The 115,343-nt window shown below is 42.5% G+C and carries 116 protein-coding genes and 1 pseudogene (1 of these 117 cut by a window edge); 24 read left to right on the top strand and 93 right to left on the bottom strand.

Annotation, left to right across the window (positions count from 1 at the left end; translation table 11 throughout):
- Nucleotides 1-14: 14 nt before the first annotated feature.
- From EV579_RS11385 to prfA, 7 genes are all read right to left on the bottom strand, one after another.
- Nucleotides 15-569: a manganese efflux pump MntP gene (locus tag EV579_RS11385; protein ID WP_024423735.1), complete on the bottom strand. Its 555-nt coding sequence runs from the start codon at nt 567-569 to the stop codon at nt 15-17.
- A 60-nt stretch (nt 570-629) separates the two neighbouring features.
- Nucleotides 630-1,682 carry an L-threonylcarbamoyladenylate synthase gene (locus EV579_RS11380; protein ID WP_133744471.1) on the bottom strand — a complete coding sequence of 351 codons (1,053 nt, stop codon included), beginning with the start codon at nt 1,680-1,682 and terminating at the stop codon, nt 630-632.
- 161 nt (nt 1,683-1,843) lie between these two features.
- Nucleotides 1,844-2,287, bottom strand: coding sequence for a GNAT family N-acetyltransferase (locus tag EV579_RS11375; protein ID WP_044330897.1), 444 nt, complete (start codon nt 2,285-2,287; stop codon nt 1,844-1,846).
- Between the two features lie 63 nt (nt 2,288-2,350).
- On the bottom strand, nt 2,351-3,007 hold the full coding sequence (gene spoIIR / locus EV579_RS11370; protein WP_133744470.1) for a stage II sporulation protein R: 657 nt from the start codon (nt 3,005-3,007) through the stop codon (nt 2,351-2,353).
- Between the two features lie 119 nt (nt 3,008-3,126).
- Nucleotides 3,127-3,606, bottom strand: a complete 480-nt coding sequence (locus EV579_RS11365) for a hypothetical protein (RefSeq protein WP_122631700.1) — start codon at nt 3,604-3,606, stop codon at nt 3,127-3,129.
- A 141-nt stretch (nt 3,607-3,747) separates the two neighbouring features.
- Nucleotides 3,748-4,632 carry a peptide chain release factor N(5)-glutamine methyltransferase gene (prmC, locus tag EV579_RS11360; protein WP_133744469.1) on the bottom strand — a complete coding sequence of 295 codons (885 nt, stop codon included), beginning with the start codon at nt 4,630-4,632 and terminating at the stop codon, nt 3,748-3,750.
- Entirely contained in the window at nt 4,622-5,689 is a 1,068-nt protein-coding gene (gene prfA, locus EV579_RS11355) for a peptide chain release factor 1 (RefSeq protein WP_122631635.1), read from the bottom strand. Before prfA ends, prmC begins: the two co-directional genes overlap by 11 nt.
- A 210-nt stretch (nt 5,690-5,899) precedes the next feature.
- On the opposite strand from prfA, the gene racA reads away from it, so the two are divergent.
- Nucleotides 5,900-6,448 (top strand): chromosome-anchoring protein RacA, encoded by a 549-nt coding sequence (gene racA / locus EV579_RS11350; RefSeq protein WP_133744468.1) that lies wholly within the window; start codon nt 5,900-5,902, stop codon nt 6,446-6,448.
- Nucleotides 6,449-6,483: 35 nt separating this feature from the next.
- On the opposite strand, the gene EV579_RS11345 is transcribed toward racA, so the two are convergent.
- From EV579_RS11345 to EV579_RS11300, 10 genes are all read right to left on the bottom strand, one after another.
- The gene (locus tag EV579_RS11345) at nt 6,484-7,440 is read right to left on the bottom strand and encodes an AEC family transporter (protein WP_024423743.1); all 957 of its coding nucleotides are present in this window, start codon (nt 7,438-7,440) and stop codon (nt 6,484-6,486) included.
- A 90-nt stretch (nt 7,441-7,530) separates the two neighbouring features.
- On the bottom strand, nt 7,531-9,231 hold the full coding sequence (gene malS, locus EV579_RS11340; protein ID WP_133744467.1) for an oxaloacetate-decarboxylating malate dehydrogenase: 1,701 nt from the start codon (nt 9,229-9,231) through the stop codon (nt 7,531-7,533).
- Between the two features lie 279 nt (nt 9,232-9,510).
- Nucleotides 9,511-10,113, bottom strand: a complete 603-nt coding sequence (locus tag EV579_RS11335; RefSeq protein WP_024423745.1) for a thymidine kinase — start codon at nt 10,111-10,113, stop codon at nt 9,511-9,513.
- 87 nt (nt 10,114-10,200) lie between these two features.
- The gene (gene rpmE, locus EV579_RS11330) at nt 10,201-10,401 is read right to left on the bottom strand and encodes a 50S ribosomal protein L31 (protein WP_003215407.1); all 201 of its coding nucleotides are present in this window, start codon (nt 10,399-10,401) and stop codon (nt 10,201-10,203) included.
- Nucleotides 10,402-10,533: 132 nt separating this feature from the next.
- Complete coding sequence (gene rho, locus EV579_RS11325) at nt 10,534-11,817, bottom strand: transcription termination factor Rho (RefSeq protein ID WP_008354975.1); 1,284 nt, start codon at nt 11,815-11,817, stop codon at nt 10,534-10,536.
- Nucleotides 11,818-12,182: 365 nt separating this feature from the next.
- Nucleotides 12,183-13,148: a class II fructose-bisphosphatase gene (glpX, locus tag EV579_RS11320; protein ID WP_012011567.1), complete on the bottom strand. Its 966-nt coding sequence runs from the start codon at nt 13,146-13,148 to the stop codon at nt 12,183-12,185.
- A 32-nt stretch (nt 13,149-13,180) separates the two neighbouring features.
- A complete protein-coding gene (locus EV579_RS11315) occupies nt 13,181-14,470 on the bottom strand; it encodes a UDP-N-acetylglucosamine 1-carboxyvinyltransferase (protein WP_024423746.1) in 1,290 nt (429 codons plus the stop codon).
- Nucleotides 14,471-14,717: 247 nt separating this feature from the next.
- Nucleotides 14,718-15,356, bottom strand: coding sequence for a fructose-6-phosphate aldolase (fsa, locus tag EV579_RS11310; RefSeq protein WP_024426351.1), 639 nt, complete (start codon nt 15,354-15,356; stop codon nt 14,718-14,720).
- Nucleotides 15,357-15,467: 111 nt separating this feature from the next.
- Entirely contained in the window at nt 15,468-16,325 is an 858-nt protein-coding gene (locus EV579_RS11305) for a class II fructose-bisphosphate aldolase (protein ID WP_024423748.1), read from the bottom strand.
- A gap of 178 nt (nt 16,326-16,503) precedes the next feature.
- Nucleotides 16,504-16,878: a response regulator gene (locus EV579_RS11300; protein ID WP_003214681.1), complete on the bottom strand. Its 375-nt coding sequence runs from the start codon at nt 16,876-16,878 to the stop codon at nt 16,504-16,506.
- A gap of 180 nt (nt 16,879-17,058) precedes the next feature.
- Between EV579_RS11300 and EV579_RS11295 the strand changes: the two genes are divergently transcribed.
- Complete coding sequence (locus EV579_RS11295; RefSeq protein WP_024423749.1) at nt 17,059-17,589, top strand: DUF2529 domain-containing protein; 531 nt, start codon at nt 17,059-17,061, stop codon at nt 17,587-17,589.
- Between the two features lie 40 nt (nt 17,590-17,629).
- Here EV579_RS11295 and pyrG read toward each other — a convergent pair whose 3' ends face one another.
- From pyrG to EV579_RS11255, 8 genes are all read right to left on the bottom strand, one after another.
- Complete coding sequence (gene pyrG, locus EV579_RS11290) at nt 17,630-19,237, bottom strand: glutamine hydrolyzing CTP synthase (protein ID WP_133744466.1); 1,608 nt, start codon at nt 19,235-19,237, stop codon at nt 17,630-17,632.
- Nucleotides 19,238-19,476: 239 nt separating this feature from the next.
- Nucleotides 19,477-20,016 carry a DNA-directed RNA polymerase subunit delta gene (rpoE, locus tag EV579_RS11285; protein ID WP_024423751.1) on the bottom strand — a complete coding sequence of 180 codons (540 nt, stop codon included), beginning with the start codon at nt 20,014-20,016 and terminating at the stop codon, nt 19,477-19,479.
- A 216-nt stretch (nt 20,017-20,232) separates the two neighbouring features.
- Nucleotides 20,233-20,430, bottom strand: coding sequence for a hypothetical protein (locus EV579_RS11280; RefSeq protein WP_133744465.1), 198 nt, complete (start codon nt 20,428-20,430; stop codon nt 20,233-20,235).
- Between the two features lie 145 nt (nt 20,431-20,575).
- Complete coding sequence (locus EV579_RS11275; RefSeq protein ID WP_133744464.1) at nt 20,576-21,718, bottom strand: acyl-CoA dehydrogenase; 1,143 nt, start codon at nt 21,716-21,718, stop codon at nt 20,576-20,578.
- 16 nt (nt 21,719-21,734) lie between these two features.
- Nucleotides 21,735-22,847, bottom strand: coding sequence for an acyl-CoA dehydrogenase family protein (locus EV579_RS11270; RefSeq protein WP_133744463.1), 1,113 nt, complete (start codon nt 22,845-22,847; stop codon nt 21,735-21,737).
- A gap of 11 nt (nt 22,848-22,858) precedes the next feature.
- On the bottom strand, nt 22,859-23,722 hold the full coding sequence (locus EV579_RS11265; protein WP_044330938.1) for a 3-hydroxybutyryl-CoA dehydrogenase: 864 nt from the start codon (nt 23,720-23,722) through the stop codon (nt 22,859-22,861).
- A complete protein-coding gene (locus EV579_RS11260; protein WP_133744462.1) occupies nt 23,722-24,915 on the bottom strand; it encodes an acetyl-CoA C-acetyltransferase in 1,194 nt (397 codons plus the stop codon). The genes EV579_RS11265 and EV579_RS11260 overlap by 1 nt, the downstream gene beginning before the upstream one ends.
- A 103-nt stretch (nt 24,916-25,018) precedes the next feature.
- Entirely contained in the window at nt 25,019-27,130 is a 2,112-nt protein-coding gene (locus EV579_RS11255; RefSeq protein ID WP_034622513.1) for a heterodisulfide reductase-related iron-sulfur binding cluster, read from the bottom strand.
- A 143-nt stretch (nt 27,131-27,273) separates the two neighbouring features.
- On the opposite strand from EV579_RS11255, the gene cls (EV579_RS11250) reads away from it, so the two are divergent.
- From cls (EV579_RS11250) to EV579_RS11240, 3 genes are all read left to right on the top strand, one after another.
- A complete protein-coding gene (gene cls, locus EV579_RS11250; protein WP_133744461.1) occupies nt 27,274-28,470 on the top strand; it encodes a cardiolipin synthase in 1,197 nt (398 codons plus the stop codon).
- Between the two features lie 12 nt (nt 28,471-28,482).
- Nucleotides 28,483-29,445, top strand: a complete 963-nt coding sequence (gene uvsE, locus EV579_RS11245; RefSeq protein WP_133744460.1) for a UV DNA damage repair endonuclease UvsE — start codon at nt 28,483-28,485, stop codon at nt 29,443-29,445.
- A gap of 73 nt (nt 29,446-29,518) precedes the next feature.
- Nucleotides 29,519-29,773 carry a hypothetical protein gene (locus tag EV579_RS11240; RefSeq protein ID WP_024423759.1) on the top strand — a complete coding sequence of 85 codons (255 nt, stop codon included), beginning with the start codon at nt 29,519-29,521 and terminating at the stop codon, nt 29,771-29,773.
- 229 nt (nt 29,774-30,002) lie between these two features.
- On the opposite strand, the gene EV579_RS11235 is transcribed toward EV579_RS11240, so the two are convergent.
- From EV579_RS11235 to cls (EV579_RS11225), 3 genes are all read right to left on the bottom strand, one after another.
- Nucleotides 30,003-31,001 carry a S66 family peptidase gene (locus tag EV579_RS11235; protein ID WP_024423760.1) on the bottom strand — a complete coding sequence of 333 codons (999 nt, stop codon included), beginning with the start codon at nt 30,999-31,001 and terminating at the stop codon, nt 30,003-30,005.
- A gap of 203 nt (nt 31,002-31,204) precedes the next feature.
- Nucleotides 31,205-32,920: an ABC transporter ATP-binding protein gene (locus tag EV579_RS11230; RefSeq protein ID WP_133744459.1), complete on the bottom strand. Its 1,716-nt coding sequence runs from the start codon at nt 32,918-32,920 to the stop codon at nt 31,205-31,207.
- Nucleotides 32,921-33,025: 105 nt separating this feature from the next.
- Nucleotides 33,026-34,543, bottom strand: a complete 1,518-nt coding sequence (gene cls / locus EV579_RS11225; protein WP_263479664.1) for a cardiolipin synthase — start codon at nt 34,541-34,543, stop codon at nt 33,026-33,028.
- Nucleotides 34,544-34,680: 137 nt separating this feature from the next.
- Between cls (EV579_RS11225) and EV579_RS11220 the strand changes: the two genes are divergently transcribed.
- Nucleotides 34,681-35,652, top strand: coding sequence for a S66 family peptidase (locus tag EV579_RS11220; RefSeq protein ID WP_133744458.1), 972 nt, complete (start codon nt 34,681-34,683; stop codon nt 35,650-35,652).
- A gap of 295 nt (nt 35,653-35,947) precedes the next feature.
- Here the strand turns inward: EV579_RS11220 and argS are convergent, their stop codons facing one another.
- From argS to speE, 5 genes are all read right to left on the bottom strand, one after another.
- A complete protein-coding gene (gene argS / locus EV579_RS11210) occupies nt 35,948-37,621 on the bottom strand; it encodes an arginine--tRNA ligase (protein ID WP_024426363.1) in 1,674 nt (557 codons plus the stop codon).
- Nucleotides 37,618-38,040 carry a YwiB family protein gene (locus EV579_RS11205; protein ID WP_003215400.1) on the bottom strand — a complete coding sequence of 141 codons (423 nt, stop codon included), beginning with the start codon at nt 38,038-38,040 and terminating at the stop codon, nt 37,618-37,620. The genes argS and EV579_RS11205 overlap by 4 nt, the downstream gene beginning before the upstream one ends.
- 124 nt (nt 38,041-38,164) lie before the next feature.
- Nucleotides 38,165-38,512, bottom strand: a complete 348-nt coding sequence (locus EV579_RS11200; RefSeq protein WP_034621833.1) for a hypothetical protein — start codon at nt 38,510-38,512, stop codon at nt 38,165-38,167.
- A 78-nt stretch (nt 38,513-38,590) separates the two neighbouring features.
- Nucleotides 38,591-39,463, bottom strand: coding sequence for an agmatinase (gene speB, locus EV579_RS11195; protein ID WP_039182190.1), 873 nt, complete (start codon nt 39,461-39,463; stop codon nt 38,591-38,593).
- Between the two features lie 69 nt (nt 39,464-39,532).
- Complete coding sequence (gene speE / locus EV579_RS11190; protein ID WP_025093862.1) at nt 39,533-40,363, bottom strand: spermidine synthase; 831 nt, start codon at nt 40,361-40,363, stop codon at nt 39,533-39,535.
- A 224-nt stretch (nt 40,364-40,587) separates the two neighbouring features.
- On the opposite strand from speE, the gene EV579_RS11185 reads away from it, so the two are divergent.
- Nucleotides 40,588-42,657, top strand: a complete 2,070-nt coding sequence (locus EV579_RS11185; protein ID WP_133744457.1) for a transglycosylase domain-containing protein — start codon at nt 40,588-40,590, stop codon at nt 42,655-42,657.
- Between the two features lie 124 nt (nt 42,658-42,781).
- On the opposite strand, the gene EV579_RS11180 is transcribed toward EV579_RS11185, so the two are convergent.
- Both EV579_RS11180 and EV579_RS11175 read right to left on the bottom strand, forming a co-directional pair.
- Nucleotides 42,782-43,300 carry a YwhD family protein gene (locus EV579_RS11180; RefSeq protein WP_024423769.1) on the bottom strand — a complete coding sequence of 173 codons (519 nt, stop codon included), beginning with the start codon at nt 43,298-43,300 and terminating at the stop codon, nt 42,782-42,784.
- Nucleotides 43,301-43,312: 12 nt separating this feature from the next.
- Nucleotides 43,313-43,969 carry a site-2 protease family protein gene (locus EV579_RS11175; RefSeq protein WP_243837420.1) on the bottom strand — a complete coding sequence of 219 codons (657 nt, stop codon included), beginning with the start codon at nt 43,967-43,969 and terminating at the stop codon, nt 43,313-43,315.
- 113 nt (nt 43,970-44,082) lie between these two features.
- On the opposite strand from EV579_RS11175, the gene EV579_RS11170 reads away from it, so the two are divergent.
- A complete protein-coding gene (locus tag EV579_RS11170) occupies nt 44,083-44,268 on the top strand; it encodes a 2-hydroxymuconate tautomerase (protein ID WP_003214939.1) in 186 nt (61 codons plus the stop codon).
- Nucleotides 44,269-44,318: 50 nt separating this feature from the next.
- Here EV579_RS11170 and EV579_RS11165 read toward each other — a convergent pair whose 3' ends face one another.
- The 4 genes from EV579_RS11165 to EV579_RS11150 form a co-directional block, all read right to left on the bottom strand.
- A complete protein-coding gene (locus EV579_RS11165; protein ID WP_133744455.1) occupies nt 44,319-45,131 on the bottom strand; it encodes a zinc-dependent metalloprotease in 813 nt (270 codons plus the stop codon).
- 224 nt (nt 45,132-45,355) lie between these two features.
- The gene (locus tag EV579_RS11160; RefSeq protein WP_024426378.1) at nt 45,356-45,856 is read right to left on the bottom strand and encodes a YwgA family protein; all 501 of its coding nucleotides are present in this window, start codon (nt 45,854-45,856) and stop codon (nt 45,356-45,358) included.
- A gap of 30 nt (nt 45,857-45,886) precedes the next feature.
- Complete coding sequence (locus EV579_RS11155) at nt 45,887-47,188, bottom strand: HD domain-containing protein (protein WP_007497716.1); 1,302 nt, start codon at nt 47,186-47,188, stop codon at nt 45,887-45,889.
- Between the two features lie 170 nt (nt 47,189-47,358).
- Nucleotides 47,359-47,580 (bottom strand): YuzB family protein, encoded by a 222-nt coding sequence (locus tag EV579_RS11150; RefSeq protein WP_003215259.1) that lies wholly within the window; start codon nt 47,578-47,580, stop codon nt 47,359-47,361.
- A 245-nt stretch (nt 47,581-47,825) separates the two neighbouring features.
- Between EV579_RS11150 and EV579_RS11145 the strand changes: the two genes are divergently transcribed.
- A complete protein-coding gene (locus EV579_RS11145) occupies nt 47,826-48,635 on the top strand; it encodes an RsfA family transcriptional regulator (protein ID WP_025093853.1) in 810 nt (269 codons plus the stop codon).
- 33 nt (nt 48,636-48,668) lie between these two features.
- Here EV579_RS11145 and EV579_RS11140 read toward each other — a convergent pair whose 3' ends face one another.
- The 18 genes and pseudogenes from EV579_RS11140 to pta form a co-directional block, all read right to left on the bottom strand.
- The gene (locus EV579_RS11140) at nt 48,669-48,902 is read right to left on the bottom strand and encodes a DUF5970 family protein (RefSeq protein WP_024426379.1); all 234 of its coding nucleotides are present in this window, start codon (nt 48,900-48,902) and stop codon (nt 48,669-48,671) included.
- Nucleotides 48,899-51,175 (bottom strand): glycosyltransferase, encoded by a 2,277-nt coding sequence (locus EV579_RS11135; RefSeq protein ID WP_133744454.1) that lies wholly within the window; start codon nt 51,173-51,175, stop codon nt 48,899-48,901. Before EV579_RS11135 ends, EV579_RS11140 begins: the two co-directional genes overlap by 4 nt.
- 118 nt (nt 51,176-51,293) lie before the next feature.
- Nucleotides 51,294-51,778 (bottom strand): annotated as a pseudogene (locus EV579_RS11130) (tetratricopeptide repeat protein).
- A gap of 40 nt (nt 51,779-51,818) precedes the next feature.
- Nucleotides 51,819-52,664 carry an octanoyl-[GcvH]:protein N-octanoyltransferase gene (gene lipL, locus EV579_RS11125; protein WP_133744453.1) on the bottom strand — a complete coding sequence of 282 codons (846 nt, stop codon included), beginning with the start codon at nt 52,662-52,664 and terminating at the stop codon, nt 51,819-51,821.
- A 224-nt stretch (nt 52,665-52,888) separates the two neighbouring features.
- Nucleotides 52,889-53,284 carry an SMI1/KNR4 family protein gene (locus EV579_RS11120; RefSeq protein WP_133744452.1) on the bottom strand — a complete coding sequence of 132 codons (396 nt, stop codon included), beginning with the start codon at nt 53,282-53,284 and terminating at the stop codon, nt 52,889-52,891.
- 20 nt (nt 53,285-53,304) lie between these two features.
- Nucleotides 53,305-53,574, bottom strand: coding sequence for a hypothetical protein (locus EV579_RS11115; RefSeq protein WP_133744451.1), 270 nt, complete (start codon nt 53,572-53,574; stop codon nt 53,305-53,307).
- Nucleotides 53,575-53,643: 69 nt separating this feature from the next.
- Complete coding sequence (locus EV579_RS11110; protein WP_024423781.1) at nt 53,644-53,916, bottom strand: hypothetical protein; 273 nt, start codon at nt 53,914-53,916, stop codon at nt 53,644-53,646.
- 29 nt (nt 53,917-53,945) lie between these two features.
- Nucleotides 53,946-54,308: a hypothetical protein gene (locus EV579_RS11105; protein ID WP_122631697.1), complete on the bottom strand. Its 363-nt coding sequence runs from the start codon at nt 54,306-54,308 to the stop codon at nt 53,946-53,948.
- Between the two features lie 333 nt (nt 54,309-54,641).
- Complete coding sequence (locus EV579_RS11100) at nt 54,642-55,037, bottom strand: CDI toxin immunity protein (protein ID WP_133744450.1); 396 nt, start codon at nt 55,035-55,037, stop codon at nt 54,642-54,644.
- A gap of 11 nt (nt 55,038-55,048) precedes the next feature.
- Complete coding sequence (locus tag EV579_RS11095; RefSeq protein ID WP_133744449.1) at nt 55,049-56,584, bottom strand: T7SS effector LXG polymorphic toxin; 1,536 nt, start codon at nt 56,582-56,584, stop codon at nt 55,049-55,051.
- 11 nt (nt 56,585-56,595) lie between these two features.
- Entirely contained in the window at nt 56,596-56,874 is a 279-nt protein-coding gene (locus tag EV579_RS11090) for a YwqI/YxiC family protein (RefSeq protein WP_133744448.1), read from the bottom strand.
- A 4-nt stretch (nt 56,875-56,878) separates the two neighbouring features.
- Complete coding sequence (locus EV579_RS11085) at nt 56,879-57,277, bottom strand: YwqH-like family protein (RefSeq protein WP_133744665.1); 399 nt, start codon at nt 57,275-57,277, stop codon at nt 56,879-56,881.
- Between the two features lie 175 nt (nt 57,278-57,452).
- Nucleotides 57,453-57,719 carry a hypothetical protein gene (locus EV579_RS11080; protein WP_133744447.1) on the bottom strand — a complete coding sequence of 89 codons (267 nt, stop codon included), beginning with the start codon at nt 57,717-57,719 and terminating at the stop codon, nt 57,453-57,455.
- A 13-nt stretch (nt 57,720-57,732) separates the two neighbouring features.
- On the bottom strand, nt 57,733-59,067 hold the full coding sequence (locus tag EV579_RS11075; RefSeq protein WP_133744446.1) for a TRAP transporter large permease subunit: 1,335 nt from the start codon (nt 59,065-59,067) through the stop codon (nt 57,733-57,735).
- A 43-nt stretch (nt 59,068-59,110) separates the two neighbouring features.
- Nucleotides 59,111-59,989 (bottom strand): NAD(P)-dependent oxidoreductase, encoded by an 879-nt coding sequence (locus EV579_RS11070; RefSeq protein ID WP_133744445.1) that lies wholly within the window; start codon nt 59,987-59,989, stop codon nt 59,111-59,113.
- Nucleotides 59,990-60,000: 11 nt separating this feature from the next.
- Complete coding sequence (locus EV579_RS11065) at nt 60,001-60,672, bottom strand: RraA family protein (protein WP_133744444.1); 672 nt, start codon at nt 60,670-60,672, stop codon at nt 60,001-60,003.
- A 150-nt stretch (nt 60,673-60,822) separates the two neighbouring features.
- The gene (locus EV579_RS11060; protein WP_103131745.1) at nt 60,823-61,674 is read right to left on the bottom strand and encodes a MurR/RpiR family transcriptional regulator; all 852 of its coding nucleotides are present in this window, start codon (nt 61,672-61,674) and stop codon (nt 60,823-60,825) included.
- 132 nt (nt 61,675-61,806) lie between these two features.
- Entirely contained in the window at nt 61,807-62,778 is a 972-nt protein-coding gene (gene pta / locus EV579_RS11055; protein WP_024423792.1) for a phosphate acetyltransferase, read from the bottom strand.
- A gap of 240 nt (nt 62,779-63,018) precedes the next feature.
- Here pta and hemQ point away from each other — a divergent pair, with 240 nt between their 5' ends.
- The gene (gene hemQ, locus EV579_RS11050; protein ID WP_024423793.1) at nt 63,019-63,789 is read left to right on the top strand and encodes a hydrogen peroxide-dependent heme synthase; all 771 of its coding nucleotides are present in this window, start codon (nt 63,019-63,021) and stop codon (nt 63,787-63,789) included.
- Nucleotides 63,790-63,924: 135 nt separating this feature from the next.
- Here hemQ and EV579_RS11045 read toward each other — a convergent pair whose 3' ends face one another.
- Both EV579_RS11045 and EV579_RS11040 read right to left on the bottom strand, forming a co-directional pair.
- Nucleotides 63,925-64,893: an alpha/beta hydrolase family protein gene (locus tag EV579_RS11045; RefSeq protein WP_133744443.1), complete on the bottom strand. Its 969-nt coding sequence runs from the start codon at nt 64,891-64,893 to the stop codon at nt 63,925-63,927.
- A 122-nt stretch (nt 64,894-65,015) separates the two neighbouring features.
- The gene (locus EV579_RS11040) at nt 65,016-65,495 is read right to left on the bottom strand and encodes an Lrp/AsnC family transcriptional regulator (RefSeq protein WP_133744442.1); all 480 of its coding nucleotides are present in this window, start codon (nt 65,493-65,495) and stop codon (nt 65,016-65,018) included.
- A gap of 145 nt (nt 65,496-65,640) precedes the next feature.
- Between EV579_RS11040 and EV579_RS11035 the strand changes: the two genes are divergently transcribed.
- The 6 genes from EV579_RS11035 (at nt 65,641) to EV579_RS11010 (ending at nt 71,740) form a co-directional block, all read left to right on the top strand.
- Nucleotides 65,641-66,873, top strand: a complete 1,233-nt coding sequence (locus EV579_RS11035; RefSeq protein WP_133744441.1) for an MFS transporter — start codon at nt 65,641-65,643, stop codon at nt 66,871-66,873.
- A 149-nt stretch (nt 66,874-67,022) separates the two neighbouring features.
- Complete coding sequence (locus EV579_RS11030; protein WP_024423797.1) at nt 67,023-67,625, top strand: type 2 periplasmic-binding domain-containing protein; 603 nt, start codon at nt 67,023-67,025, stop codon at nt 67,623-67,625.
- A gap of 1 nt (nt 67,626) precedes the next feature.
- Nucleotides 67,627-68,334 (top strand): 3-((4R)-4-hydroxycyclohexa-1,5-dien-1-yl)-2-oxopropanoate isomerase, encoded by a 708-nt coding sequence (bacB, locus tag EV579_RS11025; RefSeq protein WP_034281271.1) that lies wholly within the window; start codon nt 67,627-67,629, stop codon nt 68,332-68,334.
- Nucleotides 68,331-69,092 carry a glucose 1-dehydrogenase gene (locus tag EV579_RS11020; protein ID WP_024423798.1) on the top strand — a complete coding sequence of 254 codons (762 nt, stop codon included), beginning with the start codon at nt 68,331-68,333 and terminating at the stop codon, nt 69,090-69,092. Before bacB ends, EV579_RS11020 begins: the two co-directional genes overlap by 4 nt.
- Before the next feature lie 15 nt (nt 69,093-69,107).
- Complete coding sequence (gene bacD / locus EV579_RS11015; protein ID WP_133744440.1) at nt 69,108-70,529, top strand: alanine--anticapsin ligase; 1,422 nt, start codon at nt 69,108-69,110, stop codon at nt 70,527-70,529.
- 17 nt (nt 70,530-70,546) lie between these two features.
- A complete protein-coding gene (locus tag EV579_RS11010; RefSeq protein ID WP_166644695.1) occupies nt 70,547-71,740 on the top strand; it encodes a pyridoxal phosphate-dependent aminotransferase in 1,194 nt (397 codons plus the stop codon).
- A gap of 14 nt (nt 71,741-71,754) precedes the next feature.
- Here the strand turns inward: EV579_RS11010 and EV579_RS11005 are convergent, their stop codons facing one another.
- The 12 genes from EV579_RS11005 to EV579_RS10950 form a co-directional block, all read right to left on the bottom strand.
- Nucleotides 71,755-72,546: an SDR family oxidoreductase gene (locus EV579_RS11005; protein ID WP_279586124.1), complete on the bottom strand. Its 792-nt coding sequence runs from the start codon at nt 72,544-72,546 to the stop codon at nt 71,755-71,757.
- 104 nt (nt 72,547-72,650) lie between these two features.
- Nucleotides 72,651-73,106, bottom strand: coding sequence for a dTDP-4-dehydrorhamnose 3,5-epimerase family protein (locus tag EV579_RS11000; RefSeq protein WP_034281274.1), 456 nt, complete (start codon nt 73,104-73,106; stop codon nt 72,651-72,653).
- On the bottom strand, nt 73,099-73,953 hold the full coding sequence (gene rfbD, locus EV579_RS10995) for a dTDP-4-dehydrorhamnose reductase (RefSeq protein ID WP_133744437.1): 855 nt from the start codon (nt 73,951-73,953) through the stop codon (nt 73,099-73,101). Before rfbD ends, EV579_RS11000 begins: the two co-directional genes overlap by 8 nt.
- A gap of 3 nt (nt 73,954-73,956) precedes the next feature.
- Nucleotides 73,957-74,922 carry a dTDP-glucose 4,6-dehydratase gene (gene rfbB, locus EV579_RS10990; protein WP_133744436.1) on the bottom strand — a complete coding sequence of 322 codons (966 nt, stop codon included), beginning with the start codon at nt 74,920-74,922 and terminating at the stop codon, nt 73,957-73,959.
- Nucleotides 74,919-75,659: a sugar phosphate nucleotidyltransferase gene (locus EV579_RS10985; protein WP_133744435.1), complete on the bottom strand. Its 741-nt coding sequence runs from the start codon at nt 75,657-75,659 to the stop codon at nt 74,919-74,921. Before EV579_RS10985 ends, rfbB begins: the two co-directional genes overlap by 4 nt.
- 2 nt (nt 75,660-75,661) lie before the next feature.
- Nucleotides 75,662-76,690 (bottom strand): PseG/SpsG family protein, encoded by a 1,029-nt coding sequence (locus EV579_RS10980; RefSeq protein WP_133744434.1) that lies wholly within the window; start codon nt 76,688-76,690, stop codon nt 75,662-75,664.
- The gene (locus EV579_RS10975) at nt 76,687-77,427 is read right to left on the bottom strand and encodes a cytidylyltransferase domain-containing protein (protein ID WP_133744433.1); all 741 of its coding nucleotides are present in this window, start codon (nt 77,425-77,427) and stop codon (nt 76,687-76,689) included. Before EV579_RS10975 ends, EV579_RS10980 begins: the two co-directional genes overlap by 4 nt.
- Nucleotides 77,417-78,541 (bottom strand): N-acetylneuraminate synthase family protein, encoded by a 1,125-nt coding sequence (locus EV579_RS10970; RefSeq protein WP_133744432.1) that lies wholly within the window; start codon nt 78,539-78,541, stop codon nt 77,417-77,419. Before EV579_RS10970 ends, EV579_RS10975 begins: the two co-directional genes overlap by 11 nt.
- 1 nt (nt 78,542) lies before the next feature.
- Nucleotides 78,543-79,418 carry a GNAT family N-acetyltransferase gene (locus EV579_RS10965; RefSeq protein WP_133744431.1) on the bottom strand — a complete coding sequence of 292 codons (876 nt, stop codon included), beginning with the start codon at nt 79,416-79,418 and terminating at the stop codon, nt 78,543-78,545.
- A complete protein-coding gene (locus EV579_RS10960) occupies nt 79,415-80,593 on the bottom strand; it encodes a DegT/DnrJ/EryC1/StrS family aminotransferase (RefSeq protein WP_073207815.1) in 1,179 nt (392 codons plus the stop codon). Before EV579_RS10960 ends, EV579_RS10965 begins: the two co-directional genes overlap by 4 nt.
- Nucleotides 80,594-80,614: 21 nt before the next feature.
- Complete coding sequence (locus EV579_RS10955) at nt 80,615-82,027, bottom strand: capsular polysaccharide export protein, LipB/KpsS family (RefSeq protein ID WP_133744430.1); 1,413 nt, start codon at nt 82,025-82,027, stop codon at nt 80,615-80,617.
- 6 nt (nt 82,028-82,033) lie between these two features.
- Complete coding sequence (locus EV579_RS10950) at nt 82,034-82,804, bottom strand: glycosyltransferase family 2 protein (RefSeq protein ID WP_024423812.1); 771 nt, start codon at nt 82,802-82,804, stop codon at nt 82,034-82,036.
- Between the two features lie 184 nt (nt 82,805-82,988).
- Here EV579_RS10950 and EV579_RS10945 point away from each other — a divergent pair, with 184 nt between their 5' ends.
- The 3 genes from EV579_RS10945 to EV579_RS10935 all read left to right on the top strand — a co-directional run bounded on the left by EV579_RS10945 (nt 82,989) and on the right by EV579_RS10935 (nt 85,125).
- Nucleotides 82,989-83,654 (top strand): YIP1 family protein, encoded by a 666-nt coding sequence (locus tag EV579_RS10945; RefSeq protein ID WP_225315512.1) that lies wholly within the window; start codon nt 82,989-82,991, stop codon nt 83,652-83,654.
- 193 nt (nt 83,655-83,847) lie between these two features.
- Nucleotides 83,848-84,378, top strand: coding sequence for a spore coat protein GerQ (gerQ, locus tag EV579_RS10940; protein WP_024426405.1), 531 nt, complete (start codon nt 83,848-83,850; stop codon nt 84,376-84,378).
- A 129-nt stretch (nt 84,379-84,507) separates the two neighbouring features.
- On the top strand, nt 84,508-85,125 hold the full coding sequence (locus tag EV579_RS10935) for a cupin domain-containing protein (RefSeq protein ID WP_024423814.1): 618 nt from the start codon (nt 84,508-84,510) through the stop codon (nt 85,123-85,125).
- A gap of 41 nt (nt 85,126-85,166) precedes the next feature.
- On the opposite strand, the gene EV579_RS10930 is transcribed toward EV579_RS10935, so the two are convergent.
- The 3 genes from EV579_RS10930 to EV579_RS10920 all read right to left on the bottom strand — a co-directional run bounded on the left by EV579_RS10930 (nt 85,167) and on the right by EV579_RS10920 (nt 87,282).
- Entirely contained in the window at nt 85,167-85,538 is a 372-nt protein-coding gene (locus tag EV579_RS10930; RefSeq protein ID WP_003215282.1) for a DUF423 domain-containing protein, read from the bottom strand.
- 70 nt (nt 85,539-85,608) lie between these two features.
- Complete coding sequence (locus tag EV579_RS10925) at nt 85,609-86,916, bottom strand: purine/pyrimidine permease (RefSeq protein WP_024426406.1); 1,308 nt, start codon at nt 86,914-86,916, stop codon at nt 85,609-85,611.
- A 33-nt stretch (nt 86,917-86,949) separates the two neighbouring features.
- A complete protein-coding gene (locus EV579_RS10920; protein ID WP_133744429.1) occupies nt 86,950-87,282 on the bottom strand; it encodes a YwdI family protein in 333 nt (110 codons plus the stop codon).
- Between the two features lie 170 nt (nt 87,283-87,452).
- Here EV579_RS10920 and EV579_RS10915 point away from each other — a divergent pair, with 170 nt between their 5' ends.
- Complete coding sequence (locus EV579_RS10915; protein ID WP_133744428.1) at nt 87,453-88,811, top strand: aldehyde dehydrogenase; 1,359 nt, start codon at nt 87,453-87,455, stop codon at nt 88,809-88,811.
- A 33-nt stretch (nt 88,812-88,844) separates the two neighbouring features.
- On the opposite strand, the gene EV579_RS10910 is transcribed toward EV579_RS10915, so the two are convergent.
- Together EV579_RS10910 and EV579_RS10905 are read right to left on the bottom strand one after the other, a co-directional pair.
- Nucleotides 88,845-89,525 carry a uracil-DNA glycosylase gene (locus EV579_RS10910; protein WP_024426408.1) on the bottom strand — a complete coding sequence of 227 codons (681 nt, stop codon included), beginning with the start codon at nt 89,523-89,525 and terminating at the stop codon, nt 88,845-88,847.
- Nucleotides 89,522-90,349 carry a glycosyltransferase family 2 protein gene (locus EV579_RS10905; RefSeq protein ID WP_075621533.1) on the bottom strand — a complete coding sequence of 276 codons (828 nt, stop codon included), beginning with the start codon at nt 90,347-90,349 and terminating at the stop codon, nt 89,522-89,524. Before EV579_RS10905 ends, EV579_RS10910 begins: the two co-directional genes overlap by 4 nt.
- A 127-nt stretch (nt 90,350-90,476) precedes the next feature.
- On the opposite strand from EV579_RS10905, the gene EV579_RS10900 reads away from it, so the two are divergent.
- Nucleotides 90,477-90,791 carry a YflT domain-containing protein gene (locus EV579_RS10900; RefSeq protein WP_024423820.1) on the top strand — a complete coding sequence of 105 codons (315 nt, stop codon included), beginning with the start codon at nt 90,477-90,479 and terminating at the stop codon, nt 90,789-90,791.
- A 125-nt stretch (nt 90,792-90,916) separates the two neighbouring features.
- Complete coding sequence (locus tag EV579_RS10895) at nt 90,917-91,726, top strand: bifunctional hydroxymethylpyrimidine kinase/phosphomethylpyrimidine kinase (RefSeq protein ID WP_024426411.1); 810 nt, start codon at nt 90,917-90,919, stop codon at nt 91,724-91,726.
- A 47-nt stretch (nt 91,727-91,773) separates the two neighbouring features.
- On the opposite strand, the gene EV579_RS10890 is transcribed toward EV579_RS10895, so the two are convergent.
- From EV579_RS10890 to EV579_RS10850, 8 genes are all read right to left on the bottom strand, one after another.
- Nucleotides 91,774-92,847 carry a chitobiase/beta-hexosaminidase C-terminal domain-containing protein gene (locus tag EV579_RS10890; protein WP_133744427.1) on the bottom strand — a complete coding sequence of 358 codons (1,074 nt, stop codon included), beginning with the start codon at nt 92,845-92,847 and terminating at the stop codon, nt 91,774-91,776.
- Between the two features lie 159 nt (nt 92,848-93,006).
- Nucleotides 93,007-93,261 carry a hypothetical protein gene (locus EV579_RS10885; protein ID WP_024423823.1) on the bottom strand — a complete coding sequence of 85 codons (255 nt, stop codon included), beginning with the start codon at nt 93,259-93,261 and terminating at the stop codon, nt 93,007-93,009.
- A gap of 218 nt (nt 93,262-93,479) precedes the next feature.
- A complete protein-coding gene (locus EV579_RS10880; protein ID WP_133744426.1) occupies nt 93,480-94,820 on the bottom strand; it encodes an MFS transporter in 1,341 nt (446 codons plus the stop codon).
- Between the two features lie 184 nt (nt 94,821-95,004).
- Entirely contained in the window at nt 95,005-96,087 is a 1,083-nt protein-coding gene (locus EV579_RS10875; RefSeq protein ID WP_133744425.1) for an amidohydrolase family protein, read from the bottom strand.
- Nucleotides 96,088-97,049: 962 nt separating this feature from the next.
- Nucleotides 97,050-98,507, bottom strand: a complete 1,458-nt coding sequence (locus EV579_RS10865) for a glycoside hydrolase family 32 protein (protein ID WP_133744424.1) — start codon at nt 98,505-98,507, stop codon at nt 97,050-97,052.
- A 19-nt stretch (nt 98,508-98,526) separates the two neighbouring features.
- A complete protein-coding gene (locus EV579_RS10860; RefSeq protein ID WP_133744423.1) occupies nt 98,527-99,915 on the bottom strand; it encodes a sucrose-specific PTS transporter subunit IIBC in 1,389 nt (462 codons plus the stop codon).
- 256 nt (nt 99,916-100,171) lie between these two features.
- Nucleotides 100,172-101,005, bottom strand: a complete 834-nt coding sequence (locus EV579_RS10855; protein WP_024423828.1) for a PRD domain-containing protein — start codon at nt 101,003-101,005, stop codon at nt 100,172-100,174.
- Between the two features lie 52 nt (nt 101,006-101,057).
- Nucleotides 101,058-101,336, bottom strand: coding sequence for a hypothetical protein (locus EV579_RS10850; protein WP_024423829.1), 279 nt, complete (start codon nt 101,334-101,336; stop codon nt 101,058-101,060).
- 500 nt (nt 101,337-101,836) lie between these two features.
- On the opposite strand from EV579_RS10850, the gene EV579_RS10845 reads away from it, so the two are divergent.
- Nucleotides 101,837-104,263, top strand: coding sequence for a S8 family peptidase (locus EV579_RS10845; RefSeq protein ID WP_133744422.1), 2,427 nt, complete (start codon nt 101,837-101,839; stop codon nt 104,261-104,263).
- A 318-nt stretch (nt 104,264-104,581) separates the two neighbouring features.
- On the opposite strand, the gene EV579_RS10835 is transcribed toward EV579_RS10845, so the two are convergent.
- The 3 genes from EV579_RS10835 to EV579_RS10825 all read right to left on the bottom strand — a co-directional run bounded on the left by EV579_RS10835 (nt 104,582) and on the right by EV579_RS10825 (nt 107,711).
- A complete protein-coding gene (locus EV579_RS10835; protein ID WP_133744421.1) occupies nt 104,582-105,583 on the bottom strand; it encodes an LLM class flavin-dependent oxidoreductase in 1,002 nt (333 codons plus the stop codon).
- Nucleotides 105,584-105,639: 56 nt separating this feature from the next.
- Entirely contained in the window at nt 105,640-106,389 is a 750-nt protein-coding gene (nfsA, locus tag EV579_RS10830) for an oxygen-insensitive NADPH nitroreductase (RefSeq protein ID WP_107162879.1), read from the bottom strand.
- Between the two features lie 110 nt (nt 106,390-106,499).
- Nucleotides 106,500-107,711, bottom strand: a complete 1,212-nt coding sequence (locus EV579_RS10825) for an FtsW/RodA/SpoVE family cell cycle protein (protein WP_133744420.1) — start codon at nt 107,709-107,711, stop codon at nt 106,500-106,502.
- 476 nt (nt 107,712-108,187) lie between these two features.
- Between EV579_RS10825 and EV579_RS10820 the strand changes: the two genes are divergently transcribed.
- Nucleotides 108,188-108,451 (top strand): spore morphogenesis/germination protein YwcE, encoded by a 264-nt coding sequence (locus tag EV579_RS10820; RefSeq protein ID WP_008345491.1) that lies wholly within the window; start codon nt 108,188-108,190, stop codon nt 108,449-108,451.
- A gap of 77 nt (nt 108,452-108,528) precedes the next feature.
- On the opposite strand, the gene qoxD is transcribed toward EV579_RS10820, so the two are convergent.
- The 6 genes from qoxD to galT all read right to left on the bottom strand — a co-directional run.
- On the bottom strand, nt 108,529-108,909 hold the full coding sequence (gene qoxD / locus EV579_RS10815; RefSeq protein WP_012011667.1) for a cytochrome aa3 quinol oxidase subunit IV: 381 nt from the start codon (nt 108,907-108,909) through the stop codon (nt 108,529-108,531).
- Nucleotide 108,910: 1 nt separating this feature from the next.
- Nucleotides 108,911-109,528, bottom strand: a complete 618-nt coding sequence (qoxC, locus tag EV579_RS10810; RefSeq protein ID WP_024423834.1) for a cytochrome aa3 quinol oxidase subunit III — start codon at nt 109,526-109,528, stop codon at nt 108,911-108,913.
- Complete coding sequence (gene qoxB / locus EV579_RS10805; RefSeq protein WP_024423835.1) at nt 109,528-111,486, bottom strand: cytochrome aa3 quinol oxidase subunit I; 1,959 nt, start codon at nt 111,484-111,486, stop codon at nt 109,528-109,530. Before qoxB ends, qoxC begins: the two co-directional genes overlap by 1 nt.
- A 27-nt stretch (nt 111,487-111,513) precedes the next feature.
- Nucleotides 111,514-112,470, bottom strand: a complete 957-nt coding sequence (qoxA, locus tag EV579_RS10800) for a cytochrome aa3 quinol oxidase subunit II (protein WP_133744664.1) — start codon at nt 112,468-112,470, stop codon at nt 111,514-111,516.
- A 517-nt stretch (nt 112,471-112,987) separates the two neighbouring features.
- Nucleotides 112,988-114,070, bottom strand: coding sequence for a M24 family metallopeptidase (locus EV579_RS10795; protein ID WP_133744419.1), 1,083 nt, complete (start codon nt 114,068-114,070; stop codon nt 112,988-112,990).
- 12 nt (nt 114,071-114,082) lie between these two features.
- Nucleotides 114,083-115,343, bottom strand: partial view of a UDP-glucose--hexose-1-phosphate uridylyltransferase gene (galT, locus tag EV579_RS10790; protein WP_133744418.1) — the 3' portion only. The gene runs 251 nt beyond the window's last position; the window shows 1,261 of its 1,512 coding nt (coding positions 252-1,512); its start codon lies off the right edge, out of view — the gene reads right to left on this strand; its stop codon occupies nt 114,083-114,085.

Genomic DNA, 115,343 nt, shown 5'->3' with positions numbered 1-115,343 from the left:
TGTAAGGAGACTGGCTAGAGCGGAAATAATAATTTGATACCAAAGGCTAGTAAAATGATTCCGCCAAGCGCACCGCTATATGAACCAACCCATGACCGAACCTGTTTACCGAGTAATAATCCGAGCCATGTGAGGAGCATACTAAAAAAACCAAACAATAATATAGTCATCCACACCTGGGAACCGTAAATTCCGAGGCTTAAACCAACGGAGAAGCTGTCTAGGCTTACACTTGTCGCAAAAAGAACGAGACCAGCCCCAACTGGTGCGATAAAGGGCTTATCCTCTTTGCGGATAGAAGCAACAATCATTTGCAGTCCCAGCACCAAAAGCAGCGCCCCGCCAATATAGGTGGCAAGAAGACCAAGCCATCCAGATAAGAGCTGACCTGTCAGCATGCCAAAAAGCGGCATAAACATATGAAATATCCCAATAACAAGTCCAATATAAATGATCTGGCGGAACCTCAGCTGAATCATTCCCATACCAAGTCCAACCGAAAAAGCATCCATCCCAAGTGCAAAAGCCATGATGCTGAGTGTCAGCAATTCGCCAGCTAGTTCGTTCATGTAAATCCCCCTTGGACACACATTCTTCTTTAACCTATGTTTGTCCAAGAAAGGTTAGAACTATTGGAACGAAGGGAGTGTACGCCCTCCTGCGGCTTTTTGCAGACGGTTCATAATGGCAGAACCGACTCCCTGCTCTGAAAAGGCTTCTGAAATGATCAAGTCTACATCTGTTTCATCAAATTGTCTCAGTACACGATAAAGGTTTGCAGCAACCGTTTCAGGTTTTTCTCTCCATCCACAGCTGTACACAACATCTGCCGCAAACAGCGATTTCTTTTCTTCTGTTGTCAGCACTCCGACTTTTAAACCTTCAGCTCTGTATTTCTGAATGTGACACTGCATGTCTTCATCACTTCCATGAAAGATATACATCTTGGCTTCAGGTGCATAATGTGTGTATTTCATTCCCGGCGATACAGGCGCTTCGTCCTTTTTTGTCAGCCCTGGGTCCACACTCACCGTCCCCACGACCTCTTCTAATGCTTCTTTTGTAATTCCGCCTGGTCTTAAAATCACTGGGGTCTCACCGATACAGGATACAACCGTTGACTCAACGCCAATACCTGTTGAACCGCCATCCACAATCCCAGCGATTCTTCCTTCGAGATCACTGGCTACATGGTCAGCTTGAGTTGGTGAAGGCTTTCCCGAACAATTGGCACTTGGTGCAGCAATTGGCAGACCCGCTGCTCGGATCAGCTCAAGCGCAATGGGATGGTCAGGCATTCTCACACCTACTGTGGATAAACCTGCTGTAACCTGCTTTGATAAAGTGCCCGGTTTACACGGAAGAACAATGGTTAAGGCGCCCGGCCAAAAGGCATCCATCAGCGCCTTCGCTTTTTCGCTTTCTATTTGTGCAAATTCGTGAAGCTGCTGAACCTCCGCAATGTGAACAATCAACGGATTATCACTCGGACGCCCTTTCGCTTCATAAATTTTCATCACGGCTTCTGTCTCTTTCGCATTTGCCCCGAGTCCGTAAACGGTCTCTGTCGGGAAAGCAACCACTTCATTTTGCTTCAGCAGATCGGCCGCCTGTTTAATTTGTGGATAGTATGTGGATAAATCCTTTTCTAAATCCACAGACCACCTTTTTGTATTTAACATCATACAAACTCCTTTTAAAAAAGATAAAACTGTTGATATATCTCAATTATCCTTTTGAAAGTATAAAAGATGATGATCAATAAAACAAGCGTTGTCCACAATTTGTGGATAACGCTTGTTTTATAGTGGATAAGTATGTGTATAAGTCCATCATTTTGTGATTAACTGCCTTTTTTTTGCAGGACCACAGCCTGTTCTTTCCCCAATGTCTCTTTCGCATGTGCAGAGCTCCATATGCTTTCTGGAATTTCCTTTAAAGGCGTAAAGCCCATTAATGCCAAAAAATCATGGGAAGAGGAATGGTTTGCGACAACATAAAAAGTATCCACACCCATTTTTTCACCGAGCGTTTGAACACTTTGGAACAAAGAGACAATGTGTCCCTGACCGAGCTTATCTGATATGACAAGAGACCGCAGCAATCCCTCTTGTTCATTGAGCTGTTCAAGACCTAAGCAGCCTGCCAGCTGACCATCCGCATCTTCCATCACTACAAATGCCGTTCGCTCTGCAAGCGTTACTCCGCCTTTTGCTTGTCCCTTTTCAAGAAAAGCATTGATCGCCGGGACATCTTCTTCTGTAGCTATTCTTAATTGATAATACATGCTTTCACCTCTTTTTGATCTCTTACTTCAACTCTATGAGGCAAAAACCGATTTATACCTTTTTTAAGAGAAAAGACTAGAGACCCATTCGAACAGAAAGAACTTCACTTCACCTGTCTCTTCTTCCTCTTCTTTCACCACTTCATTAACAGACTCTTTCGTTTGCTGCGCTGTCACTTGTTTATCATCATCCCCTTCTGGTGAGGCGATGGCTTCTCCGTTTGAAAAATCGATAAAGCAGAGCGGTGGAAATAACACACACCACCAGTTGGCACCGTCTCCTTCTCCAAGCGTAATTAAAATGGCTTCATATTTCCCAGCAGGGTAGACGAAATTTCCATAGAGTTTTGTTGGAAATGAAGCTTTTTGGAAACTGACCGATACAGATTGATCAATATGCTGTTCCTTCAATTTCGCTTTGGCGATACGATTGATTTCTGGCAGCTTTGATCGAATGACACGTCTTGCTTCTTCAATGGATGTGAGGTCTTTGACCCACTCCGTCATATTCGCATTGACCTCGTCACGAATACTTCTTTTCACATCCTGATCAGCTGAACGATCACTATTTGCTAAAATGCGTAATCGAATCGCTTCATCTGGTATAACAACAGGCTGATTTGCAGAAGCAGCCGCCGTCTCCTCTCTGCCAAGGTTTGCAAAAGCACCGCATAATAATAGAAACATATAAAGATAAATCATCGTTTTACTTTTCAACATTGTGTGTTCCCCCCACTTTTTCTCTTCGCTACAAACATTGTGTCCAGGAAACTCATTTCATAAACAGTCAATATGAATTTTTTAATAGATTATGAGTCAAAACAAAAAAGCCGTTCTCATTAAGAACGACTTTTGAGTGAGGATTGGTAGTCAGAAGGGTATAGTCTCCCATCCCAATCTCGGCTGATTTTTAAACCAGATTCTGTTTTGATGACAGTCATGGCTCCTTTTTTCTCGATTTCTTTTTTGACTTTTCCTTTTTGATCGATAAATTGGATCACCATTTCATAGTTAAATTCAATTCTGTCATCGCTTTCATCTGAAGGCGAAAACATAATTTTTTTCAGCTTAATTTGACAATCTTGATCCTTCGCCGCTTCTAATATGCTCGGGAACATGCTGTCTTGTGTATATTCTTGATATTCATGTTCGGTTAAATAAACCTTCAGCTTCTCTTTCATGTCAGATAGGTCATCCGTTCGATTCACTGTGTATTGTGCTTTTTTATAGCTTTCTCCAAATGCTGCTGCCTCTTTTTTAAAGCTCGGTTTACCACAAGCACTCACAATCAATAGTACACTGACGATGACCAACACCATCGCATACCTTTTGTTCACACCATTCGCTCCTTCAAAACAAATTTATGTAAAAAATCATGATCAGAATGTTCATTCTTCTATATATACGTTTCTCTTTTACCATAAGTTTCATCTTTACATAATAAAATAGTCCGGCTTTCTTCAGCCGGACTTTCCGTTTTGAATGTGTGCGCAAACAGCTCGATCTTTTCCGTTAATATCTTTGACGATGCAGACATCCGCTTTAGGAAATGCCTGCTCAAGTAGCGCTGTGACATCTTGGCCTTGCGTATGTCCAATTTCAAAGACAACAACTGCTTGATCACTCAGCACGCTGGGAAGATCATGAACGAGACGCTGATAAAACCACAAGCCATCGCGTCCGTCCGTCAGCGCATTCACCGGCTCATGCTTCGTCACAACCTCAGACAGACTGTCCATTTCTTCCGCCGCAATATAAGGTGGATTGGAAATAAATACATCTACTTTAATGCCTTGAGCTATAACCGGTTCAAGCAAATCTCCATGTAAAAAATGAACGTCTGCACCGAGCGCTTGTTGATTGCGTTTTGCTACCGCAAGCGCTTCTTGTGAGATATCAGTCGCTGTGACAGATAGTGATTTTTTTTCAAGAGCCAGCGTAATCGCAATGGCTCCGCTTCCTGTGCCAACGTCAACTGCTTTTAGTGGCTGATCAGGCGGGAAAACGTCACCTACCAAATTGAGCGCCGCCAGAACAACTTCTTCCGTTTCAGGACGAGGAATAAGAACATGCTTGTTCACCTCGAAAGGACGTCCGTAAAAGAATTCAATACCCGTTAAATGCTGAACAGGAACACCCGCCTTATGCTGCGTCACAAATTTGCTGAACAGTTGATCTTGCTCCTCAGGCAGCGCATCATGAAATCGTGCAAGAAGCTCACTTCTGCTCCAGCCGAGCACATGTATCAACAGGAGTTCTGCTGCATTTTGGTCTCTGCCAGCTTCCGTTAACAAAGAAGAAGCCCATTTAAGGGCTTCGAAGATTGTTCGCTCTTTATTTTGCATCTTGAAGCTTTCTTGCTTGGTCTTCCATAATTAGTGCATCAATGACCTCGTCAAGTTTTCCTTCTAAAATTTGATCAAGCTTTTGAATCGTCAATCCGATGCGGTGGTCTGTTACACGGTTTTGCGGGAAGTTGTACGTACGGATACGCTCTGAACGATCCCCTGTTCCAACCGCAGATTTACGTGTTTGATCATATTCAGCCTGTGCTTCTCGCTGGAATTTATCATAAATTCTCGCACGAAGTACTTTCATGGCTTTTTCTTTGTTTTTAATTTGTGATTTCTCATCCTGACAGGACACAACAACACCTGTTGGAAGGTGAGTTAATCGAACAGCAGACATGGTCGTATTGACACTTTGTCCGCCAGGTCCGCTTGATGCAAATGTATCCACACGGATATCTTTTTCATGGATATCAATTTCAACTTCCTCAGCCTCAGGTAATACAGCGACTGTCGCAGTAGATGTATGGATCCGTCCGCCTGATTCTGTTTCTGGAACACGCTGCACGCGGTGTGCACCATTTTCAAACTTTAGTTTGGAGTATGCGCCTTTCCCGCTGATCATAAAGATGATTTCTTTATAACCGCCTGTGCCAGTGACACTCGCTTCCATCACTTCCGTTTTCCAGCCTTGCATTTCAGCATAACGGCTGTACATACGGTAAAGGTTTCCTGCAAAAAGAGCAGCTTCTTCTCCACCCGCTGCACCACGAACCTCCACAATAACGTTCTTATCGTCATTCGGATCTTTCGGGATCAGCAAGATTTTCAGCTCGTCTTCTAAACGTTCCGTTTCTACTGTGAGCTCTGAAATTTCTTCTTTGACCATGTCGCGCATCTCGGCATCCAGCTTCTCTTCGAGCATTGCTTTTGCATCATTCAGCTGGTCGTATGCCGCACGATATTGTCTATATACCTCAACAGTTTCTTGAATATCAGATTGTTCTTTCGAATATTCACGAAGCTTCTTAGGGTCGTTCACCACTTCAGGGTCACTTAAATATTCATTTAGCTTTTCATAGCGTTCTTCAATTGATTTTAAACGGTCTAACATGGTCTTCACCTCTGTTTTGTGCGTAACAGTCTAATTATAGTATAGCGGGGTATGACAGTCAAAAAAATTTCCAAAACAATTGAATTCCTGCAATTTTTCGCTAGAAAACACGATCTTTGGCGATTGGTTACTTGTTTTGTCTAACGTGAAGGAACAGGAACTCTTAAAAGAGAATGGTACTTGTAATTGAAAAAAGGGAGGGCATTTGGTTTGAATACAAATGAGGTTGCAAAGGAAATTGGTGTTTCTTCAAAAACGATTCAGCGTTGGGTCAAACAGCTAAACATCCCTGTCGCCCGGAATGAACTTGGACATTATGAATTTCATGAAGATATCGTACAGCTGCTCAAAGAGGTCAAACACCAAATGAGTGAAGGTGTGATCCTCCAAGACATTCAACTGCCAATCCATAAGGAAACCGTTCGTCAATCAGCACCTGCTGCCGAAACTGATGTCTCCATACAACGGATTGAAGCATTAGAAAAGCAAGTGAAAGAGCTTATTCAGCAGCAATTACACGTCACTGATGTAGAAGACCGCCTGCAAGAGCTTGAACGGAAATTGGCTAAAAAAGCAGATGAAGGTGTATCGTATCAGCTGCTTCAGCACCGCAGAGAAATTGAAGACTTATCCACAAAATTTGACCGCCTCGCCGCAGCCTTGAAACAACCGTCACAAGTAGAAGAAAAAAAGGAAATCGCACACCCCGACATCAAAAAAAAGCGTGTACTCTTCCCTCTGTTTCATTCATTTCGCTAAGAAAGGCTGCCTCGTTTGGCAGCCTTTCTACTATATTATACGGTAAGTGCAATAATGATCGGTAATGTGATGAGTGACATGATGGCACTGATCACAAATGCGGATGCAGTTTCCGCCTCTTGTTTTTCAAATCGTGTTGCGATCATTGCTGCAACAGCTGAACCTGGGAAGGCTACAAGTAATACAGCTTTTGTAATTTCATCAGCCGAAAGACCCATAAGAACAGCAATAAAATACATAAGTAATGGTTGTACAGCTACTTTTAGCAATGCAATACTGAAGGCTGGCAAGCTTAATTTAATTTTGCGAATACCAACAGTGACACCGACTGCGAATAACGCAACCCCTGATGTGACGCTGCCAATTTCCTCTAACATTTCATGTCCGATTGCAGGAAGTTTAAATCCTAAAAGAACAAGAATGATACTGGCTAACGGTGCAAGTGCAAGCGGCTCTGATAAACCGTGCAAAATGGCTTTTGTCGTCATTTTTAGGAAGCTTTCGCCTTCTTTGGCTTTTCCTTTTGTTTTTTCACCGACAGTTGACACAATAATAGCAATTGGATCAAGCAATGCATTTACAACTATTCCGGTAATCGCAATCGGAATTGCAACCTCTTGAGCTCCAAATAAACTGCCCAAGACCGGAATCCCCATAAATGCAAAGGTCGGTTGTGCTGAGTTTAACGAGAAAACAGAAGAATCTGTTAAATCATATTTAAAAGCAAATTTCGTAACTAAAAGGATAATGATATAAAAACCAACGATTCCGAAAATCAATGCAACGAAAAATGGAATTTGACTATAGAATTTATCTTTTGGTGTTGACAGAATACTGGCGATAAAGTGCGCTGGTAAAGCATACTTTGTAACAAGTGTACTTACACCTTTTGCAGATTTAGCGTCATAGCTGCCGAAGTTCCCTGCGAACCAACCCAGCGCGATAACGAAAAAAATCGGTGCTAGGAGGATCAAAATATTTAAAAAGTCCATCTTACTCTTCCTCCTTAAATCCTTTACATGTTTCTTATTTATTGCGGCATTGCTTAGATTACCCGAAGCAATGCCGCGTTACACATTTTATTATGCTCTTACAATTTTTTTATATTCAGGAATCCACATTGCGTCTTTCACAGCTTGTTCGATGTTGTCAGGCGTTTTTCTTGCGACACCATCTTCAATTGCTGCTTTCGCTACTTCAACAGCTACATGAATTGACACTTCTTGCAATTTATCAATACTTGGAAGAAGACCAGCACCTGGTTTCTCATGATCAACCATTTCAGCAATTGCATTCGCAGAAGCAACGAACATGCCTTTTGTGATGATTTTTGATTCTGTTACGATTGAACCAAGACCAAGTCCAGGGAAAACGAACGCATTGTTTGATTGTCCGATTTCATGTTCAATTCCGTTATACTCAACGTTTTCGAACGGGCTTCCTGTTGCAACAAGCGCACGGCCGTCAGTCCATTTGAATAGATCCTCTGGCACAGCTTCAGCAAGCGGTGTTGGGTTAGACATTGGCATGATCACTGGACGCTCTGTATGAGCTGCTATTTCTTTAATGATTTCTTCAGTGAATGCGCCGCCTTGACCTGATGTACCGATAAGGATGGTCGGCTTCACCCTGCGAACAGTTTCAGCAAATGAGATTTGCCCTTTTTCATCGCGTGCCCAACCTTCTACTTCATCAGAAGTACGCAGGTATGGTTTTTGGAAATCAAGCACTTCATCTTCAAATTGATCTGTTAGCAATCCTCTGTAGTCTAATGTCCAGAATGCATTGTTTGCTTCTTCTTCTGTTAGACCTTCAAGAACCATTGTGTCACGCATTTGATCTGCGATTCCAATACCAGCTGATCCAGCTCCGAAGATGACAACACGGTGATCTTTCAATTGAGTACCAGTTTTCTTGACAGCTGCAAGAACACCCGCTAAAGTAATGGCACCAGTACCTTGAATATCATCGTTGAACGTTAAGATGTTATCGTTGTATTTTTTCATGATGTTACGCGCATTTTTGTTTCCAAGGTCTTCCCAGTGAAGCAATGCTTTCGGGAAGAATTTAAGTGCTGCTTTCACATAAGCATCAATGAATTCTTCGTATTTTTCACCTTGTACACGTTTGTGATGGTTCCCGATGTATAATGGATCATTCAATAATTTTTCATTGTTTGTTCCAACATCTAATACAACTGGAATCACGCGGCTAGGATCAATACCTGCTGCAGCCGTGTAAACAGCTAATTTACCGATTGCGATGTTGATACCACCAACACCCCAGTCACCAATTCCAAGAATACTCTCAGAGTCAGTTGCAACGATGAGGTCAATATCTCCAGCAGTTGCGTGCAAGTTTTCAAATGCTTTCTCGATTCCGTCAATGTCGTCGATTGAAAGATAGACACCATGAGGTCTTCTGTATTCATGGCTGTATTCTTGAATCGCTTCACCAACAGTTGGTGTGTACACAACTGGAAGCATTTCACGAAGCTTTTCTGTTAGAAGCTTGTAGAACAATACTTCGTTACGGTTTTGCAAATCACTTAAGTATACGTTTTGACGAAGACGATCCGGCTGAGCTAGAAACTGCTTGTACGCTCTTTCCGCTTGCTGTTCTAAAGTTAGAACCGTTGGAGGAAGTAAACCTTCTAGTCCAAGCTCTTGTCTTTCTTCTTCAGAGAAAGCAACGCCTTTGTTCAACGTTGGAATCGATAATACATCTTTACCTGTCAAAGTGGTTTCGAGGTACCCTTCTTTTGTTTTCTTCACGTTGTTCATCAAAAACTACCCTCTTTCTAAAATATAAATAAAGTGAACTATTAATTCAAAGAACGATTAAGGAGAAAAATCCTTAATCAAAAAAATTATGACAAGAAATCGAACTTTTCGTTTAAATGCTTTACACTACAGTTAGTCATTTTATGCCTGCTTATGACAAAACGCAAGCGTTGAAAATTAGATAATTTAATCGTAGTGTTATTTAATTTATTTAAGTACAAATGATGGGTGTTCAGCCAAAATCTCGAAAAACGAAACACAGCGGCATTTGCTATTTTTTTATTTGTCAAGTGTTGTACCAACATCAAGTCTTGGTACTTCATGGTGATGTCTGCATCGTGCTTCGTATGATTCCTGCGCACCTACTAAAATAATAGGATCATCATAGGATGCGGGTTTACCGTCGATCAAGCGTTGTGTTCTACTCGCTGGGGAGCCGCATACCGAACAAACTGCTTGAAGTTTTGTTACAAGCTCTGCACATGCCATTAAATGCGGAACAACACCAAATGGCTCTCCTCTGAAGTCTTGATCCAGGCCTGCAACAATGACTCGATAGCCTTGGTCAGCCAATTGAGTGACAATGTCAATGATTGTCTCATCAAAAAATTGCACCTCATCAATGCCAATGACATCGGTTCTTTCTGATATGTGCGTTATTATGTCTTTTGGTGAGGCTACTGCAATCCCATCTAATGATGAACCGTTATGTGACACAACTGAGCTTGTACTATATCGGTTATCAATCGCTGGTTTGAATATTTTTACTTCTTGTTTGGCAAAGGTGGCCCTTTTGGCTCTCCGAATCAATTCTTCCGACTTTCCAGAAAACATACTGCCGCAGATGACTTCAAGCCAACCGCTTTGTTTCATCACATACATAAGGTCTTCTCCCCCGTTTTAAAGTTCCATCAATCCACGTAAAAAAACAGGCAAGAACGGATTCCTGCCTGTTTATTGTATCTATTATTACTTAAGACCGTATTTTTTGTTAAAGCGGTCAACACGTCCATCAGCAGAAGCGAATTTTTGACGGCCTGTATAGAAAGGATGGCACTCAGAGCAAATCTCGATGCGTACCTCTTCTTTTACTGATCCAGTTTCAAACTCATTTCCACAAGCGCATTTGACTGTAGCTTTTTTGTAGTTAGGATGAATTCCTGTTTTCATCTACTGTCATCTCCTTCCGCCCTGAATCCAATTCGGAAACAGAGTTAATATCTCAGAAATAAATTCTGAAACGCACATGATAAAATTATAACAGTGTGAGTCTATGATTGCAAATGTATTTTTTCAGAGAAGCTATCTTCTTGATGCAGACATATTGGCTTGTTTCCATTCTTGCGTTAAAATATCGAAAAATTCTTGGTTTGTCTTTGTTTTTCTCATTTTGCGCATGAACTTCTCAGCGAAGTCAGGTGTATCTGACATCGATTTTCTCATCGCCCATAAACGATCAAGATGCTCTTTTGGCACAAGCAGTTCTTCTTTTCTCGTACCAGAACGGCGAATGTCGATCGCAGGGAAAATTCTTCTTTCGGCCAAAGAACGGTCCAAATGAAGCTCCATGTTCCCAGTTCCTTTAAACTCTTCATAAATTACGTCATCCATACGTGATCCTGTATCAACAAGTGCAGTGGCTAAAATCGTCAAGCTTCCGCCTTCTTCAATGTTACGCGCAGCACCAAAGAAGCGTTTTGGGCGATGGAAAGCCGCAGGATCAATACCGCCTGAAAGCGTTCGGCCGCTTGGCGGAATCACAAGGTTGTATGCACGAGCAAGCCTTGTGATGCTGTCCATTAAGATGATGACATCCTTTTTATGTTCAACAAGACGCATAGCACGCTCTAAGACAAGCTCTGCTACTTTAATGTGGTTTTCCGGTACTTCGTCAAAGGTTGAACTAACAACATCCCCTGCAACAGAACGTTCGATATCTGTTACTTCTTCTGGGCGTTCGTCAATCAAAAGGACAATCAGCTCTGCCTCTGGGTGATTTTCAGAAATGCTGTTGGCAATTTCTTTAAGCAAAATGGTTTTCCCAGCCTTAGGCGGTGCAACGATTAAACCACGCTGTCCAAATCCAACTGGCGCCATCATGTCCATAATTCTAGTAGACAGGTGATTAGGCTGTGTTTCAAGAATCATTTGACGGTCAGGAAATAGCGGTGTGAGTGCAGGAAAGTGAACACGTTCCTTTGCTGATTCTGGGTCGTCCCCATTTACCGCTTCTACATGAAGGAGGCCATAGTAGCGTTCATTCTCTTTTGGAGGTCGTACCTTTCCAGACACTTTATCTCCATTTCGTAAATCAAAGCGTCTGATTTGTGAAGCTGAAATATAAATGTCTTCAGAACTTGGGGAGTAGTTAATCGGTCTTAAGAAACCAAATCCCTCAGACTGAATAATTTCAAGAACCCCTTCCATAAATAAGAGATCCTCTTGCTCAGCGTTCGCCTTTAAGATGGCAAAAATTAATTCTTTTTTTGTTAGTTTGCTGTAATAAGAGATTTTGTATCGTTTTGCTAACTCATACAGCTCTTTTAATTTCATATTTTCCAAAGATGAAATCGATACATCTTTCAATATGGACACCACACTTTTCTAGTCAATGTATTTCTTTACAAATGCATGACCATTGTATTTGATTAGCTTTTAATTCCGTTGTTGTTGGAATGACCTCGCTCTGATGGTAACGCTCCCACTCGTTTTATCGTGAAAGATAGGAACAATGTGAAATAGAGCTTTGTCAACATAGAGAAGGATAATGAGTATATCGTCATGATGCGGCAGTATTTAAACTTGTTGAAGCTTAAAAGAAGTAAATTCGCAGAAAATTTCGCAGCACTCTTTAGTTTTACCTCATTTGCAGAGAATATTCAACTTTTAAAAGAAAATGATATACATTTGACACCTATATGAAAAGCGGGTAATGAATACCCGCTTTCAGATTACGGACGAATGACAAGATTCGGTTTTTTCTTCAAGCTGTGTCTGCCATCTACGAAACGAACCGTACCTGATTTCGCACGCATGACAACACTATGTGTTGTTCCAACAGAGCCTTTGAATTGAACACCTTTAAGTAATTCTCCGTCCGTTACACCTGTCGCTGCAAAAATGGCGTCATCTCCTTTTACGAGATCTTCCATTCTGAGGACTTTCCCAACATCCAGCCCCATTTTCTCACAGCGTCTTAGTTCTTCTTCACTTTGAGGAAGAAGCTTACCATGAATTTCACCACCAAGTGCCTTTAACGCTACAGCAGAAAGGACACCCTCAGGCGCTCCGCCTGAACCAAATAGAATATCAACACCTGTGTGATCAAATGCTGTATTAATGGCTCCTGCAACGTCACCATCGTCGATCAGTTTAATTCTTGCTCCTGCTTCTCTCAGTTCAGCAATAATTTTCTCATGTCGATCTCTGTTTAAAATCGTTGCAACCACATCTTCAATATCTTTGTTTTTTGCTTTTGCAACAGCGCGAAGATTATCAATGACAGGCGCTTCAATGTCGATGCAGCCTACCGCTTCTGGACCTACTGCGATCTTATCCATGTACATATCAGGTGCATTCAGCAGGTTGCCATGATCTGCAACTGCAATGACAGCTAAGGCATTCCAGCCGCCGCTTGCCACAATGTTTGTTCCTTCTAATGGATCAACAGCGACATCCACGCGAGGTCCATATCCGTTCCCAAGCTTTTCCCCAATATAAAGCATTGGTGCTTCGTCCATTTCTCCTTCGCCAATGACCACTGTTCCCTTCATCGGAATGGTGTCAAATACATCACGCATTGCACTTGTTGCAGCATCATCCGCTTCGTCTTTTAATCCTCTTCCCATCCAACGGGCAGATTTTAATGCAGCTGCTTCTGTCACCCGTACTAGTTCCATCGATAAACTTCTTTCCATTTTTGTCCAAATCTCCTCTCACAGTCAAAGCCTTATGAATTTTGAAGTTCTTCTATTTCTTGGTCATTCAGCTTTTCACGCCAGATGGTTGCACCCAAGCCTTCAAGCTTCTTCTCAAGCAAACTATATCCTCTGTCTATATGTTCAAGCCCTGTGATTTCGGTCACACCGTCTGCCATTAACCCTGCGACAACAAGACAAGCGCCTGCACGCAGATCACTTGCTTTGACCTTTGCTCCTTGGAGCTGTGTTTGTCCGGTAATAATAGCAGATCTTCCTTCAACCTTCATGTTTGCACCCATTCGACGCAATTCGTCAATGTGCTTAAAGCGGGCTGAGTAAATCGTATCTGTGACCACACTCGTGCCTTTTGCTTTTGTTAACAGCGCCGTCATCGGCTGCTGAAGGTCAGTCGGAAAGCCCGGATACACAAGGGTTTTGATATCGACAGGCTTGAGTCCTTCGTTTCTGCCAACGATCAGCATCTGATCGTTGCTCGTTTCAATGGTGAACCCCATTTCTCTTAGTTTCGCCGTAATTGATTCTAAATGAGTTGGGATCACATTATCAAGTACAACTTCATCTCCCATCGCTGCACCAGCTATTAAAAATGTTCCTGCTTCGATGCGGTCAGGGATGATTGAATGCTTACAGCCATGAAGAGATTCTACACCTTCGATTCGAATGACATCGGTACCCGCACCTTTGATTTTAGCTCCCATGCTTGCAAGCAGTGTCGCTACATCAATAATTTCGGGTTCCTTTGCAGCATTTTCAATCACGGTTTTTCCTTCAGCCAGTACGGCTGCCAGCATGATGTTGATCGTCGCACCTACACTGACAACATCAAGATAAATCCGGGCTCCGACTAATTTTTCTGCGCGCAAATAAATCGCACCCTGCTCGTTTGTCACCTCGGCTCCAAGTGCTTCAAAGCCTTTGATATGCTGGTCGATCGGCCTAGGTCCTAAGTGGCATCCTCCTGGCAGTCCGATGACAGCCTGCTTAAATCTGCCCAGCATGGCGCCCATTAAATAATAGGATGCACGCAGTTTCTTCACTTTTCCATTAGGAAGCGGCATACTGATCATGGAAACAGGATTCACAACCATTTCACCTTTTTCAAAAGTGACCTTTCCGCCAATTTCTTCTAACAGATCCCGTAATGTGTCGATATCTGATATATGCGGAAGGCCTTCAATGGTTACTGGAGAATCAGCAAGAATTGTGGCAGGAATCAGTGCCACAGCACTATTTTTCGCACCACTAATATGTACGGTCCCGCGCAAGGGATCACCGCCGGCAATGTTTAACTTTTCCATATTTGTCTCCCTTCTTAAAGAAGATCACTGTTGGAGTTATACTGTTTGTGGATGTCGCGCTTTAAAAGGTCTTGTCCAAAATTTAGCCAATATCAAGAGAAAGAATACAGGTTAAACGAAATTTGTCGGAAGAAAAATAATCGAAGCTTTGCGAGGCTGTGATGTTCTCTTCTTTGCACAAAACATTTCTTAGCGTTTATAAGGAAAACTGCGGCAAACGAGAGACGATCCCGCCTGCCACAATCATTTATTTATTCCAGTCTGCTAAAAATTGCTCAATGCCTGCATCCGTTAATGGGTGTTTCGTCAGCTGCTTGATGACTTTCAGCGGCATTGTGCCGATATGAGCACCTCTAAGCGCAGCTTCTGTCACATGCTGCGGATGACGAATAGATGCAGCAATGATTTGTGTATCTAATCCATGAACATCAAAAATAGTTTTCACTTCGCTGATGAGATCAAGACCATTTTGGCCAATGTCATCTAAGCGGCCAAGGAATGGAGAAACATACGTCGCACCAGCTCTAGCTGCAAGAAGTGCCTGGTTTGCACTAAAAATCAATGTGACGTTTGTTTTAATTCCAAGGTCTGTTAATGCTTTGACAGCTTTAAGGCCATCTGTAGTCATTGGAATTTTGACCGTGATATTCGGTGCGATGGCAGCTAGCTCTTTTCCTTCTTCAATCATTTCCTCTGCTTTTAAGGAAATCACTTCTGCACTGACAGAACCTGATACCACGTCAGTGATTTCGCGAAGGCGGTCGTGGAATGAGACGTCCTTTTCTTTCGCTACTAAACTAGGGTTTGTTGTGACGCCTGCTAAAATGCCAAGCTCGTGCGCCTCTTTGATGTCTTCAATATTCGCTGTATCTACGAAAAATAACATAACTGTGCCACTCTCCTATCAATAAATTGTCTGAAATGTAAATTTGATTGCGCTTTCTCAAGATATGGAGAAAACCGCCTGTGACTCAGGCGGCTTTCGGTTCTCATCAAATTATGCTTGGTTAGAAGAACCAAATTCGCGCATTTTGCCGATAACAGTCGCTTTAATTGCGTCACGAGCTGGTCCAAGATATTTACGTGGATCATACTCTTCTGTTTTTGCAGCAAGTGTTTCGCGTACTGCTTTCGCAGAAGCAATTTGGTTTTCAGTGTTTACATTGATTTTTGCTGTACCAAGTGAAATTGCACGCTTGATGTCAGCAGTTGGGATACCTGTTCCACCGTGAAGAACAAGTGGAAGACCAGTTGTTTTACCGATTTCTTCCATTTCAGCGAAACCAAGGTTTGGTTCACCTTTGTATGGACCATGTACTGAACCTAATGCAGGTGCAAGGCAGTCAATACCAGTGCGTTCTACAAGCTCTTGGCACTCTTTTGGATCAGCATAAATAACGCCCTCAGCGATGACGTCATCTTCTTGCCCACCAACAGTTCCAAGTTCAGCTTCTACAGACACACCATGGAAATGTGCAAGTTCAACGACTTTCGCAGTTGTTTCCACATTCTCATCGAATGGATGGTGAGAAGCATCGATCATGACAGAAGTAAATCCTGCATGAATCGCTTTTGCACAAGATTCAAAGCTTGAACCGTGATCTAAATGAATCGCAACAGGAACTGTTACATTATATTCTTCGATTAACGCTTTAACCATTGCGACAACTGTTTTGAAGCCGCCCATGTAGCGTCCTGCTCCTTCAGATACTCCTAAGATAACAGGAGATTTCTCTTCTTCAGCAGCTTGTAAAATCGCTTGCGTGAATTCTAAGTTATTTAAGTTAAACTGTCCAACAGCGTAACCTTTTTCCTTTGCGTCTTTCAACATTTCTGTCATTGAAACTAAAGGCATGATGAAAAATCCTCCCTATGTAGCTAATTTGCTTGCTAAAAAAAGCTCTCCACCCTAGCATGACCAGAATTTCTCGCCATATGTAAACTTTCAAAGTCAGATCGCTTTCTTCTTCTTTTCTAGAATACCAATTATTCGACAAATCGGCAACAGAATGACTCGATTCAATCATTTCCATCTAGCCATTTGTTTCAAGCGGCAGGTATTCTTTAACAGCATCTCGGATTTCATCAATATCAAAAGGCTTAGCGAAGTGCGTCAATGCACCGAGTTCTTTGGATTCTTGGATCATATCTAATTCTCCATAGGCTGTCATAATGATGACTCGAATGTCTTCATCAATTAATTTCATTCGTTTTAAAATTTCGATACCATCCATTCCGGGAATTTTCATATCAAGCAGGACAAGGTTCGGTCTATGGTTTTTCACAATATCTAATGCCTGAAGTCCATTGGCAGCTTGAAAGGTTTGATAGCCTTCTTTATGAAACACTTCATTCAATAATATTCTAATACCGTACTGATCATCGACAATTAAAATTTTCTCATTCATCTGTTACACCCCATTGCTTTCATTTTTCGCCATAAAAAGAGCTGTTGTTAAATAATTCTGTTTGATTTTCACATTTCCTTTAATTATAATAGTTTACTTTACGACATTTTCTGAGCATTTTTCCTAATATTCTCTTTATATTCTATTATAAAATGATCTGACCGAAGGAGGAAATGAGTCTTGTTAAAAATTTTTACGACCCAGTTATCAGGTATTTTTTCACGTATTGGAGAAAAGCAGGCTGAAGCGATTGAGGACGGTGCACGCCTTCTTGCACAGGCTGTTGTCAGTGGACATGCCGTTTATTTTCACGGAAAGAATGAACTGGCTGCTGTCGCCCTAGAGGCATCTGAAAGCAAGGAGCCATTTCCCGGTGCGAAGGTACTGCCGCTCGATCAAAAGGAGCGCAGCTTACTTCATCCAAGTGACAGGGTGCTGCTATTTTATTCAGACCCAGAAGATCCAGAAATTCAATCTCTTGTCAAAGAACTGCACGAACAAGGTACGCCCGTTGTTGGTGTAGGACCGGCCCAAAAGGAGCCGTCCACGATTGAAGAGCATTGTGATGTCCACATTGATTTCCAGCTCAAGAAACCGCTTGTGCCCGCTGAAGATGGGACAAGGTTTGGTTATCCTGCTTTAATGACCTGCTTATACGTCTACCACGCTCTATCGTTTACTGTGAAGGAAATCGTCGAGGAATATGAATAAAAAAACTGCCGAGAAGTGATATTCTCGGCAGTTTTTTGTTTTATTTTGATTCAGATGCTTGAAGTGAAGCACCAACGAAATCTCTAAATAACGGCTGTGGTCTTGTCGGTCTTGAAACAAATTCTGGGTGGAACTGAGAAGCAAGGAACCAAGGGTGATCCTTCAGCTCAATAATTTCAACAAGACGTCCGTCTGGACTTGTACCTGAGAAGACAAAGCCTGCTGCTTCCATTTGCTGTCTGTATTCGTTATTAAACTCGTAGCGATGACGGTGGCGTTCGTAGACCACTTCGTCATTGTATGCAGCAAATGCTTTTGAGTCTTCATTTAATTTACAAGGGTATAGACCGAGACGAAGTGTTCCGCCTAGATCATCTACATCCTTCTGTTCTGGAAGAAGGTCAATGATTGGGAATGCTGTTTCAGGATCAATTTCCGCTGAATGAGCTCCTTCAAGGCCTAATACGTTTCTTGCGTATTCGATAGATGCCACTTGCATTCCTAAGCAGATTCCGAAGAATGGCACTTTGTTTTCACGGGCAAATTGTGTAGCAATGATTTTCCCTTCTACTCCGCGGTCTCCGAAGCCTCCAGGAACAATAATGCCGTCAACATCTTGTACGAAATCAGCGATATTCTCTGCTGTCACTTCTTCTGCATTAATCCATTTAATTTGAACATCTGCATCAAACGCATAGCCAGCATGACGAAGTGATTCAACGACAGAAATATAAGCATCTTGCAGCTCAACATATTTCCCTACAAGTCCAATTGTGACTTGTTTTGAAAGGTTTTGCACTTTATCAACAAGTGCTGTCCACTCCGTCATGTCCGCATCTTGGCAGTCAAGTTTCATATGTTCACATACTAGCTTGTCCAGCCCTTGTTTTTGTAAATCAAGCGGAATGGAGTATAGCGTGTCCGCATCCTGACATTCGATAACAGCTTTTGTATCAATATCACAAAATAGCGCAATTTTGTCCTTCATATCTTGCGTCATTGGCATTTCCGTTCGGACCACGATGACGTTTGGCTGAATACCAAGACTGCGAAGTTCTTTTACACTATGCTGTGTTGGTTTTGTTTTCAATTCACCCGCTGCACGGATGTAAGGAACAAGGGTACAATGAATGTACATCACGTTTTCACGGCCGATGTCACTCTTCATTTGACGAATGGCTTCAAGGAATGGAAGGGATTCGATATCTCCTACTGTTCCGCCGATTTCTGTAATGACCACATCTGCACCCGTTTCTTTTCCGGCACGGTACACGCGGTCTTTGATTTCATTTGTAATGTGGGGAATGACTTGTACTGTTCCACCTAAGTAATCACCGCGGCGCTCTTTCTTCAGAACAGTAGAATAGATTTTACCAGTTGTGACGTTGCTGTACTTGTTTAAGTTAATATCAATGAAACGCTCGTAGTGACCTAAGTCAAGGTCTGTTTCCGCACCATCATCTGTGACAAAAACCTCACCGTGCTGGTATGGACTCATTGTCCCTGGGTCTACGTTGATGTATGGATCGAATTTTTGAATGGTAACATCCATCCCTCTATTTTTCAGAAGGCGGCCTAACGATGCAGCCGTGATTCCTTTTCCAAGTGAGGAAACAACTCCTCCTGTTACAAAAATATACTTTGTCATTTCGTATGCTCCTCTCTTTTTTACCCTTGCATGTCTACACATGCACAGCTTCATCCTTTTTAGAGTGTATCCCTAAATCTCTTGAAAAATAAGAAAGCTCCCTTTCAAATAAATGAAAGGGAGCGTAAATGAACGTATCTTTACGTACTCTTTTTTAGAGAGCCCAAAATACATACTACATAGTTCGCTCTCGAAAGTCAAGACGGTTTTGTCCTGTTTTGAAGACCGGTTTGAGAGGGTTATTTGTCTTCCTCATCATCGTCTAAATCGTCTTCATCAATCTCCGTTAAGCCGTCATCATCTTCATCATCATCTTCGTCGAAGTCTTCAAGATCTTCTTCAATTTCTTCATCATCGTCTAGGTCGAGATCATCGTCGTCTTCAACAAGATCAAGGTCTTCTTCAAGCTCGTCGATTTCTTCTTCCTCTTCGATCTCATCGAAGTCGTCTTCAACGACAGCTGCTTTTGATTTTTTCTTTTTCGCTTTTGTTTTCACAGCTGGCTGAACTTCTTCTTCGATTTGATCAACTGGATACCAGCTGCGAAGTCCCCATCTCTGATCACCTAACGAAATAAAGCGGCCATCTATATTTAAGTCTGTATAAAATTGAGCAAGTCGATCATCAAGATCGGATTTTTGTATTCCTTGCAAACGGACAATTTCATCTATTAACTCGGAAAACGTAATTGGTGTTTTGCTGTCTCTGAAAATTTCATAAGCAAGTTCAACTAAAGACATTTGTTTGAGCTGTTCCTGTGAGTATTCTTTCAAACTCAAGGTCAGACACTCCCTTTCTATTACATGTATGTATCCATTTATCAGTGAAATAATAAGTATTTATACCTTATTCTTACGACAAACCATACCTCTCATTATAAACAAATTAGGGGAGTTTATGCCACCTTTATTGATGTTAATTTTTGATTTTTCTCACGGGGAGCACCTAGAGTGTGTACGGCATGCTTTTTGTCGTTCAGTTTTTTCTCGTCTGTTTTAAAATGGAATGTTCTGAATGAATGAGACAACGATAGGAATCGTGAATAACATTCCAGCAGACATGAGTACGATTAATTTTCTGTGGCTGTTTTCTTTTTCTTCCTGCTTTTTTGGAGATTTCGAAAGCTCCGCGGACACCATGATCCAGATCACCATCGTGACGATTGCCAAAATGCCCATAATTGTTGAGTTCATCATCATAACCTCCATATTGATATTTTCCCTAATTTTAACATAACACGATGATGATATGGATGAACATTGACAATGCGCTTACTTTTGAAAACTGATGACGAACGAAAACAGACCACCTCACGTTCAGGCGGTCTTTGCTTGTTTTCTACATATCTAGCAGTTTCCTTGAGATGACCAGACGCTGGATTTCCTGTGTTCCTTCATAAATTTGAGTGATTTTCGCATCACGCATGTATCGTTCGACTGGATAATCCTTTGTGTAGCCGTACCCGCCGAAGATTTGAACCGCTTCTGTCGTCACCTTCATCGCTGTATCACCGGCAAAGAGCTTGGACATGGCTGATTCCTTTCCATACGGGAGGCCTTTCGTTTCAAGCCATGCCGCCTGATAAGTAAGCAGCCTTGATGCTTCAATCGCTGTTGCCATATCAGCCAGCTTAAAGGCGATCCCTTGCTGCTGAATGATTGGTTTGCCAAATTGTTTACGCTCCTTGGCATAATCAATCGCCGCATCAAGAGCGCCTTGAGCAATCCCAACCGCCTGTGCAGCGATGCCGTTTCTGCCGCCATCGAGTGTCATCATGGCTATTTTGAACCCTTCTCCTTCTTGACCGAGCCGGTTCCTTTCATGAATTCGGCAATCTTCAAATCGAATTTCAGTTGTTGGCGAAGAACGTATGCCCAGTTTACTTTCCTTTTTGCCAACGGAAAAACCAGGTGTCTCTTTTTCTACAATAAAAGCAGTTGTATTTCGAGACGAAGCTTCTTGGTCTGTTACGGCAAACACAATATAATAATCTGCAATGCCTCCATTTGTAATAAAAATTTTCGCCCCGTTCAGGACATATTCACTGCCTGCCTTGACGGCCGTTGTCTTCATCCCGCCGGCATCTGAGCCTGAACCGCTCTCAGTAAGCGCGTATGCTCCTATCTTCTGTCCTTCTGCAAGTGGCTTTAAGTAGTTCTCTTTTTGTTCCTTTGTTCCAAATGTATAGATTGGCCATGAAGCAAGAGATGTATGAGCGGACAGGGTGACGCCTGTAGAGGCGCACACTCTTGAAAGCTCCTCAACTGCTATGACGTAGGCTAAATAGTCACTGCCAATTCCGCCCACGTCTTCCGGCCAAGGGATACCCGTCAAACCAAGCTCCGCCATTTTGCGAAAAATAGATGGATCATATGTCTCTGTTTCGTCTCGCTTTGCTGCTGTTGGCTCCACTTCATTTTTCGCAAAGTCTCTCACCATTTTTTGAATCATTTCATGTTCATCACTTAATTGGAACTGCATCGTGAGCCACCTCGTTTCATATTAGCTGTTTACAGATGACCAGCCTTTGAATTTCACTTGTTCCTTCATAGATTTCACAAATTTTCGCATCACGAAAGTAACGTTCTGCTTGATAGCGATTCGTATAACCATCCATGCCTAGCAAATGGATCGCTTCTGTACTGATCTCTACCGCCGTTTTTGACGCAAATAGCTTTGCCATTGATGCTTCCTTTGTGACCGATCGATTTGCCTCTTTGAAAGAAGCCGCTTGATAGACGAGCAGTTTGGCCGCCTCAAGCTTCGCCGCCAAATCGCCCAGCCGAATGGTCGTTTCAAGACCTGCTGGATGCTTCTTTAAATAGACCACTGCCTCGGTTAAAGCGGCTTCTGCAATGCCAAGGCTTTGAGCCGCAATTCCGATTCTCCCTGCATTTAGGCTGGACATGGCAATTTGAAAGCCCTCTCCTTCTGCACCGAGCAGCTGATCTTTTGGAATCCGCACGCCATCAAAATGAAGCGTGACTGTTTTTGAACCGTGCAGTCCCATCTTTTTCTCATCTTTTCCAATCGTAAATCCCGGCGTATCTTTCTCGACAATGAACGCCGATATATTTTTTCTCGCAGAAGCCGGATCAGTCACCGCAAAGACAAGATATATCTCTGCTTCTCCGCCGCTTGTGATAAAGATTTTCGTCCCATTTAATACATAATCGTCGCCCACACGCTCTGCTCTTAACTGAATACTGGAGGCATCTGATCCAGCCTTTGGTTCAGTCAAACAAAAGGCGCCCAGCTTCTTCCCGGATGCAAGCGGCGGCACATAAGTTTCTTTTTGTTCCTTCGTTCCAAAAGTCAAAATAGGCATCGTCACAACAGATGTATGAACGGACACAATGACACCGATGGTCGCACTCACTTTCGATAATTCATGGATTGCGATGATATACGTTGTAAAATCTGCTCCTAAGCCTTGATACGAAGCTGGTATTGGAATCCCAAGATAGCCTTGCCGTCCCATTTCACTTAAAAGGTTTTTTGGAAACCGGCCTTGTTCCATGGCTTCTACTTCAGGGAATATACGCTGGCGTGCAAATTCTGCTGTCTGTTCTCTCCAGAGACGCTGTTTATCCGTAAGCAAAACATCCATCTTGACTCCCCCTATGAGTGGTCGTGGTATGTGTAAAAACCTCTCTTTGTCTTTTTGCCCAGCCAGCCTGCATTCACGTATTTTTTCAAAAGAGGACAAGGCCGATATTTGCTGTCTCCAAGTCCCTCGTGAAGGGTATTCATAATAAATAAACATGTATCAAGTCCGATGAAATCAGCTAGACGAAGCGGCCCCATTGGATGATTCATCCCAAGTGTCATCACGTCATCAATGCTTTCTGCATCTGCTACGCCTTCATACAAGGTGTAAATGGCTTCATTGATCATTGGCATCAATATGCGATTTGATACAAACCCCGGGAAGTCTTCCACTTCAATTGGGGTTTTGTTTAATGTCTTCGCTGTTTCATAAACAACTTGATATGTGTCATCACTTGTTTGCAGTGCTCGAATGACTTCAACCAGTTTCATGACAGGAACCGGATTCATAAAATGCATGCCAATCACTTTCTCCGGTCTGCTCGTCACAGCTGCTAATTCTGTGATCGACAAGGAAGACGTGTTTGTCGCAAATATGGCCTCAGCCTCTGCAAATTGATCAAGTGTTTCAAAGATTTGTTTTTTCACACTCATTTGTTCTGATGCGGCTTCTATGACTAAATGAGCCTGCTGCATGTCTTTTAAATTTGTGGAAACGGCAAGCCGCTGCGTAATATCTCGGACTGCCTGATGTGCCAGCTTTCCTTTTTCTGCCCGCTTCGTCAGTTGTTTGGTCATGGAGGAAATCGCTCGATGAATCTGCTTTTCTGATACATCATGGAGCAGGACTGTATAGCCTGACTGAGCAAACACTTGGGCAATGCCTGATCCCATTTGACCAGCCCCAACGACCATAACGGTCTCTTCTATACTCATCAATAAACGCCTCCCTTTTCATCTACCTTTATCATGATGGCGTCTCCTTGACCGCCTCCGCTGCAAATCGCCGCAATGCCAAGGCCTCCGCCTCTTTGTCTTAATGCATGAATCAATGTCAATATGACGCGTGTTCCGCTTGCCCCAATCGGATGACCGAGTGCGACAGCCCCCCCGTTGATATTCATTTTCCGCCGGTCGATCCCGGTTATTTTTTCACATGCCAAAGCCACAGCTGAAAAGGCCTCATTGATTTCAAACAAATCAATATCCTCTAGGCGCTTTCCTGTTTTCTTTAAAAGCTTCTCGATAGCAAAGGCTGGTGTTTTCGGAAAATCCTTCGCCTCTACAGCAACCTGAGCATGACCGAGAACGACTGCTATTGGCTTTACGTCATGCCGTGCAGCATACGTGTCTTTCATTAAAAGGAGCGCACTTGCACCATCATTGACACCTGGTGCATTTCCAGCGGTGATGGTCCCCTTCTGATCAAAAACAGGCATGAGCTTTGACAGCCGTTCATATGACGTATCACGCCGCGGAGACTCATCTTCTGTGATCAGCCGTTCTCCCGTTTTTATTTTGACGGTGACGGGGGTGATTTCATGTTGAAAAAAGCCGTTTTTTTGCGCTTCGATGGCCCGTTCATGACTTCTGAGTGCCCACAGATCCTGCTCTTCGCGCGTGATGCCGAGCTCCTTTGCAGCCATACTTCCATACTCACCCATATGAACACCCGTAAACGAACAGGTTAACCCATCTAAAATCATCGCATCTTGTACTGCACCATCTCCCATTTTGTAGCCCCATCGCGCTTTTTTTAGCAGATAAGGAGCGTGAGACATAGATTCCATACCGCCCGCTGCGATGACCTCAGCATCTCCGGCTCGAATGATTTGATCTGCTGCAGTCACACTGCGCATTCCGGATGCACAGACTTTATTGATGGTTTGTGTTGGAACAGACCAAGGAAGATCAGCATACCTTGCTGCTTGCCTTGAAGGAATCTGCCCTTGCCCTCCTTGTAACACACATCCCATGATGACCTCATCTATTTCATGAGAACCCGAAACTCTTTCCAGTGCAGCCTTGATCGCTATACCGCCTAGTTCTGCGGCAGTCAAACCACTGAGAGCACCGCCTAGTTTTCCAAATGGTGTTCTTGCTCCAGATACAATGACCGTCGTACTCATATATGCCCCTCCCCGTTTGTTACCGCTTACATATCATTTAGGCAGCTGATGAAACAGCGCCATGGATAAGCCGATGAACATCCTATTCATCGGCCTGTCATGTTTACGACACCTGCTTTCCAGGCTCACCAAACACTGATTTTTCAAGAAGTTCGGCGACATCAAATGTGCCTACCTGCTCCTCTACTTCCTTCGCCTTCGTCCCATCTCCCAGCATCGTTAAGCAATAAGGACACCCTGAGCTGATGATGGACGGCTGTACCTGTAACGCCTGCTCCGTTCGTGCAGTGTTAATCCGGGTACCCGTCTCTTCTTCCATCCACATTAAGCCCCCGCCTGCTCCGCAGCACATACCAGTTTCACGATTGCGCTCCATTTCTTTCAGCGTCACACCAGGAATGGCTTTTAAAATGTCTCTTGGCGGGTCGTACACTTCGTTATATCTGCCTAGGTAGCAAGAGTCGTGGAAGGTAATCACTTCGTTTACTTCATGTACAGGTGTTATTTTCCCTTCTTTCACTAACTCTGCCAGTAATTCTGTATGATGGTACACTTCTGCCTCAAGTCCGAAGTCTGGATATTCATTTTTAAATAAGTTGTAGGCGTGTGGATCAATCGTGACGATCTTTGTAACGCCGTTTTTCTGGAATTCTTCAATGTTTTTTGCAGCAAGCTCTTGGAATAAAAATTCGTTTCCGAGTCTTCTTGGTGTATCACCTGAGTTCTTCTCTTTATTGCCTAGGATCGCAAAGGAGACCCCCGCTTCATTGAGGAGCTTCGCAAAGGCAAGCGCAATCTTTTGGCTTCGATTGTCATAAGCCCCCATTGAACCTACCCAGAATAAATAATCAAAAGTTTGCTCTGCTTTTTTCAGCTCTTTCACTGTCGGCACATGCACATCTTCTCTCAGTTCACGCCAATTTTCTCTTTCTTTCCGGTTCAGCCCCCACGGGTTCCCTTGGCGCTCAATGCTTGTCATGGCACGCTGTGCATCTGCGTCCATTTTTCCTTCAGTCAAGACAAGATATCTGCGCATATCAATAATCTTATCAACGTGTTCATTCATGACAGGGCATTGGTCTTCACAGTTTCGGCACGTCGTACATGCCCAGATTTCTTCTTCTGTAATGACCTCTCCAATAAGAGAAGGATGATATATCGAGCTGGCAGCCGACTCTTCCGCACCTGCTCCTCTCGCCTGCAGTGCCAACTGGTTTCCTGTTGTCTGCTTGAAGGCAAGCTGCGGGACCCAAGGTGTCTTTGATGTAATAGCGGCTCCTTTATTGGTTAAATGATCTCTTAACCTTAAAATCAAATCCATCGGAGACAGCATCTTCCCTGTTCCTGTTGCCGGACACATATTCGTGCAGCGCCCGCATTCCACACAGGCGTAAAGGTCGATGAGCTGAGACTGACGGAAGTCTTCAATTTTTCCCACACCGAAGGTCTCTTGTGTCTCATCTTCAAAATCGATCTTTTGCAGCTTGCCTGGCGGGTCTAATCTGCTGACAAAGACGTTCACAGGCCCTGCAATTAGATGAGCGTGCTTTGACTGAGGAACGTATACTAAGAAGGTCAGCAAAATAAGAAGATGCACCCACCATGCGGCATAAAAAACAATCGCAGCCGCCAGAGGTGAAATTCCGCCCAGCAAGAAAGCAATACCAGAAGCGATTGGCTCAGTTGGTGATAGAGAGTGTCCATGCCAGATGATGTTCATGCCGTTTCCAAGTAAGACTGTCAGCATTAAGCCGCCAATAAATAAGAGCACTAGACCCGATTTGAAGCCTCGTTTTAAACGGACAAGCTTCTCCACGTATCTTCTATGGAACGCCCATACAACGGCAACTAAAATGAGAAGTGTGACAATCTCTTGGAAAAACGTAAAGACGCCGTACACCGGACCTAAAGGAAGCCCGCTGTCTGGAATAAGCCCCTTCAGAATAAAATCAAGGGCTCCGAACTGTACGAGGATAAATCCGTAGAAAAACAGCACATGAATGATGCCGCTCTTCTTGTCCTTTAACAGCTTCTTTTGCCCAAATACATTGACCCAAACACGCTCTAAGCGTTTCTTCATGTCTTGTTGAAACTCTTCTTTTTTACCAAGACGAATATACGCCGCTCGTGTTCGAATGAGATAAACAAACAAATACACTGCGTAAGCGGTCACCGCCGCAAATGCGATCAAGTTGATGATTAAAAGGCTATTCATCTTGCTCCCCCTTTCATTCCCCAAAACCCACTTTGTTCCGTTTCCATGTTGTACCTCTATCATAAATAATGAATGAGTATTCAGTCAATATTTTTTACGCGTTTGGGTACACTATTGAAATATGCAAAAAAGGAGGAAGTTTCATGATCGCATTGATCATCCTACTCGTACTCATTGTCATCGTTTTGCTCGTGATGTTAGACCTTTATATGGGGAGAAAATATTTTTCTACTCACGCATTTGAACGGTCTTTTGACCAAACAAGCGGCGATGCTGCCTTTTATCATGATGGCGAACCATTTTTCGATCAGCTGCTTACCGATATACAGCAGGCCTCTTCTTCTATTCATATGATGTTCTTTATTGTAAAGAACGACAAGATTGGTCAAAGGGTCTTACAAGCATTGAAAGCCAAAGCGGAGCAAGGAGTTTCCGTCTTTTTGCTGACTGACCGATTAGGCTCCTATCCGTTTGATCAAAAGGCGATTGACATGCTAGAAAGAAGCGGCATTCAATTTTACTTTTTAAATAAGCCTCGTTTCCCTTTTTTGATTTACCGTCTAAACATGAGAAATCACCGTAAAATAACGGTGATTGATGGGAAAATTGGCTATATTGGCGGATTTAATATAGGTGATGAATATGTCGGGAAGAAAGGCCGATTTGGTATTTGGAAGGATTATCATTTGCGGATGACTGGACAGGTTGTCGCAGATCTCCAGCATGTGTTTCTGAATGATTTGTACCGTTCGTCTGGCATTCATCAGCTGCAATATGAGGTTTTCCCTGCATTGGAACCGGGAACATTACAATGCACAACACGCGCGACTGCTGGCTTTTCTTTAGAGGCTTTATTTCTCCAAGATATTCAGCAGGCGAGGAAACAGATCATCATCTGTACGCCTTATTTTATTCCATCAGCCCCTCTTCTGAAGGCACTGCTTGATGCACGAAAGCGGGGCGTCACAGTTGAAATCATCATTCCAATGAAAGCGGATCATCCACTTGTCAAAGAGGCTGGCTTTCATTATTTGAAGGACCTCATTGCCTCTGGATGTCTTGTTTATCGTTTTTATAAAGGGTTTTATCATTCGAAAGCCATTTTGATTGATCACAGCCGCTGTATGATCAGTACCGCGAATTTTGATAAACGCAGCTTGTTTTTAAACGAAGAAGTAGATGTAGCCATTGATGATCCCGCTTTTACTGCACACGTAGAAGAAAAGATTCGGGAGCATATGGAGGTTTCTGAGATCCTGACAGAAGAAACATTGTCAAAGCGTCCGCTTTTCACTCGGCCGCTTGAGTGGGTTGCTGCCATGTTCTCGTATTTTTTATAAAGGAGATGACCTATGCGTTATCGATTTGGTTATGTATCCAATGCCGTCACCTTGTGGGAAGCTTCTCCTGCCAAGTCGCTGACCTTTGCTAGATACAGCAAGCTCGCTAAGGGAGAAAGAAAAGAGGCTTTATTGCGAACAACGAAGGCCAATCTCGTGAATACATTAAGAACGCTTTATTTCGCCATTGCTCATGATATCCCGCTTTACCGTTTTTCAAGCTCGATCGTCCCGCTCGCGACCCATCCAGAGGTGCGCTGGGACTTTGTGACACCTTTTCACAAAGAATTTCTTGAGATCGGCAAGCTGGTGAAACGGCACGGCTTACGGGTCAGTTTTCACCCCAATCAATTCACCTTGTTTACTAGCCCCAAACCTTCCATTACAGAAAATGCCGTCATCGATATGACGTATCATTATCAGATGCTTGAGGCGATGAAGCTCGATAAGGAAGGCTACATGAACATTCATGTAGGCGGGGCGTACGGCGATAAAGAATCGGCTCTCCAACGCTTTGATGAAAATATCAAACAGCTTCCGGCTCATATCAAGGCGAGAATGACACTTGAGAACGATGACAAAACATATACGTCGCTCGAAACGCTTGGTGTATGTGAAAAGCATGACATTCCGTTTGTTTTTGATTACCATCATCACGTGGCAAATAAAGATGACGATGCCGCACTCGATGACATCCTGCCAAGAATGTTCGACACGTGGACAAACACTGGCATTCCGCCCAAAATCCATTTGTCTTCACCAAAATCAGAAAAAGCTATACGCAGTCATGCAGATGGAGTAGATATGAATTTTGTCTTACCGCTTTTTCAAGCATTAAAATCGTATGGCCGGGATGTAGATTTCATGATTGAAGCAAAATTAAAGGATCAGGCTCTGCTCCGTCTAGTCGAAGAGCTGTCTGCGATAAGGGGCAATCGGCGGACGGGCGGAGGAACCATTGAGTGGAAATCATAAAGAAAGGTTTACCTTTGTGCAAATGGGGGTAACAAAGCTATTGTGAGAAAGTAATTAACAGGAGGATATGAAGATGTCTCAAATCTATTCAATCCGAATCGCTGCGAAAGCGTTGAATTTACATAAGCTTATTTCTCTTTATGAAAAGTGCCAGCAGGCTCAGCATCGTATATATGTGTATTCTAAAAAAACAATGTGCAGCATTAAGAACATCGTAGAGCTTGAAACCTTCAGGCTCACTCATTTAGAATCTGACTACTTAATTGTCGTAGAGGGGAAAAAAGCGCAAGATCTCCTTCAGCCGTTTGAAAAAGAGACGGTTTCATAAAGAAGAGCAGCCGCGGGCTGCTCTTTCAGATTGGTTGACAAAGGGCTAAAATGATGTTGATTTTAGCCCTTTGTCTTCTTTTCAGCGTGATAGAAAACCTTTGCAGCCTAGGAAGGACGAGTACCGGAGCGGAGCGAATTTGACATTCGTGAGCACCGGCACGCAGGCCTGACACCGAATGCGAGGGTTTGTCTACATGCTGGGAGAGCAGCCGCGGGCTGCTCTTTTGCTATATCCACTCTTTTGTTAACCAAACTTGTTTGGAGGATGCATCCATTTTCACTTGTGCCCCGATTGGCATCGTAAGCATTGGGTGCGTATGGGCACAGTCAAAATCAGCGATGAGTGGTCTTTTTGTCTCTCCGAGCACCTCAAGTAAAATCTCGTAAGGTTCTTTGCCCGTTCCTTCATCATTAAACAGCTCATGTTTTCCTAAAAGAATCCCTGATACCCGTTCAAACACTCCATTTACTTTCAATAAAGAGAAGTTCTTTTCTACAACTGACGCGGTTTTCATACAATCTTCAATGAGAAGGATGTCTCCGTTTTTCACCGCTGGCATGAATTCACTTCCCCATATGCCGTACATCGCATTCAAGTTTCCGCCGATCAATCTGCCTTCTGCCTGTCCCTCTATGGCGCACAGCCAATCATTCGGACGCTGTTTTTTGTCACGCGTCTTTTCTTCCCAATTGATTCGTTCATCTGTCCAAAAAGGCGGTTTTTCAATCTGATAAGGAAGGGTTTGTTGGGACATCAGGATGTCCTCAAATGACTGATATGTATTATTAACAAACGGTTCAAACTCGCCAAAAGAAGGAACAAGCGCAGGCCCGTAGAAAACAGGCAGGCCCGTTTTTTCGTACGACGCTAGTAGAATCGCTGTCGCATCTGAATAACCGATCATGATTTTCGGATGTTGTTTCAGCAGGTCAAAATCAAGATAAGGCAGCAAACTATTTGAATTCGTCCCGCCAATCATTGACATGATGCACGCCAAGTCCCTTTTAGCCATCAGCTCATTCAGCTCATCTGCTCGTTCTTGAATTGTACCTGAACGGTAGTGATCCTCTTTCCCTGTTAATGATCCTGGAACCACAATGAATCCTTTTTGCTCAAGCCACTTCTTCGCCCGCTCATACCTAAGAGGCGAGGTCGCTGATGCAGGACTAGAAGGTGAAAATATACCGATCTTATCGCCCTTTTGTAATCGCCGAAGCCCCTTCATTCCATCAGATCCTTCCTACAAACGTTTTTTCTATCCTAACAAAAAAAGCCCTTTATCAAAAGGGCTCAGATTGTTTTTCATTCAGCGTGATAGAAAACCTTTGCAGCCCTAGGAAGGACGAGTACCGGAGCGGAGCGAATTGACATTCGTGAGCACCGGCACGCAGAACTGCGGGCGAATGCGAGGGTTTGTCTATGCGCTGATCAATGACCAAACTGCGCTTCATGCAGTCTGCTGTATACGCCGCCCGTTTGAATGAGGTCTTGGTGGCGGCCTTGTTCTTGGATGCCTTCCTCTGTCACGACGATGATACGGTCGGCGTGTTTAATTGTTGCCAGGCGGTGGGCAATGACGAGTGTTGTCCTGCCGACAGCCAGTTCGCTCAGTGCATCCTGTATAGCTTTTTCTGTTTCTGTATCAAGTGCTGATGTGGCTTCATCTAAAATAAGAATCGAAGGATTTTTTAGGAACATCCGCGCAATTGACAAGCGCTGCTTTTGACCGCCTGACAGTTTGACGCCGCGCTCGCCTATCACCGTATTTAATCCTTCTGGGAAACGCTGAACGAGTTCCTCTAAATGCGCACGACGTACAGCCTCCCAAATCTCTGCATCGCTGGCTTCTAGGTTGCCGTACGCGATGTTTTCTCGAATGGTGCCTGAGAATAAAAAGACATCCTGCTGCACAATGCCGATCTGCTGTCTTAAAGAAGACAGGGTCATCGCTTTTGTACTTACACCATCAATCGTAATCTCCCCTTTATCCACATCATAAAAACGTGGCAGCAAACTGCAAATCGTCGATTTCCCGGCTCCTGAGGGACCGACAAACGCAACGGTTTCTCCTTGTTTGATCTTCAAATCGATATCCTTTAACACATGGCTGTGCTCATCGTAGCCGAATGTCACGTTTCGATATTCAATTTCACCTTTCAGCCCGAATACATCACGAGCTCCCTCTGTATCCTTCACATCTGGCTCTGTTTCAAGTAAGTCGACATAGCTTTTAAAGCCCGCAATTCCTTTTGGATACATTTCAATCACTGTGTTGATTTTATCAATCGGTCTGAATAAGACGTTTGTAATGAGAACAAACGCGATAAATCCACCTGCCGTTAATTGACCCTGCAGAACAAACCATGTCCCTGCCAGAAGGACAAACAGTGTCACAAGACGGGTGAGAATGTAACTGATTGAGCCGTTGACCGACATGATTTTATATGAAAGAAGCTTCGCTTTCCGAAAGCGGTTGTTGTTTTCAGCAAAACGCTTTTTCTCGAAATGTTCGTTGGCAAAGGCTTGCACAAGACGAATGCCGCCAATATTGTTTTCAACCCTTGCATGAAAGTCTCCAATGTCATTGTTCAGCTGTGTAATCGCCTGCGTCATCTTCTTATTAAAATGAAGGGCAAGCCAGATGATGACTGGCATGATCAAGAAGGTTAAAATAGCAAGCTGCCAGTTAATCATCAGCATGACAGCAAAGGCGCCAAGAATCGTCATAATTGCAATAAACAAATCCTCAGGTCCGTGATGAGCCACCTCCCCAATGTACATGAGGTCATTTGTCATCCGAGACATAAGCTTACCCGTTTTGTTGTTATCAAAGAACTTAAATGAGAGACGCTGAAAATGATCAAACAGCTTCTTTCTCATATCTGTTTCAATATTGATACCAAGCATGTGCCCCCAGTACGACACAATAAATTGCATAACCGAGCTGAGGGCATAAATGATAAACAGAGCAAGCGCGGTCCAGGCAATGACCGTCCAATTCCCTGTTGGTAATAATGTATCAATGAAGTAGTTCACAATCAGCGGGAAACCAAGTTCCATCAATCCAACTGCGACAGCGCAAAAGAAATCTAAAAAGAACAGACCGCGATAGGGCCTGTAATAGGCGAAAAAGCGTTTTAGCATATGTAAAAGAACCTCATTTCCTCTATAATTGATAATCATTTTCAATTATAGAGGAATCCTCTTCAAAATACTAGATCAGGAAATAATTTCTTTGACTGGAAATCCTCATAATACGCCAGAAAACAACCGGGCAAATGATTCCTTCAACCGCTCTTTTAAGCCTCTTTTATAAAAATGTACAGGACCCATTTGCTCACATTCCTTCATATCTTCCTCATAGTGGGCCATCAATTGCTCAATTGGCTTTTTCGCAGCTGTAAAGACATTGACCTCAAAATTGAGCTGAAAGCTTCTCATATCGACATTCGCGGTGCCGACGGAGGCTAGTTCTCCATCAGCAATCATCACCTTTTGATGCATAAACCCTTTTTGATAGTGATACACCTTGATGCCCTCTTTTAGAAGCTCAGAAAAATAGGATCTTGTGGCATATTGCGTGAGAAAACCGTCATTGATCTCCGGTACCATCACCCGTACATCCACTCCTCTTGTGGCAGCGATTTTGAGCGCAGTGCGAATCGATTCGTTTGGTACAAAGTAAGGTGTGGCAATCCAGACAAATTGTTTCGCATTAGAAATAAGAGCATCATATAAATCACTCATACTTTCTTTCATATCAGGTCCAGTTGGTACAACCTGAATGACATCATCGCCTGTCACAGAATGCGGCGTATGATACTTTGGATCATCAATTAATACTTCATCTGATACATACTCCCAATCCAGCATAAAAACGGAGTGAAGGGTCTGAACAGCCTCACCCTTTAACATGGCATGCGTATCACGCCAAAAGCCGATCTTTTCATCTCGTCCTACGTATTCCTTGCCGACATTTAACCCCCCGACAAACCCTGTCTCTCCATCAATAATGACGATTTTTCGGTGATTTCTGAAATTGAATTTTTGATTAAAGAATCCATATTTTAAAGGTAGAAAAGGAGCAACCTTGACCCCTGCCTGCTTCAAGCGTTTAATATCTTTTCGGGAGAAGCGGATGCTGCCTGCCGCATCATATATGAAACGGACCTCTACCCCTTCTTTCACTTTTTCAATCAAAATCTCCATCATCCGGTGGCCGAGGAAATCGGATTTGAACATGTAATATTCAATATGAATGAACGATTTTGCCTTTTTTAACTCTTCAAAAATTCTGGGGAACGTCTCCTCCCCATTCTTTAAAATCTCCATATCACTATTTGTGTTCACATGCATACCTGTTGCTTTTTCTGTGTAATGAAAAAAAGCACGCTGATTATCGGTTAAACGTGACTCATTCGGCTTACTCTCAAGCTCAGAGATTCTGCGTAATTTCTCGCGGTTATACATTCTCTTTGATTTGAATAAATGACCCTTTACATAGAGCTGCCCTGAGAACAGATAGAACATATAGCCAATGATCGGGAAAAAAATGAGCACATATATCCATAACAACGTGTGCTGTGATGTACGGTTCTCCAGCATGAGTGAGATGATACTAAATAAAATAATGGCGATATAAATCGCTGCGTACAGCTGAACGCTCCACGCCGGCACAGTCCACCAATACACCACATATGCCCCGAATATCATAAAATATAAAAATAAAAATTCCAGTCTTCTCTTTTTCACATTCTCCGCCCTCATTCTGTCTTTTTCTCTTCCATACCCTTTGCACAGCTTGTATGAAACGCACGACCCATTCCTTTCTCCTAGCCTTTACAGACTTTCGCTATTTGATCCGATATAATAAAGAAATATGTGATGGAAAGGAAGATCTGTTTATGCATACCCCCTCACCTCTTAAAAAAGGGAGCCATATACGTGTCATTGCCCCAAGCCGAAGTGCCAGCATTTTATCAAAAGAAGGAATTTCTCAAGCGAAAAAACGTTTAGAGACTTTAGGCTTCACTGTCTCTTTTGGACAGCATGTGTTTGAATGTGACCTTCATTCCTCATCTTCTATTGAACACCGCTTGTCTGATCTGCATGAGGCGTTCAAAGATGATGAGGTTGATGGTATTTTGACAGCCATCGGAGGCTTTAACTGCAATGAACTTTTGCCTTATATTGATTACAATTTGATCCGTCAGCATCCTAAAGTCCTTTGCGGCTATAGTGATATCACCGCACTTGCAAACGCCATTACAGCGAAATGTGATATGGTGACATATTCTGGCCCCCATTTCTCAAGCTTTCAAATGGAGCAGGGACAGGAGGAGCAGACCGCTATGTTTCAAGCTTGCTTGATGAACGGCGGCGAACCGTTTGACGTGATTCCTTCGACAAAATGGAGTGATGACGCGTGGTATTTAGATCAAGCGAACAGGCAGTTTCATCCGACGAAATGGAACATATATCAGGAAGGAACAGCTGAAGGCACCTTGTTTGGCGGAAACCTTTGTACACTGAACTTACTACAAGGGACATCGTTTATGCCGAATGTAAAAGATGCGATCTTATTTGTGGAGGATGATGAGTTGGTGTTCCCTGAAATGTTCGCCAGAGACCTTACTTCGCTCTTGCAGCATGCAGAAACAATCAAAGGGTTGATCATCGGGCGCTTTCAGAAGAAGTCCAACATGACAGAGGAACAATTAAGATTCATCCTAGATAAGCACCCAATGCTCAAACACATCCCAGTGATTTACGACGTCGATTTCGGACATACACAGCCAGTCTTCACCTTCCCGATTGGTGGAAACGTTCAGATAGCGTGTACAAATGGAGACGTGAAGCTGCGCATTCATTCATAACTTAAGGCCAAAAAGCACCCGAATAGGTGGTGCTTTTTTCTATGCCACTATCTTTTTTAAAATTTTTTTAGAAAAAGTGATCCAACCCTTCATTCCCTTCGTTAAGTAGATGTAAAAAGAAAAGAGAGGAGGCAAAAATATGTTCTCTGATGTACTTAGCCAATTATTTGATTCTATTTCTAACATTATTAATACTCTTGGATAATGTAAAAAACCCGCTGTCTCTTGAGGATAGCGGGTTTTTTATACGAAAAAGCCCCACTCATTCAATAGAGTGGGGCTTTCTTTCATTTCATTACATCTTTTCCGGAGCCGATACACCAATTAGTTTTAATGCATTCGCAAGCGTAATTTGTGTTGCTTTCATGAGTGAAAGACGTGCTGTTGTTTTTGTTTCGTTTTCTGCGTCAATGACCTTCTCGGCATTGTAGAAGCTGTGAAGGGCTGATGCAAGGTCATAAATATAGTTCGTCACGCGGTGCGGAATACGCTTTTCAGCTGCTTCTGCTACAACTTCTGGGAAGCTGCCAATGATTTTCAGAAGATCGTATTCTTTTTCCGATTGAATATGAGAGAAATCGGCTTTTTCAAGGTTCGGTTCGTAGCCTTTTTCTTCCCCTTGACGCAGCATGCTGCAAATTCTCGCATGCGCATATTGTGCATAGTACACAGGGTTTTCGTTAGACGTAGAAATCGCTAAGTCTAGGTCAAAGTCCATATGTGTCGCCGCACTCCTCATCGCAAAGAAATAACGAGTCGCATCTAAGCCGACTTCTTCAATCAGATCACGCATTGTGACGGCTTTTCCTGTACGCTTACTCATCTTCATCTTTTCGCCGTTTTTGTAAAGATGCACAAGCTGAATGATTTCTACTTCAAGCTTGTCAGCTGGATATCCAAGTGCTTGGATCGCCGCTTTCATCCGAGGAATATAGCCGTGATGGTCCGCTCCCCAAATGTTAATAAGCTGGTCAAAGCCTCTGTCCAATTTGTCTTTATGATATGCGATATCTGGAAGCAGGTAAGTGAAGCTGCCGTCTTTTTTAATCAGCACACGGTCCTTGTCATCACCAAAATCAGTTGAACGCAGCCATGTTGCGCCGTCTTCTTCAAAGACATAGCCTTTTTCACGAAGTGTTTCCAGCGCTGGTTCGATTTTTCCGTTTTCATATAAAGAGGTTTCTGAATACCATACATCAAATGGCACACGGAAATTCTCAAGGTCTACACGTAATTTTTCTAATTCGTATTTCAAGCCGTATTCACGGAAGAACTTCATCCGCTCTTCTTCCGGCTCATGCACGAAACGGTCACCAAATTCATCCGCAAGCTTTTGTCCGATGCCTTTGATGTCTTCTCCTCTGTAGCCGTCTTCAGGCATTTCTTTTTCAAGACCGAGTGCCTCAAAATAACGTACTTCTACAGATAAAGCGAGGTTATTGATTTGATTTCCTGCATCGTTGATATAGTATTCACGGCTCACATCGAACCCTGCTTTATCAAGGATGTTGCAAAGGGAATCTCCTACAGCTGCACCGCGGGCATGTCCAAGGTGAAGGTCACCTGTTGGGTTGGCTGAGACGAATTCGACTTGCACCTTTTGACCGCCGCCTGTATTCGTTTCGCCATAAGCTTCTTTTGCCTCAAGAACAGCTGGAATGAGCTTTGTTAAATACTGATTGTTCATATAAAAGTTAATGAATCCTGGACCTGCGATATCCAGTTTTTCAATGGAAGCTTTCCCTTTATCAAACGCATTGACGATGTCTTCTGCGATTTGACGAGGTGCTTTTTTTGCAATGCGGGCAAGCTGCATCGCCATGTTGGTAGAGTAATCACCGTGAGTTTTGTCTTTCGGCACTTCTAAAAGAACATCTGGCACCTGGCTTTCATCGGCAAGTCCTGCTTTGACGACTGCCGCTATGATTTCTTCTTTTAACGCATCTTTGACCTGTTCTGCGATATTCATGAACGTAAATCCTCCTTATACGAAATCGATAATGTATGTAAATGCTTTTGATCTTCTCCTGTCAGCATATCGTACGTAATGTGTAGCAGCCCCTTGTCCACATCGAGATCAATACCATGTGTGTGCACATCTAGCTGTAGTGTACCGAATGGCATCGTGTAATGTGTGACAGTCGTTTCTCCAATGAGAAAGCGCTGCTTCATTTGAATAGCCCCTGATCTCATCACAAAAATTTCTTTTTCACTCATTTTCACAACGGTTTTTACTTGACCCATTTCATGTTCTTCATGGTAAGTGAGATACGTTTTGTCATTCTTCTCTTGGTACGTTCCAGTCGTGCGGAATTCGATCGTTTCAGCCGGCTCCGTCTCTGGTTTCATCACTGACTTTACATGAATTGAAATTTGGTTTTGTGTCATTTTGCACTTCCTTTGCTAAGACCCGTTTAACTAAAATAGTATACCATAATCACGATCGCCTATCATACCATCATTTCTCTTCTTCACGGCGATTAAACTTCGTTTTTCATCTTCAGACATCCCTTTAGAAAAAAAGAAAAATACAACTGACCACTACGACAAGTCCAGCCTTTACACCTAAGTCTTTTCTTTTCATTAAGTAAAAAAGAGCCTGTATGCCTGAACTTGCCAAAAATGCCTGAAAAAAATCAAATGGTGCGATTTGATCCTTTTTAAAAACCACCTGCATGAATAACGCAATGGCCGTCAGATAGAAAAAGCCTCGATCGTGAAACAGCCCCAGCATCTCTTCCTTTGCTTCCTTCTTTGAAGCAAAAACAGGCGGATCAGCTGCGAGCTCTCGTTTCAATGTGAGAAAGCCTGCCCCTAACACACATAAAGCGAGGAACACCATCAATATTGACGAAAACATGAGCTCCCTCCTTTATTTTTTGACCAATGTAAAAAAAGAGCTTGTCCACATGAGATGACAAGCTCCTCTATCAACTGATTATTTCACAAATCCAAGCAGCATTTCGCGTAAAAGCTTACTCGCTGTATTCGCTGTTTGGTCAGAGTGGTCATATACAGGTGCTACCTCGACTAGGTCTGCCCCAACGACTTGGACGTCAGATCCTGCAATCGCATGAATGGATGCAAGCAGCTCTTTTGATGTAATACCGCCAGCATCTACCGTTCCTGTACCAGGTGCATGAGCTGGGTCAAGTACATCAATATCGATCGTCACATATACTGGACGCCCTTTTAGCTTTGGCAATACTTGCTTCAATGGCTCCAGCACTTCAAATTTAGAAATGTGCATACCCGCTTCTTTTGCCCATTCAAATTCTTCTTTCATTCCAGAACGGATGCCGAAAGAGAATACATTTTCAGCTCCAATAAGTCCTGCAACTTTACGGATCGGTGTTGAATGTGAAAGCGGTTCACCCTCATATTCCTCACGAAGATCCGTATGTGCGTCCATATGGATGATGGCCAAGTCAGGGTATTTCTTATACATTGCACGGAAAACCGGCCAAGACACAAGATGCTCGCCGCCCATTCCTAATGGAAACTTCCCTTTTTCTAAAATGCTGTCGACATACTCTTCAATTAAATCTAAGCTCTTTTGTGCATTCCCAAAAGGAAGTGGGATGTCACCCGCATCAAAGAATGGCACCTCATGCAGCTCACGATCTAAATAAGGGCTGTATTCCTCTAGACCGATCGATACTTCACGAATGCGGTTCGGACCGAAACGTGAACCTGGGCGGTAGCTGACTGTCCAGTCCATCGGCATGCCGTATAAAATGACCTTTGCATCTTCCCATGTCGGATGACTTCCAATAAACACTTTTCCTGAATAAGCCTCGTCGAATCTCATGCAAGATTCCTCCTTTTACGCTTCAAAAAATGCGCAAACCGTCATTTGCGCATGTCCATTTCGCTTGATTTATTTGATTAAGTCGCTCACAAATTTCGGCAGAACGAATGCCGCTTTGTGCAATTCTTTTGTGTAATATTTCGTCTCAATATCAAAGAAACGGCTGTCTTCTACAGCAAGTGGATCATATTTTTTTGAACCGATGGTGAATGTCCAAAGACCGCTTGGATACGTTGGAATATTCGCTGTGTAAAGCTTTGTAATTGGGAAAATTTCTTTTACATCACGCTGTACATTTGTAATCAGCTCAGGTGTGAACCAAGGGTTGTCCGTTTGTGCAACGAAAATACCGTCTTCTTTGAGTGCTTTTGCGATTCCTGCGTAAAATCCTTTAGAGAACAGGTTCACAGCTGGTCCAACTGGCTCAGTCGAGTCAACCATGATCACATCATACTCGTTGTCAGCTTCAGCAATGTGCATAAAACCGTCTCCGACTTTGACATCTACACGAGGATCGTCTAGTTTCCCAGCAATAGAAGGAAGGAATTTCTTCGAGTATTCGATGACCTTTCCGTCAATATCAACAAGTGTCGCTTTTTTCACACTTGGGTGTTTGAGGATCTCACGAATGACACCGCCGTCTCCTCCGCCTACAACAAGAACATTTTCCGGGTTTGGATGAGTGAAAAGAGGAACATGTGCCACCATTTCGTGGTATACAAACTCATCTTTCTCAGACGTCATCACCATGCCGTCTAAAAACAGCATATTGCCAAACTCTTCTGTTTCCACCATTTCTAAATGCTGAAAGTCTGTTTGTTCTGTGTGAAGGGTTTTGTTCACCTTCAATGTAATACCAAAATTCTTCGTTTGCTTCTCTGTATACCAAAGTTCGCTCATTGTTCATCTTCCTCTCATCCAATAATAAACAAACATCTATTGTTAGCGCCTTTTATCGGCTTTGACTATATCGATTGTCCAAGAAAAAAGTATAGTGGATTCATATCAAATTGTAAAGAACCGCATGAGTTCTCTTCATTTTTTAAAGCGCTCCTGCAATCGCTTGTTTAAAACGGTTTTCTTTGTTCCATACTGATAAAAAACCGTCAAAATGGGGGCTTTGCATGGACACAATCATGAGTAATAAAAAAATCCGCATGACCGTGAAAACGATTCGAGCCTGTTTTTTTATCGGCTTGCTCGCTTTTCTATTTGCAGGTACCGTCTTTTTGACGATTCTATTAATAGCTAAATGGCAAGGTGCCCCTTCTGTTCAAGTTCCCCAATCCACGACCATTTATGCAGCCGATGGCTCAAAGCTTGGAGAATCCAGCTTTGGAGAAAAGAGATATTGGGTGCCATTAAAAGAGATGTCTCCTCATATCAGACAGGCAGTTGTCGCTGTTGAGGATAAAACCTTTTATGAGCATCATGGCTTTGATGTGAAACGGATGGCAGGTGCTGCGGTGGCCGATATTCGTGCCATGGCTAAGGTGCAAGGTGCCAGCACGATCACCCAGCAATATGCACGAAATCTGTATTTAGATCATGATAAAACGTGGAAGCGGAAGTGGAATGAAGCCTTTTACACGATTCGTTTAGAGCAAAACTATACAAAAGATGAGATTTTAGAAGGATACTTGAACACCATTTATTATGGTCACGGAGCGTACGGCGTGGAAGCAGCGTCACGTCTGTATTTCGGGAAAAAGGCGAAAAATTTAACCCTCGCTGAATCTGCCCTTCTTGCCGGTATCCCAAAAGGGCCTTCTCTCTATTCCCCTTATGTGAATGAGGAGAAAGCCAGCGCAAGAAAGAATATGATTCTGAGGCAAATGCAAGAGGATGGCATGATTACGAAAAAAGCAGCCGATGACGCTGCGAAAGAAAAACTGTCCTATCGCCCTTTGCAAGAGAAGCAGCTGCAAGCAAAGCAAGCCCCGTATTTTTATGACGATGTGATTCGAGAGTTGAAACAAAGCTTGGGATTAACAGAGGAACAGATTGAAACCTATGGGCTTCATATCCAAACGACCCTCAATCCAGAATTACAGAAAATCGCAGAAAAGACGTTAAAAAACACGATGAATTCCAAATCAGATATCCAAATCGGCTTTGCTGCCATCCATCCCCAAACAGGGCATGTACTCGCCCTCATAGGCGGGAGAGATTATGAGAAAAGTCCATTCAATCGGGTGACACAAGCAAAAAGGCAGCCCGGTTCAACCATGAAACCCCTTCTCTATTACATTGCCTTACAAAACGGGTTTACACCCGCAACTGTCATGCGCAGTGAGGAAACGGTGTTTGAACTGGATGATCAAGGCAGCGATGCCGCTTATTCACCAAGCAATTATCACGGCTATTACGCCAATGACGGCATTACAATGCTTCAAGCTTTAGCGCTGTCTGATAATATTTACGCTGTAAAGACCCATCTATTTTTAGGAATGGAGCAGCTTGTACGTGCTGGCAAGACATTTGGAATCAAGGAGAAACTAGATCAAGTACCCTCTCTTGCCCTAGGCACGTCTCCTGTGAAACCCATTGAAATGACCAATGCTTACGCCATGCTGGTCAATGGCGGAAAACGCGTCAAACCAACCTTTATTACGAAAGTAACCGACGCAAAAGGCAATGTGCTTTTTGAAGAGAAACAAAAACGAGAACAAATCCTAGATGAAAAAGCAGCATTTGTCACCACCGATATGATGTCAGGAATGTTCAACGATCAATTAAATGGCTATACAAGTGTCACTGGCCGCACCATTATAAAGGATCTTACAAGAACATACGGAGGAAAGTCTGGGACAACAGGCGCCGACAGCTGGATGATCGGCTTCTCTCCCCAGCTCGTCACAGGTGTATGGACAGGCTATGATAAAGGCCGCACCATTGATTCAGTCGAAGAAACGGCCTATGCGAAAAAAATATGGGCTTCCTTTATGGAATCAGCTCTCTCGAAGCAGCCAGCCTCTTCCTTCATGCCGCCAGACGGTGTCAAAGGGGTATATATCAATCCAAAAACCGGCGACCTCGCAGGTCCAGGATGTGAATCAAAGGTATTCACCTATTTTATAGAAGGAACGGAGCCGACAGGTGTCTGCTATGGTGCTGAGGACAAAGCCTCTGAGCAGGAACCAGTTCAAGATCAAAAGCCAAAGAAATGGTGGGAAAAGTGGCTGAAACGTTAAAAAAGACATGAAAAACCCCGAGATCTGCATCTCGGGATTCTCCATGTCCTAGCTTTAACACCAGTTTACTCAAAAACCGGAGAGAATTGGTAGCCATCCGCCAATCTTCACAAAAATTTCACAATTATTCAGGGACAGCCAATCCTTCTTTTAATTCATCTGTTGATGCGTCCCATAGCGCTTGATTATGACCTTTTAAGAAATCAGCCAGCACCTTTTTGGAAACGTCATCCATATGACTAACGACAATTTTTCGCTTCATCGATTTATCCATTAAATTCACATGCTCTGGAAGTGACTTATACCCGCGGCGGATCGAACGGTCAACGGTCATTTCACAAGCCGTCACACCTGCATAATAAGGCCCTTCTTCTCTGCGGTCAATCGTCACCCATACAAGCCAATACGGTTTTCCGTTCGGCACCTCTTCTTTTGTTTTCAAAAATTTAATTCCTTTTTCGACGGCACTTCTTGCATGCATGGCACCAATATCAATGACAGCTTCCTTTTCCTCTACATCAATGATGACTGGCGAGATATTATCAAGGCTGAGTGCACCTGCCCCAAAGCCTCCATGTCCGTCGGTTGCATCTGTTTTTTTAATGATGTTAAAACCAATTGGTTTCTTCTTTTTACCTTCCATTTATTAAACCTCCTAAAGCAGCGGCTTCAAAATAAGATTAAACCAGTGTATGATTTGATCCCGCATTCCGATCAATGGACCAAACACAAACTGTCCCAGCGGTGTGATCACGAATATAAGAAAAATAATGATCCCATATTGTTCAAATTGCGTCATTTTCGCCCGAATACGAGGGCTGACGACGTCCTCAATAATTCGATACCCATCCAGCGGCGGAAGCGGCAATAAGTTAAATAGGAACAAGATGACGTTTAAGTTAATAAAGATTAAAAAGAAATTATCGACTCCCGGCTCAAAGCGCATGATCCACTCCCCACCAAATTTCTGAAGAAGCACATACACAAGAAAGCCCAAAAACGCCAGCACTAAGTTACTTAATGGCCCTGCAATGGAGACACAAATCCCTGCTAAGCGCGGTTTTTTAAAATGGTAACGATTCACCGGTACAGGTCTCGCCCAGCCAAACCCGGCCACAAAGATCAAAATCGTCCCGAATACATCGAGATGCTTCAGTGGATTTAACGTGAGTCTCCCTTGATTCTTAGCCGTCGGGTCTCCGAAACGGTACGCAACATATGCATGCGCCAGCTCGTGCATCGTAAATGCAACAACAAGCGTAATGGCGACATATGGAATAAGTTCTAATGGATAAACAAGAAATTGGTTCAAAGGCATGAATCCCTCTTTCTTTCTATACAATGATTTACTTCATTCAGTATACTATAAGAAGTCCCTTAAACTAAAGGGAAGCGTAGCATTAAAGGAAAAAGGAGGTTTTCGCCATGCCGATTGTCACCGTTCAAATGCTTGAAGGAAGAACAGACGAGCAAAAAAGAGCTCTTGTGGAGAAAGTCACTGATGCCGTTGTTGAAACAACAGGCGCAGGGGCAGAAAAAGTCTCTGTCATTATTGAAGAAATGAAAAAAGAACACTATGCCGTAGCAGGAAAGCGAATGAGCGATCTGTAAGCATATAAAAAGGACAAACCCATAAGGTGTTTGTCCTTTTGTCTTCATTCTTATCTGTACCAAGCTTTATTACGGTTCACTTGATTTTTATGAGCCGCATCGAAGAAATCGACTGAGTAGGAATAATCATAATTCATTAAGCAGACAATGCCGCTTCCTTGAGGGTCATGCGGTAAGCCAAAGTTATGGCCGTATTCATGCGTAGCCGCTTTTGCTGTATTCGCTGTTCCTTGGTCAAGGTTAACGGCGAATGCACTTCCGCTTGGTGCACTATTGTAGACATAAGCGATTCCGCCAGCATCAAAGTTTGGATTTGCTGTAAATCCAGTGACAAAATCGTATCCTCTGCCATCAAAGCTGCGCGCAAGGTTGGAAAGGATTTGTGATGAATTTGATCCCGAAGACGTCCAAGATCCTACGGCTTGTACGACAAAGTCCACATCATGATCACGGTTAAACGTGACATCTGCTTGCTCGATGATGCTGACAATCCGTGTTTGCCAGTCACTATATTTCGCACGATACTGTGCATCAGCAACCGCATAGACAGTGACCTTCTGACTGCCTGTACTTGCTTTTGTTGAAATTGAATCTCCTGTATTGGCCTTAAAGGTTCTTGAGCCTACCTGCTTACCAGACTCATCTAATACCTTTGTTGTCACATCTCGTTCAATTGGAGGTGCTGTCGTCAAATCTTTAAAATCCTTTGCTTTTGGCAACCCCTCACTAATATGGGTTTCGAACGGCGCATGACCATGATCATGCCCATGACCTGCACTCGCTACTGGTGCTGAAGCTGAACTTACCCCCGGTAACAAACTACCTACCAATAAAAATGACAAAAAGACTGAACGCTTTTTCATTCCTATCCCTCCTTTGTTTTTCACAAAGTTATATATTCACTGAAAATTCACCATTTTCCTTCTCTTCAGTCAAAAACAGGGAATTAGATGCACAGGAAGAAAGTCGAATTACGTCATTTTCACTAATTTTTCGGATATTTTGACACACATTTCATCGGAAAATAGCGCTTTTGGTCTGGGTCTTACAAAACAAAAAAAGCCCTAAAAGTCGGGCTTTTGTTCAACTAGTTCAATTCCTTCAACTGGTCAATATAAGCAAGGGCCGCCTCAAATTCTTCGTCCGTATAGCGCTGCTTGCTTTTAATGGTGAAGACCTTTTCCTTCACCTCATCTTCTGGCAGGTTATCAAAATATAAAATCGTTGAGACAAGCTCTAGGAAACGGGATGATTGCTCGTTCATCTGCTGCGTCAGCGCTTTGAGGTCAGGCATGTCCACTTCACACTGATCGAGAAACTCTTTCCCATTGTCCGTCAGCGAATAGCGATATTGATAGTATCCGCCCTTTTTTTCCTTCATTTCGTCCAAGAATCCAAGGTTGCACAGCTCTTCAATTCTGAGCGTCAACTCCTCTGAATAGGGGCCATAAAAATGAAAATCGTATTTCTCGTAAAAAGGCAAATCTAGCTTTTTTGCTATGTAAATCATCTTTTGCAGCTTCTTCCGACCAACGATTTCCCCTGATTCAGAGAATACCTTCATCAACTTTGCATGCTCTTTCAACAAATTCCCGACATCTCCTTTTTCAGTACTTCCTTATCCCAAACCAAGCAGCTTCATGATCGCCTTTTTTTCTTCAGCTTTTTCCGACATATCTACAATTAAGTCCATCGGGAAATAAAGTTTATGATCGGTTCTTCGTTTACCGGAAATGGCGTCAACAATATCTGACTGTCTCGACAGTTCTTTAATATGACCGCTTTGCGTCAAAAGGTGGATTGGCAGCCTCTCTTCTTCCTCCCCTGGTCTGTAGAAGTCATAGGGCAAGTCAGAGGAAGAATCGACCACTAAATAGTAGTCAGGATCAATTCCGGCCTCCTTGAACAAGGCGGTCAGCTTGAAATATTTCGTCATTTCTTCATTTGGATTAAACTCTGTATATTGGAACAATCGGCGGTTCATAAAACGGCGGCACAAATCAGCCAGCACGTGATCTTCTTCATCTTCCCACGCCTGAAAATAAAATAAGACAATGGATTCATCCAGCTTAATATAGTCCTCTGTGGTGACATTCCCCTCAAAGATTGAATAAAAGTGAACGGGGGCATGTGTGAAAATATAACCCGTTTCATGCAGCTCTTTTGCACGGTGAAGAATTTTCGTTAAAATCACTTCAGCACTGCGTGTCACTGGGTGGAAATAGACTTGCCAGTACATTTGATAGCGGCTCATAATATAATCCTCAACCGCATGCATCCCGCTCTGCTTCATCACAATCTGATCTTCTCTCGGGCGCATCACACGTAAAATACGTTCCATATCAAAGTGGCCGTAGCTGACGCCTGTATAGTAGGCATCACGCTGCAAATAGTCCATGCGGTCGGCATCAATTTGACTTGAGATCAAACTGACCACCTGTTTGTTTTGATACGTTTTGGCAATGACTTCAGCCACATGCTTCGGGAAATCATCACTCACCCGGCGGAGCACTTCATTGACTTCCGTCTGCCCTAAAATAATATCTCTTGTAAACGATTCATGGTCTAAGTGGAAGACCTTTTCAAAGGAATGAGAAAATGGACCATGTCCGAGGTCATGAAGCAAGGCTGCACTAAGTACAAGCTCGCGCTCCCCTTCATCCCATTCAGGCCGCCCTTTAAACACATCATCCACAATTCGTCTCACAATCTCGTATACACCGAGTGAATGATTGAATCGGCTGTGTTCTGCCCCATGAAACGTCAAATAAGTAGTTCCTAGCTGTTTAATTCGTCTCAGGCGCTGAAACTCTCTTGTTCCTATTAAATCCCATATTAATGCATCCCTTACGTGAACATAACGGTGTACAGGATCTTTAAATACCTTTTCCTCAGATAATTTCCCTTTTGGATACGCCATCGTTTCGTCCCTCTTTTTTTAAGACGTGTTTCTATTATATCGGGTAACTTTTCCCGAAAACATCCTTGAATTTGCTGGTGAATGTGTTCTCAAAGATTGCACGGACGTAAAAAGCCCGACCTGACAGGGACGGACCTCTTTTTAGGTCGACTGAACACATTCAGTGACATTTATTTGACTTTTTTTTGAACCTTTTCAAGTAATTCATCTTCTGTTGGTGCGGATAATGGGCGATTGTTCACAAACGCAAAAGCCTTTTTTCGTCCTGGACCACAATAGGATTGACAGCCGATCTCAATTTTTGCATCAGGGTCAACCGATTTGAGTCGAGGCAATAACGTCTTTAGGTTCGTCGCATCACAATCGTCACATACGCGAAACTCATTAGCCATGGTCTTACGCTTCCTTTCAATGATGATACTTCATTCTTCTATATGAAACAGTTGGACAGCCAATCGTGAATAATATACCACCCAACATTGTACATCGAAGCGGCTGGACTTGCAAGACGCTTTACCGCCCCAATCATCCGCTTACATAAAAGCTAGTATTTTCTACTATCCTTTTAGCAAACTTGTATAAACCTTCTTGAACTTGGCTAATCTAATACCATCAAATCTTATGGGGGTTTAAACACATGTCAAAACAAAGACAAGATGCTTGGTCAGAGGAAAATGATCTCCTCCTGGCAGAAACCGTCTTACGTCACGTCAGAGAGGGCAGCACGCAGCTAAATGCGTTTGAAGAAGTAGGAGACAAGCTGAACCGCACCTCAGCGGCATGCGGATTTAGATGGAACGCTGTCGTCAGACATCAATATGAAAAAGCGTTGGCACTTGCCAAAAAACAGCGAAAACAACGGATGCGCGCACTTGGCAATGGCCAGCCAGCGAAAAAACGATTACTTTATCAGCCGCAAGTAGAAGAAACGGTGACTCAAGAGGAATTCTCACAGGAACTGGAGCCAGCAAAGGAAGAAACATTTGCACCAGCAGCTGAAACGGCCGAACAGCTTCAGTTTGTGGATCAAAGCTACAATGAAGAGTTAGCTAGTTTATCACATTTATTGTCACAGGCTGCTCCTGCCCCAAATACGGCAGAGAAAAAGCCGGAAGCAAATCCATTTAGGCAGCATCAAGAATTAACCATGGACGATATCATTGATTTCTTACGCCGTTATGAAGGCGATGGTCAGCAATCCACTGCCTTACGTATGGAAAACAGCCGCTTAAAACGAGAAAACAATGAACTTTCTCATAAAGTCTCGCAGCTAGAAGCTGAAGTGAAGAAGCTTGAAAAGGATCAGCTCACCATTCAAGAAGATTATGAAACACTCGTGAAAATCATGAACCGTGCAAGAAAACTAGTTTTGTTTGAAGAGGACGATAGTGCCGCACCAACCTTTAAAATGGACCGGAACGGCAACCTCGAAAAAATGGCAGAATAACAAAAAGTGCTCCCCGCCTCGGGAAGCACTTTTTTAAATGCCCAAAAATAGCATCACACTAAAAAGGACATTGATCAAAAATACAAACATAAAAATATACCTGACCTGCCTTACTTGAAAATCACCAAACATAAAAATATAAAGACCTGCAATGCCAAGTGTCAGGACAGGCTGAAGAAATGGCACTAAAAGCGAAATGCCGTAGCCGGCTCCCATGATGACAGGAAGCCATAGTAAATAGAGGTAACCGCCGTTTTTGGATTTCAAGAAACCACTCCCTCTCTTTCTTCTATCTGCTTGATTTCAGGCTGAACAAACTTGAGTCCGGCCATTGTGCGGCCGCGTTTTTGTGATGTCCAGACTGCAATCGCCTGCTGATCTGTGAGAGATTCTGTGTCAATGGTGATCAGCACTTTCTCATGTAATTCAATTGAAGCTTCAGACTCGATTTTGCACCCAGATAAACTAATATCATGTATGTTCACCGGCACCTTCTCTTCTAACCGGCCCTCATAGGACAGCGTGCCTGTCACGCTTTGCAACGGTCTTCTCACCCATTTGCGCCTTATAGCCCTTGGTACTTTCTCCGTTTCTCTTACAAAGCGGAGAAATGTCCGAACAGCATAGGATTTTTTCTCACGATCCGTTATCGATACATGCTCTCGTGTGAATAAGAAGCGGATCAGTGATAGATACTCTGATTTTTCTGTATCAGTAAAAGCAACACCAACCATCAGCTTGTCTCCATCTGGATGGCTCCAAACCACATCACACGCCACACTTTGATCCTCTGAAAAGAACAATTTCATTTGTCCTTGATTTAAAGAAGAAGCTTGATCCAATGGAATGGATAGACGCGCACCTGAATCACTCATGTCTAGTAGAAAACAAGCAATCGACTCATCTTGATGATTAGAACAGAGCTGCCCCTCTTTTTCTATGACAAACCGCTCTGATTTTCGATAACGCGGACGATCAAACGCCACAATCAGTGCCATGAATAGACCTGCACCGTTATAAAGCACCCAAAAAATATTAATCAACGTGAGATCAGCATTGATCGTCCCATTTACCTTCATATCGTATCCTATTTTCACAAGGACAAGCAATGAGAGCAGCAAGAAGATCAAATGAGGAATCATCGTTTTCAAATGAAAATGTCTCTTGTCCGTTTGAATTCCCTTCGGCGTGACAAGGAATTCAACCCTCTTCTTCAAAAACAGCTCACTTAAAGCTACACCAGCCAAGTGGAATGCCATAGAGCTTTCGTAAATATGACTCCAGAACATACTTCTTTTTTGATTCGACACCAGTTTAAACGCTAAATACGAACTAAAGAACGCCGGCAGCCAAAATATAAAAATGGACTGGAAATCGGCCCAGAAACTTTGAATACCAAATAATAAAAACAAAATCGGTGTAAGAATGTAAATCATTTTAAACAAACCGTTAAACCAATACACAATGCCATCTAAATAAAGAACTCGCTGCATAAGCGTTAAGCCGCGAACCTTCAATGGATTAAACTTACGGGCGCACTGAATGTTCCCTCTCGACCACCGGTCTCTCTGCTTTAACAAATCAAGCCAGCTTTCAGGTGCCAGACCGACGGCTAATACTTCTCCGACAGACACAGATTTGAACTTCCCTTGGAGAAGCATTCCGGTCGCCATGTCTTCTGTAATCACTCCAGTAGCAAATCCGCCAATTTCCTCTAAGGCCGTTCTTCTAAATACAGTATTACTCCCGACATACATCACCGCATTGAACCGATCCTTACCAGCTTGGAGGGTTTGCATAAAGAAGTCCTGTTCATTTGGAATTCGATCCTTCGAGAACATATTATATTGGAAAGGATCTTCGTTATAAAACGCCTGTGGAACTTGAACAAACGCAGTCGCTCCATCATGAAAGTAAGGCACTGTCTTTTCTAAAAAGGCAGGAAGGGGGACCATATCAGCATCAAGTGTGAGAATCAGCTCCCCATTCGTTTGAGACATCGCATGGTTTAAATTACCCGCCTTAGCAAACTTGTTATCTGTTCTTGTCAGATAATGAACGCCAAACTCAGATGCAAGCTGCTCCACAGACTCCCTCTTGCCATCATCACATAAATAAATATGGACGCTGTCTTTTGGATAAGAGAGATTCAAACAGCCTGCAACCGTGCGTTTCAGCACTTCAATTGGTTCATTATATGTAGCTATGAAAATATCAACTGTTGGCAGCCTGTCCAAATCACTGATCATGACTTGTTTCCGATTTGAAGGCTTCCAAACAAGTGTATAAAACACAAGCAGCTGTAAAAATCCAATACATTCACAGGCTACAAGCAAGATGCCCATTATCATATTAAATGTACCTTCATGCGGCAGTGTAAAGAAGAGACGCCAGAAAATATAGGCAGCATTTGTTAACACACAGAGCACAATGATGATTTTTTTAACAGTAGAGGCAAGCGGATGAATACGATACATCACATACAACACAGACAAAACACAAAGCATCAACAGCGGGTAATACGTGGTGAATAACGACAACAAATTTACCTTCTTTCTTACGCCATAAATGACTATCACATATAAAATTCCATAACAAAGGAGGGGATTTTTTCATCACATTGCCCCTCCAAATCTATTCAAGCAGCCAAATCAACTATTATTTCCATAACCTATCTAATTGATTTGAATAAAAATCAATCGCTTTTCGATAACTTAAAATAGCAGGATCTTTTGTCGTTTCAGTTAAACAGTTCAGTAATATTTCCAATGCTTTGCTATGTTCCTTTAAATTATACAAAGTCATGGCATAGAACGTTTGAATCGCTTTGTTGTCCGGATAAGTTTCCATCCCTTTTAGGAATATCTGTTTTGACTTTTCATATTCTCCTAAAGTTCTGTATGTACTTCCTAACCCTAGTAAAGCGTCTTCTAGTTCTTCTGAAGACAATCCTAACTCAATGGCCCTTTCATAAAAAAAGACAGCTTGCCTTTCCTCTCCTAACAGGTCATAACTCCAGGCACATTGATAATGAATAGAGGCATCGTCTGGATACTCCTCTGCAAGATGAGACAGCATTTCATTTGATTCTTGAAGATGTCCACTTTTCGAAGTTCAATGGCTTTTTCAAGCTTTGTTTCCATCACTTCACCTCTACTCTTTTCAAGATGAAAAGGCTGATATTTATGAAAACACCTTTTCATTCCGTTCAATCATCCGCGTCATGTTTTTCTCAAATTCCAGCTGTTCTTCTGCGTTCAGGCCCGAGGCTGTCAGCTGATTACTAAGCTTTTGAAGCTCCTCTAGTAATAAACGCATGAGAAGCGTACAATCAATTGGTTCACCGATTAATTCTGATAAGGATGCCATCGTATCCGGCTGTATATCAGGAAATACTGCCTTCACTTCTTGCCGTTTATCCTTTAAGGCGGCGTCATAAAAACGGCGGATCAAGTCGGCACGTTCACGCCCGCTTCCATCTGCACACAAATAAATTTGCACAGCGACCCCACCGCGTAATCTACGCTGAGAAATGCCTGCAAATTTCTTTCCATTGATACTTAAATCGTAGCTGCCTGGACAATAAGAGCCGACTATTTCATAGGCTTCAATGTCCACCTCGTACATCGACAGCATCCGGCGGATCAAGTCCACCATCGCATCATATCCGCGGTCAATATCAATGCCCTTCTTTTGTTCCGCAAAGATTAAAGACACATTCAGTACACCTTCATCCAGCACCACAGCAAGACCGCCTGAGTTGCGCACAATCACACGATATCCCTCTTCCTCAAGCAGCTTTACGCCATCTTGGAGAAATGGAAGTCTTGTATCCTGAATCCCAAGCACAATCGTATTGTGATGCACCCAAGAACGGGCTGTCGCTGGTGAGAGGCCCTTCCCCACCGACGCGCAAAGCGTATCATCCATCGCAAAGGATTGCTTCGGGTCCACATAAAGACCGAGACTCGACTGATCGATGATACGCCATTTTGGCTGTGTCAGTAACTCAATAGGTTCATTTTTCATCTCCTGCATATCCTCTCGTTCATAAACTGTGTTTATTATAACATGTGATGAATGGAGGGAGAATGCAAAAAGCTCTATGACATTTGGCGTCACAGAGCGTGTCAGTTGGATGATTTGGTTTTCTTGTTCTTGCTTTTCATGTTGAAATATACAGAGATATCATAACCACAAAACCAGCAGAAATCCATGTATTCCAAAGCAATGTGAACATCTCCTTTAAGAGATTACACTTCTATGATACAGCCCTCACTCACCCATTTCAGAAAGTTATCGGCCATCAGCTCTGCATGCTGAGGGTCCATTACACCAGCATCCACGATCCATATCTTTTTCTCCTCTTCAGCCAGCCGCATGAGAAATACTTGCCCGCCGCCATCGTCGCCAATCGCCACATAGCCGCTTGCATATTGCTGAACCTCCCATGTTTTATTCCGTTCCACCATGTCCTCCGTCCCGTATAGAAGCACCTCACCGCCAATGGAACATCCATTTGTCTGTTTCAGCAAAGCCTTATAAGCACGGGGCAGCACCATGTTTAGCTGGGATTCTGCCTCTTTGATATGTATGTCACTTGCTGGTTTGTTCACGTGCAGAAGTGGGATTTCAGGTAAATTGATCATTTTTAAGAGCCTCCTCTATGTTAAGCAGTTGATTTTTTCATGACCCTTTTATACAAACGAAGGAGCACTTTTAAAAGAAAATAGAAAATGACCACATCGAGTATAAAACCCCACAATAGAAATTCAAAAGTATGATGTCCGTGCAAAACTAGCCAATCAATAGGGAAACCGCGATAATCAGCATCTGAGTGAGAAACTCCTCTCAGCAAAGCTGTTCCTATAACAATCAGAATACTGATACTTAATAGCCAGTTGGATGTTTTTTTGTTTTTGTGTTGTTTATGTTCCATATGCATTCCTTTCTCTGTTTTGCTGCCCGATACAAGAATTAATTCCAGTACTACAGACAACCGTCCTATCTATGACAGCATTTCTTTAAGCAAACTCTCTGCTTTATGTAATTCATCTAAAAAGGGGTTTAGATAGTCATTATAACTATCCAAATAAGCTCTCACCCCGCCAATGATCAAAATCTTTTGGAGATCTTCATTGTTCTGAATGATCCTTTCAGCAATTTTATATCTTTTGTATATTAATTGGAGAACACCTTGATTGATTTCTTGTGGATATTCTTTTTCTAGGATGTTGATGACTGTTTGGATTTGTTTTATTAGTTCTTCTTTTTTGTTCATTTAATGCTCCTTAAGACTTCAATCTCCTACTAATAAATATCTAATCGTTGACAATTAAAACTTATAAAATCGCCTTCATTTATATCTCCTGGTATATTGTAATCCAATTCTAATAAAAATCCGCCCACTCTCACTTTTTCATCACGCTTATCAATTAATTGTCCTAAGAAACTATAACTAAAATTATCATCTAATTTTTCAATTCTAACCTCTGCCACTTCTGCTTTCACTAAGTCTGACACATCTAAACAAAAAATAGGTTCTAATAGTTCACTTTCTTCAAGGTAATTTAATGGTTGAGCAAAACACATTAATTCCAGTTCGCCATCTGTTACAATCACATCAGCTTCTGAAGCTTCTTGTGAAATCCAGTTTATTTTTTTTATTTTCAATACGATCATCCTTTTTTTACTTCTTTGTCTTTACACCTAAACTTGGTACTTTTCAGAAAGTTCTTCAGCACAGAGTAGTTAAAATGCTTGTAGTAAGTCAAATAGTGATGGCCGGATTGATAGCAAAGAAAAAAGTAAAACCAGATATAGCAATCAAACTTAGAATGACCTTCACAGAAACATTTTAAAAATGCACAAGCTTACATTCAAAGATTATTTAACATTGCATCAAATAAAGTAGAAAAAGAAAGAATATCTTTTTTATTAACAATAATAAACATTTAAAAACCCTCAAAGAGACTCAAATTAATTCTTTTTGAGGGTTCATCTATTCTATTTCAATCCTACTTTTACTTCACCATCATGAAAAATTTCAATCGCATATCCAGAAGATGGTGAAAAAATCCACGTATCAAAACTGACAGCTGTAACATCATCTATAGCTTCAAATACTTTATCTAAAGTAGATTGGATAATTGGTAACGCCCCTTCATCCCAAATTACATAAACAATATCACTGTACTCATTCAGTTTTTGATTCAAAAAGGATCGTATTTCATCGAATGTATCCACTTGCTCATAAGAAGATATCTTCTTCCATTCAATTTGCCCCCAATCAGTAAAGGGAAAAGAATTTTCAAAATCATTTAATATTTGCTCTCTATTATCTTCATATAAAATATGTACATCCTCACCTATTGCCTCAATACACTCATCTAATAAACTCATCTAAAATCTCCTTATCTATTCAAATGTTTTAATAAAGATTTAAAAGTGCTTTCATTACCCTCAAATGGAATAGCAATCTTTCGAGCATTCGCCCCTTTACCATTACGAAAATCTTCAATATTTATATGTGGTCCCTTTTTAGGGTCATAATCTAATCTCCATCTTACTTTTCCGTCAGCGGACTGTCTACCAACGACTTTACCATATCCAGCACTCGACTTAAGCGTACCTGTATATGGTTGTGAATTGGGTCCTAGGTCTCCAACTATGTCTACTGTCTTATTTCTAGCTTGCTCATATGTTTTAACTTTATCTAATAATTGTTCTCCTCTTCCAATACCCTTTACTTTCTTCTCAACTTTCTTAGCTGCTTTCTCCCCTTTAATAATCTTAAAAACATATTTCCCCACTTTAACAATGTTGGTGCTTGGAACCATGTACACCCCTGATACCAAACGATCCATATCCGCGACTTTATCACCTGTTATCGGATCTCTTCCTGTAATAACCCGAATCGCGTCGTTTATTCCTGTAAATTCAACCGCTGTATTTAAGATATTTTGGGGTTGATCGCCTGTTTTTACATCAGAAATCGGTTTAACGCTCTCAATCGTTACTTTGTTTTTTTCTGATATTCGTAACCGATACAGCATTCCGTCTCGCATGACATCAACCGTTTTGGCATGTTCAAAGTTGATCTTTTTGTAATCATTTATGTTGTATACTTTTCCATTTAAGGTCAAGGTGGTTTGATTGATTTTACTAGACGGCGTTTCCCGAACAACCGTCTCCACATTCGCCTGTTGTTTCTCTTTCAATTTCTTCAGCATGATCATCAATGGATTGTCTTTTGGGGTGTTTATTTTATCTTTCAATCCACTGATGGTGCTGCTTACTTTCTCTTCTTTTCCATCTTTGAAAATAGATCCCTTTTGATAGCTCGTGATGTCGATTTTTGGGCCGGTGAACATGGTACTTAAGATATCTATGTATTGCTTCATTGTTTGAAGAGAGCTTTTGGTTTCATGTAAAGCACTTGTCTGCTCCCTGTCAAATGCATGAAGCAGACCTATGGTTCTTGAGGTCTCGAGCCATGCCTTTTGATAGTTCTGCTGAAACACTGATTCGTCTACATTTGGCAAATGAACAATATGACCAACTCTGCCGATGGCATGGTTTACCGCTGATAAAATTTCAGAAATCGTTCGTTCAGCTTTTTTTAAGCCTTGATCAAGATCATGTTCGATAAATGCTTGTGATATATAGCCGTGCTCATTTGATTCTAGTGCGTTAAGAGCCTGCTTTGTGTTTTTCAATGCGGCGCTATATTCCTCAATGACGACCTGAAAGAATTGCAGGAAGGGAATATGGCATTCTGTATAAAAGGCGCGGATGGCTTGTCCCGCCTCTCCCTTTAGTGCGCCATCGAGTGAGATGATGTGATGGATTTGTTTTTCTAGGGAGCTGATTTGCTGTGACTGCTGCTTTAACACATTCAGCGTTTGATCTATTCCGTTTATTAGCGCAAAGGCGTCCAGGGTTTTCATTGCGTTCTCCTTTATTTTCTTTTACTGCTGGAAGCAAGCGCCTTGTCCGTTTCAATCATGGTGTTCACCGCTTGTTCTGTTTGTACAAGCTGTTTCTGAAGAATGCCTATATAGGATGTACTTAATTCGTTCAGCTGCTGATTGATCTTTTCTAATGTGTCTACCGTCAGGAGCTGATTTCTTCCTTTGATGGTGGTTGGAAGGGCTGCATTCATTTGAGCGCCTGATTGTTTTGCATGCTGTAATACTTGTTTGACCTGACTGGCATCTATTTTAATTTCTCTCGTCATGTGACTACCCTCTTTTTTCTTCCAGTTGTTTCTGCTTTTCTTTCTCTATTTTTCTTTCAACCGAATGAATTTCATGTTCTAACGAATGGATATCCGATGTGAAATCACTGATTTTCTCATTGATTCGATTTAATAGATTGGTTAGCTGTACACCTTTTATTTCCTGACTGGCGGAAGCCATTTCGTCTCTAATGTCATCAAACGTGTCTGCCAAATGGCCAAACCATGTATGTGATGTCAGATCTGGATGAGTGATTTTTTTGCCGGCATCTGACAGGGCCCATTTTGCCTCTTTGATTTCTTTTCGACATATATTGAGTTCGATGATTTGTTCTTTTTTGATAGATATATCTGCCTTTAATGAATACAAGGCTGCTTTATATCCGATGATTGCTCCAGATATGGTCAAACACCTCTATTCCTTAAATAGTCCTCCGTTATGTTACCATTTACTAGCACAAGAGGCATATGATTGAAAGTGAATTGACCAAAAAATGAATCGTACGTATTGGGTTTTAATACCTATTTCTCGCGCACAAAAAAGCTGGATTCATTTACTGAATCCAGCTTTTTATTGCTTATTTGAGCGAATCACTCGCTGATGCAGATGGATGATCGCTAAATGCGGTGTCTTTCTTTTCAGGAATATAATTGAGAGAGAAACCAACAAGACTGAAAAAGGCACTTAACACCAATGTTGGGTTTTTGAATAGGTTCGTACTTGCAATGATCATATCTCCCTTTTGCAAAAGAATCCCTAGTATTTGACCGAATACCAACAGGGCTCCTGACGTTAAGAACAGGACAAGCAGCACTTTAAATAAAAATTCCATCAATGCTCTCATGTGTTTCTCCTTTCTATACTGGAAGTATTCCCATTCCGATGAGCCAACCAATTCCTACGATTGGCAGCATATAGTAGAGAATCAGCGGTATAAACGTTTTCTCCGGTCTGGCTCCTGCAAGACCAGAAGCAATGAAAATCGATCCTGATGCCGGCGGGGAAGCGCCTTCTGTTGATGAAAAAGCAAGAATGGCGACAACAGCCACAACTGGGTCCACTCCGACTGAGACTAAAGCTGAAAATGAGACAAGTCCAACAGCTGTTAATGTGGCTGTAGAAGATAATGGTCCAGCTACCAGCGTGACAAGAATACCCACAATGAGCACCATGAGCCATTTCGGAATGGTAAGTACTGATGTGATTTGCGTCAAATCTTCTGCCAATCCTAATTCAGCAAGCACCTGACTAGCAGCAACAGCAAACAGCATCAAGGCACCGATCGTTGTAAACTTAGGAATAGCCGACTTGAAAAACTGAGACCAATCTAGTGCAGACGCCTTTTTTCTCCCAATTGTTAAACTAATCAACATCATGAGAATCGGAATCCACGTAATTAAAGAAATTTGATCCATTGCCTCTGGTCCAATGTTTGGATTACTTTTCAAGTAGTTTGCCAGCGGACCTATCGTGACAATGATAGGAATTAAGGCACCGAAAAAAATAAAGATCGACTTCCACCCTTGTTTTACAGCTTCCCTAAAAGGAAGAATATCATCTGGCGGCATGGCCTGAATTTTATTCTTTTTCACCAGAATATACACTAGAATAAATCGGTATACAACTTGATACAGTCCTCCTATTAACAGGGCAATATATAAATCTCCCTCAGATACAAGGGCTGCAATTGGTGCAAACCCCAGCATGATAAACATGGAAGAGTTCGGAGGCAGTGCTGCCCCAAGTCCGCCATTCCCTGCTAAAATCGTGGCCGTATGGGTTCGGCTCCAGCCTGATTTAATCATCCAAGAGGCCGTGATAGAGCCAGTGGCAGCTGTGTTTGCAGAATTTGAACCTGAAAGAGCACCTAAGACTGCTGAACCTAACGTACTCATATAAGCCGCTCCACCAGGAAGTTTTCCTACAACCGAATTTAAGATTCGCAAGAGTGCATGAATTAATTCCAGCTTTTCGATTAAATAGGCCATGAATACAAATGCAACAGCTGCATAGAGCACCTCATATGTGGATGCAAATTTTAATCCATCCCAGAAAAGTCTTAATACATCCAATCCGCCAAATAATGTGGTTGCAATAAAGCCTAATAGCATGGCTTCTCCCATATTCCGCTTCACGACGACATTCCATATAATGATGACAGCTATGAATACAATCAACGCAATAAAACCCATATCGTTTTTTCGCCTCCCCTTCATTAAATAAAACGCTTACAATTTATTGCCCCTGCTGCATCACGTCAATGACTTCTTCCCAGCTGGCCGGCTTTTTCCCATTAAACCGTTCAACGAATTGAAAGTCTGCTAATCTCTCTAGCTTCTGTTGTGCTGCCCGAGACATACTGGCATCAACCTCTGCTTCATCCAGCATTTCAATAGAGCCAAGAAGCTCGATCGCTCGTCTTTTCGCATGAAGTGCACTCCCTGTCACAAGACGGTTCATGGTCTCTTCAAAACTTTTGCTATCCATTGTATCGCTAAGTGAAGAAATCACTTGTTGTTCCACGTTGTACTTTTTTGAAATTTCCAAAAATTCAACCATGAGACCAACGATCCCCTTCATATAAACGCTTCTGATCAGCTTCAAGGCCGAAGCATCTCCTGGCTGGTCACTGATTTTTTTAATATTCATGCCATAAGCATTCATTACTTTCATGAATTGGTCAGTTCCACTGCCGCTTGCCGTGATCGGAACCTTGTGTTTGTTAACTGGAAGAGGCCCTAGCATGGCAGCATCTACGAATAGAGCTTTTTGCTTTTCAATTTCGTTTGCCACTTGTTTTTTGATGTCTGGTGTTGATGCCGATACATCTACATATAATTGATTCTCTTTCAAACTTCCCGATACGGATTGGGCCACTTCTAAGGTTTTATTCGCTGGCACAGCAGCAATGACAATATTAGATTTCTCAATGACTTCACTAATACTGCTGGTTAATTGAACTCCTGTCTGCGATGCTTTTTCTTTCAACGCGCCAGCCAATTTCTCGTTTTGTAATAGTACATCATACGCATAAAAATGGTCTAATCCTTCTGTTTTCAATCCTGTTGATAACTCATATGCAGCTTCTCCATATCCAATAAAGCCTATCTTCATCACAGATTCCCCTATCCCTGATATTTTTTCATTCTGCCTTCCAGCCATGCCGGTGCTAAGAGACTGATGTCTTGCTTTCCTTCGTTCATATACTGTTGAATCGTTTGTAATCTTTGATTTTCATACGCTTGTTTCTCTTCCGCTAGTGTCAGCAGGTGTTCCGCCTTTTCCTTTGGTACGATGACGACTCCATCATCGTCAGCAATGACTAAGTCACCTGGTGCTACTTTGACACCGCCGCAAGAGATGATTTGATTTAATTCCCCAGGACCATCTTTAAAAGGTCCATTTGGCATAAACCCCTTACTGTATATCGGAAAAGCCAGTTCCTCTAAAGCGAGTTTGTCGCGAACAAGCCCGTCAATCACGATTCCTTCTATTCCTACAGCCTTTGCTACACCTGCCATCAATTCCCCTAAATATGCATGGCCCTTATGGTCTTTTCCATCAACAATCAGTACATCTCCTTCTTTCGCAGAGTAGATCGCTTGATGAAGAAATAAATTATCCCCTGGCCGTAAGCTGACGGTAAAAGCTGTACCTACTATATCCATGCCTCTTGCAACTGGTTTGATTTGATGATCCATCGCACCGGTGCTTCCCATCACATCTGCCAGCAAGGTCGAGTTCAGTTTTTTTGCCCGATCTATTAGATCATTTGACACGAATTGAACAGTACTCATTGTTTCCATCATCCCCTTTGAGTTATATTCGTTACACTAAATTTTATTAAAGTAATATATATTACTTTTGTGACACGATCATACCATCTCGATTTTATTTAGTAAAGCGCTTTCAAAAAAATCAAATGAAAAAAATGAGTCACCACACGACTAATGTGTTGTGTGATAACTCATTTTCGTTAACATATGATTGATTTGATCTAAACGAGGTTTTGTCCTTTCAGGATCATTAATGGCTAAGGCACTTAAAATGTAATCTACGATAAAGATAGCAGATACGACAGAGTTATGAGAGCCCGCACTTGCTGAGGAACATGGTAATACATATTGTGCATACTTAGTTAGTGGAGAGCTGTAGCTGTCTGTAATTAAAAGCACTTCCACCCCATATGACTTCGCTGCCTCCAGCAAGTCCTTTATACGCTTTGCATAGCGAGGATAGCTGACCGCTATAATGAAATCATCAGATTGAAAATGAACGAGTTCATCCACCCAGTCGCTTTTGTCCGCATCAATATATTGACAGTTCCCCAATAGCCGATTGATTCCAAATGACAGATACTCGCCAACAGGTCTTCCACTTCGGACACTTGTACACAGAACCTGGCGGGAGCTGGCTATTTTTTCAACAATATGCTGAAAAGTTTCTTCCGTGATATTGTCTAAAGCGTACTGGATATTTTGAAATTGCAGCTCGACATGATTATGCAGGAGCTTACTTTTATTTGAATGTTTGAGGTTCGCTTCAAGTCTCGTTTGAGGGGCAGCTTTATGCTTCATATTTGATTGAAGCTCTTTTTGAAGCTCGGAGAAACCGGAATACCCTACAGCAGCAGAGAATCTCATGATGGTCGCTGTACTCGTCCCTACTTTTGACGCCAATTTATCTACTGTTAAAAACGCGACCTCCATTGGATTTTGCACGATATAATCTGCAATTCTCCTTTGTGCCTCGGTTAATCCCGCAACCTTATGCTGAAGCTTATGTATGAAATCGTCCATTATAGCACCTGCCTATTCTATCGGCTTTATCTACGATCAAAATTTTTTCTTTTCCCCCCTATATTGTACACATTTGTCATCAAAAAAACAGCCAGCACGAATCTATCGTACTGGCTGTCTTTGTCGAGATCATTATAGTGCTTGAGCTGCTGTGATAAGCGCAAGGTTGTAAACGTCTTCGGCATTACAGCCTCTTGATAGATCGTTTACTGGCTGGTTTAAACCTTGAAGGATAGGACCTACAGCTTCAAAGTTACCTAAGCGCTGTGCAATTTTGTAGCCAATGTTTCCAGCTTCGAGGCTAGGGAAAACAAATACGCTGGCGTCGCCTTTGATGACGGAATCTGGCGCTTTTTTCGCTGCTACTGAAGGAACGAAAGCTGCATCGAATTGGAATTCTCCATCAAGTACAAGCTCAGGTGCCTTTTCTTTTGCAATGCGAACTGCTTCAGATACTTTTTCTGTTTCGTCTGATTTTGCTGAGCCTTTTGTAGAGAAGCTAAGCATTGCCACACGTGGTTCGATATCAAACATTTTTGCTGTGTTTGCACTTTCGATCGCAATTTCAGCTAGATCTTGGCTGTCTGGTGCAATGTTGATTGCGCAATCAGCAAACACATATTGCTCTTCGCCGCGAGCCATGATGAAGACGCCAGATGTTTTCTTTACGCCTTCTTTTGTTTTAATGATTTGAAGTGCTGGACGCACTGTGTCAGCAGTTGAGTGTGCCGCACCGCTCACAAGTCCGTCTGCAAGACCTTTATACACAAGCATTGTTCCGAAGTAGTTTTCATCCAGTAATGCTTTTCTTGCTTGCTCTTCTGTTGCTTTGCCTTTACGTCTTTCTACGAAAGCTTGTACAAGCTCTTCAAAACCTTCATATGTATGAGGATCATACACGTCAACACCATCAAGTGTAAGACCTAATTCTTTTGCTTTAGCTTCAACTTCTTGTTTTTTTCCTACCACAATTGGCTGCAATACTTTGCCATCTGCTAGTTTTTGAACGGCTGTTAGAATGCGTTCGTCCATTCCCTCAGGAAAAACGATCTTTACTCCTTTACCTGCAACCTTTTCCTGAACTGTTGAAAAAATATCTGCCACTTCAATACCCTCCTTGATTTTACAAAAAAAGCGTTCTCTTTTAAGCATACTCTTCTTCTACCTAAATTCAAACTACCAACTTATATTATAGCGCTTACAAATTAAATTCTTATTTTTCAAACTAATTTAATCAATTTTGAGAAAAGCTGTTTTTCTCGTTCAAGTTTTGATCACATCTCCATTTGGACAAACTATGTTATAGTTGGAACAGATGGAAAACTGTTAATAGGAGTGAAAGAAATGAGCGAACAACATACAACAAATGAAGCAGCTCAAACACTAGATGGCTGGTATGCGCTGCATGATTTTAGAACAATCGACTGGACAGCTTGGAAGCTGCTGACAAGTGATGAGCGCCAAGCCATCATTCATGAATTCACAGGTCTATTGGAAAAATGGAAGACAGCTGAGCAAGATAAAGCTGGAAGCCAAACAATCTATAGTATTGTCGGCCAAAAAGCAGATATTATGCTCATGATTTTACGTCCGACAATGGAAGAACTAGGTGAAATTGAACTCGAATTCAACAAGACACGACTAGCAGAGTTTACGATTCCAGCTTATTCTTATGTTTCAGTTGTTGAGCTCAGCAACTACTTAGCAGGAGGCGGCGATGGCGGAGATCCTTACGAGAACCCGCATGTACGTGCTCGCTTATATCCAGAGCTTCCTTCTTCTCAATACGTGTGCTTCTACCCAATGGATAAAAGACGTTCTGGCAATGACAACTGGTACATGCTTTCCATGGATGAGCGTAAATCTCTTATGAGAAGCCACGGTTTAATTGGCCGAAGCTATGCTGGGAAAGTAAAACAGATCATTACAGGTTCTGTTGGTTTTGATGATTATGAGTGGGGCGTTACCCTTTTCTCTGATGATGTGCTTCAATTTAAAAAATTGGTTTATGAAATGCGCTTTGATGAAGTCAGTGCACGCTACGGCGAATTTGGTTCATTCTTTGTTGGAAACCGATTAGCAAACGAGCAGCTGGCGTCTTATTTCCATGTATGATAAACTCTTAAGGCTTCGGATCTTTCCGAAGCTTTTTTATGTATTTGTTTAGAAAGGTGATCACATCTTCATTTTCAGGATAAGTAAGAAACAAAACTCCTAACTCACAACAATACAGTGTGGAGTAACATCATTTTATTTCTTTAGCCTGCTTTCAATAAATTGAAGTGTGTCAGCTGCTATTCTATTTCTAGATAGTACAATTCCAGCATGCCCACAACTGTATACGTGCCTTTTAGGTTGATTCCATCTATTCCACAGAGTATCAGCATCGTTTATGTCAATATACATGTCATATTTTCCTGATATTAAGAGTACATTTTCTTTGTCTACGAGAAGTTTTGCTTTACTAGGGTTCATAATATCCCAAGCTTTGTCGAGTTCTTCATACGTTGTCCCATGTTCCTCCAGATCTCTTCGTATATACTTCCCAGGAAGAGTGTTCCAGATGGAATGCGCAAGATTGTTCGCATAAAAAGCTGATACAACAATATTCACGTCTTTCTCGACTGTTGCTAATAAGTTTGTTAGCCATCCTCCTAAACTCATACCAACTACGATTATGTCCCCACCTTCATTTTCCTTGATCCATTTAATCAGCCCTCTAAGTTCAACAATAGCTTGCTGGGAGGATTGCACTGTTCGACTTATATTGGCGCTAATCATGTGTTCACCAGAATATGTTGAATTTTGTGGTTCCCTATCGAAATGATAAGGCAGCGTGTAGTAATACATATTCCAATCATAATGTTTAACGATTTTATTGTAAAAAATCTTCTTGATTCTGTCGTATGAATCCATTCTCCATCCATGTACAAAGATTACATTAGGCTTGTGCTTTGACTCTTTTCGTAAAAACACTTCCCCAGAAACCTTGTCATTCTTATCTTCACCAGATTTGATGCTTGAATTAAAAGAAAATATTCCACTTTCTAAGTTTGCTGTATGGTTATCGATGTGAAATTGTAAATCAATTGGCTGAGCACTAAAAAAACGTTCCCTATTACCTACGTCAATAGGCAAATTATTATAGTGACTTTCTTTGCTTCTTGTTCTGTGCATATCCATTAATGCTGCGTAATCTATTACTTTTAAAAGCTTCAAAAGAATGAACTCCTTTAATCTCAAATTATTACTATACAAATATTTCAGTATAAAAAGCTGAAAAGAATACAAAGGGCTAAAATAAAAATCATTTTAGCCCTTTGTCAACAATCTGAAACTTTTTATTTCACCACGGTCATTTTTGGCTCTTCTATTTGTTTCACACGTTCCTGAATGGGATGAGAAAAAGATTGCTCTGACAAGACAATATGTGAGACAGTTTTTGTAAATCCAGATACTTCTTGAATAAAGGCTTCAATTTCTTCAAGAGAAGAAACTGACAGCTTAATGAAAAAGCAAGACTGCCCTGCCACTCGATAAGCAAAAAAGGCACGTGGATGCTCATTCATAAAAGTCACAAAACGCTGATACTCCCCATTTAACACCGTAACTTCCAGCAGGCAGTCAATCAGAAGCCCTAATTTTTTATAATTGACCTGAACAGAATACCCTTCGATAATCCCTGCATCCTCTAATTTACGCACTCTTTCTGCTACCGCAGGTGCTGATAAATTCACTCGTTTGGACAATTCCCTCATGGATAAGCGGGCATCTTCTCTCAATTCATTTAAAATATGCACATCTACATCGGTGATTTTCATTCGTACCTCTCCTGTCCAAAAATCGTTCCATTTGAAAAGTATTTTATGATAATACTTATGATGCGAAATGTAAAATAAAACTAAATAATGGTAGAATTTATTTTAACGGAATTGAATGAAAAAGCAAGTATGGAGGGATCACTTGATGAAAGAATCTTTAGACAGCCAGGCTTCTAAAACATTTCCCATCACACTTGCCATCGCACTCACACTTGGCGTTTTTGCTGCGGGATCGGAAGAGCTGGTAATTTCACCACTGCTGCCTGATTTATCAAACTCCTTTCAGCACTCTCTTGATGTTCTCGCTCTTTCCATCAGCATTTATGGGTTAGCTGTGCTCGTTGGGGCTCCGCTGCTCGTTCCTTTAGGGGACCGGTATTCAAGAGAGCTGTGTTTGATGATTGGGCTGTCTTTCTTTTTGATTGGAACAGTGATGTGTGCTGCTGCCCCAAATTTGGCCGTGTTTTTTGCAGGCCGTGCTATTTCTGGGCTGGCGACTGGTGTATTTGTGCCAACAGCCTATGCTCTTGTGGGCGACCGGGTTCCATATGAATATCGCGGCAAAGTGATGGGACTCATTGTATCGAGCTGGTCTCTTTCTCTTGTCCTTGGTGTGCCCATTGGCGCCTTTATTGGTCAAAGTTTGAACTGGCGCTGGACATTTTGGATTTTCGCCATGATGAGCCTCGTTGTCCTGCTGCTCGTCATCCTTGAATCTCGAAAACAAGTCGCAGCAGCTGATCCGAAGGCATCTCAAGCTAGGGAGAAATCAGGCTCTATATGGGGGGCTTTAAAAATCGACCGAGTCCCTGCCTATTTGACCGTGACATTTTGTAACATGCTTGGATTTTATGGCATGTACTCATTTTTAGGGGCTTACCTGCAAAGTCTGTTTTCCGGGGGTCAATCAACAGCTGGACTTCTGATCATGGCTTATGGCGTTGGTTTTTCCATGAGTATATTTACCGGGAAATTAGCTGATTGGTTTGGCAAAACACGCTCACTTTTCTTTGTGCTGGGCGGCATTACGCTCGTTCTTGCCTTACTTCCTTATGCACCGTTCTCATGGACATTGCTCATTTTCGCTTTATTTATTTGGGGTGCCATGCAAAGTTTATCTGTCACGCTTTTGAGCACCGTCCTGAGCGACTGCTCTCAAACCCACCGAGGCAAAGTGATGGCTTTTTACAGCCTTGCTTCCAATCTTGCCGTTATGCTTGGGTCCGCTCTGATGGGACCTGTTTATGTCCATTTCGGCTATCATACGGTAGGGCTTGTATGTGCACTCATTACGCTTGTTGGTTTTCTCATCAGCTTCGTCAGCTATAAACGCGAAAAAACTTTACAGCAGAAACATAAAAATACATTTGAAACGTGAGCTCATTTCACTGCACATCTCGATATGTGCAGTTTTTTAGATCAATTTTTAATATCATCATAAAATACATTTTTTATAAATTTTGTTGACAATTGCCAATTTTATTTTTTATAATCTAGTAAAAATTTGAAAAAGATTGGATGGTAAACATGATCTTAAAGAATGATGTTTTTCATTTCAAAGAAGAGCCCATCGTTTCACCTAAGATGTTTACAGTCAATACATTAGGCCCTAAGGGGACAAGCAGTGAATATGCAGCAAAACATTTCATCTCTCATTCCACCACTACACTCGGCACCCATACGAAACTATCCCTTTACGACACATTCGAAACTTGCATTGAACATACTCTCTCTAACGCACTCCAATACACTCTCGTTCCACACGCATACGAAGGAATCAAACACTTCTACATGAGACCTGACCTGCAGCTTTTACAAATATTCAGATGTGACACGCCCATGTATGGGTTGGCTGTAAGACCAGATTTCCCCTTTCAAGAACAAATGCTTCACCATTTAAAAATTGTTTCTCATCCTGCACCTGTGAATTTGATTCAATATTTTATTCATCAAAATGCTGAATTTGAGCTTGTCAATTCTACAAGTACAGCCGCACAAAAGGTAAGAGACGGAGAATTTGATTTTGCTTTAACCAATGAGGTGGCAAGAGCTACATACGGGCTCACCTTCATTCGAACATTTAAAAGCATTCCTATGAGCTGGTCTATATTCGGAAAAGGAGAGATGTAACATGACAACTGAACAAAAGGTGCAAGAATTATATTTTCCTCAAGCGAAAAAACGAGAATGGGATAATGGTGTCATCCAATATTCTACTGTCAGAGGCGATACGGAAGTGTTAATTTCATACGTCCCTCCTCACACGATCATCGAACCTCACGAGCATCCAGAAGCACAAATCGGCATCGTATTAAAAGGCGAGCTTCAAATGACGGTCGGCCAATCGACCCAATTGCTGACCCCATTAGAATCTGCCTATATTGCACCACCATTCGTTCCTCACGGCGCATCAAATCTAACAGATGAAGAAGTGATCGCCATTGATATTAAGAGATTAAAAGATGGCGAAGAATATACGGCTCCTCCTACTTATTTCTTAGACATTTTCAAAACGCGTGATTTACTTCCTGGCATGGAAGTGACTTTTTTTGTAGAGGACTGGATGGAGCTTATGATTGCCAACATTCCGGGAAATGGCGGGGAAATGCCTTTTCATAAGCACCGTAATGAACAAATCGGGATTTGTATTAGCGGTGGGTACGATATGACGATTGAAGGCTTTACAGAAAAGATGGAATTTGGCACGACTTACTTCTGTGATCCAAAAGAAGATCACGGCGCCATTAATCCAAAGCCAGAAGCATCAAAGTCTATTAATCTCTTCTTCCCTCCACGCTATAACCGCTTAAAGCCAAAAGCGTCTAAGGTGAAGAAATGAACATTGCCGGAAAAGTGGTCCTGATTACAGGAGGTGCGTCTGGGATTGGGCTTGCCGCCGTCAAGCTTTTCCTTGAGCACGGAGCAAAAGTAGCAGTTGCTGATATCAATGAAGATAGCGGTAAACAACTCGTTGAATCATTGCCTCATGAACATGCTGCGTTTTTCAAAACAGATATTACAAATGAGTCTGACTGTCAAAAAACCGTTCAATCCGTGCTGAGCCAATTCGGGACAATTGATGTTTTGATTAACAACGCAGGCATCGAAATTGTCTCACCTATTCACGAGATGACACTGGAGGATTGGAACCACATTCTACAGGTCAACCTGACTGGTGTATTTCTTATGAGTAAGTATACATTGCCCCATATGCTTGAAAAGAAAAGCGGAAGTATTATTAATACTGGATCTGTCGGAGGTCTCGTTGGCTGGCCTGACATTCCTGCATACAACGCAACAAAGGGCGGTGTCATCCAGCTCACCAAATCGATGGCGATCGACTATGCCGCTCATCAAATCAGGGTGAATTGTATCGCCCCAGGCATCATTGATACGCCATTAAATGAAAAATCCTTTTTAGACAATCATTCAGAAAGTCTTGAGGTTGTCAAAAAGGAAAAAGCAAAGGTGAATCCCTTGCTTCGTCTCGGAAAACCCGAAGAAATTGCGGGCGTGATGCTGTTTCTCGCCTCTGATCTATCCAGCTATATGACTGGAAGTGTTGTCACAGCAGATGGCGGATACACCGCTAGATAAAAAGGAGTGCTTTCATTGAGTAAAAAAACCGTACTTGTCATTGCTGACTTAGGAGGATGCCCGCCCCATATGTTTTATGAAAGCGTGGCAGCATCTTATCATATCGTTTCTTATATCCCGAGACCCTTTGCCATTACAAAGGGTCACGCTGAACTAATCGAAAAATACTCCATTGCTGTCATCAAAGATCGTGATTATTTTGAGACACACCCTTCTTTTGAACACCCTGATTCTATTTACTGGGCACATGATGATTATCTGAAATCAGAGGAAGAGGTGGTGGAAGACCTAGTCCGTGTGGCTTCCTTTTTCAAAGCTGATGCCATCACCACCAATAATGAATTATTCATTGCTCCAATGGCAAAAGCAGCTGAGCGGCTGGGACTGCGCGGCGCTGGGGTAAAAGCAGCTGAAATGGCACGTGATAAAAGCCAAATGAGGGCTGCATTTAACGCTGCTGGTGTCAAAGCGGTGAAAACTCAGCCTGTCACGACTTTAGCTGATTTCCAGCAAGCTATTGAACATATCGGGACACCGCTTATTTTAAAGCCTACATATTTAGCAAGCTCCATTGGCGTGACCCTTTTTCATGACAAAGCCGGCAGTGATGATCTCTTTTTAAACGTACAATCCTACTTGCAAACGATTCCCGTCCCAAACGCTGTGACATATGAAGCACCATTTGTCGCTGAAACATATTTAGAGGGTGCTTACGAGGATTGGTATCAAGAGGATGGCTATTCCGATTATGTCAGTGTAGAAGGGTTCGTCGTGGAGGGGGAATATATCCCTTTTGTCATTCATGACAAGACCCCTCAAATCGGTTTTACAGAAACGGCTCATATTACTCCCTCGATCCTAGACAATGAAGCCCAGCAAATTATCATTGAGGCAGCAAAGAAGGCAAATGAAGGGCTGGGCCTTGAAAACTGTGCGACCCATACAGAGATCAAGCTCATGAAAAATCGAGAAACGGGACTGATCGAATCCGCAGCTAGATTTGCTGGCTGGAATATGATTCCGAATATCAAAAAAGTGTTTGGGGTGGATATGGCTAAGCTGCTGATCGATGTATTAGTCGATGGAAAAAAAGCGGAGCTGCCAAAAGAGCTGCTTTCTGGACATACGCATTATATAGCAGACTGCCATTTATACCCTCAGCATTTCAAAGAAAGCGGACACATACCGGCAGAGGCCACACATATCACCATTGATCATATCCATATTCCGCAGGATGCTTTAGTTGGAGATACTGTGATCGTCAGTAAATCCGTCCCGTCCAAAGGCACCTTTGTCGATCTATCTTTATTTGAAGCCTTTAACGGCATCGTGTCGCTTGAGTTAAAAGGGTCATCCTCACAGGATGTTTCCGCATCCATCCGCAACTTACAGAAGCAAGCTGCCATTCATTTAATGGATGAATTAGTGAAGGGATAGAAAGAGAGGATAACGTGGTGGAGATCTTACCATCTAACATGATTAAACGGCTGCCAGAACAGAAATTTGGAACCGTATTTGAGAAAATTGCACAAAAAGCACAAAACGGAGCGAACATCATAAACCTTGGTCAGGGAAATCCCGATCTTCCTACTCCTGCACATATCGTAAGCGCCCTTCAAGAGGCAGCAGCCACTTTGCAATTTCAGCAATATGCACCTTTTAGAGGCTTCGACTTTTTCAAGCAAGCCATTGCAGATTTCTACAAAAAGGAGTTCGGCACTGAGATAGACCCACAGAAAGAAGTTGCTCTTTTCAATGGAGGGAAAACAGGCCTTTATGTCATGAGTCAGTGTCTGCTTGACCCTGGGGACGTTGCCCTCATCCCCGATCCAGGATACCCGGAATATCATTCTGGGATCTTGATGGCAGACGCTAAGCCCTACTGCATCAAACTTGAATCGAAAAATGGCCATTTGCCAAATCTCTCTTCAATTGATCCGGAAGTGCTTAAAAAGGCAAAGGTTCTTTTCTTAAATTATCCGAATAACCCAACAGGTGCTGTGGCAAATAGTGCATTTTTTGAAGAGGCTGCTGATTTTGCATCGGCTCACGGACTGCATGTCATTCATGATTTTGCCTATGGTTCATTTCATTATGAGCAAAAACCAGTAAGCTTTCTGAACGCTCCTCTTGGGAAAAGCGTAGGAGTGGAATTATATTCTCTATCCAAAACATTTAATATGGCAGGATGGAGAGTCGCTTTTGCTGTAGGTAATGAGGACATCATCCAAGCCATTAACGCCTTCCAAGATCATGTGTTTGTCAGTATGTATGGCGGATTTCAACAAGCAGCAACCGTCGCCTTGCAAAGTGATGACAGTCACATACAATCATTAAAAGAGGTCTACCTTGAACGAATTCACTTCTTCATCCGTCAGGCCGAAAAGCAGCTAGGTTGGTCCATCGAACGTCCAGCTGGCGCCTTTTATTTATGGGCTCCCATCCCTGATGATTTTGAACATTCTCATGCATTTGCTGACTATTTACTCGAACATACTGATGTTGTTGTCACGCCTGGGGGTGTGTTTGGAGCACATGGAAGCCGTCATGTCCGCATCTCAATGGTTGCTCCAATTGAACAGCTTGCCCTGTTTATCGACCGGCTTCGCATCCTTCCGATTCGCTTTAATCAAAAAACCCGCATATAGCGGGTTTTTTGATGCTATATACTTTTCATTGCTCCACCATCGACGGATATTTGTTGTCCTGTAAGATAGGAGGCTTCCTCTGATGCGATAAAAGCGGCCAATGAAGCCATTTCACTCGCTGCCCCCACTCTTTTCATTGGAATTCCTGACGCTACAGCCTGTACAGCTTCTTCCCTCGATAACGCCTGTTTACGCATCATGTTTCCGATAAATTGTTCATACCGATCTGTAGCTATAAATCCCGGGTTTAAACAATTCACTGTGATCCCTGAAGGTGCAAGCTGTGTGGCAGCATTTTTACTAGCATTAATAATCGCTGCATTCATCATACTGTTCGTAAACATTTGGTCACCAGGCTCCTTCCATAGGTTCCCGACAATTTGAATGATCCGGCCATATTCATGTCGTTTCATCATCGCTGCCGCACGCTTCATCGTATCAATGTACGCAATGGCTTTTTGAGAAAATGCTACCATCATCTGCTCGCTGTCACATGAATCAAAGGTATCCGGCTTCCCCCCTGGAATGTTATTAATCAACACATCCAGTCTGCCAAACTCTTTTTCTATTTTCGTAAAAGCCTCAGCCCTCACTCCTTCATCTGACATGTCCCCACAGAAAAGAGCCACCGGCTCCTTTGTTTCTGCCATACGCCCAATGTGCTGCTGCGCTTCTTCTAGTGAGGATTGATTTCTAGAATTGATGATGATCTTTACATTGTCTTGAGCGGCAAGCTTTATGGCGATGGCCTTTCCAATCCCTGTACTTGCTCCTGTTACAAACGCAATTCTTTTAGACAAACTCATCCACATCCCTTTTCTTATCAGCTTCGTACATATACATAAAATGACACATATAGAATGTATTTCAACAAAAAAAGACCTTTCTCCTGCGAAAGGCCCCCCGTTCTCTATTTAAATGTCGTTTCCCAATTAAACCCGATCGTTTCGTCATTCCAGGCGATTCGCTTTTCATCTGGGTTATTCGGGTCATACGATTCTGTTGTGAAATACACAATTTGCAGCGGCGTCTCACCTAGTACACGGTAGCCATGCGCGACACCCTTTGGGATGAGAAGCAGCATCGGATTATCTTCCCCCATATAATACACATCGGTTTGCCCCTTTGTGGGAGAGTCCTCACGCAAATCATATAACACGACCTGTGCATGACCTGCCGGGAAGAACCAAACGTCGTCTTGTTTTTCATGATAATGAAAGGCTTTGATCACGCCTGGAAAGCTTTTCGACCAGGACGCCTGACCAAAGCGTTTCAGCATCGGTTCATCATCTCGAATGAGCTCTGCAAAAAAGCCGCGGTCATCACAATGTTTCATGAGTTTTTTTGTTTGAACACCATCAATCATGCTGTTGCCATCTCCCTTCTTTCTGCAAATATTCGTGAAGTGCATCCTTCCAATGCCTCGGCTGCCAGCCTGTAGCTTCAATCGCTTGAAGATCTAAGACAGAATAGGCTGGACGTGGCGTTTGGAAGCCGTACTCCTCAGTGGAAATCGGCTCAACTGTAGCGGACAGGCCGCTTTTCATCACAATTTCTGACGCAAAATCAAACCAGGAACAGCTTTCTCGATTACTGACATGGTACACGCCTGCCTTCTGATCAAACAAATGAATCAAGGCCTCGGCTGCATCCTTTGTATAAGTAGGAGACCCTATTTGATCGTTCACAATGCGCAAATGATCCTTCGTTTCAGCGAGCCGAAGAATGGTATTCACAAAGTTATGCCCCTCATGTCCGTAGAGCCACGAGGTACGAATGATTTTCACTTCGTCTGACACAAGCTGAATTAATTCCTCACCAAGCTTCTTACTCTTTCCATAAATGGTTTGAGGATCTGCTTGTGCATCGACTTGGTAAGGGGTGTCCGCCTGCCCGTCAAACACATAATCTGTACTGACATGTAACACATCAGCGCCTGCGCGTTTTGCTTCCAGTGCTGTATAGTAAGCGCCAATGCCATTCACAAGATATGCCTTTTCCGTTTCTGTTTCACATTGATCAACAGATGTATAGGCTGCTGCACTGACAACAATATCAGGCTGATAGTGTCTCATCGCATGTCTAACTGCCTGTTGGTCTGTGATATTGAGCATGTTCCTCGTTAAGGCAATGACGGTCATGTCTTTTTCTTTGAGCTGTCTGCTCATTTCTTTCCCTAATTGGCCGCCTGCACCGGTGATTAAAACTTTCATCCGTCACCCTTCTTCGCTTTGATCGTATTTGGTTCGATACCAATTGATCGTTTTTTCGATACCTTCTTCAAATGACGTCTCCTGCGTCCAGCCGAGCTCGCCTTTTAGCTTACTAGCATCAATGGCATACCGTCTGTCATGTCCTTTTCGGTCTTGAATAAACGCAATTTGATCATGACTGATTCCGAGCTGTGATAGAATCGTTTTGGTTAAATCGAGATTTGTTTTCTCATTGCCGCCGCCAATATTGTATACCTGCCCGGCTGTGCCGTTTTCGAGCACCTTCTTCACAGCTCTCGCATGGTCCTCTACATACAGCCAATCGCGAATTTGCCGGCCGTCTCCATAAATCGGGATTTTCTCTCCATTGACTGCTTTTCTAATAATGGTCGGTATTAATTTTTCCTCATGCTGATACGGTCCGTAATTGTTGCTGCATCGTGTAATCATCGCGGGTAATTGGTGAGTGTGGATATAGGATTTCACAAGCAGGTCTGAACTCGCCTTGCTTGCTGAATAAGGATTATTCGGTGAAAGTGGTGTTTGTTCTGTGAAAGCAGGATCATCTGGCTCCAAATCTCCATATACTTCATCTGTTGAAATATGAATGAGCTTTTTCGCCTTCCCTTTTAAGACCGCTTCAAGCATACGATACGTTCCGAGGACATTTGTTTGAATAAAAGGCTCTGCTGATTCAATGCTGCGATCAACATGCGATTCTGCCGCAAAATGAATGATCGCATCATAGACTTCGTCAAATGCTTGATCCAGCTCATGCTGAAGGGTAATATCCCCTTGAATAAACCGAAAATGAGACAACTTTAATAATTCATCCATCTCCTCTGGATGACTGGCATACGTTAATTTATCAAAAACGGTGAGCCGGACATCTGCATCCTGAAGCATCAGCTTCACAAAATTCAGTCCGATAAAACCCGCTCCGCCTGTAATTAAATAAGACTTCGTCATTCGGATCCCTCTTTTTTCTTCATCGTTTCAAACATCTTCGCAGATGCTTGGTGGAGAGATTCATGTGTTCCTGCATCAATCCACCACCCTTTTAACATATCATAGGTCAGCTGGCTATTTGAGATATAGAGATTGTTCACGTCTGTAATCTCTAATTCGCCTCGATCTGACGGCGAGATTCTCTCAATATATTGAAAAACTTCTTGATCATAAAAATAGATGCCCGTGACGCAGTAGGATGAGCGCGGATGCTCCGGCTTTTCCTCTATTGATAGAATCTGTTGACGCGTGGCATCAATTTCTGCAATGCCAAACCGCTTTGGATCTGCCACTTCTTTCAACAGAACCTTGGCTCCACTTTCTTGCTGCTGAAAAGCTTCAACAAAAGGGCTTAGCGAATCCTCAAATACATTGTCACCAAGCATCAGCACAAACTTCTCCTTTTCTACAAAGGGCTTTGCATAGGATAAACCGTCTGATATCCCAGACGCTTCAGGCTGTACCTGATATACGATGTTCATCCCCAGTTCCTGATCGCTTTCAAGCAGCTTTTGAAACAGCGGGATTTGTTCTTCTTGTGATATGACCATCACATCTAAAATCCCTGCTTCCTTCAATTTGAACAATGACCAATAAATCATTGGATATGGACCAACCGGCAATAAATGTTTATTGAAAATCTTCGTTAAAGGCGCCAGTCGTGATCCCTTTCCTCCTGCTAAAATAACTCCCTTCACATCTACACATCCTTATGTTCTTTTTGGTGATGATTCATGAGGTGTATAAGAATGTTTTTCACTCGTTCAGTTCCTTTTCCATCGATGAGTGTCCGTCCATTGAAATGGATGCTCCTGCGGAGGAAATAGCTGCCGGACAGCCTTTCCACAGCACATCGTATATCTTTTTCATCCACAAGTTCACCTAATCCAAGATGACGGCAGGCTCCCTTTTGTGCAAAATGAGCGGCTGTCACTGCTTGGTGGTCGACTTGTGAAAGGACAATACTGGGCACTCCGATACAAACTGCCTCGTATAACGTCATCCCGCCAGCCACTATTGCCAGATCAGCTTCCGAAAGGCGCACAGGTAATTGATCTGTATGACGAATGAATTGAATATGCTCAGCCTCTATTTGTTCTTCAATGCGGGAGGCTTTTCCTGTAACCGCTAAAATGTGTAAGTGGTCTGCTTCGAGGAGTGCTGATACAGCCTTTGATAACAATCCGCGCGGGTCACTGCCCCCAAGGCTGATGACCACCTTTTTGCATTCTTTTCGAACCTCATATTTGTCTTTTAATCGACTTATCTCTTGATCTAACAATAAATAAGGTGTTCCATAAAAATATTCTGTCCCATCTACTTGCATGTGCTTTTCGTCAAGACCGCCATAAATGCCGTTCACGACAGCATCGGCAAGCTGACAGGCTTCTGCTCTTATTTCTTCAAATAAAACCAGCCTTGCAGAGCCGGAGGACGCTTTGATCAATCGAAGAAATTGGAGGTCACAATCAAGTACATCAATCAGCAGAAGATCTGGATTCAGCTCTTTTATGTTCTGCTCCATCTGAAGGAATGCCTTCGACTCCTGCACCAAATGAACGTGCCAATCTGGACCTGAGAGCATTTCTACACAGATCTGTTCATTTGTATAGAAAGATATGTCGTTTCCTTCTTGAAGCAGTTGATTTGCCAGCCGTTTCATTCTGGCGACATGACCCATCCCTCTTAAAAACCCACCGTACACAACAATCATGATTTTCTTGTTCATTCAGCATCCTTCTGTTTCACAAATTGATTCAACCGAACAATATCAGGGTCTTGTTCGCAAATGGTGATGAGTTCAGCCGTAGGCACAGCAATGGAACCGCCAGCTTTCTCTAGTAAACGGGTCGCAAACACATAATCTTCTTCTGTATCAATCGTGAATCGATAAGCAGGATATGCAAGTTCTTTGGGCGGTGTGAATAATTGCAGGTGAAATTGCTCAGGATGCTTTCTGATATAGAGCGTGACATGCTCACGCTCTGGCTGCGTAAGGGGAAAATTGTCGATTTCACTTAAAATCTGTGCGTCGATCATTTCCCCGGAAATACCAAGTGGCGTTCCAGCCGTATACGTGTAATCAGCCTTATCTTGTCTATGTTTTTCAAGCATTTTCGACAAAAGGACTGGATCTATAAATGGGTTATCTCCTGTTAAACGCACAATGGTTTGCGGTTCAAAATGACGGACAATCTGCGCAAATCGCTGCAGTACATCCGTCTCACTGCCACGAAATACTTTATAGCCCTTGGAGAGACAATAATGAGCCAGCAGATCATCTTCTGCCTCAACTGTTGTGGCGATCATGAGATTCTGCGATTTGTGATTGTAATGATCTGATTGCTTTACTCGTTCAACAATCAGGTCGATCAGCGCCATACCGCCGATCGGTTTCATTACCTTTTTTGGCAGCCTTGTTGAGCCCATTCTCGCCTGTATGACAAAAAGGACATCATTGATCATTTGGCGTCTCCTTCATGAGTACATCTTTCCACGAAACCCCTGTATGGGCTGGGATATCTCTGACAGCCTTTGCGCCAAGTAAAACCGCCATATACCTTGGATGCAGACCTTGGCTTTTTTGTCCTGGACGTAACACGGCTAGATTTTCTGCGGTCAATGTCTCGCCTTTCGCAATGCCTTTTGTCGTAAAAATGCCTCGATACGCAAATTCACGAATCTTGCCTTCAATGGCTGTTGTCGTTTTATAAGAACTGCCAAGTAGCTCCTCTGGCACTGAATGAGTGTCAGCTTCTGTTTGATTCCGCTGCTTTTCTGCCGCTCGAATATGCTGAACCATTTCCTTCAATTCTTCAGGATCAAGCGCAAAGGAATGATCAGCCCCAGGTAACGTTTTATCGACTGTAAAATGCTTTTCAATGATTGCTGCCCCAAGCTTCACAGCAGCTACAGGAGCTTCAGTTGGATGCTCACTATGATCAGAAAAGCCAATGACTGCCTCAGGAAATGCCGCAGCTAAAGTTTGAAGTACACGCAGGTTCGTGTAAGCTCTAGGTGCTGGATACTTTGCTACGCAATGCATGATAGCGATCTGCTGATTTTGCTCGCTTGTAATCGCCTCGTATGCTTCATGGACATCCGAAATGGTTGCCCCGGCTGTTGAGAATATGATGGGCTTTTGAAAAGATGCCGTGTGACGCATAAGAGGCAGATGATTGATTTCATAGGATGCCAGCTTGAAAGCCGGCGGATCGGTTTGATTCAATAGATCCGCAGATTCTTCGTCACACACTGTGCTTAAAAATATCAGCCCTTTTTCCGCGCAACGTGACAATAACACCGGGAGCCATTCTGACGGCAGCTCCATTTGTTCCACTAAAGAAAAAATAGACACCTCTTCCCCCTTGGCTGTTTCGTACAAACCCGGTTCCTTTTGATACATCCGATCAGCTTGAAACATTTGAAACTTCACCGCATCGGCACCTGCTTCTTTAGCCACATCAATTAAAGCAAGCGCCTGATCCAGCTTTCCATCATGGTTAATGCCTGCCTCTGCAATGATAAAGACAGGCGCACCACCCCCTACTTTGCGATCTCCGATATAGAAATGCGCCATCTTACCTCTCTCCTTTTTTCGGCCACACATGGTAATACAAGAAGGCATTTTTTGTTCTAAAGCCTAGCTTTTCGTACAGCTGAATCGCTGTTGTATTATGCATCTGAGTTCCGGCAGACATAAACCGATGCCCTCTCTCATAAGAGGCTTTTATTATCGCCATCACGAGCTTTTTTCCGATCCCTTTTCCTTGTGCATCCGGTCTAATGGACAATAAATCAAGCACTAGTTCATCGCCCTTTGTTACACCTTGGATCAATCCAATGACTTCACCGTTCACCTTTGCCGTGAGATTGATATCTGCACGTCCAAGCAAATTATTTCTCATCCATTCTTGAAAAAAATGCTGGACGACATTCTGATCTAGAAAAGGATCAAGTGCATACCGGCTTTTCCCAAAAGCCTGATGAGCAAGTGACACCGCCTCATCGTATTCCTTTTCATCTGGCAGACTGATGACCACATCTTCACCTGTTGATGGCATTTCCATTTGAACAGGCGGCGCCTCAAGACGAGTGAGCCCGCCTACATAGTACACATGTGACAGCCTTTGGACGATGCGGTTTTTTTCAAGATCAGACGCTTCAAGACGTAAAAAGAAAAAATCGCATTTTTCAGTTCTCATCCAATTGATGAAACGCTCCATCAATTCTTGAAAAGCAGACGCTGACTCCGCTTCTACAAACTTCACATGAAAAATATGCTGATCAAAAATGCCGCTTTCCCATTTTGACCATTCATATAACAGGACTGCTTTGAGCTGGGCGCCATTAACAAGAGCAAACTGCTTGAAGCCGTTCATTTGTTCCGCTTGTTGACCGTATTTCTCCAGCCAAGCAGCGAGCACCTGATCATCTACAGCATGAACGACCTTCATGATGATGCCCTCTGTTCTTTTAAAATAGACAACACCGCTGTGATAACATCCTGCACATCTTCATCTTTCATACTTGGATAGAGCGGCAGTGAGAGCGTCTGCTTGTAGTATGCGAGTGACTCAGGGAAATCCTCTGGTGAATAGTGATATGTTTCCTGATAGTATGGATGCAAGTGAACAGGGATAAAGTGAACACTCGTGCCGATTTTATATTCCTTTTGCAGCTGATCAATCAGTTCATCCCGCGTGATGAATGCTTCTTTTGGATTCACTTGCAGTACATACAAATGCCATGCATGTCTTCCTTCTTGATGCACAGGCGGCAGGATCAGACCCGCTTCTTTTTGAAAAGCCTGATTGTATGCTTTTGCAATCTGTTCTCTCCGTGCCTGCATGTCATCCAGACGGTTTAGCTGAACAAGCCCTAACGATGCCTGCACGTCAAACATGTTCATTTTATAGCCTGGTTCCTCGACCTCGTAATACCACGTTCCTTTTTCTCCATAACGATTCCACGCTCCCTTGCTCATCCCATGGAGCGCTAGTCTTCTAATCCGAGCAGCAAGCGCATCATCATTTGTTGTCAGCATGCCGCCTTCACCAGTCGCTAGGTTTTTCGTTGCATAAAAGCTAAAAGCGGTCGCATCACCAATGGATCCAACGGGCTGACCGTGGTACGTTGTGTAAAGAGCATGGGCAGCATCTTCAAGTACAAATAGATCATACTTTTTGGCAATCGCTAAAATTCGGTCCATATCGCACGATTGACCGGCAAAGTGAACAGGAACAATCGCTTTTGTATGTGGTGTAATGGCCGCTTCTATTTTCTCTGCATCCAGGTTGAGTGTCGCTGGATCAATATCGACAAATACAGGCGCTGCCCCCGTATGGATAATCGTATTAGCTGTTGCGCAGAATGTCAGAGGGGTTGTAATCACCTCATCCCCAGTCCCAATCCCTCTTGCCTTTAAGGCTAAAAATAAAGCAGCCGTACATGAATTGACAGCGATCGCATGTTTTGCACCTGTCAGCTGCTGAAATTCTTCCTCAAACTGTCTTACTTTTGGTCCAGTTGACAGCCAGCCGGACTTTAATGTTCCAATGACTTCATCAATTTCCTCCTGCTCAATGAAAGGCAGAGCATAAGGAAGAAATTGTGCTCTCTTTTTTCCCATATCGCTTGCACACCCCTATCTTCATCTCTGAAAATCCACACCAGTTTTTGTTTTGAGCAGAGAAAGCAGAACATCGATAGATCGCGCATGCGGATAATGCTGTTTAATGAACTGTGCTCCTTGCTGCTTTGCCAGTTTCATCTCTTGTTCATCCGACAAAATACGAATGGCTTTCTCAGCTAGTTCAACAGGGTTTTCCATATGATAGCTGCCAAGCGACTCGTAATATGGGTATCTTCTGCCTTCTGTCATTTTCCCGATCAGCACACTCTTTTCAAAAAGCATCGCTTCAAGACCAACTGTGGATGTGAGCGTAATCACGATATCCACATATGGCAGCAGGTCATACAGATCAATTTCTTTTTTAATCAATTTCACATGATTTCCCGCTCGTTCAATAGACACATAGTCATTTAATCGATTTCGAGCAATTTCCCAAGGATGCGGCTTCATGATCAGCTGAATGTCTTTCCGTTTGGCGATCGTTTTAAGAACATCGCCATAAAAGGCTTCAGAAAACGGCTGCGTTGCCACAAGCACAGTCTTTTTAGCCGGACTGAAATTCAATTTACGAAAAATGAGATCCTGTTGAAGCGGCGTTCGCTCCTTCACCAAATCAAACCTCGGATGACCTGTGATTTCCACCTGTTCCGGCTGACAGCCTTTGTCTACATACCAATCCTTTTCATACTTTCCAAACACCCCATGGCAAGTCGTAAAAATCGGTAAAAAGGCTTCGTCTCCCATAAGCGCGCCATGCTGAAGACAGATACTCGTAAGCTGGCGTTTCACTGTTTGCAAAGCGAGTACGCGGCTGTAGACATCCTCTGTCGTTCCAACAATAACAGCTGCAATCGGCTGCATTTGAAATAGCATTTCTATCTGGTCAATGACATCAATAAATTGCACAATGTCCTTTCGCAGTTTTTCTCTAAAAAAGACATTGCCAAAGACAGGGTGGTGAGCGTAAGGTTTAAGAAGAGCATTTGCTTTTTCAATATATTCAGCGTGGGCTTCTTTATTAACCTCTCCGGCTAATTCCGGCTTACTGATCACGGGTAATCCGTAATAATCCGCCTTCTTCCAGCGAGCGAGCACCACCGTTTGGTTTGGATGGAACCGCGTGTAATTTTGTTCCGTAAAACGCAGGTGTTCAAAGTGAAGCAATACCTTTCCATTCGCCGGACGATAATCAATACGCTTGATCTGCTGTTTATGCTGATCAAAAAATGGCTGAATCTCTTCCGGTAATGGACAAGCGGTTGTCAGTTCTTGACCGAATGCCTCATCTTCCATGCGTTCCCTCACTTCAGGACTGATATATTGATAAAAATTACTGATCAGCCCAAGAGGAATTTGCTTGTAGGACAAATCCTTCATCAGATTCACATACTCAAAATACACCTGCCAATAATGATGAATATAGTGCGTCACTTCAGGTCACCTCCCATGTCTTTGTTTTAATATACTGCGAAGCTCCCAGCAGGTGGACTGCTCGGGAAGTGCTTGAATAAAGGCACTTTTCTCTTCTTCTGCCAGCTGATAATGAATGGACTGTTCTGTAATGTAATTTGTATCTAATATTTCATCAAAGGGATAGAACGGATAAAAATGATTTAACCGGAAAAAGAAACGGGCATCCCCTATTCGATAAAAATGCGGACTCTCGTCCCAGTAAGACCCAAATTCCTCATGAATTTTTGATAAAATGGATGTACGATGCACGACCGAGCAATGATCTATGGCGCAGGGGGCATTCCATTGCACTGTTTGCGCCGGCCGAATCGTTTCCTTCACTGGCTCTTTTTTGCTATTTAAATAGATCACTTTAGAACTAGAATAGACAATATCCTTACCTGGATGGGCATCTAGATAATGAGTGAGCTTCTCTAAACGGTCCGGGGCGTAGACATTGTCATCTGTGGCATAGGAAATATACTCCCCTTTTGCCAGTTCTAATGCTTGATTAATCAGCACGGCGTAGCGAGTTTTCGCTGTTCTCTCTTCCAGCGTTTTGACACCGCTTTGGATAAAATGAACGCGGGGATCTTTGCGAAACGGTTCAATAGCAGCAAGGGTTTTTTCGTTTGATCCATCATCCATGATAAAAAGTTCAAAGTCTGACAGCGTCTGCTGCAGGACCGCTTCAATCGATCTGCCGACGTAAGCCGCCTTGTTGTAGCTCGTCATAATGACAGTTACTTTTGTCAAAGTTTTCACCTCGGTCTCTTTCAAACTATGTTTATCATATGTGTCTCCTCTTAAAGAGACTGTAGAGTGACCTATTTTTTATAAAATTGTATTTTTTTATTGATCTATCTTTGAAAAATGCGAACTTTTTGGTAATATAAGTAATCATTTGTGTGTATTAAAGGAGTAAAGAACATTGGAAGCTATGAAGAATGATCACTCCCAAGAAGAGGAAGTAAAAGGATTTTTTCGATTTTTTAAAATTTTCGTCGCGACAAAAACGATTATTCGCTCATATCAACATTCCAATATTCCCATTTGGCTGATGATGCTCCTTGCAAGTATCGCCGGTACGGGCTGGATCTACGAAGGGTATTTTAGCGAGTATATGGGCAATCATATTCCATTCCCTTTTATTCTGTTACAAGGAGCGGGATATGGTATTTTGGCAGGCAATATGATTCTATTTTTCGGTGTCCTCATCATCAAGTGGTTAGGACGTCTCTTTTTCGGCTGTCAAACGGCGTATCGAGATATACTCAAAGCCTGCACACTGACGGTCTTTTTCCCTTCTGCTTTATTTTCACTTACTTGGATTTTCACTGTTGGGATGCTAGGTCCGTATACGTTTGTTAAAATCTCACCATATTTAGATCAGCATTATGAAGTATGGTATTATCTCGATCTTTTACCTCTTACGGAAGCATATGCAAAGACGTGGATATTGGGAATGGCTGTTTTAGGAATTGTCGCTGTGATGAAGCTCAGATTATGGCAATCCTTCATCATTGTGATTACACCGCTCGCCGCGTTTTTTCTCATCATGACACTTTTATTTGATATTCAGCACGCTATAAACTGGATCATGTAAAAAGGACGAGTACCGATAGAATACGAGGGATTGTCTTCACGCTGAGGAATTGCATAGCAGTTCCTTTTTTTCGTTCAATGTACATATTCTCCCCTCCTGTCTCATAGTGTGAAAGAGAGAAAGAATGCTATGGAAACAACAGGTGCTTTAGCGCCTTCTGTTTAGAACACCATGAGGAAAGAGGAGGAACGTTATGAAATTGAAAAATCAATTTGGGCAAGGTTCGGGTTTCGAAGGTCAAGATTTCCGCCAGCAACAATATGGAGCAAATCCGTATCCTGCGCAGCAGATGGGTTATTCAGTCCCTCCCCAAACGCAGGGTCAAATGCAGCAGGGGTTTTCACCAATGCCGTCTACCGGTACTTCACAAGGAGGCCAAGGAACGCAGGGCGGCGGTCAGCCCTATCAAATTCCTTCTGGACCGGTTTATCAGCAGAATGTCACCGGGCAGCTGCCTATTGAGCAGTCCTATATTGAAAATATTTTACGATTGAACCGCGGCAAGGTAGCCACGATTTATATGACGTTTGAGGCGAGCAAGGAATGGAATTCGAAGATTTTTAGAGGCGTCATAGAAGCTGCAGGGCGTGACCACATTATCATTAGTGATAATAAGACAGGAACACGATACTTACTATTAACAATCTATCTTGATTACATTACGTTTGATGGAGAAATTCAATATGATTATCCTTATTCGATGTCAACATATTCTCCGAGATAACGTCAAGCATGGCAAAAGCAAGGCTCAGGTGCCCTTGCTTTTTTCTTTTGTCTAGGTTTTTGTCACACCTCTAGGGCGCTACTCATAAAATGCCTAGTAGTTTTTATCAAAAGCCTAGAGGTGACATCAATGACTGTTGAGCTGGATTATACATCACCAAATGTCAAATTTTCATACGACCTGAATCAAAGCCCCCTTGTGAAATTCGATCAGCATAACCTGATTAATGTGTTAGGAAAAAAACAATTAAACTCGTTGGATCAAGTGTCCCTGCTGGATATATATTTGAGTAAAAGCAAAGTCGTAGAGCCTCATTATCATCAAAATGCCGCAGAGCTTGTTTATTGTATAGCCGGTTCTGCTGCCGTATCGATGCTGAATCCATTTACAAAAAAACTGCACACCTACACCATCACACCTGGACAGGTGGCAAACGTGCCTCAAGGCTGGTGGCACTATGAAGTCGCTCTCCAAGACAGAACTCATTTGTTAGCTATTTTTAACGCATCTACACCTGAAGTGATCCTAGGCTCAGACCTTCTCACCCTCACCCCTTCTCACATCATGGCCCATACTTATTGCATGAACGAAACACAGTGGAAGCAGGCGATAAAGCCTGTGAAACCAAGTGTGTTTATCGGACCATTTTGCCACCGGGAGGAAGAGTCTCAAACGCATCCTGTCCCTCCATCTCACTACGTCCCATATTATCAAGCACCGCCCAACTATACCCCTTACTGGAGTTAAGAAAAAAACCGATGCCCCTATGAGAGCATCGGTTTATTGGCTTATAAATTTTTTGCTGCTGCAATGACCAGCATGATCCAAGAGGCGATAAATGCTACTCCGCCAATAGGAGTAATGGCACCTAGAATCTTCACCTGCGTCAATGCCAGCACATAAAGGCTTCCTGAGAAGAAAAGGATGCCTGCAAGCATCACCCAGCCAGCGGTTGGAACTAGGGAAACACCTGATAGCTTATCTGCAAGAAAGGCGACAATAAATAGTCCTATCGCATGGAACATCTGATATTGAACACCTTTATTCCATATTTCTATATATTTTTCAGGGATTTTCCCTTCTAGACCGTGCGCACCGAAGGCTCCAAGTCCAACAGCAAGCATGGCGTTAATGGCTCCTAAAATGAAAAATAGTTTCATTCGTCATTCTCCTTATCTCGTCAATTATATTTATCATAGCGCGGGTGAAGGGCGACATTCAACTTTCCCTTTACGTTGACACGAGATTGTCGGATTTCTTTTTCTTTCGTAACAAGACTTGGTCGACCACGATCGCAATGAGTGTGCCTAGAACAAGACCGTTGCTTAATAATGAAATGAGCACAGGATGCATCCCTTTCAAGGCCCCCTGAGGCACAAACATCGCCCCTACGCCTGCTAAAACAGCAATACCAAGAACAAAGCGAATGCGCGGAATTTCTTCTTTCTCATACTGATCAAACTCCGACATCGCAATCCCAATCATAGAAGAGAAGACCACAAAGTTTACAGCAAGCCCCACAGGTGATGGCAATGCAGAGAAAAAGCTCATGAGCAGGGGAAACAAACTAATGAGAACCACAAGCAGACTTCCTATGAAAAAAGGCTTTCTCGAAGGAATTTTGGTTGTCTGGATAAATCCGGCTGCCCCAGAAATAGGTACAGGCGCAATCGCCCCGATCAGCCCGCTTAATAAATGACCAAATGCTGCGACAAAACCAGCAGGACGTGCTCTTTTCCGCTCACGCAGTTCACCAAATGCCTTCACTGAGCTTTCCACAATTCGAATACTTGCCAGCATGTTCACAATGAGTAAAATCGTTATAAAAAAGGACGTGACAAGCAATCCACTGTCAAAGACCGGCATACCGAATGGAAACAGCTTCGGAAACTCGATGATTTGTTCTGGAATTCGAACCGGCTTCGCCAATCCGAGTAGAGCGAATAACAGCCATCCGCCTGCAAGTGCGAATAACACAGAAAACTGTCTCAAGTAATGCCATTTTGAGCGGCTGATCATGAAGGTGAGGATAATAATCAAGATCGATAAGCAAAAGACAAGCCCGTCTACTTGATTTCCCCGATAGCCGATGCCCATCAGCCCTTTCATAATTGGCTGACTTAGCTGCACAACAAGCAGCAGCAAGTAAATGCCTGTGACGACTGGCGTAAATAAAGACGCGAGCCAATTGATGATTTTAAATAGACTAAAAATAAAAAAGAAAACAGCACTAAAAATTAAAGCCCCTTGTAATGCTTGCAGGGTTTCAGGATACGTCGCAAAGATTGTACCTGTCATGCCGGCATAAAGGGTATACACACCCCACCAAAGCCCTGCTGGACTTTCATTAATCGGCAGCATATGGCCGCATAAACACTGCACCATTGCCACAAGACCAAGTGAAAAGAACGTACTTTGAATCAGCTCCGCCGATTGCACTTGGTTCAATTCAAATGCTTGTGCAATCGCAATTGGTACGGCAATAGAAGCTGCGATAAAAAATGCCATCCACTGAATGGCGCCCAAAAATAGTTTCAAACCGATCACCTTCCCTTTGTCGTGACAAGACCATTAAAAATCAAAAATAGAGTCGCCGTTCCCGTCCTTCTCTTTTTGACCCTCATCATTTTGCTGAAATTTCTTCGCGCCACTTGTACCCATTAGTTTCTCCAGCATGGCTTGATCTGCAGACACAGATGGCGCTGATGGTGTATGTATCGATGGAGGTGGTGAAATGACCGGCGACTGCGGCATTTGCACCTGTGATGGTGCGTCGAGAATGACATCACATAGTGAAGAAATGGCCGCCACTTGACGTTTCACCTCTTCATCATTTCCACTTTGTTTTGCTTTTTGAACCGCTTCCTCCATTTTTTGAAGCAGGCTTGATATATGAATATTCAAGGGTAGACCCTCCAATCTAAAAAAATCTCTTTTCAACATTATTTTACCAAATGAACAAACCAAATGGGTTCATTTTTTCAAAGCAGTGCGCTCACGACTCTCTTATTTGACCCGTCATCTTCATTCACACATAATAAAAGAAACAACATCGTCTATGAAAGGATTGAATAATGGACAAGCTCACTGCTCTATTTCAGAAACAAAAAGTCTTTCAGAAGCCAGCGGTTCAAGAACGCATCCGCATTCTTCAAGACTTAAAAGCAGCAATCAAACAGCATGAAAAGGATATTTTACAGGCCTTAGCCCATGATTTACATAAATCCGAACAGGAAGCCTATACAACAGAGATCGGGATGGTGTATGAAGAAATCAATCATACCCTCAAGCACCTTCACAAATGGGCGAAGCCAACTCGCGTGAAAACACCGCTGACTCATATCGGATCAAAAAGCATGATCATCAAGGAACCCTATGGAAGTGTGCTCATCATTGCTCCTTGGAACTATCCTTTCCAATTGGCCCTTTCTCCATTAGTCGGTGCGATTTCTGCGGGAAATGCCGTGATTTTAAAGCCGTCTGAGCTTACGCCGGCAGTCTCACAAGTGCTCAGCACTATCATCAAACGTGTATTTCAAGAAGACCATGCGGCTGTCGTAGAGGGCGGTGTTGAAGTCAGTACAGAACTGCTGAAACTGCCCTTTGATTATATCTTCTTTACTGGAAGTGTGGCAGTTGGCAAAGTCGTCATGGAAGCCGCCGCAAAACATTTGACCCCTGTCACACTTGAGCTTGGCGGAAAAAGTCCCAGCATCGTCATGCCTGATGCCGACATCAAATTAGCAGCGAAGCGGATCACCTTTGGAAAATTCACCAATGCAGGGCAAACCTGCATTGCACCAGACTATTTGCTCGTTCATGAATCCATCAAAGAGGAACTTTTGCGAGAAATGACGGCCTGTATCCGTGACTTTTATGGTGAACATCCCGAAACGCATCCGCACTTTGGAAAAAATGTCAGCCAGCGTCATTTTGACAGGCTTACACAATTTCTCTCAAATGGAACGATCGTCACAGGTGGACAGCGCAATGAACAGGAGCTCAAAATCGCTCCGACCATTTTAGACCACATCACATGGGATGATCCCGTCATGCAGGAGGAAATTTTCGGACCGATTCTGCCTGTCATGACCTTTGATTCTCTGCATGAAGCAGTTCATATGATCAAAGCAAGGCCAAAGCCGCTTGCGCTTTACTTATTTACAACAAATAAAGAAACAGAAACCTATATTCTAGACAACCTCTCATTTGGCGGAGGATGTATCAATGACACGCTTATGCATGTCGCTACACCTTACCTGCCATTCGGAGGCGTCGGCGAAAGCGGCATGGGGCGATATCACGGGAAGGACAGCTTCTTCACTTTTACGCATGAAAAAAGCGTCCTGCGGCAAACCAATCTCTTCGATTTTTACTTCCGTTATCCTAATGCGAAAAACGGACTCGACTTGGTTCGTAAATTTTTAAAATAAACAGGACGAAGGGTCTCTCCCCTCGTCCTATTTTCATTCAATATCCTTGATACACCAATTGATTTCTTCAATCCCCATTTGCTTTAAATACGCGTTTACCTTTGAAAACGGCCGGCTGCCAAAAAAGCCGTTTCTTGCAGAAAAAGGACTTGGATGAGGTGACTCAATGATGAAATGCTTGTTTTGATCAATGCGTTCTTTCTTGTTTTGAGCATGTCTACCCCATAACACAAAAACGACGGGCTGTTCACGCTGATTCAGCACATCAATCACGCGGTCTGTCACACGTTCCCAGCCCTTGCCTTTATGAGAATTCGCCTCGCCTTTTCTCACAGTCAGCACAGTGTTTAAAAGCAGCACACCCTGCTCTGCCCAGCTGACAAGTGAGCCGTGGTTTGGAACAGGACAGCCAAGATCATCCTTTAGCTCCTGAAAAATATTTCTCAAAGATGGCGGATGTTTGACGCCCGGCTGAACAGAAAAGCTTAATCCATGTGCCTGCCCTGGGCCATGATAAGGGTCTTGTCCTAAAATCACCACTTTGACCTTTTCATATGACGTCAAATGAAGAGCACGATACACGTCATCTGGTTTTGGAAAAACGGTCTGCGTGCGATATTCTTCCTTCATCCATTCACGTAATTCCTGATAATACGGCTGTTCAAATTCACTTTTCATCACAGCCCACCAGCTATCATTTAAAAATGGCTTCATTGTGGTTTTCCTCCTTCTACTTGCTGCGCTAGTCTGGAGATCATCGGTTTTCCATCCCACACAATCTCACTCTCTGATTCTCTTTTTTTCATCGCTGGTTCTTCTAATAATATAGCAAAGTTCGCTGTCGGCAGATCCCCCAGTTCATGCTTTTCACTTAGATCATCTAAGTAGTTTTTCCTTGTTTCACCAAGATCACTAGACTGATTTCCACCGCCGTCAAAAAACGCATAGATCACGCTCGCAGCTGGCACTCGTTTCACTCGGGCATGCTGTGATACACGCAAAAAGAAGTCCCAGTCCCAATAATGATGCATCGCTGGATCAAAATAGCCAATCTCATCGTGTATACAGCGTTTGTACATACTGCCCGAAGGAACATATGTAGAAAAGACACGCATATCCTCAATATCTGCTGTATAAGCAAACAAACGTCTCGACAGCGGAAAACGGGTCGCGCCTTTTTCTTCAAATGATACAATTTCTGCATCAGAAAAGACAAAATCGGCATCCTCCAGCGCCTTGCTCATGCGTTCGATATGACAAGATGTGAAGTAATCATCGTCGTCACTCAGCATGATGACGTCGCCTGTCAGCTCCCGCACTCCCACATTTCTGGCATTCACATGCTGGACATTCTCATCTAAATGAATCAAGCGGATCGGAAGCTCAGGGTAAAGTTCCTGAATGATGTCGACTCGCTCTCCTGCATCATTGACGACAACAATTTCAAAAGGCTGTACGGTTTGTCTTGTAATGGATTCAAGCAGCTCACACAGTGCGCTGAGCCGGTTATGTGTCACAATTAATAAGGAAATCTTCATATGCAGCTTACTCCTTTAATAGATTCGTCTTTTTCCATTAAAACATAAATTGACTTTCTTCTCATGATATAAAAGGCGGTTTGATTTGATGGGAAAATGGGAATTTTGATGAAAAGGAGTGATGATGATGGAATATATCACGGTGGAGAATAGTAAAGAAGCAAAACAGACCATTGACCACATTCATTCATCGGGATCATCAAAGGACGCTGTTTTTGTTTTTGCCTACGACCCAGAACGCTCTGATACAGTAACAGAGCATACAGACGCCAAAAGCATGACAGCGGTCGATCAAGGAATTTTGGATCAAGTCGCCAATGTCATTCGCACCCGGGATGATGAACTGATGGCCAAAATGATGTCAACTGGGGCCGATCAAGAGTTAGCCTTAACGCTTTTAGACGAGCTGAAAAAAGGGAAATTGGTGATTTGTAAAAGGTAAGAAAGAGAGGCGTTCCGAAGAGAGGAACGCTTTTTTATGCCGTTTCATTGTGATAAACGGAAAAGCTGATTATAATAAGGGATAGAACAATAACTGCTACACATCACATTGGAGGTTCAGCAACTATGTCTATGAATAAAGCACTCACCATCGCAGGTTCGGATTCAAGCGGCGGTGCAGGTATCCAAGCAGATTTAAAAACATTTCAAGAAAAAAACGTCTACGGGATGACAGCTTTAACCGTTGTCGTTGCAATGGACCCACATAATCATTGGGATCATCAGGTGTTTCCAATTGATACGGCGACAATTCGCGCGCAGCTCTCTACCATTGTAGAAGGCATTGGTGTAGATGCACTGAAAACGGGTATGCTTCCTACCGTCGACGTGATCGAGCTTGCAGCTGACACCATCAAAACATATGACCTAAAAAATGTCGTCATTGATCCTGTCATGGTTTGTAAGGGTGCAAACGAAGTCCTTTACCCAGAGCACGCGGAAGCACTGCGTGAAAAGCTCACGCCACTGGCAACCGTTATCACACCTAATCTTTTCGAAGCAGGTCAATTAAGCGGAATCGGCGAGATTAAAACGATCGAACAAATGGAAGAAGCAGCAAAACGCATTCACGAACTTGGTGCAAAGTATGTGGTTATCACTGGAGGCGGTAAGCTCAGCGAAGACAAAGCCATCGATTTACTTTATGATGGACAAACCTTCGAACGCCTTGAAACAGATAAAATCGACACAGAATACACACACGGCGCAGGCTGCACATTCTCAGCAGCAGTCACAGCTGAACTAGCGAACGGATCAGACGTGAAAGAAGCCATTTATGCAGCAAAAGAATTCATCACGGCTGCCATTAAAGGCTCTTTCCAGCTAAACGAATACATTGGACCGACAAAACATTCTGCTCATCGTTTTGACAAATAAAACAGAAAAAACCGATTCGCCTTGTTAGGAGGTGAATCGGTTTTTGTTTATCGAAAGCTTCGTCTCTGTGCAAACAGCCAATCTGTTAAGCCTGGCGTCTCATAAGCAGGCGTCCATGATGCATGGTCATATCCATACTTACTTGCATACTCCGTATAAAGCGGCTGGCCGCCAGCTTTTTGAATAGCTTGAATTGTATTTCTTGCATAGCTGATAGGAATAATGGAATCATCTTCTGCATGAAATGCCCATATTGGCTTGTTTGCTAAAATTCCTGCCTTACTTGGATCTGCTCCCCCCGCAATAGGAATCATTGCTGCAAACAAACGAGGATATGTGGTGTTCAACTGGTACGTGCCAAATCCACCTTGTGATAAACCCGTCGCATAAATCCTTTTCTGATCAATCTGATAAGAAGTTAACACATGCTGAAGGACATCATAAGCTTTGTGTAAATCTGGTGAAAATTGAAACACGTTCGTCAGATCAATTTCATTTTGCGGATTTCTTGTTAATGCAAAGCCTCCATCGACAGCATTTCGCGCCTGAGGTGCAAGTACGTACGAAGGATGTTTCTTTTGGACTTCAGGGGAAGCCCATAAAGCTGCACCATCATTCGCAAGTAACTGCTTTTGATTGTCTGTTCCCCTCTCCCCGCCTCCATGTAAGAACAGAACTAGAGGATAGGCTTTACCCCTCTTACGGTTTTTTGGAATATACAGACGGTAAGGCATTCCTTTGTATTCGAAAGATAAAAAAGATGATGCAATGTCCTCTCGTGTGACAAAGCGATAATTGTACGTAGACGTGGAAAGGCGGCGGTTTTTCTTGTAAACGCTTACTTTTAAAGTCGTATCAGTTTCGATATGAATGGGCTTTTTGTATAACTGACTTTGAGTTGTCGGCTGGCTGCCATCTGTTGTGTAATAAAGAGAAGCTTTTTGAACGTGAGAATGCAGAGCTAACTCTTGTGAACGATAATATTGACCAGATGGGACTGAAGCAATTGATGCAGCATACGACGTATGATTTCGGGCAGAAGAAACGGAAGGAAAAAGAAAACTCATAGAAAATAGGACAATCATAAAGGTGATCAGGCATTTCTTGGTTGTATGGTTCATATCGTTCCTCCTGTACATGCTCAGATGAATTTTTTATTTATTATTGATCATGACAATATAAATGTCGACGCTTTCATTTAAATTTCTGAATAATCAGTCATAATCCAAAAAAGCGTACCCGCAAGCAGGTACACTCTTTTATCCATACATGAATGCCTATTATTTTTGCTGATCGGACTCTTTCGCCATTTTTCGAATAAAGGCTTCAATGGATTCAACAAATAAAGCATATTCTTTCATTTGTTTATACGTATCTGACAGCTTCTCTTTCACTTCTTCCTGCTCTAAAGAAGGTTCACCGAGAATAGATTGAACTTGAATGAGCAATTCTTTATATTCTTCACGTTTATCTTCAACATGATCTGCCATTGTCTCCAAGCGTTTTCTAGTCGTCGGCTGCTGTTTTGAATTCAAGTAAACAACCCCTTTTTTTGTCCTACCGCATTTGGATAAACGTCAGCCTCAGCTGTATATATTTTAAAATGATACCATAATTCCACCTGTTATCATATATGTAAAACGTCATCAAACCGCTTTAGGCCAACCTTGTATATACACGCTATAGGCTCTAAGATACAGGCTGATCTCACTAGAAAAAAGCAGATCATTGATCTGCTTAGATTGTAGAGAAATTATTTTTCAAGTCGGATTTCCCCTATTTCCTTCTGACCCTTTAAGGGAGTTCTTCTTTGCTCAAATTTCATAGCTAATACTAATAGGAAAGCTATTATTAAAATCATACTTAAGAAAATCAAACCGGCCTGCATTTTTCCTGTATAATCTTTTAGCCATCCAACTGCATAAGGGCCAACAAAACCTCCTAGACTTCCAATTGAATTAATGACTGCAATTCCAACAGCTACTGTGGCTGGACTCAATATCATAGTAGGTAATGACCAAAAAGGACCTTTAAAACAATACATGGCTGCCAATGAAATAGTGATAAAAATTATTGCAATAAATGGATTGGACACCATTCCTACACTGAGTAACGTTAAACCAGCTACGAGTAACGGTAAAGCTGTGTGCATACGTCTTTCACCAGTGCGATCTGAGCGTCTTGACCAGTAATTCATGACGATTGAAGCAATAATGTAAGGGATTGTAGCAATGAAGCCGATCTGGGTATTTGATAAAAAGCTAGATAAACCTTTAATAATTTGGGGCATCCAATAACCAACGCCCAGTGTACCTGCAGTATATACAAAGTAAATTAAGGCGAGGTACCACAGTTTAGGATCAGTCAAGGCCGTCTTATGACTAGAGGCTTGTCGGCCTTTCTTTTCTCTTAGCTCCTCGTCCTTTCTTAATTCTGACATCAACCAATTTTTTTCTTCAGCTGTTAACCACTTTGCTTGTTCTGGCCGATCTGTTAAGTAGAAATATGTAACAAACCCTAAAATAACAGCAGGGGCGCCTTCGATAATAAACATCCAACGCCATCCAGGTACATTCATCCAATGAATATGATCAATAATTAAGGTAGAAACGGGAGCTCCAATAATATAAGAAACTGCGATTGCTGTCATAAACATCGCAATTGTACTTGCTCTTTCTTTAGCTCGGAACCAATAAGTAAGGTATAGAATAATGCCAGGAAATAGACCTGCTTCTGCTATTCCAAGAAGGAATCGAATAATATAAAGCTGGGTAGCATTCTGAGCAAACCCAGTTGCCATAGAAATAATTCCCCAAGTAAAGAGAATCCTAGTAATCCAAACTCTTGCCCCAAATTTTTGCATTAAAATATTACTTGGTACTTCAAAGAGAAAATAACCAATAAAAAAAATACCTGTCACAAGACCAAACATTTTACTTGTTAGTCCTAATGCTTCGTTCATTTCCAATGCAGCATATCCCACATTTGCCCTGTCTAGATAAGAAATTATATAGAGTAAAAATAGTAACGGGATAATTCTTCGTGTCACCTTTCGAATCGTCTTCTTTTCGAAATTCAATTGAGAATTCTCCATTCAAATTCCTCCTTTTAAAATAATAAAAAGAAATTTTGATAACGCTTACATTCATTTGAAAATAAAGAGATACTCTTACGGTTCTGTAAGATGTGTAAGAGTATCTCCATTTACTCTTCTGTTGTTTCCTCAAGACAGCGAACAAAATGGAAACTTTCTTTCATCGTGTCAAAAACGTTTATTTTTAACTGAAATTGATCTCAATGTCTGGTTTACCGTTAAATATTACATGTTTCGGTTGATAATGAATGTTACCGAACACCGTTTCTCCATCTACATCGGGAAAGGCAGTCTCAGTAGAAGTAGAATCTAGAACCACAAGGTGATTTGGAGTAAAAGTAAAATCGTCAATTCCTAACAATTTAGGAGCTGTTACCAGAACTGCTCTAAAAGCTTCATCAAGAGACAGTCCACCTACAATCATTTTAGAAATGATGTAGCTCATGTTATAAACAGGGTATTTTCTCCATGACGCGCTTGTTAAATCTGTACTGATCGTATCTGGTTTAATTCCCTCAGCTAAGCATTTATAAAAAACATTCCAATTAAAGTGTTTTCTACCGTGACCGATATCTAATACTATTCCTCTTTCTACTGCAGCTAGAAATTCTTTTTTTACCTTCCCGGCAGTATTCAGCACGTTTCCATCCCTTCCTTGAAATGGATGAGTGAGAATGTCCCCTTTATTAAAATATTGTGTTACCTCTTCAATATCTAGTTGAGTTTCAGTTAAATGAACCATCATTCGTAAATCAGTTCGATCGGCTGCTTCTCTTGCTAAGCGTAATAAAGACCTGTCAGTCGTTTTGTCCACCTGGCCTAAGCGAATCTTAATTCCTAATAAACTATCATCAGCTAAAGATGCAACTTCAACAATACGATCCAACGAAATACTTTCTGGCTTGGTTGGGTTAGGGTTCGGGTGATTGGTTAGCCCTTCTGGTAAGGCTGATAACCAAGAACGTACTGTTAACGGGCTTTTTTCCCAATAACGATTCGCTTCCTCCCATCCGTCATAGCCAAAAGTACCTGCGTCCCCAACTGTAGTTACTCCTGAGGAAAGATATTGATTATCTGTTACACCAATCTCTGCTCCTGGTGCCCATACATGACAATGAAAATCGACTAGTCCCGGTACAATTACGCTAGATTCAGATAAATGAATATCCCTATCATCCTCATGAGTAACTGTTATGCTTGTAGACTTATTTGGAATGAACCCCTTTTCTGACCAAATAGAACCGCCTTTAAAATTCCATACTCCCATGCAAATACACCCCTTAATTTCATATTGATTTAATAGATTAATTTATTTCATTGTTTGCAATAGCACTTCTTTACATGCATTGATAACATCCAACCACTGGTGCTAAATCACTGACCAACATACACTCCTCTTCTTTTTGGATAGTGGAAAAAATACTAAGTAGAATTTTTAATCTGTTCACTGCCAGCCACACACCAATAAGATAGCGCTTTCAAAAATGAAATGAATGACGCAACCCCTATCTTCGACAACTTTCATTTTAGAGACAGAGCACCCCTCATCACAAAAAAATTTATATGATTTATCCTATGTAATAAAAATTACTTTATTTTATATAAAAGTAATATTCATTACCAATAATTTAAATGTATGTTATCACTCATAATTAATAAAGTAAACCTTTTTTATAAAGAACAGCATGATAAAGTAAAACGAACAGTGAAGCAAATGGGAAAAATCGTTTTAACTGATAGTTATCAAGAAAATATAATGGAATTAATGGCGAGGGGATGCAGATGTCGTGGTTGCCATTGGTCCAAAAGCAAAAAAACAATGAAAATAAAAATTCCACTTATGAGCAGTGGAATAAGATGCAAGACTTTCTTTGGCTGAAGCAGCTAATAATGTCAAAACATCGATTAATCCTGAGGAAGGCGGGGTTAGTTTTCAAAACTGATCGATCAGAAGCAGAACTATTTAAACAGGCTGATATGATTGAAGTTAAAAATTTGGACAAGGTACTTTAGCCGGAACGGGCGGGGTATTTAACAAAAAAAACGAGGATGCGGTATTGGGGTACCCAATATCCCGCACCTCGATTATCTGATAGAGAAATGTAATTTTACATCGGCACCTTCTCTATCAATCGTGCAGACGGTGCTGAAGCGCCCTTTTTTATATGCCTTGCTGTTTCTGTTACTTTCAATTTCACGTCATACTGATCATCACTTGTAGGATAAGGATCAACGATTTGCTTCTCTTTGTAAATGCCAAGTCTTCAGTTTCAGCTTTGTTTCATTTCTTCCACTGATGGAGATCGATTTATTTCCCGGGGAAGGAAAGTAACGTGCAGTAAAAACTTCTCGGCCTCCGTTTACAAAAATCTCAATTGACGATGAGTCGATAAAGATATGAAGGTCGTGTAATTCCTCTATAAGTGCTTCACGAACTTCCTTTGATCGATCTTCAAATCGATCCCGCTCTAATGTCAGCTTCCCTTCCTCTTTATCATAGATGATGCGTGCTGCTGCACGGATACAGCATTCAAACCCTTTTTGTGTGTCAATTTGATCAATGAATACCTCTGCGCTCGTAATATCCTCTACAGGGATGGAATGAACAGAACGTTTAATATGAAAAACATGCTCTTGTTCATTGGTCCGCATGGATTGAAGTTCACTTACTGGTTTTTGAATCAGATGTCCGTCCTCATCTAAACGGAGTTCTCTAGGGATCGTGAGGCAGTGTATCCATTGATAAGAAATCGTCGGATGATGCTCTTCTCCTTGATCAGGCACCCCCATCCACCCGATTAAAAGTCGTCTGCCTGATTCGTCTAGAAAGGTTTGCTGCGCATAGAAGTCAAAGCCACGGTCCAGCTCCTCAAACGCTCCGTGTGTATATTGATACGAGTGATCATCCAATGTGCCAACAAAATAGCCTGATTGATGTGTATTGTGATATTTTAAGCCATCTGGCTCTAGTCCTTGTGGTGACACGATCAATACATCCCGGCCGTCTAATTCAAACAGATCTGGACATTCCCACATATAGCCGAAATTGTCTAAACCATTCTTTCCGCTGCCTGCAATCGTGCCTTGAAACGTCCAATTATCTAACGTATCAGAGGTAAATAAGACAAGGTGTCCTTTCAGGTCTAAGCTTTGTGCACCAAGGACCATGTACCACCGGCCATTTCGCTTCCATACCTTCGGATCTCGAAAATGGGCAGTAAACCCTTCAGGGAGCGTTGCCACGACACCTTTTTTCTCAAAGTGAATACCATCTTCCGAAACAGCTAAACATTGATACGTCTCACGGTTCCCTTGTTCATCCCGAACGTTTCCAGTGTACATCACATGCATCTGCCCATCGTCTATAAATGCACTGCCAGAATAACAGCCGTTTTGATCGAACCAATCACTTGGGGCAAGAGCGGCTTCTTCGTGCTGCCAATTGACTAGATCTGTCGATGTATAATGCCCCCAGAATTTTGCACCATGCCCCGTTTTGAATGGTTGCCACTGATAAAAGACGTGGTAAATTCCTTTCCACTGAATCAGCCCATTCGGATCATTTAAAAGACCGACTGGCGGCATCAAATGAAAATGCTGCCGGTACACATCCTTTTTGACCAAATGCTCATAGTTTCGAATACGGTCTGCTATCTTTTGACGAAGTGCTGCGTCAGTTGTTGTCATGACTGTGACCACTCCTTGATTATTTTTCGACTTCTTTTACTTTAAAAATGATAGTGAGAATAAATGAAACAGCAACAGCGATTAACATACCAATCACATAATTGACCACATTCTGAAGACCGAATGGTGCTGCAATCGCAATCATCGGTATGCCTGTTAAACCATAGGCATTGGCTGCTACCTTCGTGAAAACGACAAATGCCCCGCCCAATGCGCCTCCGATCATCGCCGCAATAAATGGTTGACGATAGCGAAGGTTTACACCAAATATGACAGGCTCAGTAATTCCTAAAAAAGCAGAGAAGGCAGCAGGAAGGGCAATTTCTTTTGTCTTTGCACGCTTGGCTAAGAAAAAGACAGCCAATCCTGCTCCGCCTTGCGCGACATTGGACATTGCCCAGATCGGCAGCAAATAGTTACGCCCAATATCATTCAGCAATCCTGCCTCAATCGCATGGAAGCTATGATGAACCCCTGTGAGCACAATTAAAGAGTAAGCACCGCCGAAAATGAGTCCTGCTAAGAATCCTGCATGGTCATAAATAAATGTCAGTGCACTCGAAATTCCTGTACCAAGCATTCTTCCAAGCGGTCCAACTGCAATAAACGTCACAAATCCAGTGACAATCACGGTCACAAATGGGGTCACAAGTAAATCAATACTGTTCGGAACCACTTTTCTTAAATTCTTCTCAACAAGGCACATGATATATACGGTCAATAACACTGGAATGACCGTCCCTTGGTAACCAAGAAGAGCAATATCAACATTGAATAAATGCATATACTCTGGTTTTGCTTCCGTCAATCCCCACGGATTAAGCAGATTCGGGTGAATCATAATTCCCCCAATGACAGCCCCTAAATACGGATTTCCGCCAAACTCTTTCGCTGCACTGACCCCAATTAAAATCGGTAAAATGATAAAGGCTGCACTTGAGAACATATCAAGCATTTGGAAGATCGCTGAGCTTGGATCAGCCCATTTGAAGGCTTTCATCATGCCTAAGAGACCCATTAACAAACCGCTTGCCACAATTGCTGGAATGATCGGTACAAAAATATTCGATAACGTCTTTGCAAAACGCGCAAGTGGATTCATTTTTTGTTTCACTGCTTCATCATGGCTGACAGGCTTTTGATTCTCGTCGCCTGTCTCAAGACCAGTCTCACGAGCAAATGGTTCATACACTTTGTTGACAGATCCCGTTCCAAAAATGACTTGAAATTGCCCTGAACTTGAGAAGGCCCCTTTCACACCTTCAAGTTCTTCAATGGCCTCTTTGTCAATCAAATCCTCATTTTTCACTACCAATCTAAGTCTTGTTGCACAATGCGTAGCACTAATGACATTTTCTTTGCCGCCTAACAGTTTCGTTAATTCTTTGGCTGTTTTTTGATAATCCATGATGTCTCCTCCTTTTTTAAAGCAAAAAAGACCTAAAATTCACCAACGAGTAAAGGACATACACGTCCCCTCGTTACGCAAATTTTAGGTCTTGCCTGCCTGACAGTCACAATCCCGCGATATCAATTTTTGATGACGCTTTCATCATAGTATAAGACTGTGACATGCGTCAACCTCTTTTTTCAAATCCAATGACCCATATACACTAATAAGAGTAGTGTGCATAAAAAAAAGCCTGCATGCAGGCACGATCATTTTAAACCAATTCGGCTTCCTGCAGACGCTGGACATGCAGCGTGATGTAGCCGATCTCCGATTCAGGGAGATGAAGTCCATATTCATCTTTTAACAAATCAGCGAGTCCAAGTGCACACCGGTACGCCGTATCATACTTTGTTTGGATAAAAATCAGCATGTCTTCGTCCATGATTTGAAATGCCTCATTCGATTCCAACCTGCCTAATGCATACCTCAAATGTGTCACAAGCCGCTGATAGGAAATACTATCCTCATCAATTGAATGCTGAAAATAGCTTTCAATATGCTCGATCATTTCTTTAATCATCGTTGTATATTTCACGGTCTTTTTCATGGACTCCGTATTCATTTTGGCCGTATGAATATGAAGTGCCACATATCCTGCCTCATCGTCCGGCAGTTCAACCCCAAGCCGCTCCTTTACATAACGAATGGCATACTTTCCAATCTCATATTCCTGCTTATATAAGACTTTGATCTCACCAAGCAATTTATTATATAGCACAATGCCTTTTTGAAGGCGTTCAATGGCGAAGGACAAATGATCAGTCAGTGATATGTGAATGTGATCACTGAGCGGCATCATGAGTTTCCCCTCTGCATAACTGATGATATGCTCTGCCACCTCAATATGCGCTTCTGGCAATGTGGCAAGAATTTGTTTGAATTTCTCATTTTCTTCACGCACAACAAAGATTTTCTCTATTTTTTGAAGAGGAACGACGTCATTTTTCCCCTTCTGAAAAGCAATTCCGGGTCCCATCACAATTTTCTCCTGATCGCCCTCCTTCACAACCACTGCGTTGTTATTCAATATTTTATATATCTTCAAGGGGTATCCTCTCCCAGCAGATAACATTTCTTAAGTGGGATTTTACCCTGTTTCACTTTTTCTGTAAAGGTAAGAGCGGACCAGCACGCGCCTCTCGCATCGTCTTCTCTTCAAGCATCATCAGACTTTGTGTAAACCGCTTCTCTGCCCTGCGTTTCTTCTTATGTTCTTCTGCCAGCTTCTCCAGCTCTCTCTCTTTCACTACTTGAAAGAATCCGGCATCCGCCGCGGCCGCCTGAAACCCTTGATTCTTCATCATCACACCAGGGTTCACAAGCACATTCATCATGAAACCAAACCATACGCTCAACCAGCTTTTTAATTTCTTCACTGAACATCCCTCCGCTTTTCTTAGAATCTAGCAGCTCTAGCAAAACAACTGCTCCTATCATATCCCGAGAAAAAAGAGAGGTTTGTCACAATCTGGGTGAAAAAACCAACTAGTTTTCAGAAGTTTTGTTGAAAAGTGCAGAAGATCATCATGTGCCTGGATGTTTCATTGAAAATTTTATACACACGCTATCCCAAAGATAAGCACACCTTATCAACAGGGTTTATCCACATATCAACACCCTTTCACTAGATTTTGTGTATGTAAATTTTTTATTTTCCATATATGCATCTGAATAATCGAGTTATCAACAGACATTTGTGAATAAGTGCGACTTTATAAACAAAATAGTTCTTTGTAACTATGTAAAATAAGACCATTTTAGTAAAGGAATTGTTTTCAACGTATTGAATACTTAATAACGGGCAGTGAATCTTTCCTATTTATCCACAAAAAGAAAGGCTATCTCCCTAAAAACACAGCTAGAAAGGGGAAAATTAATGAAAAAAGTAATATCTCGTTCTTCTGTTCTATTGTTCTCCACTATTTTTATTTTATCCACATTCTTTACCGGTCAACAGGCGGCGGCTGCTCCCTCTAACAAAAAGATGGAACTAGAAAAAGCAGAAATCTTCGGTGAAATCAATGTCAACTCGAGAAAACAAACCACTGTCATTGTTGAATTAAAGGAAAAATCCTTAGTTGAAGCCAAGCAAGAAGGCGAAGCACAAACAAAAGCCTCCCTCAAAAAATCTCGAACAAAAGTAAAGAACGCAGCACTCAAAGAGGTAGATAAAGCGAGTGTTCGTCAAGAATATGAAAAAGTCTTCTCTGGTTTCTCTATGAAACTTCCTGCAAACGAAATCCCGAAGCTGCTCGCAGTTGATGGAGTAAAAGCCGTTTATCCGGATGTTACATATAAAACCGATGAAGTGAAAAAGGAAAGCATCCAGCTTCCAAACGAAGATGTCTCCCCGCTTATGGATAAGAGCGCTCCATTTATCGGTGCACCAAAAGCATGGGATGCCGGCTATTCTGGAAAAGGGGTCAAAGTCGCAGTCATTGATACTGGAGTAGACTATACCCACCCTGATTTAAAAGGAAACTTCGGTTTATACAAAGGCTATGATTTTGTTGATAATGATTATTCTCCGCAAGAGACACCTAAAGGAGATCCTAGAGGCGAATCCACAGATCACGGCACACACGTTGCAGGAACGATTGCGGCAAATGGACAAATTAAAGGGGTCGCAAAGGATGCCACGCTTCTTGCATACCGTGTACTTGGACCAGGTGGATCTGGAACAACTGAGAACGTTCTTGCAGGCATCGACCGGGCTGTTACTGACGGAGCAGATGTCATGAACCTCTCTCTTGGAAACAGTGTCAATAACCCTGATTATGCAACGAGCATTGCACTTGATTGGGCCATGTCTGAAGGCGTTGTGGCTGTTACTTCGAATGGAAACAGCGGTCCTAATAACTGGACTGTCGGTTCTCCCGGCACGTCAAGAGAGGCCATTTCTGTCGGGGCAACTCAGCTTCCATACAGCCTTTACAATGTGAAATTCCCGAATTATTCTACAGCAAAAGTCATGGGCTACTACCAAGAGAGTGATTTAAAAGCGCTTGACCAAAAACAAGTCACACTCGTCCAAGCAGGAATCGGTGACGAAAAGGCATTTGAAGACATCGATGTTAAAGGAAAGGTGGCCGTGATTGAACGTGGTACCATTGCTTTTGTGGATAAAGTTGACAATGCAAAAGCCGCTGGTGCAATCGGCGTTGTGATGTATAACAATACCGATGGAGAGATTCCAGTCGACGTACCAGGTCTCGCACTTCCTACAATTAAGCTGTCAAAAGCTGAAGGAACAGCGCTTATCAAAGCCATTGAGGCTGGAAACGATACAACGGCTTTCTCCATTCAATTTGTCAAAGAACTTAGTGAGCAAGTCGCTGACTTCTCATCCCGCGGACCGGTTGTGGATACGTGGATGATTAAGCCTGATTTATCAGCACCCGGTGTCAGCATTGTGAGTACGATCCCAACGCATGATCCTTCTCAGCCTTACGGATATGGTTCTAAGCAAGGAACAAGTATGGCCTCTCCGCATGTGGCTGGAGTTGCAGCGATCATCAAACAAGCAAAACCATCGTACTCAACTGAACAAATCAAAGCATTGCTGATGAATACAGCAGAAAAACTGTTTGACGCAAATGGCAGCCCATTCCCTCATAACACACAAGGAACAGGCAGCGTTCGAATCATGGAATCACTTCAAGCGTCTTCTATCGTTTCTGATGCGAGCTATTCATACGGCACTTTCTTAAAGGAAAAAGGCGTGCAAATCAAAACGAAGAAATTTAAGGTAGAAAACCTTTCAAAAGCACCGAAAACGTATACCATTGATTACAAATTCAATGGCAGCGGCATTAGTACAAACGGAACGAAAAAAATCACCGTCAAAGGGAATTCCACTGGATCCTTTACTTCCGCAGTACAGGTGAATTACGGAAAAACCAAAAAAGGGACGTACCAAGGCAGCATCACCATTCGCGAAAATGGCAGAAAGGTCACGGAAATCCCTACTTTATTGATTGTGAAAGAGCCTGATTATCCGCGCGTCACTTCTGTTTCCGTAGAGCCGGACAATCGTGCTGGAAGCTATGTCATTAGCAGCTACCTGCCTGGCGGTGCTGAGAACCTTGCATTCCTTGTCTACTCAACCGATGGAGAGTATTTAGGTGAAGCTGGTGTTTATCAACATGTTGATAAAGGAGAGCACCGCGTAAAATGGAATGGCACAATCAATCAAGGCCAGAAGCTTGAAGCTGGTGAGTATACAATGCTTGCGTATGCAAGTTTGAAAGGAAAGTCAGATACCGTACAAACGAAGGAACCTTTCGAAATTTACCCTGAATAAATGTGAATCACAAGAAAAGCCTTGTATGAGCGGATAAGCTCATCAAGGCTTTTCGATCATATATGGAGGAAAGAGAAATTGATATGGCTATGGATCGTTTCTTTTTTTACTGCTTTTTTTCTGACGATCACATTGGTTTATTTTCTAACCTTTTTACATACGAAGCAGCCTCGTCCTTTTCATCAAGCATGCGAGCTAACTGTTTATGCTTCCTGTATCTATCCGCTCAGCCTGCTGGTGTCAGCCAGCCGCCTTCTTCTTCACCATAATGCTCCTTTTCCCCTTGTACTGGCTCCGCAGGCGATAAATATACATACGTTATGCATCAAAGGCTTCTTTTAATAAACGATACGATGTGAGCCTGTCTTGCATGTGATGTGTGATGGTCACAGCGATCAATTCATCTGTCCGATAAGCCTTCGCGAGTGTGGTCAGCTGCTTTTTCACAGATGCTGGTGTTCCAATGACCATCCTTTGACGATTGGCAGCCACTCGTTTTTGTTCATAAGGACTGTAGGAATACGACTGTGCCTCTTCATATGAAGGAAAGCCTTCAAGATTCAGCCCCTGTTCATTGGCAAGTAAAGATAAATCTAAGCTGACTGCCAGTTTTTCTGCCTGCTCCTCTGTTTCGGCACATAAAACAAAGACTGCCAGACTGACACGCGGCTGATCACCGAATACTGAAGGTTCAAATCGGTTGATATATTGCTCCACAGAGTCTTCTCCGCCTTCACCATTAATAAAAAGTGCAAACGTGTAGCCTGCACCTGCTTTCGCCGCAAGCTTTGCACTCCCTCCAGAAGAACCAAGCATCCATACTTCTGGCGCGGTCTCTACCTTCGGAGAAGCAGTCAAATGAGGCAGCGGGTAAAATTCATCCGCTAGATCGTGTAAATACACCTTCAATTCCTCTACCTGCTCAGGATACTGGTCGCCTAGACGCTTTCGCTCCCCATGATGAAGGGCAATGGAGGAAATAGGCATACCACCAGGGGCACGTCCAATCCCAAGATCAATTCTGCCAGGAGCCAGCGCTTCAAGAACCCTGAAGTTCTCTGCTACTTTATAGGCACTGTAGTGCGGGAGCATAACGCCGCCAGAACCAATGCGTATGTGCGACGTAACGGCTGATAAATGGCCGAGAAGCACCTCTGGACTCGATCCTGCAAGCCGGTTTGAAAAATGATGCTCTGATACCCAAAAACGGTGATAACCCCACTTCTCCGCCTGCTTCGCCAGTTCAACCGTCTGCTTCAGTGCTTCAGCAGGCGTAGCGCCTCCTATCAAAGGAGATTGATCCAGTATACTTAATTTCATTATGCTGCACCTCTTACAGAAATCCCCCTCTCTTAATGGAAAGGGGGATATCTTATTTATTTTCGATTAAAGCCCTTCTCTTTCACAAATTCTCCAAGGAAGGCACGCTTTGGCTGGCTAAAGCCCCGCAGCATCTGCTCAGACCAAGTATCTTTTCTCTCACCGTTTGTTCGTGTTTCATAATATGCGGAAATACGATCGTCGTATTCTTTTAAATAACGATCCACATGCGCTTCATCTTGCTGATATGAATTTTCATGATATATGAGTTCAACTGGCAGCCGTTCCTTTTGTGACGACTGATTAGCTGGATGGCCAACAGCCAGACCGAATAACGGCAGCACATAAGATGGCGTTTCAAGCACTTCAGAGACTTCTCTCAGCTGATTACGCAGTCCGCCAATATAGCAGATCCCAAGTCCCATTGATTCTGCAGCAACACTGACATTTTGTGCAGCCAATGCCGCATCGATGACGCTAATGAGAAAGGCTTCTGTATTCTCAAGCGCCTCCTGATGATTCTTCCCTGCTTTTTTTGCAATATAATCATGGCGTTTCAAGTCTGCACAGAAGACAAAGAAATGCCCGTTCTTCTCAACGTATGGCTGATTCCCAGCCAGTTCAGCAAGCTTGGCCTTCTTCTCCTGATCTGTCACCCCAATAATACTATACGCCTGTACATAGCTTGATGTCGAAGCAGCCTGTGCACTTTTGATCAGTGTCAGCACCTCTTCTTCTGTCAAACGCTCGTCTGTAAACGAACGAATGGATCGATGATTTAATATGGTTTCTATCGTTTTGTTCAATTCGAAGACCTCCTTCACTTCTTCTATCATAAGGCAAAGACATAGGGCTTTTCAAAAATTAAAACTCGCATAAAAAAAGACAGCCTATACTTAGACTGCCCTTACTCGTTTTATTTAAATAAATAACTTTGATATTTCGTTAATTGAACGCTTGCGTTATAGGCGATCCCGAATCCAATGAGAACAGACAAGACAGAGCTTCCTCCAAAGCTGATAAATAAGAGTGGAATCCCTGTTACAGGCATCACGCCTATGTTCATGCCAATGTTCTGGAACGTATGGATTACAATCAATGCTGTATATCCTACGCAGAAGAATGACGCAAATCGGCTATAAGGATGGATACGGTCAATCAGTACGACAAGCCGGTAAATCAAGAAGAAGAACATGATCACAACAAACGCACAGCCGATAAAGCCAAAGGCTTCACCTATAATGGAGAAAATCATATCCGTTTGTGCTTCAGGAACGTAGACCTTTAAGTTTTTAATGCCATTCCCAAAAATCTGCCCTGCACCAATGGCCATAATCGCCTGCTCTACTTGATATTTATCAGATCCAGATGCATCCTGCGTCTGTGCTTGGTTGGCTGTCGAAGAACTATCAGGCAGCCAAGCGGTAATCCGGTTGATCTGGTACTGCTGAATGCCGATTGTTTTCGCAAAATCAGGGAAGAGAATGATGACGGCTAACACAGCGGCAACCAATAGTACAACCACAGAACCGATGAGAGAGATCAGTTTCCAATTGACCCCTGATAAAAACACCATCACGACAACAATAAACATACAAACAGCCGCAGTCCCTGCATCCTGCAAGAAGATCAGTCCAACTGGTACAGCTGCCACGCCGGCAATTTTTAATAATAGAATAATATCATCTTCTAATGTCCTTTTTCCCCTAGGTGTAGACTTTCCAATGACCGACGCGAGCATCATAATCAGACCAATTTTCATGAACTCTGAAGGCTGAAGTGTTCCAATCCCTGGAAGTATAAACCAACTTTTGGCTCCGTTTTTTATAGGGGCAAAGTCTTTACCCCCAATCTGAGCAGGGCTCAATTTTAAAATAATTAGAAGAAGTATCCCACCTAGAAAGATGTATATACTTAATTTTTCAAGCTGTTCAAGGTCAAAATAATTAATGGCTACAATGCAAATTGCTCCAATGAGATAATAAATAATTTGCCTTGTCCATGCACCACTACCATATTGTTCAAACTGTCCAGCAGCATATATAGAAATGACACTGATGGCAAAGAAGGCTAAAAATATAAAAATCAAATCTCCTTGATAGTAAGGAGATGTATTCTGCTTGTTCATGAACTAACCACCCTTATTACAAAACATAAAAGCCCTTATTTATATTAGATTGAAATTTTCACAAAATCAACTCACCTTAAATATGACGGAAGATACATCCGAAAGGTTCCATTCAATTTTCAAAAAATGAAATACTTTTCATCCTAACAATAGGAAAAAATCCCTCTATACACTTTTCATTCAATCGATCTCAAGTCCTTTAAAAAGTTTATTTTACAGATTTTAAGGGAAAAATTCAATGACCTATGTGGCAATATAACAAGTAAACATCAGATGAGATAAGCTGCACTGAGGAAAGAGGAATAAAACCATTTTGTATGGAATAAGGCCCATTTTCCAATTATTACGTTTACTTCAAAGTCAATTGTGGTATAATACTTGTAACAAAATGTTCACAATATCTCCTAAAAACAGACACAATTGCATCCTGACCTCTCATTTGATTTGAATATCAACTTACAAAGGAGTTGGATACGATGGATATGTTCTTTGCGTACCTATGTATTGCAACGGCTACACCCCTGTTTTTATGGCTGGAAAACAGAAAAATTGCATTAGCATCTATTCCACCCATTATGATTATGTGGATTTTCTTCGGTCTTTACATGACAAGCAGTTTGTCTCCAGCAGGACATACCTTCATGATCGCATTCTTTGCCATTAACGTGATTTTGGCTCACATTGCAGCGTTCCTCATCTACGGACTTCCATTCATTCGCAAAAGATTCAGCAGCCGATAGATATCGCCCAACTATTGGAAGCGTTATCACCATCATGATAAAAACCACTCACCTTCAAGAGATGAGTGGTTTTTTTATTATTTCTCTGAATGCTCAGACTGCTTTGGCGCAGACGGTGAATACCCGTCTTTACTGTTCTCTCCGTGGCTGTAGTGAGCCGCAAAGATCCAAACAGATCCGATGACGAAGATAATCGCACAGAACAGACCAAACAAAGTATTTCCGACTTGAACAGTTCCGTTTTCGCTCTCTGTCATGTGCATAAACATGAACAGCTGCAAGAATGCTTGAATGAACGCAAAACCAAAGATAATCCATAGTTTTGCGGAACTGCCAATTTCAGCTCCAATCGCAATCCAGAATGCTAAGACTGTCAGCACAATGGATAGGATAAAGCCAACTACGTGTTTCCAAGGGAAGTGTTCGTGCTCTGCTGAGGAATGTGTTTTTCCAGCCATATCACAAAAGCCCCCCTAATCCGATCAAGTAAACAGCTGTGAAGATGAAAATCCATACAACATCAAGGAAATGCCAGTATAGACTTGAGATGAAAATCTTCGCTGCTGTTTGTGGAGTTAATCCACGCTTTTTAATTTGGAACAAGATCCCGGTAATCCAGAAGATACCGATCGATACGTGTAGTCCGTGAGTTCCTAAAAGTACAAAGAATGCAGACCAATACGCACTTGTATGGATGCTCGCACCTTCATGTACATAATGGAAGAACTCGAAAAGCTCAAATCCAACGAAGCCTGCACCTAGAAGCAGTGTGAGAATCGTCCAAATGACAACCCCTTTTGTACTTCCACGGCGCATTTCATGAACAGCAATCCCGCATGTAAATGAACTAACCAATAGCAGGAATGTCATGATCAATACAAGCTTCATATCAAACAGCTCAGCTGGTAAAACGCCGCCAGCTGTTCTGCCATGTAGAACAAAGTAGGTCGCAAAAAGTGTTGAGAACAACACGATTTCCGCGCCAAGGAATATCCAGAAACCAAGGATGTTTAAACGTCCGGTTTCAGACTGATATTCAAGCGGTGCATTTGCATAGCTGCTATCATTATGTCCCATTACTTCTGCGCCTCCTTATTCTTTTTCTCTGTTTCAATGACTTCTTCAACAGGAATATAGTAGCCATCGTCATATTCGAATGAACGTAAAATCATCGTTGCGAATACACCGATTAAGCCAATAACACCAATCCAGTACCATTCAAATACAAGACCGAATGCACCAAGTCCAAAGAATGCAGACATGATCAGCGGTCTGCCTGAATTATGCGGCATGTGAATTTTCTTGAATTCTTTTTCAGGATGAACGTCCACATTGTTTTGCTTCCAATGATGGAATGCATCTGGTGTTGTCACTTCTGGAAGTGCTGCAAAGTTATAATGCGGCGGAATTGCAGAAGATGTCGCCCAGTCAAGTGTACGTCCTTCTCCCCAGCTGTCTCCAGACACTTCACGTTTTGAGTGTCTCCAGCTGTAGTAAATGTTGTAGCAAAGGATGATGAATCCGATACCCATCATAAATGCACCAATTGTTGAAATAAAGTTGAGTGCAGTCCAGCCATCTTCTGGTCCATACGTATAAATACGTCTTGGCATTCCTTGCAGTCCTAGGAAGTACTGCGGGAAGAAACAGATGTTAAATCCGATCATGAATACCCAGAAGAACCATTTGCCGATTCTTTCGTTTAACTTGTAACCAAACATTTTTGGATACCAGAAAACAAGACCAGCAAAACAAGCAAATACAGTACCTGCGATTAATACATAGTGGAAGTGGGATACAAGGAAGTACGTGTTATGGTACTGGTAATCCGCAGCTGCCATCGCAAGCATAACCCCAGTTACACCACCGATTACGAAGTTCGGGATGAAACCAAGTGCCCAAAGCATTGGTGATGTAAAGCTGATACGGCCTCGATACATCGTAAAGAGCCAGTTAAAGATTTTCACACCTGTTGGTACAGAAATCGCCATTGTTGTAATCGAGAAGAATGAGTTAACCGCTGCACTGTTCCCCATTGTAAAGAAGTGGTGAACCCACACAAGGAAACTAAGAACAGAGATTGCCACAATTGATACAACCATCGCTTTGTAACCAAACAACTGCTTTCTTGAGAACGTCGCAAAGATTTCTGAGAAAATACCGAAAGCCGGCAGGATAACAATATATACCTCAGGATGTCCCCAAATCCAGAAAAGGTTCGCCCAAAGCATCGGCATACCGCCTGCTTCGAGTGTAAAGAATGCAGAACCGAATAAACGATCAAATGTCATAAGTGCTAAAGCAACTGTTAGTACAGGGAATGCAAACACGATGATGACAGACGTAATCAATGTTGTCCATGTAAACATTGGCATACGCATAAGTGTCATACCTTTTGTACGCATTTTTAAGATGGTCACCATGAAGTTAATACCTGTCATAAGTGTACCAATACCTGCAATTTGGAGCCCGAGCAAGTAGTAGTTCTGTCCAGGTCCTGGTGAGAAATCATTTCCGGCGAGCGGCATGTAACTCGTCCAGCCTGCACTTGGTGATCCCCCAATAACGAAGGAAATGTTGAACAGCATTGCTCCGACCATAAATGTCCAGAAGCTAAGGTTGTTCAAATAAGGGAATGCAACGTCACGTGCACCAATTTGAAGAGGAACAACGACGTTGATTAAACCAATTAAAAATGGCATCGCCATGAATAGAATCATGATCGTACCATGCGTTGTAAAGATTTCATTATAGTGGTTTGAATCTAAAAACGTATTATTAGGAAGCGCCAGCTGCGCGCGCATCATCAGTCCGTCTACCCCACCGCGGAAGAACATAATCACAGCAGCAAGGATATACATGATTCCAAGCTTTTTATGATCAACTGATGTCAGCCATTCTTTCCAAAGCCATTTCCACTTTTTAAAGTAGGTTAAAACAAACACGATGGCAATGGAAGTAAGAGCGATAGAAATTTGCGCACCAAGAATTAATGGGTCTCCAGTTACAAAAAACTCATCCCATTTTAAATGCATAACGGCCTCCTCCTTTCCTTAGTCAGTTTATTCTGTTTCTAATTTTCTTTTATAGTTCTTCACATTCTCGAAAGGATCTGTCTTGGAATGCGGAGAAACTGCTTGATAACCTAAACGTTTGCGTGCTTGGAGTGCATATTCAGAATCTTCTCCGTGCTTCGCAAAGGATAAATGTGTTGATGAGAATGTCTGCACATCTGCAGCATCAGGAAGCATCAAGTAGTCATACGTTTTCTTCGTTAACTTTGGTGCTTCTTTCTTCGTTTTGTTTACCCATTTATCATAGTCAGACTGCGTCATCGCATTGACTTTGAATTTTTGCTGAGCAAAGCCCTCGCCTGTGAAGTTGGCGTTTCTTCCTTGGTATGTGCCTACTTCATCAGCTTGAAGATATTGTTCCATTTCCATTCCAGCCATCGCATACTTCTCCCCGCCTAGCTGAGGAATCCATAGTGATGCCATTGTATCAGCGGAAGTGATTTTGAATAAAACCGGCTGATCTTTTGGAATGTTTAAGTAGTTCACTGTCTCAATATTTTCCTCTGGATAACTAAAGATCCATTTCCAATCAACAGCTGTCGCATAAACGATGAGTGGATCTTTATGGCTTGTTGCTTGAGGTGCCTCTTCCAAAGAGTAAATTGTTTTTACAGTTGGAATCGAAAGAGCAGCAACGATTAATATTGGGATCACTGTCCAGACAACTTCTAGAAGCGTATTCCCGTGTATTTCTGGGTTATAAGAGGCGTTTCCAACGTCCTTACGCTCACGGTATTTAACCAAAATGATGGTAAACAGTACAAATACCGCACCAACGATAAAGAGCATGAATCCAATAGATAAAAGGATTAAGTCTTTTTGTTGTGCTGCGACTGGTCCTTTAGGATCTAAAACAGCGATATTGCTGCAACCTCCTAATACAAAAACACTCACGAGCATCGCTAATAAAAGCATAGGTTTAATGGCTCTGAACAAGAAGATCACCATCCTTCCTTAAATAATGTATAAATTGCTGAATAATTGTGAAAAGCCATCTGCCTTCGAAAACTTTTCTTCCCTTTGTAATGCTATCAAAATCTGTTAGAGTTAGCTTCCCTTTTTTCAAAAGTTCATTTATTTTTCAACAGATTTCTCTCAAAATGTCATAAATTCGACATAAATTTATATTATTGCACACACAATAAATTTCTAGGATTTTGAAAAGTTGAGAGTTGAAGGCAAAGGACAAACAATCAAGAACTTTGTCAAATTTAGGTTTACCACAATAAAAAAGTTTGGTCAAATTTCAATTTAACTTAATGAAATTTTATCTAGGTAAACAATTTCAAAATAGGTATCCCCACATTTAACAAAAACCTTACTTATTTTAACGCAAGTTGACAAGAAAAGAAAGTATCGATCCTCTGACTATGCGGTGTAAGAATTGGCAATCATGATGAATATGTGGAATCCCGCTAAATGACTTCCAGCAAAAAACCGGCTCAGCGCCGGCATTCTGCAGTTATTCTTCTCTCACTAAAATATCAGGGCGTCTATAGATGTCCCCTTCATGCTCAACGTCAATGTATGTCCACTTGCCTGTATAGGTTAAAAAGCGGTTCCCCTCTTTCTCTACGACCATCGTATCCTCTGACTTCAATCCAGGCAATGAAGGGTTCCAAGTAAACACTTGTTGCAGCTGAATTTCTTCCTTCGATGAGGGAACTGCAATGATTTCTCTAGATACAAAGCCCGTTTTTCCCCCTTGATGAAGCTTTTTCCAGCTATCAGGGAAGCCTTCTTTTTCATACTGAGCAATACCTGCTTTCAATACATCTCCCAATGTCTTACCAGGGCGCGTGGCGGCATTCATGACCGTGTCAATTCGTGCAAGCCGCTCTTTGTTCTCTTCAAGCTCCTTTGGAAGCTGACCGAAGTAAACAGACCTTGTGACATTCGCCACGAGTCCATGCCGTTCAGCGCAAAGAACAACAAGCGCATGCTTTTGAAGTTTTTTGTCTGTCGGAATTGGATGACGGTATTGATGAATCCGGTCATCTGTTGCCACAAGCAGTACTTCTATCGTCATTCCCTGCGCGATCGCTTTTTGAGCCGCAAGCGAAGCGATTTCGTGCTCCGTCTGTCCTGGAACGATTTCTTTACAGACACTCTCTGCAATGACTGCTGTTTCATGACAAAGCGTTTCATATTGGCGGAGCTGTGATGCAGAAAGAATGGATCGGACTTGCGACAAATCCGGCTCGATCCATTCGAATCCATCCATTTGAATGTCTGACCCGATCCGTTTGTCTTTTGTGAGTGTTTGAATGTGTGCCGTATCATCCTCAAACCAATCCATCGTTACCACTTGAAATGGGTGATCGATATAGGCCATCTCTTCTTCAATGATCCGCTTTTCTTCCATTTGATTCACAATGAGGACGATGTCGTCTTTTAACACAAGCAGCTTGCACACGCCCTCTGGTGTATTTAACACGATGTGATTTCTTCTTCCTCCTGTCAGCCAGGAGAAGTTATTACGCTTTTGAATCAAGACACCGTCGAGCTGTTTTTCTTCCATTAATGTTCTTACTTGTTCAATCATCTAATCACCTGCCTATATGAGTGTATGAATGAAACGTTTAAAAGCTGTTTTCCCTTGCTCGGTTCTTTTAAACACACCCGCCTGTGAGAGAATACGAGAAAAAATCATACCGACTTCTTTTTGTAAAATGGCTTCTGTATTGTCCTCTGTAAAGGTGTTCTCTTCAAGCAGACGCTTTGCCCATGTTTCGTGTTTTGTGATAGCAGGGCGGGCTTTGATTTCTTCAAGGGGGTTTTTGGATAAGAGCGCTTCTTTTAATTGGCTTAATTCCTCTGCTAATCTACCAGGAAGAACGGCAAGACCCATCACTTCAATTAATCCGATATTCTCTTTTTTAATATGATGGACTTCTTCGTGCGGGTGGAAAATTCCACCCGGGTGCCGCTTGTTTGTACGATTATTGCGCAGCACTAGATCTAATTCATAGTCATCGCCATGGCGGCGTGCAATGGGTGTAATGGTATTATGCGGCGTCTCTCCAGTATGAGCTAGCAGCTCCACTTCTTGATCTGAATACATTTTCCACTTGGTTAAGATAAAGTCTGCGGCGTCTGCAAGCGTCTGCCGGTCGCTGCTTCGAAGCCGGATGACAGACATCGGCCATTTCACAATGCCAGCCCTCACATTCGGAAAGGCATTCAGAGAAAAGACCTCTTCCACCTCCGCTTTCGCCATCGGAAATTCATGCGCACCGCCCTGAAAATGGTCATGACTTAATATACTGCCCCCGACAATCGGAAGGTCGGCGTTCGATCCGATGAAATAGTGCGGGTATATATATATGAAAGAAAGCAATCGTTCAAAGGTCTTTTTGGAGATGCTCATCGGCTCATGTTCGCCTTTGAACACAATGCAGTGCTCGTTGTAATACACATAAGGTGAAAATTGTAGAAACCAAGATTCATCTGTGAGTGTCACAGGAATAATCCGGTGATTCTGTCTCGCTGGATGGTTGATCCGCCCCCCAAACCCAACGTTTTCTTTACAAAGGAGACAAAGAGGATATTGCTTTTGACTAAGCTTTTTGGCTTCAGCGATTGCTTTTGGGTCCTTTTCCGGCTTTGATAGATTAATTGTGATCTCCAGCACGCCATCATCTGTTGGTGTAAACCACTGCACATTTTTGGCGATTCTGCCTGTATGAATATAGTGTGCGTGCTGCTGCATTTCATAGAACCAGCTTGTAGCCGCCTCTGGCCCTTCATGCTGGCGTTTCTCTTCAAACTTTGCGTAGATGACACTTGGAGGCGCCACCAAGCATCCCATGATTTTC

It is taken from the genome of Bacillus sp. BK450 (assembly GCF_004364885.1).
Classification (GTDB): domain Bacteria; phylum Bacillota; class Bacilli; order Bacillales; family Bacillaceae; genus Bacillus; species Bacillus safensis.
The sequence above is the reverse complement of the archived record's forward strand: the minus strand, read 5'-3'. Positions and strand labels throughout refer to the sequence as shown.

Bases quoted from the DNA above. Each gene is read 5' to 3' on its own strand.
- EV579_RS11385 (WP_024423735.1), bottom strand. From the start codon at position 569: ATGAACGAACTAGCTGGCGAATTGCTGACACTCAGCATCATGGCTTTT.
- EV579_RS11380 (WP_133744471.1), bottom strand. From the start codon at position 1,682: ATGTTAAATACAAAAAGGTGGTCTGTGGATTTAGAAAAGGATTTATCC.
- EV579_RS11375 (WP_044330897.1), bottom strand. From the start codon at position 2,287: ATGTATTATCAATTAAGAATAGCTACAGAAGAAGATGTCCCGGCGATC.
- spoIIR (WP_133744470.1), bottom strand. From the start codon at position 3,007: ATGTTGAAAAGTAAAACGATGATTTATCTTTATATGTTTCTATTATTA.
- EV579_RS11365 (WP_122631700.1), bottom strand. From the start codon at position 3,606: ATGGTGTTGGTCATCGTCAGTGTACTATTGATTGTGAGTGCTTGTGGT.
- prmC (WP_133744469.1), bottom strand. From the start codon at position 4,632: ATGCAAAATAAAGAGCGAACAATCTTCGAAGCCCTTAAATGGGCTTCT.
- prfA (WP_122631635.1), bottom strand. From the start codon at position 5,689: ATGTTAGACCGTTTAAAATCAATTGAAGAACGCTATGAAAAGCTAAAT.
- EV579_RS11345 (WP_024423743.1), bottom strand. From the start codon at position 7,440: ATGGACTTTTTAAATATTTTGATCCTCCTAGCACCGATTTTTTTCGTT.
- malS (WP_133744467.1), bottom strand. From the start codon at position 9,231: ATGAACAACGTGAAGAAAACAAAAGAAGGGTACCTCGAAACCACTTTG.
- EV579_RS11335 (WP_024423745.1), bottom strand. From the start codon at position 10,113: ATGTATGTGATGAAACAAAGCGGTTGGCTTGAAGTCATCTGCGGCAGT.
- rpmE (WP_003215407.1), bottom strand. From the start codon at position 10,401: ATGAAAACAGGAATTCATCCTAACTACAAAAAAGCTACAGTCAAATGC.
- glpX (WP_012011567.1), bottom strand. From the start codon at position 13,148: ATGGAAAGAAGTTTATCGATGGAACTAGTACGGGTGACAGAAGCAGCT.
- EV579_RS11315 (WP_024423746.1), bottom strand. From the start codon at position 14,470: ATGGAAAAGTTAAACATTGCCGGCGGTGATCCCTTGCGCGGGACCGTA.
- fsa (WP_024426351.1), bottom strand. From the start codon at position 15,356: ATGTTATTTTTCGTAGATACAGCGAATATTGAAGACATCAAAGAGGCG.
- EV579_RS11305 (WP_024423748.1), bottom strand. From the start codon at position 16,325: ATGCCTTTAGTTTCAATGACAGAAATGTTGAAAGACGCAAAGGAAAAA.
- EV579_RS11300 (WP_003214681.1), bottom strand. From the start codon at position 16,878: ATGAATGAGAAAATTTTAATTGTCGATGATCAGTACGGTATTAGAATA.
- pyrG (WP_133744466.1), bottom strand. From the start codon at position 19,237: ATGACAAAGTATATTTTTGTAACAGGAGGAGTTGTTTCCTCACTTGGA.
- EV579_RS11280 (WP_133744465.1), bottom strand. From the start codon at position 20,430: ATGAACTCAACAATTATGGGCATTTTGGCAATCGTCACGATGGTGATC.
- EV579_RS11275 (WP_133744464.1), bottom strand. From the start codon at position 21,718: ATGCAGTTCCAATTAAGTGATGAACATGAAATGATTCAAAAAATGGTG.
- EV579_RS11270 (WP_133744463.1), bottom strand. From the start codon at position 22,847: ATGGATGTTTTGCTTACGGATAAACAGCGTCTCTGGAGAGAACAGACA.
- EV579_RS11265 (WP_044330938.1), bottom strand. From the start codon at position 23,722: ATGAGTATAGAAGAGACCGTTATGGTCGTTGGGGCTGGTCAAATGGGA.
- EV579_RS11260 (WP_133744462.1), bottom strand. From the start codon at position 24,915: ATGAGTACGACGGTCATTGTATCTGGAGCAAGAACACCATTTGGAAAA.
- EV579_RS11255 (WP_034622513.1), bottom strand. From the start codon at position 27,130: ATGAATAGCCTTTTAATCATCAACTTGATCGCATTTGCGGCGGTGACC.
- cls (WP_133744461.1), top strand. From the start codon at position 27,274: ATGATCGCATTGATCATCCTACTCGTACTCATTGTCATCGTTTTGCTC.
- uvsE (WP_133744460.1), top strand. From the start codon at position 28,483: ATGCGTTATCGATTTGGTTATGTATCCAATGCCGTCACCTTGTGGGAA.
- EV579_RS11240 (WP_024423759.1), top strand. From the start codon at position 29,519: ATGTCTCAAATCTATTCAATCCGAATCGCTGCGAAAGCGTTGAATTTA.
- EV579_RS11235 (WP_024423760.1), bottom strand. From the start codon at position 31,001: ATGAAGGGGCTTCGGCGATTACAAAAGGGCGATAAGATCGGTATATTT.
- EV579_RS11230 (WP_133744459.1), bottom strand. From the start codon at position 32,920: ATGCTAAAACGCTTTTTCGCCTATTACAGGCCCTATCGCGGTCTGTTC.
- cls (WP_263479664.1), bottom strand. From the start codon at position 34,543: ATGAGGGCGGAGAATGTGAAAAAGAGAAGACTGGAATTTTTATTTTTA.
- EV579_RS11220 (WP_133744458.1), top strand. From the start codon at position 34,681: ATGCATACCCCCTCACCTCTTAAAAAAGGGAGCCATATACGTGTCATT.
- argS (WP_024426363.1), bottom strand. From the start codon at position 37,621: ATGAATATCGCAGAACAGGTCAAAGATGCGTTAAAAGAAGAAATCATA.
- EV579_RS11205 (WP_003215400.1), bottom strand. From the start codon at position 38,040: ATGACACAAAACCAAATTTCAATTCATGTAAAGTCAGTGATGAAACCA.
- EV579_RS11200 (WP_034621833.1), bottom strand. From the start codon at position 38,512: ATGTTTTCGTCAATATTGATGGTGTTCCTCGCTTTATGTGTGTTAGGG.
- speB (WP_039182190.1), bottom strand. From the start codon at position 39,463: ATGAGATTCGACGAGGCTTATTCAGGAAAAGTGTTTATTGGAAGTCAT.
- speE (WP_025093862.1), bottom strand. From the start codon at position 40,363: ATGAGCGAACTTTGGTATACAGAGAAGCAAACGAAGAATTTTGGTATT.
- EV579_RS11185 (WP_133744457.1), top strand. From the start codon at position 40,588: ATGGACACAATCATGAGTAATAAAAAAATCCGCATGACCGTGAAAACG.
- EV579_RS11180 (WP_024423769.1), bottom strand. From the start codon at position 43,300: ATGGAAGGTAAAAAGAAGAAACCAATTGGTTTTAACATCATTAAAAAA.
- EV579_RS11170 (WP_003214939.1), top strand. From the start codon at position 44,083: ATGCCGATTGTCACCGTTCAAATGCTTGAAGGAAGAACAGACGAGCAA.
- EV579_RS11165 (WP_133744455.1), bottom strand. From the start codon at position 45,131: ATGAAAAAGCGTTCAGTCTTTTTGTCATTTTTATTGGTAGGTAGTTTG.
- EV579_RS11155 (WP_007497716.1), bottom strand. From the start codon at position 47,188: ATGGCGTATCCAAAAGGGAAATTATCTGAGGAAAAGGTATTTAAAGAT.
- EV579_RS11150 (WP_003215259.1), bottom strand. From the start codon at position 47,580: ATGGCTAATGAGTTTCGCGTATGTGACGATTGTGATGCGACGAACCTA.
- EV579_RS11145 (WP_025093853.1), top strand. From the start codon at position 47,826: ATGTCAAAACAAAGACAAGATGCTTGGTCAGAGGAAAATGATCTCCTC.
- lipL (WP_133744453.1), bottom strand. From the start codon at position 52,664: ATGAAAAATGAACCTATTGAGTTACTGACACAGCCAAAATGGCGTATC.
- EV579_RS11120 (WP_133744452.1), bottom strand. From the start codon at position 53,284: ATGATCAATTTACCTGAAATCCCACTTCTGCACGTGAACAAACCAGCA.
- EV579_RS11115 (WP_133744451.1), bottom strand. From the start codon at position 53,574: ATGGAACATAAACAACACAAAAACAAAAAAACATCCAACTGGCTATTA.
- EV579_RS11110 (WP_024423781.1), bottom strand. From the start codon at position 53,916: ATGAACAAAAAAGAAGAACTAATAAAACAAATCCAAACAGTCATCAAC.
- EV579_RS11100 (WP_133744450.1), bottom strand. From the start codon at position 55,037: ATGAGTTTATTAGATGAGTGTATTGAGGCAATAGGTGAGGATGTACAT.
- EV579_RS11095 (WP_133744449.1), bottom strand. From the start codon at position 56,584: ATGAAAACCCTGGACGCCTTTGCGCTAATAAACGGAATAGATCAAACG.
- EV579_RS11090 (WP_133744448.1), bottom strand. From the start codon at position 56,874: ATGACGAGAGAAATTAAAATAGATGCCAGTCAGGTCAAACAAGTATTA.
- EV579_RS11080 (WP_133744447.1), bottom strand. From the start codon at position 57,719: ATGAGAGCATTGATGGAATTTTTATTTAAAGTGCTGCTTGTCCTGTTC.
- EV579_RS11075 (WP_133744446.1), bottom strand. From the start codon at position 59,067: ATGGGTTTTATTGCGTTGATTGTATTCATAGCTGTCATCATTATATGG.
- EV579_RS11070 (WP_133744445.1), bottom strand. From the start codon at position 59,989: ATGAAGATAGGCTTTATTGGATATGGAGAAGCTGCATATGAGTTATCA.
- EV579_RS11065 (WP_133744444.1), bottom strand. From the start codon at position 60,672: ATGAGTACTGTTCAATTCGTGTCAAATGATCTAATAGATCGGGCAAAA.
- EV579_RS11060 (WP_103131745.1), bottom strand. From the start codon at position 61,674: ATGGACGATTTCATACATAAGCTTCAGCATAAGGTTGCGGGATTAACC.
- hemQ (WP_024423793.1), top strand. From the start codon at position 63,019: ATGAGCGAACAACATACAACAAATGAAGCAGCTCAAACACTAGATGGC.
- EV579_RS11040 (WP_133744442.1), bottom strand. From the start codon at position 65,495: ATGAAAATCACCGATGTAGATGTGCATATTTTAAATGAATTGAGAGAA.
- EV579_RS11035 (WP_133744441.1), top strand. From the start codon at position 65,641: ATGAAAGAATCTTTAGACAGCCAGGCTTCTAAAACATTTCCCATCACA.
- EV579_RS11030 (WP_024423797.1), top strand. From the start codon at position 67,023: ATGATCTTAAAGAATGATGTTTTTCATTTCAAAGAAGAGCCCATCGTT.
- bacB (WP_034281271.1), top strand. From the start codon at position 67,627: ATGACAACTGAACAAAAGGTGCAAGAATTATATTTTCCTCAAGCGAAA.
- EV579_RS11020 (WP_024423798.1), top strand. From the start codon at position 68,331: ATGAACATTGCCGGAAAAGTGGTCCTGATTACAGGAGGTGCGTCTGGG.
- EV579_RS11005 (WP_279586124.1), bottom strand. From the start codon at position 72,546: ATGAGTTTGTCTAAAAGAATTGCGTTTGTAACAGGAGCAAGTACAGGG.
- EV579_RS11000 (WP_034281274.1), bottom strand. From the start codon at position 73,106: ATGATTGATGGTGTTCAAACAAAAAAACTCATGAAACATTGTGATGAC.
- rfbD (WP_133744437.1), bottom strand. From the start codon at position 73,953: ATGAAAGTTTTAATCACCGGTGCAGGCGGCCAATTAGGGAAAGAAATG.
- rfbB (WP_133744436.1), bottom strand. From the start codon at position 74,922: ATGACGAAGTCTTATTTAATTACAGGCGGAGCGGGTTTTATCGGACTG.
- EV579_RS10980 (WP_133744434.1), bottom strand. From the start codon at position 76,690: ATGAACAAGAAAATCATGATTGTTGTGTACGGTGGGTTTTTAAGAGGG.
- EV579_RS10975 (WP_133744433.1), bottom strand. From the start codon at position 77,427: ATGATCAATGATGTCCTTTTTGTCATACAGGCGAGAATGGGCTCAACA.
- EV579_RS10970 (WP_133744432.1), bottom strand. From the start codon at position 78,541: ATGGCGCATTTCTATATCGGAGATCGCAAAGTAGGGGGTGGTGCGCCT.
- EV579_RS10965 (WP_133744431.1), bottom strand. From the start codon at position 79,418: ATGAAGGTCGTTCATGCTGTAGATGATCAGGTGCTCGCTGCTTGGCTG.
- EV579_RS10960 (WP_073207815.1), bottom strand. From the start codon at position 80,593: ATGGGAAAAAAGAGAGCACAATTTCTTCCTTATGCTCTGCCTTTCATT.
- EV579_RS10945 (WP_225315512.1), top strand. From the start codon at position 82,989: ATGAAGAATGATCACTCCCAAGAAGAGGAAGTAAAAGGATTTTTTCGA.
- gerQ (WP_024426405.1), top strand. From the start codon at position 83,848: ATGAAATTGAAAAATCAATTTGGGCAAGGTTCGGGTTTCGAAGGTCAA.
- EV579_RS10935 (WP_024423814.1), top strand. From the start codon at position 84,508: ATGACTGTTGAGCTGGATTATACATCACCAAATGTCAAATTTTCATAC.
- EV579_RS10930 (WP_003215282.1), bottom strand. From the start codon at position 85,538: ATGAAACTATTTTTCATTTTAGGAGCCATTAACGCCATGCTTGCTGTT.
- EV579_RS10915 (WP_133744428.1), top strand. From the start codon at position 87,453: ATGGACAAGCTCACTGCTCTATTTCAGAAACAAAAAGTCTTTCAGAAG.
- EV579_RS10910 (WP_024426408.1), bottom strand. From the start codon at position 89,525: ATGAAGCCATTTTTAAATGATAGCTGGTGGGCTGTGATGAAAAGTGAA.
- EV579_RS10905 (WP_075621533.1), bottom strand. From the start codon at position 90,349: ATGAAGATTTCCTTATTAATTGTGACACATAACCGGCTCAGCGCACTG.
- EV579_RS10900 (WP_024423820.1), top strand. From the start codon at position 90,477: ATGGAATATATCACGGTGGAGAATAGTAAAGAAGCAAAACAGACCATT.
- EV579_RS10895 (WP_024426411.1), top strand. From the start codon at position 90,917: ATGTCTATGAATAAAGCACTCACCATCGCAGGTTCGGATTCAAGCGGC.
- EV579_RS10890 (WP_133744427.1), bottom strand. From the start codon at position 92,847: ATGAACCATACAACCAAGAAATGCCTGATCACCTTTATGATTGTCCTA.
- EV579_RS10880 (WP_133744426.1), bottom strand. From the start codon at position 94,820: ATGGAGAATTCTCAATTGAATTTCGAAAAGAAGACGATTCGAAAGGTG.
- EV579_RS10875 (WP_133744425.1), bottom strand. From the start codon at position 96,087: ATGGGAGTATGGAATTTTAAAGGCGGTTCTATTTGGTCAGAAAAGGGG.
- EV579_RS10865 (WP_133744424.1), bottom strand. From the start codon at position 98,507: ATGACAACAACTGACGCAGCACTTCGTCAAAAGATAGCAGACCGTATT.
- EV579_RS10860 (WP_133744423.1), bottom strand. From the start codon at position 99,915: ATGGATTATCAAAAAACAGCCAAAGAATTAACGAAACTGTTAGGCGGC.
- EV579_RS10845 (WP_133744422.1), top strand. From the start codon at position 101,837: ATGAAAAAAGTAATATCTCGTTCTTCTGTTCTATTGTTCTCCACTATT.
- EV579_RS10835 (WP_133744421.1), bottom strand. From the start codon at position 105,583: ATGAAATTAAGTATACTGGATCAATCTCCTTTGATAGGAGGCGCTACG.
- EV579_RS10825 (WP_133744420.1), bottom strand. From the start codon at position 107,711: ATGAACAAGCAGAATACATCTCCTTACTATCAAGGAGATTTGATTTTT.
- EV579_RS10820 (WP_008345491.1), top strand. From the start codon at position 108,188: ATGGATATGTTCTTTGCGTACCTATGTATTGCAACGGCTACACCCCTG.
- qoxD (WP_012011667.1), bottom strand. From the start codon at position 108,909: ATGGCTGGAAAAACACATTCCTCAGCAGAGCACGAACACTTCCCTTGG.
- qoxC (WP_024423834.1), bottom strand. From the start codon at position 109,528: ATGGGACATAATGATAGCAGCTATGCAAATGCACCGCTTGAATATCAG.
- qoxB (WP_024423835.1), bottom strand. From the start codon at position 111,486: ATGCATTTAAAATGGGATGAGTTTTTTGTAACTGGAGACCCATTAATT.
- EV579_RS10795 (WP_133744419.1), bottom strand. From the start codon at position 114,070: ATGATTGAACAAGTAAGAACATTAATGGAAGAAAAACAGCTCGACGGT.